The following is a 111,158-nucleotide window of genomic DNA, read 5'->3' as shown; positions in this document are numbered from 1 at the left end:
CGAGCAGGATGGCCCCGGTATCGCGCACCAGCCCATACGACCAGGCTGCGATGACGCCGGCGCCGATCAGGCCGGCGAGCGGATCCATCCAGAGCCACCCGAACGTGCGGGCGAGCAGAAGACCGATGATGACCAGCACGGAGACGGCGGCGTCCGCCAGAACGTGGACGATTGCGGCTCGCAGGTTGTTGTCGTGATGTGCCTCTCCATGCGCCTCGTGTTCCTGCTCCTCGAAGCGAACCGGATAGATGTTTCCCTGCAGGCGAATGGAGGCGGTGAAGCGGTGCGGCTCTGGGATGGTCTCGACGCTCTCCACGCAGCCATCGCGGTCCACCAGGTGGAACACCTGCCGCGTGCCGTCGGGCCTGACCGTCTCGATCGTGACCTCCGAGAGCGACAGCCCACCGGGCGATCGCAGCCGGAAGACCGGCGGCACGCCGTCCTCGAACACGCTGAGCAGCAACAGGCCTGCAGGCGTCACGACGGAATGCTCGTCATCGTGGTCGTGATGGTCATGACCGTGATGATGGTGGCCGCCGCTCAACAGCCAGACGCTGCCGATGTTCACGATGAGGCCGAGTGCTGCGATCGGGATCGCCTCGGCGAAGCGGATCGCAACCGGGGTGGCCAGCCGTGCGACGGCCTGGTAGCCGATCAGCAAGGCGATCATGGCCAAGACGATCGCGCTGGTGAAACCGGCCAGGTCGCCGAGCTTGCCGGTGCCGAAGCTGAAGCGCCGGTCCTGCGCGTGGCGGCGAGCATAGCTGTAGGCGAGTGCCGCCAGCAGCAGGGCGCCGGCATGCGTGCTCATGTGCAGCCCGTCCGCTACCAGGGCGATCGAGCCGTACGCCAGGCCCCCCGCGATCTCGAGCGCCATCATCGCGCCGCACAGGCCGATGACCCACCAGGTCCTGCGCTCGGCACGCTCATGTCCGGCGCCGAGAAACACGTGGTCGTGCCCGGGGTGGGTCGGGCTTCCGGCACCGTCCATGGTGACCCTCATTTCAGGTAGGTGCGGACGACATCGAGCAGTTGCTCGGCCGCGTCCATGTTCAGGGCGCCCGGATGCGCAACGGGATCGACCAGATGGGTGCGGACATGATCCTCGACCACTTCGGCCATCAGCCCGGCCATGGCACCCCTGACGCCGGCGATGAGGTGCAGGATCTGCTCGCAGCCTGCCTCTGCCTCCAGCGCGCGCTCGATCGCCTCGATCTGGCCTTTCATGCGACGCACCCGCGTCAACAGCTTGGCCTTCTCCCGTGCCGTATGGGTCATAAGGTCTTATGCCATAGGGGGGTATCCTATGCCAGTCTTGTTGGCTAGCGGCTCGGCGGGCAGGGTGCCGAGTGCGGGCCGGCCGCGAGATCCAGGTCGGGGACCGGCTCGCTCACCCCAGGATGGCGGGCAGGTCCAAGCCCTGCGCCCGGGCGCAGTCGATCGCCGCCTCGTACCCGGCGTCGGCGTGACGCATCACCCCGGTCGCCGGGTCATTCCACAGCACGCGGCCAATTCGCGCCGCCGCCGCCGGCGTGCCGTCGCAGACCACCACCATGCCGGCGTGCTGCGAGAAGCCCATGCCGACGCCGCCGCCATGATGCAGCGACACCCAGGTGGCGCCGGAGGCGGTATTCAGCAACGCGTTCAGCAGCGGCCAGTCCGAGACCGCATCGGAGCCGTCCAGCATCGCCTCGGTTTCGCGGTTCGGGCTGGCGACCGATCCGGAATCCAGATGGTCCCGTCCGACCACCACCGGCGCACTGAGCTCGCCGGTGGCGACCATCTCGTTGAACGCCAGCCCGAGCCGGTGCCGGTCGCCGAGCCCGACCCAGCAGATGCGGGCGGGCAGGCCCTGGAAGCCGATCCGCACGCGCGCCATGTCGAGCCAGTGATGCAGGTGCGCATCGTCCGGCAGCAGCTCCTTCACCTTCTGGTCGGTGCGGTAGATGTCCTCAGGATCGCCCGACAGCGCCGCCCACCGGAACGGGCCCACGCCACGGCAGAACAGCGGACGGATATAGGCTGGCACGAAGCCCGGGAAATCGAAGGCGTTGGCGACGCCCATCTCGCGCGCGCGCTGGCGGATATTGTTGCCGTAATCGACCGTGGGGACGCCGCTGGCATGGAAGCGCAGCATCGCCTCCACCTGTACGGCCATCGAGCGTTTGGCCGCCTCCTCGACGCCGGCCGGATCGCGTGCCCGCCGGTCTTCCCACTCGCTGACATTCCATCCGGCCGGGAGATAGCCGTTCAGCGGGTCGTGCGCCGAGGTCTGATCGGTGACGCAGTCGGGACGCACGCCGCGTCGGACCAGCTCGGGGAACAGCTCGGCGGCATTACCCAGGAGCCCGATCGAGACGGGTCGGCCGGCCTGCCGCGCCGTCTCGATCATCGCCAGCGCCTCATCCAGGCTGCCCGCCTGCCGGTCGAGATAGCGGGTCCTGAGGCGCATCTCGATCCGGCTGGGCTGGCACTCGATCGCCAGGCAGGAGAACCCGGCCATCACCGCGGCCAGCGGCTGCGCGCCGCCCATGCCGCCCAGGCCTGCGGTCAGGATCCAGCGGCCGCTGGCGTCGCCGCCATAGTGCCGCCGCGCCATCTCATTGAAGGTCTCGTAGGTGCCCTGCACGATCCCCTGGGTACCGATATAGATCCAGGAACCGGCGGTCATCTGGCCGTACATCATCAGGCCGAGCCGGTCGAGCGCGTTGAAATGCTCCCAGGTTGCCCAGTGCGGCACCAGGTTCGAGTTGGCGATCAGCACGCGCGGCGCGTCGGCATGGGTGCGGAACACGCCCACCGGCTTGCCGGACTGCACCAGCAGGGTCTGATCCTCCTCCAGCCGGCGCAGGGTCTCGACGATGCGGTCGAAGCTGTTCCAGTCCCGGGCCGCGCGGCCGATCCCGCCATAGACGACCAGCTCCTCCGGGCGCTCGGCGACGTCCGGATCGAGGTTGTTCATGAGCATGCGCATCGGCGCTTCCGTCAGCCAGCCCCGCGCGGACAGCGTCGATCCGCGCGGCGAGCGGATCGTGCGGGCGTTATCGCGGCGGTTCATCGAGCAAACTCCATCGGTCATCCGGTCAGATTGCCCGGGCAGCGCGTCAGGCCGCGTTTAAGGGCGCGGTATCAGGCGAGCTGCAGCCGCGGCATCGGCCCCGCCGCGGCGAGCACGGCGCCAGCACGCACCAGCACCGAGGCGCGCGCGAGGTCGGGCGCCAGGTAGCGATCGTCCTCGAGAGGCGGGACGGTCTCGCGCAACAGACCCTTCACCCGCTCCAGCATGGCGCTGCTGCGCAATGGCGCGTGGAAGTCGCAGCCCTGGGCGGCCGCGAGCAGCTCGATGCCAAGGATGGCGGCGAGGTTCTCCGCCATCGGCAGCAGGCGCCGCGCCCCATGCGCCGCCATCGAGACGTGATCCTCCTGGTTGGCTGAGGTGGGGATGCTGTCGACGCTGGCCGGGGTCGCGCGCTGCTTGTTCTCCGACACCAGGGCCGCGGCGGTCACCTGCGGGATCATGAACCCAGAGTTCAGGCCGGGGCGCGGGGTGAGAAAGGCGGGCAGGCCCGAGAGGTTGGGATCGACCAGCATGGCGATCCTGCGCTCGGCGATGGAGCCGATCTCGCAGAGTGCCAGGGCGATCATGTCGGCAGCGAAGGCGACCGGCTCGGCATGGAAGTTGCCGCCGGACAGCGCCTCCTGGGTATCGGTCATGATCAGCGGGTTGTCGGTGACGCCGTTGGCCTCGATCGCCAGCGTCGTTGCCGCCTGCCGCAGCAGGTCGAGCACGGCGCCCATCACCTGCGGCTGGCAGCGCAGGGAGTACGGGTCCTGCACCCGCTCGTCGCCCTGCAGATGCGAGGCGCGGATGGTGCTGCCTTGCATCAGCTCGACCAGGGTCGCCGCCACGTCGATCTGCCCGCGATGCCCGCGCAGGGCGTGGATCCGTGGATCGAAGGGCGCGTCCGAGCCGCGGGCGGCGTCGGTGGCCAGCGCCCCGGTGACCAGCGCGGTGCCGAGCAGGCGCTCGGCCTCGAACAACCCGGCCAGCGCGTTGGCCGACGAGAACTGGGTCCCGTTCAGCAGGGCCAGCCCTTCCTTGGGTTCCAGTGCCAGAGGGGCAAGACCGCAAGCCGAGAGGGCCGCCGCCGCGGGCTCGGGACGCCCCTCGCGCATGATCGTGCCGACCCCGATCATCGCCGCCGCCATGTGCGCCAGCGGCGCCAGGTCGCCCGAGGCGCCAACCGACCCCTGGGCCGGGATCACCGGCACCAGCCCGTGCGCCAGCATCGCCTCAAGCAGCGCGATCGTGCGCATCTGCACGCCCGAGGCGCCCTGGGCCAGCGACGCCAGCTTCAAGGCCAGCATCAGCCGGCAGATCGGCACCGGCATCGGATCGCCGACGCCTGCGGCATGCGACAGGACGATGTTGCGCTGCAGGACCGCCAGGTCGTCGTCGCCGATGCGGATGGACGCCAGCCGCCCGAAGCCGGTGTTGATGCCATAGACCGGCTTGCCGCGGCTGAGCAGTGTCCTGACGGTGGCAGCACCCGCCTCGATCAGGGGATGGCAGCGCGGATCAAGTGCGACCTCCGCACCGCGATAGATCGCGCGCCACCCGTCGAGCGCGGTGGCACCGGGACTGAGCTCCACCCTCATCGTCCGCCGCACACGCGCCGGTGGAGGCGGTTGAGGCCCAGCCAATAGACCAGCTCGGCGGGCTGCTCGACCGACCAGATCGCCAGGTCGCAATCCTTGCCGGCTTCCAGGGACCCGGTCCGCGCCCCGCGACCGAGCGCATAAGCGGCCTGCCTGGTCATGCCGAGCAGGCATTCCTCCACCGTCAGGCCGAACAGGCTGGCGGCCAGGCTCATCGCCAGCAGCGGCGACGCGAGCGGCGACGAGCCGGGATTGAGGTCGGTGGCGACCGCGATGCGCACGCCGTGCCGGCGCAGCGCATCGACCGGAGGCCGCCGGGTCTCGCGCAACCTGAGAAAGGCGCCGGGAAGCAGCACGGCGACGCTGCCGCTCGCGGCCAGCGCCGCGACGCCCGCCTCCGAGGCGTGTTCCAGATGATCCGCCGACAACGCGGCATGGCGGGCCGCCAGGGCGGCGCCACCGGTATCGGACAGCTGGTCCGCGTGCAGCCTGACCGGCAGTCCGTGCCGGCGGGCCGCGGTGAACACCCTGTCCACCTGCGCGGGCGTAAAGGCGATGCCCTCGCAGAACGCATCCACCGATTGGGCCAGGTCCTCGGCGGCAATGCGCGGGATCAGGCTGGCGGCGACGAGATCGACATAGGCGTCGGCATCGTCCGCAAACTCCGGTGGAACGGCGTGCAGGCCGAGATAGGTCGGGCTGACATTGATCCGGCGATGCTGGGACAGGGCGCGGGCGGTGGCGAGCTGGCGCAGTTCCGTCGCCTCGTCGAGGCCGTAGCCGGACTTCGCCTCCACGGTCGTGACGCCCTCGGCGATCAGCGCATCGAGACGCAGCAGCGCGTCGGCGGCGAGCCGCTCCGGGGTCGCGCACCGGGTCGCGGCCATCGTTGCCCGGATACCGCCGACCCTGGCCAAATCCGCGTAGCGGGCGCCGGCCAGCTTCATCCGGAACTCGTCGACCCGGTCTCCGCCGAACACCAGGTGGGTGTGGCAGTCGATCAGGCCGGGCGTGATCCAGCGCCCCTCGCAGTCGACGACCTCGCGCGCCTGCAGGGTCGGGCATCCGGCCTCGTCGCCGCAATAGACGATGCGCCCGTCCTGCGCCGCGATCATCCCGCGCTCGACGATCCCGAGCCCGTGCCGGGTCTCGGCCATGGTCGCCAGCCGGGCATGGCGCCATAGCGTATCGACCTGCACCGTTGCCTCCGCGTCTTGTCTATACATTGTCGGCGCGACGAACCTATGTCTAGACTCAAATCGATCGAGAACGCCTGCCGGAGGGCATCGTGCCGACGCACCTGTTCAAGCACGCGCTGCTTCCCGACGGTTGGGCTGACAGCGTCCGCATCGTGATGAGCGGCGGCAAGATCGTTTCGGTCGAGGCCGGCGCGGTGCGGCGACCGGACGACTGCGCCGGCGGTTACGCGCTTTCCGGCATGGCGAACGTGCACAGCCACGCCTTCCAGCGCGGCATGGCAGGGCTCGCCGAGCGGCGGCGGCACGGCGAGGACAGCTTCTGGAGCTGGCGGGAGATCATGTACTGGTTCCTGGACCGCATGACGCCCGAGGATGTCGAGGCGATCGCGGCGCAGGCATTCATGGAGATGCTGCAGGGCGGCTTCACGCGTGTCGGTGAATTCCACTACCTGCATCACGCGCCGGACGGCACGGCCTACGACGATCCGGCGGAGCTGTCGTCACGGATCGCGAGTGCCGCGGACACCGTCGGGATCAGGCTGACGCTGCTGCCTTGCTTCTACGCGCACGGGGATTTCGGTCCGCAGCCTGCGCTCGGCGGGCAGCGGCGGTTCCTGCATGGTCTCGATGCCTATGCAAGTCTGCTCGACCGGTGCGCCGGGCTGGTGCGCGGGTTGGACGGTGCGGCACTCGGGATCGCGCCGCACAGCCTGCGCGCGGTCACGCCGTCCGAGCTGGACGCCCTGGTGGCGCTGGCGGACGGGCGCCCGATCCACATCCACGTCGCCGAGCAGACCCGCGAGGTCGAGGGCTGCCTCGGCTGGAGCGGGCGCCGCCCGGTCGATTGGCTGCTGGACCATGCTCCGGTGGATCATCGCTGGTGCCTGATCCACGCGACGCACATGGACGCAAGCGAGGTCGGCCGCCTGGCTGCCGCGGGCGCCACGATCGGGCTCTGTCCGGTCACCGAGGCCTCGCTCGGCGACGGCATCTTCCCGGGCACGGCGTGGCGCGACGCCGGCGGCAGGATCGCCATCGGGACGGACTGCAACGTCGCAATCGGGGTTGCCGAGGAGCTGCGGCAGCTTGAATATGCGCAGCGGCTGGCGACGAGGCGACGGAACGTGATGGCGAGCGGGTTGGGTGCGTCGACCGGCGAGACGCTCTTTGCCGCCGCGGCGGCCGGCGGCGCGTCCGCCCTGGATGCGCCGGCGCCGGCGATCCGCGTCGGCTCGCCGGCCGATATCGTCGCTCTGGATCCGGACGCGGCGTGCCTTGCCGCCGGCGGCCCTGCCACCATTCTCGATGGCTGGCTGTTCGGCGGCGACCGGTCGGCGGTTCGAGACGTCTGGGTGGGCGGCCGGCAGGTGGTGGCCGAAGGACGGCATTGCCAGGCCGCCGCGATCAGGGCGGTCTATGTCCGGTGCGCCAGGCGGCTGGCCGCCCTTTGATGCAACCGCCGGCTGGCCGCCCTTTGATGCAACCGCCGGCTGGCCGCCCTGTGACGCAGCCCTCGATCGGCGCGCGGATCGAGCAGGATCTCGAGCGCAAGATCCTGTCCGGCGCCTGGCCCCCCGGAAGCCGCATCCCCTACGAGCATCAGCTCATGGAACAGTTCAGCTGCTCCAGGATGACCGTGAGCAAGGTCCTGAACGGCCTGAGCAGCCGCGGTCTGATCGTCAGGCGGAGCCGGGCCGGCTCATTCGTCGCCAGCCCCTCCGGCGAACGCTCGATCCTGCGGATCGAAGACCTGGCCGAGGTCGCGTCGCGGACCAACCAGATCTACCGGCACCTGATCCTCAAGCGCCAGGACCGGCCGGCAACCCGCCGCGAGCGTGCCGACCTCCGGCTGGCTCAGAAGACCCGCGTGCTGGAGGTCTCTTGCAGGCATGAGCTGGATGCGGTGCCGGTCGCCTGGGAGGAGCGGCTGATCGTGCTGAGCACCGTCTCGAATGCCGCCTTCGAAACGTTCGCGGCGGTCGCCCCGGGCACCTGGCTCCTGCAGCATGTCCCGTGGACCGAGGCGGAGCACGTGATCTCCGGCCTGAACGCGGGCGCCGACCTGGCCGTCCAGCTGAAGATCGCACCTGGCGACGCATGCCTGGAGCTGCATCGCCGCACCTGGCTGCAGGGTGTCGTGGTCACCGACGTGCGCCTGGTCTATGCCGCGTCGCGCTACCGGTTCTCCGGTCGCTTCTCTCCCACCACGTCCCGCTGAGGCCCCGATCGGAGTCGGTCAGGATTGCCAATACTCGGCTGCTTTCGCCATACATCGCGCGGAGAGGCCAAGGCTCCCTCTCGTTGCGCTGGCCGATCCAGAGAGAGTCGAGTGATTCCAATGGCCTGGTGATGATGCTGAGGCTGGCACGGCGGCTGCAGTGATGTTGGCATGGAAGCAGATGAGCTTCCGGCCAGCAGAAGGACCAGACCATGACCGCACTCAGCATGAACGCCGGCACCACCGATCGCGACGTCTTCCGTTCGGTTGTGCCCAACTCCGTTTCCATGATGGCTACTCGTGCCGCCTCTGCCATCGATCAAGCCGCAAGCCGCTCGGGCGAGTGGGCCCTTGAGCACCTGTTGGGTGCGGCAGGCGGTATGGCCCTGGCCCTGACGCCGTTCTCGTTCCTCGCCTGGATGTTCATCGCGCGTTGAAAGCACGACTGCGCGCCCCGATCTGACGCCGCATCGGAGATCAGCATGAGCGCGAGTGCCAGACTGCCCGATCCCGTCACGATCCGGCTCGATTCCGCGACGACGCTGCGGGCGGCAGCGGTTTTCTGGTTCCTGGTTGTCCTCGTCGGCCAGCTATGCTTCGCGGTCGCCGTCGCGGCGTTCTACGGCCGGGCGGCCGGGCGCGGCGATTACGAGGCGTGGAACCGGGTGATGACGCACGGCTACGTGCCGGGCGAACCGCTCGGCAATGTCATGGTGGCGATCCATCTCGTCGCCGCGGTGCTCGTCATCCTCGGCGGCGCGCTGCAGCTCATCCCCGGCATTCGAGGCAAAGCCCCTTGGGTGCACCGCTGGAACGGCCGCCTCTACCTTGTCGCAGCGTTCGCGGTCAGCCTCGCGGGTCTCGACATGATCTGGACGCGCGGCGCGGTCGGCACCGTGTGGGAGCATGTCGGGCAGAGTCTCGACGGCGTTCTCGTCATGCTGTTCGCCGGCTTCGCGTTGCGCCAGGCGCTGGCGCCAAACTTCCGGGCGCACGGGCGCTGGGCGGTGCGGCTCTACCTCGCGGTGAGCGCGTCGCTGTTTATCCGCGCCAGCTTCGTGCTCACCATCCCGCTTGGCCTCGATCAGGGTGCGACCACTGGGCCGTTCCTGACGACGTTGTCGTACGGGCAGTTCGTCGTTCCGCTCGCGGTCTATGAACTCTACTGGCGGATCCGCGACAATGGGGGCGCCGCGCCTCGCGTCGCGATGGCATGCGGCCTCATCGTGCTGACGCTGGTGCTCGGCGCCGGTATAGCGGCCGCCACTATGTCCCTGTTCGTGCCCGAGATCGCGCTCGCCTACGAGGATCGTGCCTCGGTTGCCGAGCCGGTCGAGCGTGCCCTTGCCCAAGGCGGCCTGGCCGAGGCACGGCGCCGCTTCGAGGCAATCAGAATCACCACGTCGCGCGAATACGACCTCTCAGAGCCCGATCTGAACGGGCTTGGCTATAAGCTGCTCAGCGCCCGTCGCTGGCCCGAGGCGATCGGCATCTTTGAGCTGAATGTCGAGAGCTATCCGCGATCGGGGAACGTCTATGACAGTCTCGCCGAGGCGTACATGGACAGCGGCGACACGCCGCGCGCGATTGCCTTCTATGAACGGTCGCTCACGCTGACGCCGGGCAACGCAAACGCGCTCAGGATGCTGCGTCGCCTCGGCGCCCGATAGAAGGCAGGATCGGCTCGGGGAGCTTCTGAGGCTACAACCCGAGGGAGATAGTGAGGTGGTCCGGGAGTGTGCTGGGTTGTGTCAGAGGCGCCTTCGGCGCCGCCCGTCGTGGCTGTCGAGAACCGGAGCGGAGCGGCCGTCTGGCCGTGAGCAACGGAAGCGCAGGCAGCCGCGTCGCCCAGGAAAGCGGGGGATGACCAGCCCAGCGCGCTCCCGGACCGCCTCACCGGAAGGGGGGTTCGTCGAAGCCTCGCAGCTTGCGACTATGCAGCCGGTCCACGCCCTGCGCGCGCAGGCGGCGCATGGTCTCGATGCCGACATGCAGGTGCTGGCTGATGCGCTCGCGGTAGAAGGCGCGCGCCATGCCACGCAGCTTGAGCTCGCCGTGCAGCGGCTTGTCGGACACGCAGAGCAGCGTGCCGTACGGCACCCGGAAGCGGAAGCCGTTGGCGGCGATAGTGGCGGATTCCATGTCGACCGCGATCGAGCGGGTCATGTTGATCTGGCCGAACAGCGCGCCGAAGCGCAGCTCCCAGTTGCGGTTGTCGGTGGTCATCACCGTGCCGGTGCGCAGCCGCGTCTTGAGTTCGGCATCGCGCAGGCCGGTGACCAGGGTTGTCGCTTCCTGCAACGCCACCTGCACCTCGGCGATCGGCGGCACCGGCACCCAGGGCGGCAGGTCGTCGTCGAGCACATGGTCGTCGCGGACATAGCCGTGCGCCAGCACGTAGTCGCCGAGGCGCTGGGTGCGGCGCAGCCCGGCGCAATGGCCGAGCATCAGCCAGCAATGCGGCCGCAGCACCGCGACATGGTCGGTGATGGTCTTCGCGTTGGACGGGCCGACGCCGATATTGATCAGCGTGATGCCGTCGCCGTCGGCGCGCACCATGTGGTAGGCCGGCATCTGCGGGTCGCCGTGCGGCTCGACGAAGCGCTCGTACTCGTTGCCGTCCTGGCCCGCGGCGCCCCCGAGGGTGCGGAACTCGTCGACGTAGCGCTGGTAGTTGGTGAGCAGCACGAAGCGCTGGAAATCGGCCGGATCGGTGCCGGTATAGTGGTGCAGCCGGGCCAGCGAGTAGTCGACGCGCTCGGCGGGGAACAGGCTCAGCGGACGCGGCTGCGCGGGATCCGGCTGCAGCTGGCAGTTGGCGATGCGGTCGTCGGCGCTGCTGAGGTCGGGCAGGGTGAAATGCTCGCCCAGCCGGCGCAACTCGTCCTCGGTGATGTCGGTGACGCTGTCCTCGATCACGTAGGGCAGCGGGATCGGCCGGTTCGAGTGCCCGACCAGCACCGGGCGGCGATAGTGCCGCAGCAGCAGGCCGATCTGCTCGCGCAGGTAGCTCCGGAACAGATGCGGCCGGGTCAGGGTGGTGCCGTAGAACCCGGGCTCCAGCAGCACCCCGTACGGCGCCCGGTGCTCGGTCAGCAGCGACGCGCCATCCACCTCGATCGCGAGGTACGGATAGACCGCGGCGCCGGCGTTCGAGCCGGTGGCGCGCGACGCGAACGCCATGCGCAGGATGGCACTGCTCTCCTCATAGATCTCGCACAGCCGGGCCACCGCCGCGTCGGCATCGTCGTACTCGGCAAAGCCGGAGCCGATCTGGGCCTGGACCGGATGCGCCATATCACCTCCCTGGGCGACCTCCTCGGACTACCGCCTGATCAGGATGTAGTCGATCGTGAGGTCCACGTCGAAGCTGTTGCCGCGCATGTCCGGCGGCACCGGCGGCAGCTTGGCGTTGCGGAACATGCCGGTGGTGGCGTCGTCGAGCAGGTATGAGCCCGACGAGGTCACCAGCCGCACGCCGCGCACCTGCCCCTGCCGGTCGAGCACCACGTGCACGTGCGAGGGGCCGTCCTCGCCGCGCCGCGCCGCCTCCTCCGGGTAGTACATGTGCCGGCGGATCCAGTCGCCGATCTCGTCGGCATAGTCGTCGCTGACCCCCTTGATGCTGCTGGTCGAGGCATAGGGGGTGTTCAGATGGCCGTTCTGCACCAGCGGCCCGAGCGACAGGTCGACCGGGCCGCCCGATCCGGCCGGCCGGCCGCTCCGGCGCGAGGGCGAGCGGGTCGCCGGCGCGAAGGAGAGGTCCATCGGATGCGAGAGCGGCGAGGTGCTGCGGCTCTGCGCCCGCGACGTGGCAGCGCGCGACTGGCTCTGACTCTGCGGCATCGGGTTCGGCATCGGCTGCGGCAGCGGCTCGGGCAGCGGCAAATCCGGCAGCGGCGGCGTCTCGTCGGGCGGAGGTGCCAGGTCGGGCATCGGCGGTGCCGGCGTCGGCGGCTGCAGGCTCGGGGCCGCGGTCGCGGGCGGCGGCGGCGCGTTGGCCGGCACCGGCGCCGAAGGGCCGGTCATGCCCGAGCTGCCGGGGCGCTCATAGACCATGTCGACCGGCTGCTGTTCCTGCGGCCTGCCGCCGCCCGGCGGTTGCGCGAACGAGAGCGCCATCAGCACCAGCACGAGCAGGTGGGCCGCACCGGAGCCGGCGACGCGTCGGCCGAAGCCGTCATGCAGGCGGCGCCCGCGGCGGACCAGCGGCAGCCCGGCTTCGTCCAGGACCGCCGCATCGGTGCGGCCGCCGACGAAGCCCGGGCGCGGCAGGCCGGCGAGGGCAGGAGCGGCGCCGCGTGCCTCGGGCCGGGCGGTGTCTCCCGAGCGTGGGACCCGATCGCGCCGTGCCATGCTGCCGGACTGGATCATCGAAATGCCGGAGGTCTCCGCCTGTTCGCCCACGGCGAAGTCCTGGTTCCCGCGGGAACCGTGCGGTCATTCTGCCATTGCCGTCATTGCTTCGCTACCGCCAGTCTGTTCGGATACATCTCCGTTCGGATACATCGCGTGACACCTGACGATCAGAAGCGGGCGAACGCCGACATCGAGCAGGCCCTGCGCGCGCCGGACGCGCCGCTGCTCGACCCGGTGCAGCCGGGGCCGCGCGATCGGGTGCGGCGCCACCTGCGGGCTGCCGATCCGGACCTCGCTTCGCTGATCGGGCGCATCGGGCCGTGCCGCCTGCGCGTCGACCGGGCACGCGAACCCTATGAATCCCTGGTGCGGGCGGTCGCGCACCAGCAGCTGCACGGCCGCGCCGCGGAGGCGATCCTCGGGCGGATGATCGCCGTGCATGCGGCGTTCCCGACGCCGGCGCAGCTGCTGGAAATGGATCTCGCGGCGCTGCGTGTCTGCGGCTTCTCCGGCAGCAAGGTCGCCGCCATGCACGGGGTGGCGGAGGCGGCCCTGTCCGGCCTGGTGCCGACGCGGGCCAAGGCGGCGCGCATGACCGACGCGGCGCTGATCGAGCGTCTGGTGGCGCTGCGCGGGATCGGGCGCTGGACCGTGGAGATGCTGCTGATCTTCAGCCTCGGGCGGCCGGACATCATGCCGGTGGACGATTTCGGCGTGCGCGAGGGCTACCGGCTGCTACGCGGCCTCGACCGCCAGCCGAAGCCGCGCGAACTCGCCGAGGCGACAGCACCCTGGAGCCCGTGCCGCTCGGCGGCGGCCTGGTATCTCTGGCGGGCTGCCGACGAGGCCCGCGCACCCGCCGCCGCCAATCCGATGACGAAATGAGGTTCTGGGTGAGACACGGTCTTCGGATCGTCGATGCCGCCACAGACCGACGGAGGAGATGTCGATGGCTCCTGTGCTCGAAATTGTTGATCATGTTCATGTCTATGTGGCTGATCGGGCGCGCGCTGAAATCTGGTATCGTGACGTCCTCGATCTGCGTCGCGACAAGGTTCTGGAAGTCTGGGCAGATGGCGGCCCACTCATGCTGGGAAGCCGTTCAGGCAGCGTGAAGCTTGCGCTCTTCGAGCGAGAGCGCGCGCCATGCCGGTCCACGATTGCGTTTCGGGTGGATGCCGCCGGGTTCAAGGACTGGCTTGCGCGTCTGGATCGGTTGCTCGATTGCGCGACGAAGATTTCGGACCACGCTCTCGCATGGTCGATGTACTTTGACGATCCTTTCGGCAACCCATTCGAAATCACCTGCTACGACTACAATGCTCTCGCTTCCGGTCTGATAGGCAGGCGATCAAGTGGAAGCTGACGGACCGACCGGGCGGACTGCCCCCGGATGCTGCTCTAGCAGGCTGCTGAAGCAGGCAAGGTCAGGGCGCTGCCCTGATCCCGCTGGGGCCGGAGGCCCCAGACCCCGATTCTTAAATGTAAGGATTTCAAAGGCTTGCCTTTGATGGGGTCCAGGGGCAAAGCCCTTGGCCTGCTTTCGTTTCGTCGCGAATGCATCGTTCTCGGGTTGTTCCGCAGCCCGCTAGAACTCGCGGACGAACTGCTCCAGCAGCGCCGCGAAGCGGGCCGGGTTCTCGACGTGCAGCCAGTGTCCGGCCTGCTCGATCATCTCCAGCCGGTGCCGCGGAAACAGCCGCTGCATCACGGCGTGATGCTCGGGCCGGATGTAGGGCGAGAGCGCGCCGGCCAGGAACAGGGTCGGGCCGTCATAGGCATGGCCCTCAGGAATGTACGGCCAGCCCTCGATGTTGATCATCGAGGCGACCAGTTCCTCCAGGCCGATCTGCCAGCCGGGATTGTCGCCGAAGCGGATATTCTGCAGCATGAGCTGGCGGATGTCGGCGTTCGGCACCGCGTCCGCCAGCAGCGCATCGGCGGCCGACCGGCCGAGATAGTCCGGGAACCTGATGCGCAGCATGTCGCGGCCGAGCCGGGAGCTGCCATGCCCGGTGATGGCGGGCGGGATGTCGGCGACCAGCAGGCTGTGCACCAGCTCCGGCCGGGTCAGGGCCAGCGTCATCGCCGCCTTGCCCCCCATCGAGTGGCCGACCAGCGTCGCCGGCAACGCGTCATGCGCCGCCAGCGTCTCCACCAGGTCGAACGCCATCGACATGTAGTCCATCTGGCCGTGCGGGCTCTCGCCGTGGTTGCGCAGGTCGATGGCCAGGGTGCGGCGCTGCCCCACCAGGCGGCGCTGGAAATGGCCGAGATTGCGCGCCCGCCCGAACAAGCCGTGCAGCAGAACGATCGGTGGCCTGCCCGCCACCGCGTCCGCCCGGTCGGGACCGCGCTCCACGACGTTCAGCCTCAAAAGCACCCACCCTCATTGCAGCGAGAGCATGATCTTGCCCGAGTGCTCCCCGCGTTCCATCAGCGTATGGGCACCGGCCGCATCCGTGAAGGGCAGCACAGCGTGGATCAGCGGCCGGATGGCGCCGCCTGCGAGCAGCGGCCAGACCTGGGCCTGCAGGGCGGCGGCGATCCCCGCCTTGAAGGCAGCCGAGCGCGGCCGCAGCGTGGAGCCGGTGAGCGTCAGCCGCCGCCGCATCACCTGCGACAGCTTCAGCTCGCGGACCGCGTCGCCGCCGAGCACCGCGATGCTGGTCAGCCGGCCATCCTCGGCCAGGCTGTCCAGGTTGCGCTGGAAGTAGCTGGCCCCGATCATGTCGAGGATGACATCGACGCCGCGGCCCGCGGTCAGTGTCTTGATGCGCTCGGCGAAGTCCTCGCGCCGGTAGTCGATCGCGGCCTCGGCGCCGAGCGAGCGGCAGATGGCGCATTTCTCGTCGGTGCCGGCGGTCGCATACGGGATGGCGCCCCTCGCCCGGGCCAGCTGGATCGCCGTGGTGCCGATGCCACTGCTGCCGCCATGCACCAGCAGGGTCTGTCCGGCCCGCAGATTGCCGATATGGAACAGGTTGGCCCAGACCGTGAAGTAGTTCTCCGGCAGCGCCGCCGCCCGCACGGCGTCGAAGCGGTCCGGCCAAGGCAGGCACTGGCGAGCCGGGGCCGCGCAATATTCCGCATAGCCGCCGCCGTTCACCAGGGCGCAGACCCGGTCGCCCACCGCATAGGGCAGAGGAGCATCGTCCTGGGCCGGTCCGACAGCGGCGACCTCGCCCGCGACTTCCAGACCGAGGACCGGGCTCGCATCGGCGGGCGGCGGATACAACCCGCGGCGCTGCATCAGGTCGGGGCCGTTGAGGCCGGCCGCCAGCACCCGGATCAGCACTTCGCCGGGTCGTGGCTGCGGCACCGGCCCCTGCTCGACCCGCAGCACCTCGGGGCCGCCGTCGCCGGTCCGGCCGATGAACCGCATGGTTTGTGGGTGTGTGGTCGGATGGTCCTGGGTCATGTCATGCCACTCCGTCGTGGGCCGGCGCGATCCGCAATCCTGCGGTGCGCCACCACCAGAGCAACCGCCGGCGCCGAAGGCGGTTCTTGCAAAGCAGACATCAGGTACCTTGCATGCTCCTCGCTCCCTGCACAGCCAGATCCCGCGCCATGTTCCGGCTGCCGCTGTCCGGTGCCAGCGATACGCCGCCGCCGCCGCCGATGCCGGACGACGATGACGACGATGACGACGCGCCGGCGCCCCGGGGAGACCCTCCGGCACCAATCCCGGTGCCGCCGCCGCGCGATCCGCCGCCAATGCATGTCTAGCAGGGTGCTGAAAAGGCAAGGCCAAGGCGCTGCCCTGGTCCCGCTGGGGCCCCGTCTTGGAGCAGTGGGGGCCCCAGACCCCGATTCTTAAATTCAAGGATTTCAAAGGCTCGCCTTTGATGGGGTCCAGGGGCGAAGCCCTTGGCCTGCTCTAGTCGTTCGGTGGAACCTGTTTCGTCGTCTGGTGGGACCTGAGCGCAACACGGGGCGACATTCGCGCCACAGCCGCGGCGGCCGCAGCGGAGTTTGTTGATCCAGGGCGGCGCGGGCGTCACAAGCAGGAGGCTCTCCGCCACTCCGGCCGGGCGCAGGCGCAAGTTGCATGGTGTATCCAGGTTCCAGGGGGCGCGCGTAGGCATGCCGGGCATGTTCGCCGGCGCAATGCGACGCGCCACCAGGTCGCGCCGGCCGCAGAAGCCGGGGTTGCGACGCGCCGCCCTGGCGGTGCCGCGCAGCGCCGTCTGGCTGCGCGACCATGCCGTGCCGGTGCAGCGCTGGGTGGTGCATGCCCCGCATACGCTGCGGGCGCTGGTTCGCGCCGACGAGATCTGGCTGGTGGTGCTGGCCGCCTGCGTCGGTATCGTAGCCGGCATCTTCGTGGTGGCGATGAACGATGCCACGCTGCTCGCGCACCGCCTGCTGTTCGCGCTCGACAATGACGGCAGGCTTTCCGGCCTTGCCTCGGTGGAGCCCGAGCGGGCCTTGCTGGTGCCGACGATGGGCGGCCTGCTGCTCGGCCTGAGCGGTCTGCTGATTTCGAGATACGTTCCGGGGCGCCCGGTCGACCCGATCGAGGCTAACGCGCTGCATGGCGGCCGCATGTCGCTGCGCGACAGCGCGATCGTGGTCGGCCAGACGCTGCTCTCGAACGGGGCCGGCGCGTCGATCGGGCTCGAGGCCGGCTACACCCAGATCGGCTCGGCGTTCGCCTCCTGGATCGGCCGCTCGTTCCGGGTGCGCCGGGCCGACCTGCGCGTGCTGGTCGGCTGCGGCGCCGCCGGCGCCATCGGGGCCGCCTTCGATGCGCCGCTGGCGGGCGCCTTCTATGCCTTCGAGCTGGTGATCGGCACCTACTCGCTCGCCAACCTCGCCCCGGTCACGCTGGCCTCGATCTGCGCCGTCGTGGTGACGCATGCGCTCGACGGCACCGCGCCATCGCTCGACCTTGCGATGCCGGCGACGCTGGAGTGGCGCGACTACCTGCCGATCATCGCACTCGGCGTGGTCAGCGCGCTGGTCGGCATCGCCATCATGCGCATGGTGACGCTGACCGAGACCCTGTTCCGGCGGTCGCGCATGCCCGGCTGGGCGCGGCCGGCGATCGGCGGGCTGATCGTGGGCAGCCTGGCGCTGGCGACGCCTGCGGTGCTGTCGTCGGGTCACGCGGCGCTGCGGCTCGGTCTGGACGGCGAGTTCGGCATCAGGCAGGCGGCGCTGCTGCTGCTGCTCAAGGCCTGCGCCTCGGCGATCTCGATCGGCTCGGGCTTTCGCGGCGGCCTGTTCTTCGCGTCGCTGTTCCTCGGCGTGCTGACCGGGACGCTGTGCGGCGACCTGCTCGGGCTGCTGACCGCGAACTCGCTGCCGCCGGTCACCTGCGCGCTGATCTGCATGAGCGCGCTGGCGGTGGCGATCATCGGCGGCCCGCTGACCATGGTGTTCCTGGCACTCGAATCCACCGGAAGCCTGCCGCTGACGGTGGCGGTGCTGGTGGCTTCCGTGGTGTCGGCGCTGACGGTGCGGCGCACCTTCGGCTACTCGTTCGCCACCTGGCGCTTCCACCTGCGCGGCGAGAGCATACGCAGCGCGCTCGATGTCGGCTGGATCCGCAACCTCACGGTCGGCCGGATCATGCGGCGCGAGATACGCACGCTGCGGTCCAGCACGTCGCTCGCCTCGTTGCGTCGCGATTTTCCGCTCGGCTCCGAACATCGCGTGGTGCTGGTCGACGAGAGCGGGCGCTATGCCGGCATCGTGCAGGTGCCCGAACTGCATGCGGCCGACCAGGATGTCTCGTGGCTCGGCGAACTGCTGCATTACGACGAGACCATGCTGCTGCCGCAGATGAACGTGAAGGAGGCGATCGCGCTGTTCGAGCGGGCCGAGAGCGACGCGCTGGTGGTGGTGGACAATCTCGACAGCCGCAACGTGATCGGCCTGCTGACCGAGCAGCACGCGCTGCGCCGCTACAGCGAGGAACTCGATCGCAGCCGGCGCGAACTGTCCGGCGAGACGTGATCGGAGCCTGACGTGACTTCATCGGATGGCTGCTCGCGTCGCCGTTTCCTGGGCGGTGCGGCGGCGGGCGTGGGGCTGCTGGCGACAGACGCCCGCGCGAGCAGGGCGCTGGTCGAGCCCGGACAACAGGTCGCGACCGGGGATGGCGGCGTGCTGGTGCATGCGCCATGCGGCCGCATCCGCGGCCAGGCGGTGGACGGCGTCGCACGCTATCTCGGGATCCCGTACGGCCAAGTGCCCGGCCGCTTCCTGCCTCCGCAGGCGGCGCAGCACTTCAGCGGGGTCTTCGAAGCCGACCGGTTTGGCCCTATGGCGGTGCAGCGGGTCGGGCACACCCAGGATGTTGCCAGCGAGCAATGCCTGAACCTGAACGTCTTTGCTCCAGCCGGCACCCCCGCGACCGGGCTGCCGGTGATGGTCTGGATCCATGGCGGTTCCAATGTCGCCGGTGCCGCGAGCGAGCCGATCTATGACGGCGCCAGCTTTGCCCGCTCCGGCGTCATCTGCGTCACCCTGGACTACCGGCTCGGCGTGCTGGGTTTCCTGGAACTCGGCGTGCCGCTCGGCACCCGCTATGCCGGCAGCGGCAACAACGCGATCCGCGACCAGCGGCTGGCGCTGCGCTGGGTCCGCCAAAACATCGCGGCCTTCGGTGGCGATCCGAGACGGGTCACCCTGGCCGGCGAATCGGCCGGTGCCAAGGACGTGGCCGCGTTGGCCGCTTCGCCTTCTGCCCGCGCGCTGTTCTCGCGCGTCATCCTGGAGAGCGGCGGCGGTCGCACCGTGCTCTCGATGCCAGCGGCCCGCGAGATCACCACCGAGTACCTGCGCCTGCTGTCGCTGCCGCCGCACAAGGTGACGGCGCTGCCGCATCTCGACCTCGACCGGCTGATCGAGGCGCAGCACGAGCTGGTGCTGGACCCGCCGCACAATTTTCCGCTGCGCCCGGTGGTCGACGGCGTGCTGCTGCCGGCGATGCCGGAGGATGCGATCCGCGCCGGCTGCATGCAGTCGCGGCCGCTGCTGCTCGGTACCAACCGCGACGAGAGCCGCTTGTTCCTGGGACACGACGCGGCGACGCAGCCGCTGCAGGCGCGCAATCTGGCCAACCTGCAGCCGGACGCCTTCGAGCGCATCCTGCAGCATTACGACGCCTCGATCACGCCGCCCGACCCTGCCGAGCTGCGCTGGCGGGCGCTGACCGCGGAGGAATACTGGATCCCGTCGCTCAGGGTCGCGGAGGCGCAGTGCCATGCCGGGGGCGCCGTCTGGATGTACCGCTTCGATCGCGCGGCGCAGGACGGGGTGTTCACCGGACGCGCGGCGCATGCCAGCGAGCTCGCCTATGTCTGGAGCAACCCCGGCGACGGGAACCTCGCCCCGCTCGATGCCGGCTTTGACGCGGAGCTGGCGGCAACAATGCATGCGGCCTGGGTGGCGTTCATCGTCGGCGGTGCGCCTGCGGCCGCCGGCCTGCCGGACTGGCCGCGCTACGAGATCCCCCAGCGGCGGACGATGATCCTGAATGTCACGAGCGCCGTGCAGGATGATCCGGACGCGCTGGAGCGCAGGCTATGGGCCGGCGCGCTCGGCGCCACCTGATCGCCAAGCCTCTCGAAGGGAGCAGTGCTCCGGTGTTCAGAGACCGTCTGAGAATGCGCTACGCTGAGTGAGAGGCGCCAACGGCGCCGGCCGTCGTGGCTTTCGAGAACCGGAGCGGAGCGGCCGTCTGGCCGTGAGCACCGGAAGCGCAGAGAGCCGCGTCGGATTGCCAGCGTAGTAGCATTATCGGACGGTTTCTCACACGGAGTAGTACATCTCGAATTCTACCGGATGCGGGGTATGCTCGAAGCGATAGACCTCGGCCCACTTGATCTCGCAATAGGCCGCGATCTGGTCCTTGGTGAACACGCCGCCGGCGAGCAGGAACTCGTGGTCGGCCTCGACCGCGCGCAGCGCCTCGCGCAACGAGCCCGAGACCGTCGGGATGCTCTTCAGTTCCTCCGGCGGCAGGTCGTAGAGATCCTTGTCCATCGCCTCGCCGGGATGGATCTTGTTGCGTATGCCGTCCAGCCCGGCCATCAGCATCGCGGCGAAGGCGAGGTAGGGGTTCGCGGCCGGGTCCGGGAAGCGTACCTCGACCCGCTTGGCCTTCGGGCTGGTCGCATACGGGATGCGGCACGAGGCCGAACGGTTGCGCGCCGAGTAGGCCAGCAGCACCGGCGCCTCGAAGCCCGGGATCAGCCGCTTGTAGGAATTGGTGGACGGGTTGGTGAAGGCGTTCAGCGCCTTCGCGTGCTTGATGATGCCACCGATATAGTAGAGCGCGGTGTCCGACAGGTCGGCATAGCCGTTGCCGGCGAAGACCGGCTTGCCGTCCTTCCAGATCGACTGGTGCACGTGCATGCCCGAGCCGTTGTCGCCGTGGATCGGCTTGGGCATGAAGGTCGCGGTCTTGCCGTACGAGTGCGCGACGTTGTGGATGCAGTATTTATAGATCTGCAGCTGGTCGGCCATCTTGGTCATCGGACCGAACTTCATGCCGAGCTCGTGCTGGCTCTGCGCCACCTCGTGATGATGCTTCTCGATCCCCAGCCCCATCTCGCCCATGGTCGAGAGCATCTCGGCGCGCAGGTCGTTCTCGCTGTCGACCGGAGGCACCGGGAAGTAGCCGCCCTTGACGCTCGGGCGGTGGCCCATGTTGCCTTCGGGGTAGTCCTTGAGCGACGCGCCCGGCCCCTCGATGCTGTCGACCTGGTACAGGCCGTAATTCGCGCCGGTGCCGTACTTCACGCTGTCGAAGATGAAGAACTCGGCCTCGGGTCCGAAGAAGGCGGTGTCGCCAATCCCGGTGGATTTCAGATACTGCTCGGCAAGCTTGCAGGTGCCGCGTGGATCACGGTTGTAGAGCTGCCCGGTGGACGGCTCGACGATGTCGCAGAGCAGGATCATCTGCGGCTTGGCGGCAAACGGATCCATGACCGCGGTCTCGGGGTCCGGCATCAGGATCATGTCGCTCTCGTTGATCGCCTTCCAGCCGGCGATCGACGAGCCGTCGAACATGATGCCGTCTCGGAACACCTCCGCCTCTATGGTCGAGACATGCTGGGTGGTGTGGTGCCACTTGCCGCGCGGATCGGTGAAGCGCAGGTCGACATATTCGACCGAATGCTCCTGCAGCAGCTCCATGACCTTGCTGACATGATCGGGAGCGGGAGCGCGGGGGGGCGGCACGGGAGCGGGTGCCGACGCTTTCTTCGCCATACGGATCTACCTGTTGTTGCAACAACCGCATGCGGCGGCCGTCTGGAAGTGGCTCGGTTCGAATTCAATCACGCGACGAGGGTTGTCGAAGCGTGCAGGCACCGTCAGACGGCATCCTCGCCGCGCTCGCCGGTGCGGATGCGTATCACCTCGTCGAGCGAGCTCACGAAGATCTTGCCGTCGCCGATCCGCCCGGTCCGCGCCGCGTCCACGATGGCCTCGACCGCGCGCTCGACCGCCCGGTCCTCGCAGACCACCTCGATCTTCACCTTGGGCAGGAAGTCGACGACATACTCCGCTCCGCGATACAGCTCGGTGTGGCCCTTCTGGCGGCCGAACCCCTTGGCCTCGGTGACGGTGATGCCCTGCAGACCGATCTCGTGCAGCGCCTCCTTCACCTCGTCGAGCTTGAAGGGCTTGATGATGGCCTCGATCTTTTTCATGCGCCGCCGGCGACCCGGCTTCCTCCCTTGAACCCATTGCAGGCGCTGCTCGCGCCAGGGGTGCGGTTCCGCCGGCTTGAGCCGGACTGCCTGTCGGCGCGAAGCATGTGAGGCATGGTTCCGCCGGGCGGCAGGGTTGCACAAGGTGGCACGCACGGCAATCGCACCCCATAACTTGGCCACCTCTTCCGGGCCACCGCTTCCGGCCAACCGTCAGCCTGTGGAATCCGCCCGCCGATGCAGCGTGTCATCCGATGAAGCGTGTCATTTAATGAAGACTGGCAACAGCATGCTGTCCGCCCTGCCCACCACCATCTTCACGGTGATGTCGGCGCTCGCCGTGCAGCACGAGGCGATCAACCTGGGACAGGGGTTCCCGGATACCGAGGGCCCGGAGGACATCGTGCGGGCCGCGGCCGCGGCACTGCTCGACCAGCGCAACCAGTATCCGCCGCTGACCGGACTGCCCGAGCTGCGCGCTGCCGTGGCCGCGGTGAACCGGCGCTTCTACGGGCTCGCGGTCGATCCCGCGACCGAGGTGGTGGTGACCTCGGGCGCCACCGAGGCGCTCGCCGCCTCGCTCGCCGCCCTGATCGACCCGGGCGACGAGGTGGTGCTGATCGAGCCGCTCTACGACACCTACCTGCCGACGATCCGTCTGCTCGGCGGGATCCCCCGCCTGGTGCGTCTGCACGAGCCGGACTGGTCGCTCGACCGCGCCGAGCTGGCCGCCGCCTTCGGGCCGCGCACCAAGGCGATCCTGCTGAACTCGCCGATGAACCCGACCGGCAAGGTGTTCACCCAGGAGGAGCTCGGCTGCATCGCCGATCTGCTGGTGCAGCACGACGCCTACGCCGTGTGCGACGAGGTGTACGAGCACCTGGTGTTCGCCCCCGCGCGGCATGTGCCGCTGATGACGCTGCCGGGCATGCGTGAGCGCTGCCTGCGCATCGGCAGCGCCGGCAAGAGCTTCTCGCTGACCGGCTGGAAGGTCGGCTACGTGACGGCGCCGGCGCCGCTGGCCGCCATCGTCGCCCGCGCGCACCAGAACCTCACCTTCACCACGCCGCCGAACCTGCAGCGCGCGGTCGCACTCGGCCTGTCGCGTGACGCGGCCTATTTCGAGGCGCTGTCGACGAGCCTCGCAGCCAGGCGCGACCTGCTCAGCGCCGGGCTCGGGCGGATCGGGTTCGCGGTGCTGCCCTGCTCGGGCAGCTACTTCGTGATTGCAGACTTCCGGCCGCTCGGCTTCGACGGCGACGCCATCGCCTTCTGCCGCCACATCACCGAGCATGCCCGGGTGGCGGCAATCCCGGTGCCGGCCTTCTACGATCGCGGCAACGGGCCACAGCATCTGGTCCGCTTCGCGTTCTGCAAGCGCGAAGCGGTGCTGAACGAGGCGATCGACCGGCTGGCCGCGCTGTTTGGCAGCAATTGACCCGGCCCGGCGCAGCAATTGACTGGGCTCGGTGGTTACCCTAGATCGGGCGCCTGATGTGGCGGACGTAGCTCAGCTGGTAGAGCGCCAGGTTGTGGTCTTGGATGTCGCGGGTTCGAGCCCCGTCGTTCGCCCCAGTTCCTTCACATCATGACCGCCGGATTGATCCTCGCCGGGGGCGCCGGGCGGCGCATGGGCGGCCTCGACAAGCCGCTGCTGAAACTCGGCGACCGCACGCTGCTGCAGCATGTCATCGATCGGCTGGCCCCGCAGCTCGGGCCGCTCGCGCTCAGTGCCAACGGCGAGCCGGCGCGCTATGCCTGCTATGGCCTGCCGGTGCTGGCCGACGAGGTTCCCGACCAGGGGCCGCTGGCCGGCCTGCTGCGCGGGCTCGACTGGGCGGCGGCGGCGGGGTGCAGCACTCTCGTCAGCGTGCCCGGCGACACGCCCTTCATCCCGGACAACCTGCTGGGCGCCTTGTCGCCGGCGCCCGCAGTGGCCGTGTCGGACGGACGCCGGCATCATCTGGTGGCGCACTGGCCGGTCGAGTGCCGCATGGACCTCCGCAGCTTCCTCGCCGCCGATGACCGCCGCTCGGTGTTCGTGTTCTCCCGCCTGCTCGGCATGCGCGAAGTGGAGTTCGGCCTCCCCGACCCGTTCTTCAACATCAACACGCCAGACGACCTCGCCGCTGCGGCCGAGCGGTTGGCGCCATCGCCGCCAGCCCCTGCTCGAGGCTGATCGGCTCGATCCCGAGCAGGTCGCGCATCGGGCCGATGTCGAAGGCCTTGTCCTCCAGCAGGCGGCGTATCTCGGCCGGGCCGATCGTGGGCAGTCCCGGCAGCGCCATCGTCAGCATCGAGAGCGGGATCAGCAATGCCGCCGGAACCGCGAGCACCGGCCGCGGCCGCAGGCCCCAGGCGCGGGCGATCGCGGCCGCGAACTCGCGGTAGGAGATCGGTTCCGGGCCGGCGACGACCAGGCTGTGTGGCCCGATCCATTCCCGGCGCAGGCAGGCCAGGATGGCGCGGGTCAGGTCGGACTGGTTGATCGGCTGCACCAGGGCGCGGCCACCGCCGGGCAGCGGCACCGCCGGCAGGCGACGCAGGAGCGACGCGAGACGGCGGATATTGTTCTCGCCGTCGGCGCCATAGATCATCGTCGGGTGCAGCATGATGCCGCACCGCCTGGATCGCAGCAGCGCCCGCTCGCCGGCCAGCACGCCGTTGCAGTGCGCGTCCGGCCAGCGGGTGAATTTGCGCGTGCTGCCGAGGAACACCAGTTGCGCAAATGCGGGCGCCGCCGCGATCACGCGCTCGGCGTTGCGCGCATGCGCGGTGCAGACGATGTGGGTGGCGTCCGACAACGCCACGGCCAGGGCGGCAGGCTCCTCGAGGTCGGCCAGGCGGGCATCGCCGGCAAGCCCGGTCCGCTGCCATCGCTCCCGGCTGCGCACCACCGCGACCACCCCGGCGCCGGCAGCCAGCAGCGCCCGGCTCAACGCCGCGCCGGACCGGCCGGACGCGCCGATGACATGCACCCGCGCCGGCAGCCCGTCGCTCAACCCGCCGCCCTCGGATCTACGGTAATGAGATACCGCAGCAGAAAATCCTTTTGCTGGCGGGGGTTTCCTGCATCGGGCTTGACGCGGGCGACCGGCGCGATCATAACGCGCGCTCCTTCGAGCCCACCTGACGGAACCCATCATCCATGAAGACCACCCTCTCGCTGAAGCCCGCGGAGGTGACGAAGGGCTGGATCCTGATCGATGCCGACGGCCTCGTTCTCGGCCGGCTTGCCGCCATCATCGCCCAGCGCCTGCGCGGCAAGCACAAGCCGCAGTTCACCCCGCATGTCGATTGCGGCGACAACGTCGTCGTCGTCAATGCCGAGAAGGTCCGCCTCACCGGCAACAAGGCCGGCCAGAAGCTGTTCCACTACCACACCGGCTATGCCGGCGGGATCAAGCAGCGCACGATCGCGCAAAGGCTCGAGGGCAAGAACCCGGGCCATGTGATCACCAAGGCGGTGGAGCGCATGATCACCCGCGGCCCGCTGCAGCGCGCGCAGATGAAGCATCTGCATGTGTATGGCGGCGGTGCGCATCCGCATGACGGCCAGCAGCCGGTGTCGCTCGACGTCGCCGGCCTGAACCGCAAGAACTCCGTCAACGCCAAGAAGAGCATCGGAGCCTGACCATGTCCGACACCCAGACCCCCCGCACCGGCTCGCTGGCCGACCTGAAGGACCTTGCGGTCAGCGCCGGCGTGGCGGTGACGCCGGACGATGCGCCGCGCTACGAAGTCAAGCGTGATGCGCTCGGGCGCTCCTACGCGACCGGCCGCCGCAAGAACGCCATCGCCCGCGTCTGGATCAAGCCCGGCCGCGGCGAGATCAGCGTCAACGGCAAGAAGGTCGGCACCTACTTCGCCCGTCCGGTGCTGCGCATGCTGATCACCCAGCCGTTCCTGGTCGCCGATCGCTACAACCAATTCGACGTCTATTGCACGGTGACCGGCGGCGGCCTGTCCGGCCAGGCGGGTGCGCTGCGGCATGGTATCAGCCGGGCGCTGACCTATTACGAGCCGGGCCTGCGCGGCATCCTCAAGGTCGCCGGCTTCCTGACCCGCGACAGCCGCGTGGTCGAGCGCAAGAAGTACGGCCGCGCGAAGGCCCGTCGTTCGTTCCAGTTCTCCAAGCGCTGATCCTGGCCTCAGGGTCCGAACCGGCAGGGCGGGACCTTCGGGTTCCGCCCTTTTTCTTGTAGATCCGGTGTTCCAGCGGAGGGACCGGCCGATGACCGCCAGCATCTTCATTGACGGCGAGGCCGGCACCACAGGCCTGGGCATACGCACCCGCCTGCAGGACCTGCCGGTGACGGTGCGCTCGATCGCGCCGGACCGCCGCCGCGATCCCGAGGCGCGGCTGGCGCTGATGCGCGAGGTCGATCTGGTGGTGCTGTGCCTGCCGGACGACGCGGCGCGCGAGTCCGCAGGCCTGGTGGCGTCACTCGGAGCGGATGCGCCGCGGCTGCTCGACGCAAGCACGGCGTTCCGGACCGCGCCGGACTGGGTCTATGGCTTCGAGGAACTGGCAGCCGGACAGGCGGAGGCGATCGCTTCGGCGCCGCGCGTCTCCAATCCAGGCTGCTATGCGACCGGTGCGATTGCGCTGCTGCGGCCGCTTGTCGATGGGGGGCTTATCCCGGCTGATCTGCCGCTCTCGATCAATGCGGTCAGCGGCTATTCCGGTGGCGGCCGCAGCATGATCGCGGCGCACGAGGCCACGGGCGGTCCGGCTTTCCTGATGTACGGCCTCGGGCTCGCGCACAAGCACCTGCCTGAGATCACGACGCACGCCCGTTTGCGCACGCCGCCGGTCTTCGTGCCCTCGGTCGGGCACTTCGCCCAGGGCATGATCGTCTCGATCCCGCTGCATCTCGCGCAACTCGGCGGCCCCTCGGCGACCGATCTGCTGGATTGTCTGCAGGCGCACTATGCCGGCTGCGACGCGGTCAGCGTGGTGCAGGCCGCACCGGACCTGACCGCCGAAACGCTGGCCGGCAGCGACCGCATGGAACTGAGCGTGCATGCCGGCACGTCCGGCGCGCATGCGCTGCTGACGGCGCGGCTCGACAATCTCGGCAAGGGCGCATCCGGCGCCGCCCTGCAGAATATCCGGCTGATGCTGGGGCTCAGGTCAGCTCGGTGACGCTGTTGATGATGCGCGACACCATGCCGTACTTGATCGCCTCTTCCGCGCTCATCCAGTAGTTGCGGTCGGTGTCCTTGGCGACCTTCTCGTAGGTCTGGCCGGTCTCGCGCGAGAACAGCCGGTTGAGACGCTCGCGCATCTTGATGATCTCGCGCGCCTCGATGTCGATATCCACCGCCGGACCGCGCACGCCGCCCATCGGCTGGTGCAGCAGGAAGCGCGTGTTCGGCAGGCACAGGCGCCGCTCCTTCACGCCGGCGACGAAGATCAGGGCGCCGGCGCTGGCGACCCAGCCGGTGCCGATGATGCGCACCGGCGCCACGCTGTCCACGAACCGGATCATGTCGTGGATGGTGTCGCCGCTCTCCACGTGGCCGCCGGGCGAGTTGACATAGACGTCGATCGGCTTGTCCGAGGCGCCGGCCAGCGCCAGCAGCCGGCCGGTGACGTCGCGCGCCACCTTGTCGTTGATCGCTCCGAAGATCAGCACCTTGCGCTGGTCGAACAGGCGGCTCTCGAGCTCGTTGATCGGCGAGGAGAGGGTCTTGTTGTCTCCAGGTTCCTTGGGCTCCGGACCGTTCGGCTCCGGGATATCGGGGCCATCAGGGTTTTCCGGATCCTCATCGTCCATCCGGATACGGTGTGTCGGCGACATGCCGTTCATGCTTGGTCTCCCTGTAGCCGGATCGCTGATCCGCTGTTGGTATCCTGTTTCGGCGCCTCGTCCAAGCAGTCGGGCCAGGCTGGCGGCTTGCTTCCGGGCCGGGCCACGCTAAACCCTGCAGGCAAGCGGGATCGGGACAGACATGGGCAATAACTGGCCAGGACCAAGAGCGCGTCGACGGCCGTTGGTCGCTCTTGCGCCCGCCCTGGCGCCCGCCCTGGCGCTGGCATCGGCCCTGACCCTGGACGGCTGCGGCGGCCGCGACACCGTGGATACCCCGGTCAACTGGTGGCATCAGCTGCAGGGCGGCGAGATCGCCAAGCAGCGCCCGCCGCCGCCAGGGGTGAACGATCCGTATCCGCATGTCGGCACGGTGCCGGCGAAGGCCCCGGTGTTCGCCTCCGCGGCGTTGCGCGAAACGGTGACGGCGTCGTTGTTGCGGCAACGCAACCTCACCACCCGGGTGGATGCCAACGATCCGCTGCCGCCGCCGGTGCTGCCGGCGCATCCGGCAAAGCCGGCCGCGGGGGCTCCGCCGGCCCCCGCGGCGCCCGGGTCATCCTCGGCGACACTCGACGCGGCGCAGGCGGCACCGGCCGCCACTGCCGGCGGCAAGGCGCCGGCGTCTGCGGCCGCCAACGCTCCCGGCGCTGCCGCGGCGGCGGCGGATACCGATCCCGAGATCGCCATGCCGGCGGTGGACGTGCCGGCCGCCGCGGCGGATGCCGGGAGCGGCACCGTCACGCTGCCTGCCATCCCCGGCGGGCCGCCCGCGTCGCCCCGCCTGCCTGGGCTGCAGGTGGAGGAAGCCGCCGCACGGGCCTCGGCGTCGGCGCCGGCGATGCTGCCCGACTACCAGGTGGCGCCCCCGACCGGCACGCAGATCGCCTTCGTCGGCAACACCGATGTCGTGCAATCCGGAGAGACCGGGCTGGTGCATGCGATCGCCGTCCGGCGCGGCGCCGGCACCGTCATGGTGCATGGCTATGGCGACGCGGCATCGTCGGAGCCGGACGCACAGGCGGACGCGCTGAGCCTTGCGACCCTGCGCGGCCGGGCGGTGGCCGACATGCTGCGCGCCCAGGGCGTGCCGGCGCGCGCGATCCGGCTGCAGGCGGACGCATTCGGTCGCGGCGCCAGCCTCACTCTGGTACAGTAACGACAGCCGCCGCCGTTGCCGCGTCCGGATGCCGGTCCAGAGAGATCATCCAGAGAGCCCATGATGAGCGAAGAGTTCCACCGCATCCGCCGCCTGCCGCCCTACGTGTTCGCCGAGGTCAACAAGGCCAAGGCGGCGGCCCGGGCGCGCGGCGCGGACATCATCGATCTCGGCATGGGCAACCCGGACAGCCCGACGCCGCCGCACATCGTCGCCAAGCTGATCGAGACGGTGGCCGACCCGCGCTCGCACCGCTACTCGGTGAGCAAGGGCATCCCGGGCCTGCTGAAGGCGCTCGCCGTGTACTATGCCCGCCGCTTCGACGTGCAGCTCGACCCGGCGACCGAGGTGGTGGCGACGCTGGGGTCCAAGGAGGGCCTCGCCAACCTGTCCGCCGCGATCACCAGCCCTGGCGATACCATCCTGGTGCCGAACCCGTCCTATCCGATCCACCAGTTCGGCTTCATCATCGCCGGCGCCTCGGTGCGCTCGATCCCGGCCCGGCCCGACGAGGACATGCTGCGGGCGCTGGAGCGGGCGGTCCGGCATTCGGTGCCGAAGCCGACCGCGCTGATCGTGAATTTTCCTTCGAATCCGACCGCCTTCGTGGCCGGCCTGGATTTCTACAAGGAACTGGTGGCCTTCGCGCGGCGCGAGGAGATCTGGATCCTGTCCGATCTGGCGTACGCCGAGATCTATTTCGGCGACACGCCGCCGCCCTCGATCCTGCAGGTGCCGGGCGCCAAGGAGGTCGCGGTCGAGTTCACCTCGCTGTCCAAGACCTACTCGATGGCCGGCTGGCGCATGGGATTTGCCGCCGGCAATCCGCGTCTGATCAATGCGCTGACCCGCATCAAGTCCTATCTCGACTACGGCGCCTTCACGCCGATCCAGGTGGCGTCGGTCGCCGCGCTGAACGGGCCGCAGGAGTGCGTCGAGCAGATGCGCGCGCTGTATCGCGACCGCCGCGACGTGCTCATACGCGGCTTGTCGGCGGCGGGCTGGGACGTGCCGTCGCCGGAGGGCTCGATGTTCGCCTGGGCGCCGATCCCGGAGCGTTTCGTGCCTCTCGGCAGTGTCGGCTTTGCGAAACTGCTGATGCAGGAAGCCGGCGTGGCCGTGGCCCCGGGCCTGGGCTTCGGCGAGTATGGCGAAGGCTTCGTGCGCATCGGCTTGGTCGAGAACACCCAGCGGCTGCGCCAGGCGACGCGCAATATCCGCAGCTTCCTGAATGCGCATAATGGCGGCCCGGCGCGCGGCGATATCGCGGCCGATGCCCCGATGGCTGCCGCCCCGCTGGCTGCCATATCGTGACGGTTCCGGGCGCCGGTCCCGCGCGAGCGCCGCTGCGCATCGGCGTCGCCGGGCTCGGCACTGTCGGCGTCGGGGTGCTGCGCCTGCTCGAGGCCAATGCCGAGCTGATCGCCGCTCGCGCCGGGCGGCCGATCGTGATTGCCGCGGTGGCCGCGCGCGACCGCGCCCGTGAGCGCGGCATCGACCTGGCCGGGCTGCGCTGGCACGAGGATGCATGCGGGCTGGCCACCGATCCCGCTATCGATGTCGTGGTCGAGCTGATCGGCGGCGCGGACGGGGCGGCACGGCAGGTGGTCGAGGCGGCGCTCGCGGCCGGACGTCCGGTGGTCACCGCCAACAAGGCGCTGATCGCGATCCACGGCGCGGCGCTGGCCGCGATCGCCGAACGATGCGGCGTGCCGCTGTGCTTCGAGGCCGCGGTGGCGGGCGGCATCCCGGTGATCAAGGCGGTGCGCGAAGGGCTCGCGGCCGACCGGCTGACGCGGGTCGGCGGCATCCTGAACGGCACCTGCAACTACATCCTCACCGCGATGCGCGAGAGCGGCCGCGACTTCGCCACCATCCTCGCCGAGGCGCAGGCGCTGGGCTATGCGGAAGCCGATCCGTCCACCGACATCGACGGGATCGATGCCGCCCACAAGCTTGCCATCCTGGCGGCGCTGGCCTTCGGACGGCCGGTGGATTTCGGTTCCGTGCATGTCGAGGGCATCCGGGCGATCGGCGCGCTCGATATCGCCTTCGCGCAGGAGCTCGGCTACCGGATCAAGCTGCTCGGCATTGCCCGGCTGACCGAGGCCGGCGTCGAGGCGCGGGTGCATCCGTGCCTGGTGCCGCAGACGGCGCCGATCGCACTCGTCGAGGGCGTGTTCAACGCGGTGTTCGCCGAGGGCGACTTCGTCGGCCGCATCATGCTCGAAGGTCGCGGCGCCGGGGCCGGCCCGACCGCGTCCGCGGTGGTCGCGGACCTGATCGACATCGCGCGTGGCACCACCGTCCCGGTCTGGGGCGCCAATGCCGAGCAGTTGTCGCAGGTCGTCAGCGTGCCGATCGGCGAGCGCCTGGGTGACTACTATCTCCGGCTGCACGTGCTGGACCGGCCCGGCGTGATCGCCGAGATCGCCGCGATCCTGCGCGACAGCGGCGTTTCGCTGAAGAGCATGCTGCAGCATGCGGCGCCTGACGATGTGGCCGGCGGCGATGCACCGGACGCCGTGCCGATCGTGCTGGTCACCCACCAGACGCGCGAAGTCGCGATGCGCCGCGCGCTGGATCTCATTGCCGCCCTTGACGTCGTCGTCGAGCCGCCGGCCATGATCCGCATCGAAGCCGGCTGAAAGATGGTCTGAGAATGCACTACGCTGGCGATCCGACGCGGCTTTTCTGCGCTCCGTTGCTCACGGCCAGAAGGCCGCTCCGCTCCGGTGCTCGAAAAGCCACGCCGGCCGGCGCCCAGGGCGCCTCTCATCCAGCGTAGCCCATTCTCAGACCATCTTTGATGAGGATTCAGCCCATGCCCGAGAAGAAGCAGTCCTACCAGGCCAGTGATCGCAACCTTGCGCTCGAACTGGTGCGGGTGACGGAGGCGGCGGCGCTGGCGGCGTCGCGCTGGACCGGGCGCGGCAACAAGAACGAGGCGGACGGCGCCGCGGTCGAGGCGATGCGGCTCGCCTTCGATACCGTCGCCATCGACGGCACCGTGGTCATCGGCGAAGGCGAGATGGACGAGGCGCCGATGCTCTATATCGGCGAGAAGGTCGGGGCCGGCGGCCCTGCGATGGATATCGCGGTCGATCCGCTCGAGGGCACCTCGCTGACGGCGAAGAACGCGCCCAATGCGCTGACCGTCGTGGCCCTCGCAGAGCAGGGCAACTTCCTGCACGCGCCCGACATCTACATGGACAAGATCGCCGTCGGCGCCGGCCTGCCGCCCGACGTGGTGAGCCTTGATGCGTCGATCGAGAGCAATCTGCACAACCTGGCGCGCGCCCTGAAAACCACGATCGAGGAACTCACCCTCTGCACGCTCGACCGCGACCGGCACGAGGAGCTGATCGCAAAAGCCCGCGAGGCCGGAGCGCGGGTCATGCTGATCACCGATGGCGACGTGGCCGGCGTGATCGCGGCCTGCCTGCCCGGCAGCGGCGTCGACATCTATGTCGGGTCCGGCGGTGCGCCGGAGGGCGTGCTGGCGGCGGCGGCGCTGCGTTGCGTCGACGGTTTCATGCAGGCGCGCCTGCTGTTCGAGAACAACGAGCAGGTGCTGCGCACGCGCAACATGGGGGAAGGCGACCCCAGGCGCCTGCTGACGCTGACGGATCTTGCGCGCGGCGACGTGCTGTTCTCGGCAACCGGCGTGACCAGTGGAGCGCTGCTGCGCGGCGTGCAGCGCACCGCCGAGCGCGGCGTCACCCACTCCATCGTCATGCGCTCGAAATCGGGCACGGTCCGCTTCATCGAGGGCCGGCACAACTTCGCCACCAAGACCTGGAGCCCGACCTGAACATCATCGCGGCTCGGACACCGGCCGCGGGGCCGGTGCTCGACATCGCGAGCAGCCTGAGCGGCCGGCGCTGGGTCGGGCGTTGCGAGGGGCTGGAGCAGGAGCGGCTGGCGGCGGCCATCGCGCAGAACTGCGGGGTGCCGGAGCTCGTCGGGCGCCTGCTGCATGCGCGTGGCGTCACCCTCGACGGTGCGGCACATTTCCTCGAGCCGACCCTGCGCGCCCTGCTGCCCGACCCGAGCTGCCTCACCGACATGGATGCTGCCGCCGACCGGCTCGCCGACGCCGTGGCTGGCGCCGAAACGGTCGGGATCTTCGGCGACTATGATGTGGACGGCGCGTGCGCCACCGGCCTGCTGGCCGGGCTGCTGCGCGAGCTCGGCTGTGCGGTGCTGACCCACGTGCCGGACCGGATGCTGGAAGGCTACGGGCCGAACGCGCCGGCGCTGGTCTCGATGGCGGAGCGCGGCGCCGGCCTGATCGTCTGCGTCGATTGCGGCACCGCCGCTCCGGAGCCGCTGGGCGCGGTGCTGGGCCGCGCCGACGTGGTGATCCTGGACCACCACAAGGCGGAGGGGCTGCCGCCGCCGGTGCTAGCCACGGTCAATCCGAACCGGCTCGACTGCGCCTCGGGGCTGGGCTCGCTGTGTGCGACCGCGATCGCCTTCCTGGCTGCGGTGGCGATGGTGCGGGTGCTGCGCCGGCGCGGCTGGTTCGCCGGACGGTCCGAGCCCGACCTGATCGCCCGCCTCGACATGGTGGCGCTGGCCACGATCTGCGACGTGATGCCGTTGACCGGCCTGAACCGGGCGCTGGTGACGCAAGGGCTGAAGGTGATGGGAAGGCGCGAGCGGATCGGCATCAATGCCCTGCTCGAGGTGGCGATGGCGCGGGACGCGCCGAACGCCTTCACTTGCGGCTTTGCGATCGGACCGCGCATCAATGCCGGCGGCCGCATCGCCCAAGCCGATCTCGGGCTGCGGCTGCTGCTGTGCGAGGATGCCGAGGAGGCACGGGCGCTGGCCGAGCGCCTCGACGGCGTCAACCGGCAGCGGCGCGGCGTCGAGGCGGCGATCCTGGATCACGCGATGGCGCTGGCGGCGGAGCAGGTGGCGGCTGGCCACGCCGTCCTGCTGCTCAGCGGCCCAGGCTGGCATCCCGGCGTGGTGGGCATCGTCGCCGGGCGCGTGAAGGAGCGGTTCAACCGGCCGGCGCTGGTCGGCGCCGAACTGGAGGATGGCAGCGTCAAGGGCTCGGGACGCTCCGTTCCCGGGCTCGATCTCGGCACGGCGATCATCGCGGCGCGGCAGTCCGGACTGCTGCTGACCGGCGGCGGCCACGCGATGGCGGCGGGTTTCTCGCTGCGCGCGGACGGGATTGCGGCCTTGCACGGCTTCCTCGACGAGCGGCTGGCGGAGGCGCGGCACCGCCCGGCGGCTCTCGACTTGTCGGTGGATGCGGTGCTGGGGGTCTCGGGCGCCAGCGCCGAGCTTGCGGCCCATGTCGGCCGGCTGGGGCCGTTCGGGCCCGGTAACGACGAACCGGTGTTCGCGGTGCCCAATGTGCGGGTGGTGCGGGCCGACCGGATCGGCAAGGAGGGCAACACGCTGCGGCTGATGGTCGAGGGCGAGGGCGGCGGTCCGAGGCTCAAGGCGCTGCTGTTTCGCGCCAACGAAGCCCCCCTGACCGCGGCGCTCGAAAGCCGCGACGGCGCGCGGCTGCATCTGGCTGGCCAGTTGCGCGCGCAGGCGTGGCAGGGGCGCGTCGAGGCCGGCTTCTTCATCGCGGATGCAGCCCGCCCGAGCGTGGCTTGACCGATCCGGCCCCGCTCCGCTACCCACCCGGGCCATGCGTCCCGTTCGTCTAGTGGCCTAGGACACCGCCCTTTCACGGCGGTAACACGGGTTCGAACCCCGTACGGGACGCCAGCGGGACGACCTGACCCCCTGCCCTGAGGCACCCGGCTCTTTCCCGCGCCCGCATTGTTGCTACAATCCGGCAGTGGCACCGGGGCGACCCGGGCATGGACCGCGTCGATCGACGCGCTAGAGCCTGATCGTCTCAGGCTGGATCAGCCTGAGACGTAAACCAATCTCTAGATCAATGTGGCAGAGCGGGAGAGAGAGATGGACGGAGACAGCGTCGGCCAGTGCCCCATGAGGGGCGTGGCTCCCAGCAACTCGACGGCGTGGCCCAGGTCCAACCAGGAATGGTGGCCGAACCAGCTCAACCTCAAGATCCTGCACCAGCACTCGGTCGTCGCCAATCCGCTGAAGGCGGACTTCAACTACGCCGAGCAATTCAAGAGCCTCGACCTGGCGGCGGTGAAGCAGGACCTGTTTGCCCTGATGACCACGTCGCAGGACTGGTGGCCGGCCGATTTCGGGCATTACGGGCCGCTGTTCATCCGCATGGCATGGCATAGCGCGGGCACCTACCGGATCGGCGACGGCCGCGGCGGCGCCGGCTCCGGCACCCAGCGCTTCGCGCCGCTGAATTCGTGGCCCGACAATGCCAATCTCGACAAGGCGCGGCTGCTGCTCTGGCCGATCAAGCAGAAATATGGCCGCAAGATCTCCTGGGCCGACCTGATGGTGCTCACCGGCAACTGCGCGCTGGAGTCGATGGGGCTCAAGACGTTCGGCTTCGCCGGCGGCCGGGTGGATGTCTGGGAGCCCGAGGAGGACATCAACTGGGGCCCGGAAGATACCTGGCTCGACGACAAGCGCTACAGCGGCGACCGCGAGTTGGCCGACCATCTCGGTGCGGTCCAGATGGGGCTGATCTACGTCAACCCGGAGGGGCCGAACGGCTCCCCCGATCCGCTCGCCTCTGCCCGCGACATCCGCGAGACCTTCGCGCGCATGGCGATGAACGACGAGGAGACGGTGGCGCTGGTCGCCGGCGGCCACACCTTCGGCAAGAGCCACGGCGCGGCCAGTGCCGGGGAGTATGTCGGGCCGGAGCCCGAGGCGGCCGGCATCGAGCAGATGGGCCTGGGCTGGAGCAACAGCTACCGCACCGGCCGCGGCCCGGACACGATCTCCAGCGGGCTCGAGGGCGCCTGGACCCCCGAGCCGACCAGGTGGGACAACGGCTACTACGACAACCTGTTCGGCTTCGAATGGGAGCAGCAGAAGGGTCCCGGCGGCGGCTGGCAGTGGCAGCCGAAGAACGGCGCCGGAGCCGACCAGGTGCCGGACGCGCATGACGCCAGCAAGCGCCACGCGCCGATGATGTTCACGTCGGACATCGCGCTGATCACCGACCCGGCCTACCTGGAGATCTCCAAGCGGTTCCATGCGAACCTCAACGAGTTCGCCGACGCCTTCGCCCGCGCCTGGTTCAAGCTGACCCATCGCGACATGGGGCCGCTGGCACGCTATCTCGGCCCGGAGGTGCCCGGCGAGGTGCTGCTGTGGCAGGACCCGGTGCCCGCCATCGACCATCCCCTGATCGGCGAGCCGGAGATCGCGACCCTGAAGGCGCGCCTCCTCGATTCCGGTCTGACCGTCTCGCAGCTGGTCTCGACCGCCTGGAAGTCGGCCTCGACGTTCCGTGGCACCGACAAGCGGGGTGGCGCCAATGGCGCGCGCCTCCGTCTTGCGCCGCAGAAGGACTGGGCGGCGAACGAGCCGGCGGAGCTTGCGAAGGTGCTGCAGACGCTGGAGCGGATCCAGGCCGAGTTCAATGCAAGCCAGTCCGGCGGCAAGCAGGTCTCGCTCGCCGACCTGATCGTGCTCGGCGGCTCCGCTGCCGTCGAGAAGGCGGCCCGCGATGCCGGGCACGCCGTGACGGTGCCGTTCACGCCGGGCCGTACCGACGCATCGCAGGAGCAGACCGACGTGCAGTCCTTCGCCGTGCTGGAGCCGAAGGTCGACGGCTTCCGCAACTATGTCGGCGACGCGCGTGGCAAGCACGAGGAAGTCCACCTGGTCGACCGGGCGCACCTGCTGTCGCTGACCGGGCCCGAGATGACGGTCCTGGTCGGCGGCCTGCGGGTGCTGGGTGCCAATTACGGTGGCACCGATCTCGGTGTCTTCACGAAGCGGCCGGGAACGCTGACCAACGACTTCTTCGTCAACCTGCTCGACATGACGACGACGTGGAAGGCGACCTCCGACGCCGACGACCGCTTCGAAGGCCGCGACCGCCGGACCGGCGAGCTGAAATGGACCGGCAGCCGCGTCGACCTGATCTTCGGGTCGAACTCGCTGCTCCGGGCGGTGGCGGAGGTGTTCGGATGCACGGACAGCCAGGAAGCCTTCGTGCAGGACTTCGTGGCGGTGTGGACCAAGGTGATGAACCTGGACCGGTTCGACCTGGCCTGAGACGACAAAGGCGGCATCCCGCATGGGATGCCGCCTTTGCCTTGGTCATCCAGGCAGCCGGATAACGATCTTGCCGACCTGCCGCCCACTCAGCAGCCGCTCGAACACGACGGGCGCCTCGTCGAAGTCGAAGGCCTGGTCGATGACGGGCTGCAGCCCGATCGCCACCGCGACGCGCAGCGTGGTGAAGTCGAGGCCGGGCACGTCGCCACCGGGAAATCCGATCAGCGCCACCACTGCCGCCGCCTGCGACGGCCCGCAAGGACTGCTGCATGGTCCCGGCGCGGGTTTGGGTTTCACGGTGAAATCGAGCGACCGGCCTCGGGCTCGGTGCCATCCGGCGCCTGGTCGCGCAGGAATGCGCCGAGCCGGGCGAAATGCGGTCCGCGCGGGTCGGTCGCGCGCCAGGCCAGGCCGATCAGCCGGCCGGCTGCCGCACCGCTCGCGCCGGCATCGAGCGGCCGCAGCCGCAGCAGGCCGCCGAGCGTGTCGGGCCCGTCGGTGGAGCGGGTGGCGAGCTGCGGCATCAGCGTGTAGCCCTCGCCGGCGGCGACCATGTGGCGCAGCATCTCCAGGCTGCTGGCGTGCCTCGCCTGGCGCCCCGTCGGGCCGGGCAGGTTGCACAGCGAGATCGCCTGGTCGCGCAGGCAATGCCCCTCCTCCAGCAGCAGCAGGTCGTGTCCCGGCAGGTCCTCCGGACGCAGTGCCGGTGCGTCGAGCAGGGCGTGGCGTGCGGGCAGCAGCAGCTGGAAGCGCTCGAAGAACAGCGCCGTGCTGTCGAGCTGGTCGCCGGCGAGGGGCAGTGCCGCGAGGATTGCATCGAGGCTGCCGCGCTGCAGCTGCTCGAGCAGCTCGATCGTGCGGCCCTCCTGCAGCAGCAGTTCCAGCCCGGCGAAGCGGTCGCGCAGCGACCGCAGCACCAGCGGCAGGTAGTACGGGCCGAGCGTCGGGATCACGCCGAGGCGTAGCGCCCCCTGCAGCGGATCGGCGCCCGCGCCGGCCATCTCCAGCAGCCCCAGCGCCTCGCGCAGCACCAGACGCGCCTGCCGCAACAGCACCTCGCCATGGCCGGTCAGCTCGATGCGTCGCGCCGTGCGCTCGAACAGGGGCGTGCCGAGCAGCGCCTCGAGCTTGCGTATCTGCCCGCTGAGCGCAGGCTGGCTGACCCCGCAGCGTTCGGCCGCGCGCCCGAAATGCCGCAGCTCCGCGACCGCGACCGCATATTCCAGGTCACGCAAGGAGAGGCCGCTCAGATGGGTCCGGGTCATGCCGCGTCGGCTCTCGTCTGCCGGCGCGACGGGCAGACGCATCGCCGGGGGCTTTGTTCGCCGTCTGGCGCAGGCGCTCCGGCTGGTTGCTGGCGGCGGTCCGGAAGCGCAAGTCGCATGATAGGTAGAGCCTATCGTTTACACAGGGACGATCGAATACCCTGATCAGCCACCGGGCTCTAGGGTTGCACTTTCAATGCGGAGAATCCGATGAGCGATGAAATCCTGACGACCACGGCCGGCTCGCCGCTGCCGGACAACCAGAACAGCCGCAGCGCCGGTCCGCGCGGCCCGCTTCTGCTCGACAACTACCAGCTGATCGAGAAGCTGGCACACCAGAACCGCGAGCGGATTCCCGAACGCGTGGTGCATGCGAAGGGGTCAGGCGCCTACGGCCGGCTTACCGTCACCCACGACATCACGCAGTACACCAAGGCAAGGCTGTTCAGCGAGATCGGCAAGACGACCGACCTGCTGATGCGCTTCTCGACCGTCGCCGGCGAGCGCGGCGCTGCCGACGCGGAACGGGACGTACGTGGCTTCTCGGTGAAGTTCTATACTGAGGAGGGCAACTGGGACCTGGTCGGCAACAACACGCCGGTGTTCTTCATCCGCGACCCGATGAAGTTCCCGGACTTCATCCGCACCCAGAAGCGCCATCCCCGCACCAACCTGCGCTCGCCGACCGCGATGTGGGATTTCTGGTCGCTTTCGCCCGAGAGCCTGCACCAGGTGGCGATCCTGTTCTCCGACCGGGGACTGCCGCAGGGCTACCGTCACATCAACGGCTATGGCAGCCACACTTTCAGCTTCTGGAACGATGCCGGCGAGCGCTACTGGGTGAAGTTCCACTTCAAGACCCTGCAGGGCCACAGGCACTGGACCAACGAGGAGGCCAACCAGATCATCGCCTGCGACCGCGAGAGCGCGCAGCGCGACCTCTATGACGCGATCGAGCGTGGCGATTTTCCGAAGTGGCGCCTGTTCGTCCAGATCATGCCGGAGCGGGACGCCGAGACGACGTCGTACAACCCGTTCGACCTGACCAAGGTCTGGCCGCACAGCGACTATCCGCTGATCGAGGTCGGCGAGGTGGCGCTGAACCGCAATCCGGAGCACTACTTCGCCGAGATCGAGCAGTCCTCGTTCTCGCCGTCGAACATCGTCCCCGGCATCGGCGTCTCGCCGGACAAGGTCCTGCAGAGCCGCCTGTTCGCCTATGCGGACGCGCATCGCTACCGCGTCGGCACCCACTACGAGATGCTGCCGGTCAACCGTCCGCACTCCGCGGTGAACACCTACCATGCCGATGGCCCGATGCGGCTCGACGCCCCGAAGGGCACCGACCACTTCTACGAGCCGAACTCCTTCGACGGCCCGGTCGAGCAGCCGACCGCGAAGGAGCCGCCGCTGCGCATCTCCGGCGATGCCGGCTGGTATGACCATCGCATCGGCAACGACGACTACACCCAGCCGGGCAACCTGTTCCGCATGTTCGACGAGAACCAGCGCCGCCGGTTCTTCGACAACATCGCAGCCGCGATGCAGGGCGTGCCGCCCGACATCATCGCGCGACAGATCGAGCACTTCCGCCGCGCGGATGCGGCCTGGGCGGCCGGCGTCGAGGCGGCGATCAAGGCGACGCACACCGACCCGGCCTCGGCCCCGACGACTGCCGCTGATGGGGGGGCTGCTGACGTGGCCGCCGCCGCGGAGTAACCTGCCCGGCATGCACAATGTCGGTATCCTGCTGATCAATCTCGGCACGCCGGACGGGACGGATTATCGTTCCGTCCGGCGTTATCTGTCGGAATTCCTCTCCGATCGCCGGGTCATCGAGGCGAATTCGCTGGTCTGGCAGCCGATCCTGCAGGGGCTGGTGCTCAGCCTGCGGCCACAGAGGAGCGGCCGGAACTACCAGCGGATCTGGAACACGGAGCGCAACGAGTCCCCGCTGCTCACCTATACCCGGGCGCAGGCGGAGAAGCTGGGACGCCGCCTGGCCGGCGAGCAGATCCCGGTGGTGTACGGCATGCGCTACGGCAGTCCGTCCATCGATGTCGCGATCAACCAGCTCATTGAGCAAGGCTGCGAGCGTATCGTGGTGCTGCCGCTGTATCCTCAATACAGCGCCACCACGACCGCAACCGCGAACGACCAGGTGTTCCGCACGCTCATGCGGCTGCGCCGGCAACCGGCCGTGCGCACCGTGCCGTCCTTCCCGGATCATCCGTCCTATATCGCGGCTCTCGATGCCTCGATCCGGCGCGCGCTCGCCGGCCTCGACTGGAAGCCCGACATCCTGGTGGCGTCGTTCCACGGCCTGCCGAAAAAATACGTGAAGCTGGGCGACACCTACGATGCCGAGTGCGAGCGTACGATCCGCGCCCTGCGCCGGTCGCTCGGCCTGAACGAGCAGACCTGCCTGCTCACCTACCAGTCGCGTTTCGGCCCCGCGAAGTGGCTGGAGCCCTACACCGCGCCCACGGTGGTCGAGCTGGCGAGGCACGGCCTGCGCAAGCTTGCCGTCGTGATGCCGGGGTTCCTCGCGGACTGCATCGAGACGCTGGACGAGATCGGCAACGAACTGCGCCAGGAGTTCCTGCATGCGGGCGGCGAGAAGTTCTTTGCGATCCCGTGCGTCAATGCCGACGAGGAAGCCATCGACATGCTCGAAACCCTCGCCCGCGCCGAGATCATGACCGGGCCCGCCAGGGTCATGGCATCACGATCTGCAGCTTGATGTCGGTCGGCCGAGCCGAGGCCGCCCGCTCGAAGGCCTCGACCGAACGCTCGAAGCCGAAGCTGTCGGCGATCAGCGGCTTGAGGTCCACCTTGCCGGAGGCGATCATCTCGATGGCACGGTCGAACACGTTGGCGTAGCGGAACACGGTCTCGATGCGGATCTCCTTGGCCTGCGCCGAGACGATGTCGAACGCCACCTTGTCCGGTGGCATGCCGACCAGCACCACGGTGCCCCCAGGACGCACGCAGGCGAGCACGTCGTCATAGACGCGCGGACTGCCGCTGGCCTCCAGCACCACGTCCGCGCCCCAATCAGGCCCGCACAGCGCGTCGATGCGATGGCGGAGCGTCTCGCGCGAGACGTTGACCGGGATCAGGCCGGGATAGCGCGCGGCAAGTTCCAGCTTCGGATCGACGACGTCGGAAATCACCACCCGGCCGGCGCCGCTGCCGAGTGCTGCGAGCGCCACCATCAGGCCGATGGTGCCGCAGCCGGTGACGAGGCAGGTGTCGCCGGGCTTGATCTTGCCCTTGACCGCCGCCTGCACGCCGATGGCGAACGGCTCGACCATGGCCCCTTCGGCAAAGCTGACATGGTCCGGCAGCCGGTAGGTGTAGGCGGCGGGATGCACCACCGAGCCGGTGAGACAGCCATGCACCGGCGGCGTGGCCCAGAACCGGACCGCCGGATCGACATTGTACAGCCCGAGCTTCGAGGCGCGCGAGTTCGGGTCGGGGATGCCCGGCTCCATGCAGACCCGATCACCGACCTTGAGCGTGCGCACGTTCGCGCCGGTCTCGGTGACGGTGCCGGACGCCTCGTGGCCCAGCACCATCGGCTCGCGCACGACGAACGGGCCGATATGGCCATGCGTGTAGTAGTGCACGTCGCTGCCGCAGATGCCGACGGTATGGATGGCGACGCGCACGTCATCCGGGCCCAGCGTCGCGGGCACCTCGATGTCGCGCAGGGCAAGCTCGTGCTGGCGTTCGAGAACGAGAGCGCGGGCAGCGGGGGCGCGGGCGGTGGTCACGGCAGTCTCCCTTCAAAGCGTCTTGAGCATGCCGCCATCGACGAAATAGGCGGAGCCGACACTGTAGGTAGCCTTGTCGGAGCAGAGGAACACGAAGAAGTTGGCCAGCTCCTGCGGCGTGCCGAAACGCTTGATCGGCGCGTGCTCGTCGGCCACGCCCTGCAGGTAGGCTTCCCAGTCGCCGCCGCTCTCGCTGGTGAGTTGCTTGGCCGTCTTGATCCAGTCAGGCGTGAGGATCAGGCCCGGATTGATGCAGTTGACGCGAATGTTGTCGCCGATCACCTCGGTCGCCAGGGTCTTGCTGAACATCATCAGCGCGGCCTTGGTGACGTTGTAGATCGGCTCGTACCAGAGCGGCTGGGCGGCGCAGATCGAGGCGTTGTGCAGCACCACGCCGCCGCCGCGGGTGCGCATCATTGGCACCAGGCCGCGCGCCAGCCGCACCGCGGCCATGACATGCAGGTCCCAGTACGACTGCCATTTCTCGTCCGGCGCTTGCATGACGGTCTCGTTCGATCCGGTGCCGGCATTGTTGATGAGGATATCGACGCCGCCCGCCGCCTGCGCCGCATCGATCACGGCTGCGGTTCCGAGCCCGGTTGCGACGTCGGCGGCGACCGCGGTGGCGCGGGTGCCATGCAGGGCGGCGATGCGCGCGGCCTCGGCCTGCAGCCGAGCCGCATCGCGCGCCACCATGATCAGGTCCACCCCCTCGGCGGCGAGGCCCTCGGCCACGGCGGAGCCGATGCCGACACTGGCGCCGGTGATGACGGCAACCTTGTTCCTCAGACCCAGATCCATCGGAGCGCCTCCCCCGACCGGTTCATGACCGGGGGTTCAACCTGGCCTGGGCGGGAGCGAAAGCTAGGAGTGGCGGGCGCCGGCTGTCAATTTCACGCATGCGAGCCCGCCGCATCGTGGTGCATGGGCGATGCCCTGATTTGGCCGCTTTTCGTCCCGATTTCAGCCATACCGCTGCTCATGCTGCACCGGCAATGCACCTTGCCTGGCTCCTACGCACTGCAACGCACTGGCTGCTCACGTTCGGCGAGGCCGCCCTGCTGGTCTGGGGCATCGCCCTGGCCGTGGCACTTGCGGCGTGGCTCGGCTGGTGCGCCACCTGGGTGCTGCGACGGCTCGGTGTCACGGGCCTGCTGGCAATGTCAGCCTCCCGGATGAAAGCAGGCTCTACGAACCGAGATCGGGTGGCGTACCGAACCAGAATGGAGCGATGAAGACCACCGCCGCGAACACCATGGCCAGGGCGGGGCCCAACTGACTCATAACCAAATCAACATGATAACCGGGGCGTCCTTCAGGCCGACCGTAATGTCAGCGATGTATCGCGAAGTTGCAATAATTGAACTGCATGTTTCGGCATGCAGCCGCAAGATTCCGGGGCGGCCTGCGACCTGGGGTTGCAATCACGCTGGCGGCCGGGTATTTTTTCCTGCATAATTGCGGTACGGCACGCGGTGCTGGGAATTCTCAGGAGTGCTGGCCTGTCCGGCACGGTCGAGGCGGGTAGCATGCAACACCTGGTCCTGCAGAGCGGTGCGAGCGGCCTGCGGTCCGCTCCACATCAGGAGACCCTCAAGCTACTGGGCGTCGTCTTGCACTGGGTTCTGGTGCCGGTGGAAGCGGGGCTAGCCCTGTGGGGATCGCTGCTCCTGGTCGGCGTGGCCGCCTGGGCGATCTGGGGTACTCTCTGGCTGATCCGACGCGCCGCCCTGCGCCTGGGATTTCCCTCCGCGGCCGGCGGCGGCGGCCGGCCGGCTGCCTGACGGGGACCGCTGCGGACTGGCAACATTCCCGTCGCGCCTGGCCGGGAGGGCGCCGATCGCGGCGCCGGCTATCGCCGGGGCGAGCGTTGCCGCTACCACGGAACCGTCGAACGCCGCCGCAACGACCCAGAGCAGCAGGGCGCCGCGCCAGTGGCGAGGCTGCCGGCCGGACAGGATGGCGAGCAGGCCGCCGAGGACCGGGATTGCGTGCAGCAGTGAGCCGAGCGCCACCCCGAGCGGGTGGAAGCCGGCACCGGTCGTGGCGTGCGGGCTGCCGGGCAGGAAGGCGCGCAGCCAGCCGAGCAGCAGCCCGAGCAGCACCAGCACGCCGTGCGCCGTGGTGTCGAACAGCACCATCAGCAGGACCAGCACGAGCGGCAGCAACAGCAGCGCCAAGGCCGCCACGCTCGAGACGATGGCGACGATGGCGACGATGCCGGCGATCGGCCGCACCCACGCGCCCAGGGGATGAGAGAGCCCCGGAGGATTAGAGAGCCCCGGAGGATTAGAGAACCCCGGAGGATTAGAGAACAAGGAACGGAGTGCGGTTGATCGAGGCCCGGGACATGGTCAGGTGGTAACAGAGTGAAGGCGCCTGCAGCCATGATTTCGTATCAAGCCGGCGTGGCCGATGAAGCGAGCTGGGGCCGCGTGCTCCGGCGTGACAAGAGCGCGGACGGCCTGTTCTGGTATTCCGTCGTCACCACCGGCGTGTATTGCCGCCCGTCCTGCCCCTCGCGCCAGGCCCGGCGGGAGAACGTGGAGTTCCACGAGACGCCGGAAGCGGCGCGGCGTGCGGGCTTCCGGCCGTGCCGGCGCTGCAATCCGGATGCACCGCCGATCGAGGCCAGGCATGCCGCCCTGGTGACGGCGGCCTGTCGGGCGATCGAGCAGGCCGAGGGTCATCACTCCCTCGGGCAGCTCGCCGCCTTGGCCGGGATGAGCCCGTCGCATTTCCATCGGCTGTTCAGGAGGGCGACCGGCCTGACGCCGAAGGCCTATGCCGGAGCGCGCCGGGCGGCCCGGCTGCGCGAGGCGCTCGCCGGCGGGAGCACCGTCACCGCCGCGATCTATGAGGCCGGGTTCGGCTCGAGCGGCCGGTTCTATGCCGGGTCCGACGGCATTCTCGGCATGACGCCGAGCCGCTTTCGCGCCGGGGGGACCCGGGAGGAGCTGCGCTTCGCCATCGGCCAGTGCTCGCTCGGGGCGATCCTGGTTGCCTCCAGCGCCAGGGGCGTCGCGGCCATCCTGCTCGGCGACGATCCGGAGGCGCTGGCGCGTGAGCTGCAGGACCGGTTCCGGAGCGCCCGCCTGGTCGGTGGCGACGCCGAATACGAGAGGCTGGTGGCGCAGGTGGTGGGTCTGGTCGAGGCGCCGCGGACCGGCCTCGACCTGCCGCTCGATGTCCGAGGCACCGCCTTCCAGCAGCTCGTATGGCAGGCGCTGCGCCAGATCCCGGCCGGCAGCACGACGACCTACACCGCCCTCGCCGAGCGGATCGGCGCCGCGGGGTCGGCGCGGGCAGTGGCCGGTGCGTGCGCCGCCAACGCGTTGGCGGTGGCGATACCCTGCCACCGGGTCGTCCGGCAGGACGGGGCGCTGGCCGGCTACCGGTGGGGTGTGGCACGCAAGCGGCGCCTGCTCGAACTGGAACGCCCGGACAAGCCGTGTGCCATGACGCAGCAGGATTAGGCTTTGACGGTCAGAGCCGGTCGATCGCCTCCTTCTTCAGGACGCGGTTGCCGCGATGATCCTCGACCCACAGCGGAAAGAAGCCGTGCGCGGCCAGCAGCCGGCAGACAGCCTCCGCTGCCGCGCCGGTGGGAAACCTGATCGGCAGATAGGTGCCCGGCAGGACCTCCTTCCGCCAATCCAGGGCGGGCGGCGTCGCGCTGTAGAAGATGCGGTAGCCCGAGGCATCGGGCGGTTCCCGCCCTGCCTGACGCGTCCGCGGCGTCACCACTTCAGAAAGCCGGCGAGTCTGGCAATGAGGTCGGCGGCGGCGTGACGCTCGCAAAACGGGCCGGCATGCAGCAGGACGACTTCGCCGCAGGGGGCATGGCCAAACACGCCGGCGCCGAGCCGGACGTGAAAGCAGTTCAGTTGCTGCCGGTCATAGAGGTATCGCGGTCGGCCGTCATGCAGCCCATGCTGTTTCCACTGCGCCTGCGTGGCGGGCCTGAACCTCGTTCCCGACATGCGGACCGTCCGAGCACATTGTGGCGTATTCAGGGCTACGGGCGAGATTGCCGATCGGATGCAAACGTTTGTTCAAGCGATTCTTGTCAATTGTTTCGGCTCTAGGAGATCAGCAGGCCGGAATCCGGTATCGCTTGCGCGCGAATCCATTGCTCAGTCATTATTGTTTCGATCCAAAATCGGACGGAGGCCGGGCAGATGCGCGTTCTTGTCGTGGAGGATGACGGGCTGGTCCGCGACCTGGCGGCAGAGGCTTTGGCCAACGAGGGCTACGAGGTGCTGACGGCCTCGGATGGCACCGAGGCGGCCCGCCTGCTGAACCAGCCCGACCCCGTCGAGGTGCTGCTGACGGATGTGATGCTGCAAGGCTGGATCGATGGCGCCGACATCGTGGAGATGGCGCGCCTTCGCGTCCCCGGGATGCCTATCCTGATCATGTCGGGCTTCTCTGAGGGCCTGCTGGGGCGCCTGGCCGGCCTGCAGCCGCCGCTTGGCTTCCTGCCCAAGCCGTTCGGGCTGGCGCAGCTCGCTGCCGCCTTGGACCGGGTTGTCAATTTCGGTGCAACCGAGCCGGGCGAGACCTGATCCAGCCCGGAGGCGGCGGGCGGTCGGGCGAAGGCCATCGTCTGCCTATGCCCACGGGTCGCCTCGGCATTGTCAAACGATCATGGAATGCATCAAGAGCATCCGGTGTTTACTTCGCCGCGGTGGCGTTCTCGTCACCCAAGCCGCCCGGTGGCGTCCTCGTCACCCAATCCGACAGTCTTACCGCAAGGGATCATGTCCAATGGCCGCCTCCGAACATCCCGCCCATGAGCGCCACCTGTCCGCCGCAGCCCATCATTCCGCTGCCGCGCACCACCATCATGCAGCCGCCTTCGAGCACGCCCACGGCAACCACGAGCATGCGAGGAAGCACGCCGTCGCGGCGCACCAGCACAGCGAGAAGGCGCACGACCATACCACCCAGGCGCACAAGCACTCCGCGACCTAGTTAGAGCAAGACCGGCTCTGACCGAGCCGATTACCTTGCTTTATCAAACGACAGGCAGAGCACGATTGACCGGATCATGCTCTGCCTTATCACCTATGTTTAGAAGGTGATGCGGGCCGTCAGGATCCAGGCGTGATTGTAGGCTGGGGTTTGTTCGGTCGTGTCGATATACCTGGGGGTCACCGCGAACTGGTAGCCGCCGCCGATGATCGCCTTGATGCGCTTGTGGATGACGAAGCGGCCGAAGATGACCCCCGGCGTCATGAGTAGCTGATTCTTGCCGCCGCGCTCCTTGCCGTCGATCCAGTAGGTGTCGTTGAACTCGAACTCCGGCCAGATGTACGTCAACAGGTGATATTGCAGGGCGATGTTGGTCGCGATCGACTTGCCCAGGCTGTCCTGGTTCTTGAACGGCACCGCGATCCCGCTGGTCGCCTGGATGTCGAAGTCGCCCCAGCCCTTGCCGCCGGCAATCGTCGGCGTGACAACCCAGGTCTTGTTGGTGAAGGCTGCGTTGCCGGACTCCGCGGTGATGCCGAGGAAGGCCGTCAGGATGTAGTTGCCGTTCTGCTCGTTGGCGCTGAGCAGGCGTTGCTTGACGACCAGGAACTGATCATCGAGCCAGCCATTGGCCGGTGACGCCGTGTTGCCCTTGTACTGATACGCAGGCGGATTGATCAGGACCTCGTTGGTTTCCGTCGGAATGAGTTCCAGGCCCTTGCCGCCATCGAAGATGTCCAGCGTCGAACCGTCGCCGCGCTTCTCCCACATCTGGTCATAGCGCACCTCCTGCTCCAGGCGCGGGGTGACGGTCACGACCGGCGTCATCCAGTGCGGCTGCTCGTCCTGGGCCCGGTTTGCCCGGTCCATCCAGTCGTCGAAATAGCCGACGATCCCGCCTTCCTGCGGCTCGGCAACTGGCGTCACGCTCGGCGCAGAGCCGCTCATCCCACCGGCGGCCGTCGCGTTTGGCATCGTGGCAGGGTCCGGGGCTGCGCTGGCCAGCGACCACTGCGGCAGCGGCGTCAAAGCCGGGTCCGCTCGTGCGCCGGAAGAGCATCCGAGCGTGACCAGGACTACGCAGGCGAGCCCTGCAAGTGATCCGAAGGTCTTCATGCAGCGCCGCCCTGATTGCCGGTGGCCATGTCTGCACGGATGCAGCGGCGCCGGAAGATGCCTCGGCGGATCAAAGTGCCGCGGCTGTCTTGTCCTGACCTGGTGTGGCCTTCCTGATCGGTCGTCTGGTGTCCGCGGCGGGATTCGAACCCACGGCCCCAGGATTCATCCCACTTCGACTTTCGCCGCCGCCGCCCCGGCAGGCCGGACCGGCGTTCGTGGTCTGGACTGTCCCTTCACCCTAGGCCGGAACCCTTAGGTGCCGCCCGTCCAGTCTCTACACCTTCCCCACCTTCGAGACCGGGGCCTCGCGGCGGGGCTTGGCTCGGGATCGGCACGACGCCTGCGCGTCCCAGCGTTCCCCGACTTTGAGCGGATCCACCGCGCGGTTTCCCCTCGCGGCGCCCAGTTGGTGACAAGGAATCCTGTGCTCTATCCGGCTGAGCTACGCGGACAACCAGCGTCCTTCTAGAGCAGCATGCGATCATTTGGAACCGCTTCGCGGCGCCAAATCTCCGATAATGCTGCTCTATGAACGCCTGTGCTGGCGCGCGGCGGCGCGGGCGGCCAGCATCGCGATGTGTCGTCGCGCCAGCACCTGGTCCGGCGCTCCGGTCTGCTTGCACGCCGACTCCAGGCGGCTGGTCTCGACCGCGGCCTCGAACAACCCGGCGGCGGACCACAGCCCGAGTGCCCGGCTGAACTGCGCACTCCGCTTGAAGAACACCGGCGGCCGCAGGCGCGCCATGGCGTCCGACTGCGAGGCGCCGCCATCCAGCAGCAGCCGGGTCTGGCGCAGCCGATGCAGATGCGACAGCAGGGCGCGGGCCAGCGCCACCGGCGCAAGACCCTCCGACAGGGCCCGCTCGATGGCAAGATCGGCGGCGGCCCGGTCGCCGGCGGTCGCGGCGAACGCCGCCTCCTCGAGCGACGCGCCGGCCGCATCCAGGGTGACCGCCTGCACATCGTCGAGCGTGAGCCGGCCGCCGCTGCCGGCATACAGCGCCAGCTTCTCGACCTCGCCCCGCCCGGCGGCGCGATCCGCACCCAGCCGGGAGGCGAGCCAGCCGAGCGCGTCCGGATCGATGCCGACCCGCTCGGCCTGCAGCATGCGCGCGATCGAGCCCTCCAGCGCGCGGCCCCCCTCGGGATAGCACGCGATCGATGCCGCCTCCGGGGCCGCCTCGATGAGCGCCCGCAGCTTCGCACGCGCCGGCAGCGCCCCCGCCTCGATCACGATCAGCGCCGCGCTGCCCGGTGGCGGCGCATCCCGCGCCTTGCCGGGCAGCAGCCGAGCGAGGGCTGCGTGCAGCTGATCCGTTGCCTCGCGCACCCAGACCACGCGCCGGCCGCCGGTCAGCGATAGCGCCGTCGCCTCCTCCTCCAGCCGGTCGTGCCTGTCGCGATCGAGGACGGCGATACGGAACGGATCGTCCAGGCTGCCGGCCGCCGCCCGCACCGCTTCGGCCGCGCGCTCGCGTATCAGCCCGTGATCCTCGCCATGCAGCAGGATCGCCCGCACGGCGACGGGTGCTGCCAGCAACCGGCCGGCCTGCCGCGCGTCGATCTTCAACGCGGCCGGCTCACGCCTGACCCACTATTGATACGTGCGGCCGATCGCGCCCGCGGGCAGGCCGTCCGGTCCGATCTGCTGCAGCGGCGACTGGTCGCTGTCGCCCGGCACATCGTTCGGGCCGAGGAAGCCGCGCTGCTTCGCCGGTGCCGGCACGGAACCCGGAACCGGAGCCGGCGCAGCGTTGGCCGCGACCGCCGCGCGGTCGGCCGCCTCCGGGTGCGCCGCGAACCAGGCCACGAGCTGCTCCTGGACCGCGTCGGCGAGATTGCCGGCCAGACGCCCCGAGGTGGTCTCGCCGGCCAGCGTCTGAGCGAAATACTGGGCCTCGATCACGTTGTAGCCGTCGACCGAGCGGGCGCTGCCGGTGGCCAGGATCTTCGGCGCCGGCGACACGCTGAGCAGCGTCCAGTCCGCTCGGGCGACTTCGCGGGTGCGCCCGCTGGTATTGTCGCCATGGATGCCGATCGCCTCGGCGCTGAGCCCGTAGCCCACCTGCAGCGTGTAGCCCCCGGGGCTGCTGTCGTCGGATCCGGCCAGACGCTGCTGCAGGGCCTGGCGCAGCAACTGGCCGTCGCGGCCGGCCGGGATCGTGTTGACGAAGATGTCGGGCAGCTGGGCGACGGCACGCGGCTGGTTGAGCGGATGGAAGCCGCAGCCACCCGTCGCCAGGCTCAGCGCGAGCACGGGTCCCAGGAAAAGCAGCGGCCTCATCCCGCGACCACGAAGTTGACGATCCTGCCGGGCACATGGATGCGCTTGACGATGCGCCTGCCGTCGAGCAGCCGCTGCACGTTCGGCTCCGCTTCTGCCATGGCCAGCACCTGGTCCGCTGCCTCGTCGGGGGCGGTCTCTATGGTGCCGCGCAGCTTGCCCATGATCTGCACGGCGATGGTGATCTGCCGGGCGGCAAGCAGGGCCGGATCCGGCTCCGGCCAGGGCCGCTCGGCGGCCAGCGCCGAGCCGGGCTCCAGCAGGGCGAGCATGGTCTCGGCCTGATGCGGCATCATCGGCGCGCTCAGCAGGCAGAGCATGCGGGCGGCCTCGGCGCGCGCGAAGGCGAGGTCCGGTCCCGCTTCGGCCTCACGCCAAGCCTCGGACAGTGCCGAGGTCAGCTCGTGCAGCCGCGCCACCGCGACGTTGAAGGTGAAGCTGTCGAGTGCCTCGGTGACGGCGGCGATGGTCCGGTGGGTGGCACGCCGCAGCTTGTCGGCCGCATCGCCTGCAGCGCCGAGGGGCGGGATGGTCGAGGCATCCCGGGAGGCGGCGACCGCGGCGACCAGCCGGTACAGCCGCTGGCCGAAGCGCGCGGCACCGGCGACACCGGCCTCGGTCCACTCCATGTCGCGCTCCGGCGGGCTGTCGGACAGCACGAACCAGCGCGCGGTGTCGGCGCCGTAGCGCTCGATGATCGAAGCCGGCGCCACCGTGTTGCGGCGCGACTTCGACATCTTCTCGACCCGGCCGACCACGACCGGCGTGCCGGTGTCGCGATGCACGGCGCCGGCGACGGTCCGCTCGACCTGTTCCGGATACAGCCAGGTGCCGTCCTCGTCGCGGTAGCTCTCGTGGTTGACCATGCCCTGGGTGAACAGGCCGGCGAACGGCTCGTCCAGGCCGAGATGACCGGTCCGGTGCATCGCGCGGGTGAAGAACCGGGAGTACAGCAGATGCAGGATCGCGTGCTCGATGCCGCCGACATACTGGTCGACCGGCAGCCAGCGATCGGCGGCGGCTCGCGAGGTCGGTGTCGCGGCATTGGGCGCGGTGAAACGAACAAAATACCAGGAGCTGTCGACGAAGGTGTCGAAGGTGTCGGTCTCGCGCAGGGCAGGCGCCGCGCAGCGCGGGCAGGCGACGTGCTTCCAGGTCGGATGGTGGTCGAGCGGATTGCCCGGGTGGTCGAAGGTGACGTCGTCCGGCAGCACCACCGGAAGCTGGTCATCCGGCACCGGCACCGCGCCGCACGCCGCGCAATGAATCACCGGGATCGGGCATCCCCAGTAGCGCTGCCGCGACACGCCCCAGTCGCGCAGCCGCCAGTTCACCACGCCGTGCCCGGCGTTGAGCTGCTCCAGCCGCGCGATCGCGGCAGCGCGGCCCGCGTCGCAATCGAGACCGTCCAGGAAGCCCGAGCTGATGAGGGTGCCGGGACCGTCATAGGCCCGGTCGGTGGGGGGCACGCCGTCCGGCGGCGCCACCACCAGCGGGATCGGCAGGTCGTATTTGCGCGCGAACTCGAAATCCCGGGCGTCGCCGCACGGGCAGCCGAAGATCGCCCCGGTGCCGTATTCCATCAGCACGAAGTTGGCGATCCAGATCGGAAAGCTGATCCCGGGCATGAACGGATGATCGACGCGCAGGCCGGTATCGAAGCCGCGCTTCTCGGCGGTCTCGATCGCTGCCTCGCTGGTGCCGAGGCTGCGGCATTCGGCCACGAAGGCGGCAGCCGCTGCGTTGCCCGCCGCGACCGCGGCCGCCAGCGGATGCTCCGGCGCGATCGCCAGGAACGACATGCCGAACAGCGTGTCCGGGCGCGTGGTGAACACTTCCAGGTGGTCGATGCCGGCCGTGGGGCCAGCCGTGGGGACAATGAGCGGGAAGCGCACCCGCGCCCCCTCGGACCGGCCGATCCAGCGGGCCTGCATGGCGCGCACCCGCTCCGGCCAGCGCCCCAGAGTGTCCAGCGCCTCGAGCAGCGCCGGTGCCTCGCGGGTGATGCGCAGGAACCACTGGCTGAGCTGCTTCTTCTCGACCACCGCGCCGGAGCGCCAGCCGCGGCCGTCCACCACCTGCTCGTTGGCGAGCACGGTCTGGTCCACCGGGTCCCAGTTCACCCAGCTCTCGCGTCGCTCGGCGAGGCCTGCCGCCATCATGTCGAGGAACAGCTTCTGCTGGTGGCCGTAATAGCGCGGCTCGCAGGTGGCGAACTCGCGGTCCCAGTTCAGCGAAAAACCGAGCCGCTGCAACGTCTCGCGCATGGTGGCGATGTTGGCGAAGGTCCAGGTCGCGGGATGCACGCCGCGCTCGCGCGCCGCGTTTTCCGCCGGCAGTCCGAAGGCGTCCCAGCCCATCGGATGCAGCACCGCGTAGCCGCGCGCGCGCCGGTAGCGCGCCACCACATCGCCGAGCGTGTAGTTGCGGACGTGTCCCATGTGGAGCTGGCCGCTCGGATAGGGGAACATCTCCAGCACATAGTAGGTCGGCTTGCCCTCCGGCGGCACGTCCTCGACGTCGAAGCAGCCGCGTCGCGCCCACTCGGCCTGCCAGTGCAGTTCGCTGGCCTGGAAGTCGTAGGTCGCCCGGAGGTCCTGGCTCGGGAGCAGGTCGTGATCCGGCGCCGCTGGGTCGGACATGCGCGGTTCAGCTGCCGCTCTGGCCGGCATCCGCGCGCAACTGGCGCGCCCGAGCGAGGATCTTGCCGGTGATGTCCGGCGCGGTGTTCGGCGCCACCAGCGCGTCGGTCCACTGGCCGTCCTGCTGCGTCTGCCGGAAGATCGCGACGCGGATCGCATCCGAGCGGAGCTGCTTGCCCAGGATGTAGGCAGTGGCCTTGAACCGCTCGCCGGAGGTGGTCGGCGGGCTGTACCAGTCGGTGATGATGATGCCGCCGACCGGATCGGCGGAGGTGAACGGCATGAAGGACAGGGTGTCGATCGCGCCGCGCCACAGGAAGGCGTTCACGCCGGCCTGCGCCTGGTCGCCGCCGGTGGCGCTGCGGTCCTCGCCGAGCAGGTGGTTGCGCGGCGCGCTCAGCGCCGAGGTGTCGCCGGTGGTGTCGACGGTGCGGCCGCCATTGCCGCTCGAGCAGGCGGCAAGGGCCGCCGCCAGCAGCACGGCGGTGGCGGCGTGGCGCAGGGCTGCCCCTGATGCGCCCGTCGAGGCACTCCGTGGTGCGCGTCGGGGAGCGGTGGCGGATCGAAGACGGGCGGTCATGCAGCCTCTGTGTCGCTTGGCGCATGCGTCGGCGCCGGAGGGTGGGCGGCATGTCAGCCTGGACCGGCCGCATGCCTGACGGGCGAGGGACCCGTATCTAGCCCGCCCGCTTCACGTCGCCAAGCGCACGCCCGATCCCGTGAGCGATGTCGGCCTTGTACTACTGGCGACCACGCCGGGCGTCACCCCGCCGGCCAGGCCGCCGCTTGCCCCGCCGGTGGACCCGCCAATCGGACCCGGGGTCGCGGCCGGTGTCCCGGGGGATTGCCGCATGCCGCCGGCACGCAGCCCGGCAGCGAACCGCTCGGCGTCGCTGCCGCGCTTGAACCCCTGCTGCTCCAGTACCGAGTCGATGCTCAGGCCGGGGCACATCAGCTCGATGCGGGCGAGCAGCCGCTCCGCATCGGACGCCATCCCGGCCAGCCCGTAGGCTGCAAGACAGGGGATCGCCGGGCTGAGCAGCGTCGGCGTCAGCTCGACCAGCTGCCGCCCGAGCCGCACCGCCTCGTCGAGCCTGTCCTGCAGGATGGCGATGGTGATGCCGACGCTGTCCAGCATGTGGTGCAGCGGGTGCAGCGGATGCATCCTGGTATAGCGGGCGAACCGCTCGGCCGCCTCGTCCAGCCGTCCGACGCGCACCAGGATGAAGGCGGAGAATGCCAGGCTGAGGGTGATCTGGTCGTTCACCGTCAGCGTGCTCTCGACCAGTGCGAGCCCGGCGTCGGGGTCGTCCTGCATCTGGCTGCGTATGTAGCCGGCGGTGGCGATGACGGCCGGGAAGCCGAAGCCCATCGACATCGCACTCTCGATCGCCGCCGACGCGGCGGCCGCTTCCGAGGCCAGGTCGCCCCAGCGCTGCGCCGCCCGGAAGATGTGTCGCAGGGCCGTGATGAACTGCGCCAGCGGGTGCTCCGGGTCGATCCCGGCCAGGCGCCGCAGCAGTTCGGCCGCCGCATCGCTCTGCGCCCGCTCCGGCCGCATGATCAGGCAGAGCGCACGCAGCGCCAGCTGGTTCGGGTTGAGCTCGGTCGCCGGCCGCGTCCCGACCCGGTTGCCCTCGATGACCAGCAACTCCCAGGGCAACTGCGCGGTGACCTGGGCCGCCACCTGGTCGATCATGTCCAGCGCGGCAGGCAGCTCCAGGGCGGCCGAAATCGCCGGCGCGCGGGTCGTGCCCGCCGGCGTCGCCGGATCGCGACAGTCGTAGCGGCGCGCCCAGACCACGTGGCCGTTCAGGCGCAGGTCGAGCAGGCGCAGGATCACCCGCAGGCCGGTCCGGCCGCGCGAGATGGTTCCGTCCAGCACGTAGTCGAGCCCGAGGCTGCGCCGGAGCAGCGCATCGTCGCGCCCATGCGCCAGGGCCTGCGACAGCGAGGTGCCGCTGATCACCGTGATGATCGGCAGGTCGTGCAGGCCCACGATGATCCCGTCGGTCAGGCTCTGCACCAGGCGTTCGTCCAGGGCAGGATCGAGCACCAGCAGCGGCAGCACCGCCAGGATGGCGATCCCGCGTTCCTGCAGGCGCCGGCCCAGGATCCCCCCGCTTTCGTCGAGGCCGCGCAGGCTGCCCGTGGCTTCCGTGCCGGCAACCGGGCCCGGGGGATCCTCGCCGCCATCCAGGGCGGCCGGCTCTATCTCCGCGGTGCCGCTGCTCGGCGCGCGCCCGAAGCGAAGCTCGTTCACCAGGCGGCTCAGCTCCGGGCCGGGCTGAGCGGCGGCGCGCTCGCCGAACAGGGTCATGCAGCGTTCGGCACTCTGCAGGGCGGCGCCGCGCTCGACGAGTTGGAGCTGCGACTGGATCAGGCCCTGCCAGGCGGTCTCGTGCAGCGGGTCGAGCAGCAGCAGCTGTCGGCAGATGGCCACCGTCGCGGAGGGGTCCAGATGACGCTTGAGGGCCGCGTCGTAGAGCTCCAGCACATGGTCATGCAGCCGCCGGCGCTCGTAATCGAGCCACGCATCGAGGGCGGGATCGGTGCCGTTGAGTTCCTCGAGCAGCACGCCGTCGAGCGACGGCAGCGCGCCTCCGCCCGGGATGCCGCCGCCGCCGCTGCCGTTGCTGCCCCTGATGCCGGCGCCGTTGCCGCCGCCGCTGCCGGCGGCACTGCTGGCATGGGCGATCACATTGTTGACGTTGGCGTTGAGCAGGCGCTCCGCATCGACGCTGGTCAGCGCCGGGCGCAGCGAGAGGGAATGCCGCTCGACGCTGACGAGCGAGGTGCCGACCGGGGTCAGCGCCTCCAGCAGGCGATGGATCTCCTGGCGCAGCGAGGCGCGCGCCTGCTCCTCGGAACGGCGACTCCAGAGCAGCTCGGCCAGCTTAGAGCGCAGCACCGGGCGGCGGCCTGCCAGGGCCAGGATCGCCAGCAGGCCGCGTGTCTTGCGGCCCGGCGGCAGCACGCTCTCGTTGTCGAGGGTGAGCGCCGCCATCGGGCCGATCAAGCGGAGCCGGAGCAGGGAGGGATCAGGCTTGGGAAGACGAGGCCGACTGTAATCCGACATGAGCGATCCCGGGATTGGTCCCCACCGCCGGGCACCAGACTGCTTACCGTTGAAAGCGGCGTTGGCCGCAGACTACTGCCATATTGTCATAAAGTTAACGTTTAACAAATTATGTTGTGCCATCGTCGGCAAGCACGGCCGCGAAACGATCGCGCCGGCCCCCAGACAGCGCAAGCAGTTCGATCCCCGAACAGGTTGCCCAGTCCCCCAGGCGATACCCAGGCGGAACTTGCGGGCAGGCGGAACTTGCGGGGTCGACGGGGCTTGCCCGCTCCAGCTCATCTGTTCCCACTCGGAACCCCATCGCGCCCTCCCAACCCAGGAATACCTCATGCACAAGGACAGTCCGGTGCTGCAGCCGGTCACCATCGGCGACCTGCACCTGCCGAACCGCGTCGTCATGGCGCCGCTGACCCGCAGCCGCTCCAGCGATGCCGGCGTGCCGCCCGATTTTGCCGCCGACTACTACGCCCGGCGCGCCGATTGCGGGCTGGTGATCAGCGAGGCGACCAACATCTCGCCGCAGGCCCGTGGCTACGCGCTGACGCCAGGGATCTTCACGCCGGAGCAGGTCGAGGCCTGGCAGCGCGTCACCCGCGCGGTGCATCGCCGCGATGGCCGGATGTTCCTGCAGCTCTGGCATACCGGCCGCATCTCGCATCCCGACCTGCATGGCGGCGCGCTGCCGGTGGCCCCAAGCGCGATCCGGCCGAAGGGCCAGGCCTTCACCAATGCCGGGCTGCAGGACCATGTGACCCCACGCGCACTCGAGACCGACGAGATCCCCGCGATCGTGCAGGACTACCGGCACGCGGCGCAGTGCGCCAAGGATGCCGGCTTCGACGGCGTCGAGATCCATTCCGCCAACAACTACCTGCTGGAGCAGTTCATCCGCGACAGCACCAACCGGCGCACCGACCGCTACGGCGGCTCGATCCTGAACCGGCTGCGCTTTCCGCTCGAGGTGGTCCATGCGGTCACCGAGGTCTGGGGTGGTGGCCAGCGGGTCGGCATACGCATCTCGCCGGCCACCACCGAGCCGGGCGGCACGCCGCTCGACAGCGAGGTGATGGCGACGTTCGGCGCCTATGTCGACGGGCTGTCGAAGGCCGGGCTGCTGTACATCCACGATATCGAGGGCGTCACCCAGCAGACCCGCGAGGTGCCGGACGACGTCGACTTCCCGGCGCTGCGACGCCGCTTCACCGGGGCCTACATCGCCAACAACCAGTACACGCTCGAACTGGCCGAACGGATGCTGGCCGAGAACAAGGCCGACCTGTTCAGCTTCGGACGGCCCTATCTCGCGAACCCGGACCTGGTCGGCCGGCTGCGCACCGGGGCGCCGCTGGCCGAGGCGCCGAAGCAGTACTGGTACGGCGGCGGCTCGGTCGGCTACTCCGATTGGCCCGGCATGGCGGGCCAGATCGCCATCGAGCGGTAGCTGGGGTGGCGGCAATGCTGCCCTTGGCCACGGGCTGCGGGCACTGCGGCGCCCTGCTCGCCCTGAACAATGCACATGCCGCCGAACTGTCGGCGCTGGAGGGAGCGGAGTTCGGCCGCCTCGTGCGGCAGGCCTTCCATTTCACCCGGATCGGCGAGGCCGACGCCTTCCTGCTCGCCTTCGACCAGGATGCCGACTACCGAAGCCCGAACTTCCTGTGGTTCCGCCAGCGCCACGCGCGCTTCGTCTATGTCGATCGTGTGGTGGTGGCAGGCCCGGCGCGGCGCAGCGGACTGGCGCGGCTGCTCTATGCCGACCTGTTCGCGCGGGCCGTTGCCGCCGGGCATGACCGGGTGGTCTGCGAGGTGAATATCGAGCCGCCGAACCCCGGCTCGGCTTCGCTGCATGCTAGGCTGGGCTTCGTCGCGATCGGCCGGGCCGAGATCCATGCCGGCCGCAAGACGGTGTGCTACCTGGAGCGCGGGCTCGGTTTGTCGAATGGCAAGGCTTGCAGTTGGTAAGGAAGTTCCTTACATAGGTTGCCATGATCACGAGCCGGCTGACCAGCAAATCGCAGACGACCATCCCGCAGCCGGTGCGTGCGGCGCTGCGCCTGCGCGAGGGCGATGAGGTCGCCTATGTGATCGAGGCTGGACGGGTCGTGCTGATGCGTGTGCAGCCCGACGGATCGAGCGATGATCCGTTCCGGAGCTTCTCGGAGTGGGACAGCCCCGCCGACATCGAGGCCTATGGCGGCCTATGAGGTGTGGGACCTGGTCAAGGTCCCGTTCCCCTACACCAACCGTCCGGTGCAGCAGCGCCGGCCAGCCCTGGTGGTGGCAACGCCGCATGCGCCGGGCGCACCCGACCTGCTTTGGGTGCTGATGGTCACGAGCGCCGTGCATCGCGGCTGGCTGGGTGATGTCGTTGTCTCCGACCTTAACGAGGCCGGGCTGCCGGCGCCCTCCATCGTGCGGCCGATCAAGATCGCCACGATCGAGGCTGGTGACGCCGTGCGCATCGGACGCCTACCGCAGGCCGATCGGGCCGACGTCGCAAGAGTTATACGGCGGTGTTTGTCGGGCGCCGTTGCCTAACCCGCAGCGTCCGGATCGCGCAGCCTGGCCAGCGCCTCAAGAAAAAAGTCGTCGCCGCCGAAATTGCCGGACTTGAGCGCCAGCCGCAGGCCGGGCTTGGGCGCGCCGACCGCCTGCAGCACCGGCACGCCGGGGGCGATCTCCGGCCCGATCAGCAAGGCCTGCAGCCCGAGCCGGTCGACCACGGCGCCCGAGGTCTCGCCGCCGGCCACGATCAGGTGCCCGACGCCGGCTGCCAGCAGGCCCTCGGCGAGGCCGGCGAGCGCCTGCTCCACCGCGTGCCCCGCCTCGGCGCCGCCATGCCGGGCCTGCAGCGCGCGCACCGCCTCGGGAGGCGTGCTGCTGACGATCAGTACCGGCCCGCGTTCGAGACGCTGCCGAGCCCAGTCCAGCGCGTGCGCCGCCTCGGCCGGCCCGTCCAGCAGCGCATCGACATCGAGCTTGAGGCACGGCATCCGGCGCTCGGCGACATCGATCTGGCGCAGCGTCGCCGCCGAGCATGATCCCGCGAGGATCGCCGCATGCGTGTCGCGTGCTCCATCGGAGGACGCCATTGCGGCGGCCGGACGCCCCGAGAGCTTCTCACGCGCCACGATGGCTCGGGCCAGCCCGTAGCCGATGCCGGACGCGCCGGCCGAGACCGGTCCGGCCAGCGCCGCCTCGCCGATGGCGAGCAGGTGGCGCGGCGCCACCGCGTCGAGGATCGCGCTGCCGTCGCCGTCCGATGCCAGCGCCTGCAGGGCGGCGCGGATCGCGTCCGGCCCCTGCTCGATGACGGCGAGCGGCACCAGCCCGACCGGGCTCGCACTCTGCCGGCCCAGCACCCGCACCAGGTTGCTGTCATGCATCGGGTTGAGCGGATGGTCCTTCAGCGGGCTCTCGTGCAGCGGCACGCCGTTGACGAACAGGTGCCCCTGATAGACCGTGCGTCCGGTCTCGATGAAGGCGGGATTGACCGCGACGATGCCGCCGCCCGCCTGTTCGCGCAGGGCGTCCAGCACCGGGCCGATATTGCCGGCATCGGTGGAATCGAAGGTCGAGCAGATCTTGAACACGATGTGCCCGGCGCCGCGTCCGCGCAGCCAGCGCTCCGCCTCCAGCGACAGCTCGACCGCGCGCGGCGCCGCGATCGAGCGGCTCTTCAGCGCCACCACCACCGCATCCATTTCGGGCAGCTCTAGGCCAAGCTGGGGCACGCCGATGGTCTGCACCGTGCGCAGGCCGCAGCTGGACAGCATGCTGGCGAGGTCGGAGGCGCCGGTATAGTCGTCGGCGATGCAGCCGAGCAGGAGCGTCATGGATCAGGCCTTCCTGTAGGGCGCGAACCAGCCGAGGCCCGCGACCGTCTTGCCGCGTGGCCGGTACTCGCAGCCGACGAACCCCGCATAGCCGATCCGGTCCAGCTCCTCGAACAGGAACGGCCAGTTCAGCTCCTCGCCGTCCGGCTCGTGGCGCGACGGCACGCTGGCGACCTGGACATGGCCGATGCGGCCGATCATCGCCCGCAGCGCCATGGTGACGTCGCCGTGCAGGATCTGGCGGTGGTAGAGGTCGAACTGCAGCTTGAGGTTGGGCAGGCCGAGATCCTCGATCAGCTGCGCCGCGCGGCCGAAATCGTCCAGGAAATAGCCCGGCATGTCGCGGCCGTTGATCGGCTCCAGCACCAGGTCGAGGCGATGTTCGGCGAGGCGCCGGGCATGGTGCGCGACCGCGTCGCGATAGGCGGCCTGCGCGCGCGGGTCGTGCGCGTCCGCGATCCCCGCCATCAGATGCAGCCGCCGTACGCCGGTCGCCTCGGCGTACGGCAGCGCCCGGTCGAGCAGCCCGTCCAGCGCCGCCGCCCGTTCGGGCAGCGCCGCCAGCCCGCGCTCTCCGGCCGCCCAGTCGCCGGGCGGCAGGTTGAACAGCGCCACCGTGAGCTTGTTGCGCGCCACGCGCGCGCCGACCGCCTCGGGGGTCGCCTCATACGGGAACAGGAACTCGACCGCCTCGAAGCCCGCATCCGCCGCCGCGTCGAAGCGGTCGAGGAAGGCGTGTTCGTTGAACATCATGGTCAGGTTGGCGGCGAAACGCGGCATGGCTCATGTCTCCGCAGGCAAGGTGAGACCCGCGATCTGCGCGTACAGGCGCGCAACCGAGGCATCGTCGTCCTGTGCCATCCCGGCCGCCGCCGTCATCAGGTACATCTGCAGCGCGGCGCCCGCCACCGGCACAGGAAACCGCAGGTCACGCGCCATGTCCATGACGATGCCGAGGTCCTTGGTGAAGATGCTGACGGCGCTTTTCGGACGATAGTCGCCCGCCAGCACATGCGGCACCCGGTTCTCGAACATCCAGCTGTTGCCCGCCGACTGGGTGATCACCTCATAGACGCGCGCGAGGTCCAGCCCCTGCCGGGCTGCGAACGCGATCGCCTCGCAGGCCGCGGCGATATGCACGCCGGCGAGCAGCTGGTTGACCATCTTGAAGGCCGAGCCGAGGCCGGCCGCATCGCCAAGCCGGTGCAGCGTGCCGGTCATGGCATCCAGCGCCGGCTGCGCGCGCTCGAACGCGGCGACGCTGCCGGACGCCATCATGGTGAGCGAGCCGTCCGCGGCCCGGCCGGCGCCGCCGCTCATCGGCGCGTCGAGATAGAGCCGCCCTGTCCGCTCCAGCCTGGCTGCCAGGCCACGCGCCGCCTCCGGGGCCATCGTCGCCGACGACACGAATACGGCGCCTTGCGGCAGGCTGTCGGCACAACCGTCCGGCCCGAACAGCACCGCCTCGGTCTGGGCGGCGTTGACCACCACCGAGACCACGCAATCGGCGCCGCTTGCCGCCTGCGCCGGCGTGGACCCGACAACGCCGCCCGATTCTGCAAATCGCGCCACCGCCGCCGGCGACACGTCGTAGCCCGAGACGGTGAAACCGGCGCGCTGCAGCGATTGCGCCATGCCGATCCCCATCGAGCCGAGGCCGATGACGGCCGCGCACGGGCCGCCTGCGATGCTGGTCATCGTGCCTCTCCGGGACCTACTGTGGTTGCGCTGCCATGGCCCATCGCCAACACCATGTAATGCCTGGATCGTCCGCCATGAACGAGAACTCCCTGCGCGAGCAGATCTGCATGTTTTCCCGCTCGCTGTTCGAGCGCGGGCTGACGCCCGGCTCGTCCGGCAATGTCAGCGCGCGCCTTGCGGACGGCACCCTGCTGATGACGCCGACCAATGCCTCGATGGGCTTTCTCGACCCGGCCCGGCTGTCGCGACTGGACCAGGACGGCCGGCTGCTGTCCGGCGATCCGCCCACCAAGGAAATCCCGCTGCACCAGGCGCTCTACGAGACGCGGCATGGCGCGGGTGCAGTCGTGCACCTGCACTCGGCACATTCCGTTGCCGTCTCCATGTTGCCCGGGATCGATCCGCGCGCCGTGCTGCAACCGCTCACCCCATACTACATGATGCGTGTCGGCCAGACGGCGTTGATCCCCTACCACCGTCCCGGGGACGCGGCCGTCGCGGGCGCGATTCGTGCCCTCGCAGGCCGCTACTCTTCGGTGCTGCTGGCCAACCACGGACCGGTGGTGGCCGGCCGCGATCTCGAGGCCGCCGTCTATGCCATGGAGGAACTGGAGGAAACCGCGCGGCTCACCCTGATGCTGCGCGGCCTCAACCCGCGTGCGCTGACCCGGGCGCAGGTCGAGGACCTGGTCGCCAGCTTCCATCTCGACCTGCCTTGCCCGGATGCGGACGGTGGGGAGGCTCAGCCGGCTTTGACGTAGTTGCGCCAGTTGTGCTTCTCCTTGAAGCCGAGGTGCTCGCGCACCTTGCGGTTCGAAAGCAGGCCCTCGAACTCGCCGAGTTCGCCGTGCACCGGCACATTCGGGTAGTAGCGGCGCAGCAGTTCGGCGGTCGGCAGGTCCGACGAGGTGTGGTCGTTCGCGGCATTGAAGACCTGGTAGCCCAGGCCGTCGGTCTCGATGCCGAGACGCACGATCTCGCCCAGGTCACGCGCGTCGATATAGCTCCACGCGATCTTCTTGCGGAAATCGGGCTTCGCGAACCAGCCGGGGAACAGCTCGTACTCGGACGGCTCGATCACGTTGCCGATGCGCAGCGCATAGATATCCGAATTGTTGCGCAGCGAGAAGGCGCGAGCGGTGCGCTCGTTGCAGATCTTGGAGAGCGCGTAGCTGTCCATCGGGTCGACCGGATACGCCTCGTCGAGCGGGAAATACTCCGGCTCGCGGGGCGTGTTGGCGAACACGACACCGTAGGTGGTCTCGCTCGACGCGATGATCACCTTCGGGATGCCGAGCTTGGCCGCGGCATCGAGCACGTTGTAGGTGCCCATGACGTTGATGCGGTACACCTCGTTGTCCGGCACGATCATGATGCGCGGGATCGCCGCGAAATGCACCACCGCGTCGATCTTCTGCGGCCGCAGGTCCGGGTCGAACTCGTGCAGGCCGGTGTAGGACGAGAACGCGTTGAACAGCTGGCCGGCATCGGTGATGTCGGTGATCAGCGTGCGGACCTTGGGGTTGTCGAGCGGCTTGGTGTCGATGTTGAGCACGTGGTAGCCCTGCTCGACCAGGTACTGCACCACGTGCCGTCCCGCCTTGCCGCTGCCGCCGGTGAAGAGAATCTGCTTCATGCCTGTATCCTTGTGAACGGGGCCGTATTGGTCAGAACTGGTACTGGTCGATATTGGCCTTGTTGAACACCAGCGGCTTGCTGAACACGATCACCCGGTCCTTGGCGGTGAAGCTGCCCAGATCGCCCGCGGTGAAGGTGCTGTCCGGCTGGATCGCGTTGTTCGCCGCGAGGCGCGCCACGTACATCACCAGCATGCCCTCCTTGACCTCGTCCCAGAGCGGGCTCTCCTTGATGATGCCCGACTTCACGTACTGCCGGATCGAGTTCGGGTCGCTGCAGCCGGTGACGAAGACGCGCCCGGTCTTGCCGAGCTTCTCCACGGCGGCGGCGGCACCCACCTCGGCCGCGCCATCAGGGGCGATGATCGCGGTGACGTTCGGGTTCGCCTGCAGGATATTGAGGCCGGCGGTCAAGGACTGCGACGGGCTCGACTGGCCATACTGCGTCGTCACGATCTTGATGTTCGGGTAGTGCGCCGAGAGGTAGGTCTTGAGCGCGTTGATCCACTCGTTCTGGATGGTCGCATCGGGCGTCGAGGACAGGATCGCGATCTCGGCGCTGGGGCCGGTATATTTGGCGACGGACTCGACCAAGGCCTTCCCGAACTCGGCATAGTCGGTGTTCTGGATGAAGAAGTCGCGCGCGTCGGCCGCGACGTCGCTATCATAGGATACCACCTTGATGCCCTGCCGGCGCGCGCGCTTGAGCGCGGGTGCCAACTGCGTCGGGTTGTTCGAGGTGGTGGTGATGACGCTGAAGCGGCGCGCGATCAGGCTGTTGAAGACATCGACCTGGCCCTGCGCGGAGGCGGTGACGGGGCCGGTATAGAGGAAGTTGATGTTGAGCAGCTTGGCCGCGGCCTCGGCACCCTGCTGGTTCGCCTTGAACACCGACAGCCCGACGAGCTTCGGCACCATTGCGACCTTGATGCTCTTCGAGGTGTCGATATCGGCGGCATGCGCCACGGCGAGGCCGGCCAGCAGCATGGGAGTCGCCAGCAGAGCCGCGCGCAACCGGTGCGAGATGGAGAGGGTCATGGAGTTTCCGTTTCTTTCGTTGATCATGATGTTCATTCCGCGGCACCGCTCGCCGAGGCCGGACGGGTGCCGCGTACCCGTGTCAGCAGCGCGGCCAGCCCGGTGCCGCGTCCCGAGAGGATGTTCTTGATGCCGATGGCGCCGAGCAGGATGGCGCCGGTCAGCATCGTCGTGACCATGTCGGAGTAGCCCGCGATCAGCATGCCCTGGCGCAGGAAGCCGAGCAGCAGCACCGCGATCACCACGCCCGCGACGCGGCCCTCGCCGCCGAAGATGCTGACGCCGCCCAGAACCACGATGGTGATGGTGCTGAGCAGCAGCACGTCGCCCATGTCGGGGCGCACCGCGCTGTAGTAGGCGGCCAGCACGATGCCGGCGAACGCCGACATCACGCCGCTGATCACGTAGGCGGCGAGTACGATGCGATCGATGCGCAGCCCGCTATAGCGCGCCGCCTCGCTGCTGTAGCCGACCATGACGATGCGCCGGCCGAAGGTGCTGTATTGCAGCAGCAGCGTGAACAGCAGGGCGAGCACCGCGAACAACACCAGCTGCAGCGGGATCGGACCGACCAGGGTGCCGGTGCCGACCAAGTTGAAGCTGTCCGGGAACCCCGACGGCGGCGACGGACCGGCCAGCGCGGTCGCGATGCTGGCATAGATGAAGCTGGTGGCCAGCGTCGCGATCAGCGGCTCGGTGCGCAGCCGGGTGATGATCAGCCCGTTGATGGCGCCCAGCACGCCACCCGCCAGCAAGCCGGCGAGTGCCGCCAGCCAGATCGACAGATGCAGGCCGCTCCACAGCTCGGCCATGACGATGGCGGACAGGCCGGCGGTGGCGCCGACGGAAAGGTCGATGCCGCCGGTCAGGATCACCGTCGTCAGGCCGAGGGCAACCAGGCCGAAGGGCAGGAAATTCTCGGTCAGCGCCAGGAAGCCGCCGAAGCCGGGATAGAACCCGTCCACCGACAGGCAGAGGCCTGCAACCAGCAGCACCAGCAGCACCAGCAGCGAGCGCTCCCAGCCGTCGAGCGGCAGCTTGGAGAGGTTGCGGCGACGCCCATTGACGTCGTTACGGGTGTCGTCGGGGCGCGGGTCGTCGGGGCGGGCGACGTCGGGGCGTGTGTCCATGTCAGCCGTTCCCGCCGCGGTTCTGCCGCATGCCGGCGGTGACGGTGACCAGGATCATCAAGCCCTCGCCGGCGGAGTACCAGATCGGCGGCACATGCACGAACACCAGGGCGGTCAGCACCACGCTCAGGAACAGCGACCCGAGCACGGTGCCGACGACGTTGCCGCGGCCGCCGGCGATCGCCGTGCCGCCGATCAGGGCCACGGCGATCGACTGCAGCTCGACATGGTCGCCGGTGCCGGTGGTCACAGTCGCGGACCCCGTGTAGCAGACGAACATCAGGCCGGCGATCGCGGCCAGCAGGCCGGACAGCGCATACACCCGCACCTTCACGCCGGTCACCCCGATGCCGGCATTGTAGGCGGCGACGTCGTTGTTGCCGACGGCGAGGATGGCGCGCCCGAACCGTGTGTGGTTGAGCATGAACCAGACCAGCAGCAGGGCGATGGCCAGCACCAGCACCGCGATCGGGATCGGAATGAACGGGGCGACGAAGCCGTTACCCAAGGTCGCGTAGGCAGCCGGTACGGAGTCCACCTGGGTGCCGTTCGAAGTGACGAAGACCAGCCCGCTATAGAGGCTGTAGGTGCCGAGCGTGGTGATGATCGGCGGGATCGCGAGCCGCGCCACCAGCAGGCCGTTCAGCGTGCCGAGCAGCAGCCCAAGCACGACGGTGATGCCCACTGCCCCTGGGAGCGACAATCCGCTGCCCTGCGCCAGCAGCCCGGTCACCACCGCGGTGAGGCCCATCACCGGCGCCACCGAGAGGTCGATGCCGCGGGTGGCGATCACCAGGGTCTGGCCGAGTGCCACCAGCGACAGCACGACGGAGTTGAGCAGCATGAAGCGCAGGTTCTGCGTCGACAGGAAGCCGTGGTTGAAGATCCCGACCAGCAGGATGGTGAGCGCGGTGGCGACGATCAGCGTGACCTCGCGCACTTCGCGGCGGCGGCCTGGCGTGCGACGCCGGGGGGGAGCCTGGCTGATTTCGCGCTGCGAGACGCGGCTGCCGGGCAGCGGCAACGTCGTCACGCGGCCAGGCCGTCGCGGCTGAGATAGGATTGCCCGACGCGCGCCGGGGTGATGTCGGCGCCGCCGAGTTCGGCCACGATGCGGCCTTCGTAGATCGAGAGCACCCGGTCGCACAGCCGCACCAGCTCCTCCATCTCGGACGAGATCACCAGGATGGCGAGACCGGCGCGGGCGAGGCCCTCGATCAGTTCGTAGATCTCGTCCTTGGCGCCGACATCGACGCCCCGCGTCGGCTCGTCGAGAATGGCGACCCGCGGCTGCAGGCCCATCCATTTGCCGAACACCACCTTCTGCTGGTTGCCGCCCGACAAGTGCCGCAGCGTCTGGTCGATGCCGGCGCAGCGCACGCGATATTGCGTGACGATGGACGCACCGCGCCGGTCCTCGTCCTGCCGGTCGATCAAACCGCACCGCCGGCGCAGCCGGTCAAGCAATCCCGAGGTGATGTTCTCGGTGATCGTCATCGGCAGGATCGCGCCATGCCGCGCGCGATCCTCCGGCACGTACACCAGCCCGCGGCGGATGATGGCGTGCGGCGTGAGGCCGGTGATGTCCTCGCCGCCGAGGCGCACGCGGCCGGCGCCGGGCGCGCGGATGCCGAAGATGGTCTCGGCGATCTCGGTGCGCCCGGCACCGACCAGCCCGGCGAGGCCGAGCACCTCGCCCTCGTGCAGCGTGAAGCTGACATCGTCAAACCGGGAAGCGTGCGACAGGCCCTCGACCTGCAGCATCGGCCGCCCGGTGCTGAACGACGCGCTGCGTCGCGGGATCACGCGCATCTCGCGGCCGACCATCTGCGACAGCAGCCGGACGCGGTCGAAGCCGTCGCGATCCACCGTATCCACCAGCGCGCCATCGCGCAGCACGCTGATATCGTCACTGATCTCGAGCACCTCGTCCATGCGGTGGCTGATGAAGCCGAGCGTGCAGCCGTCATCGCGCAGCCGCCGCATGATGCCGAACAGCCGTTCGACCTCGTGGCTGGTGAGTGGCGAGGTGGGCTCGTCAAACAGGATGATGCGGCAGCCGCGCAGCAGTGCCTTGGCGCACTCCACCTGCTGCTGCTGCGCGATCGAGAGATGGCGCGCGAGCTGGCCGACATCGATGCAAAGCCCCAGCGAGGACAGTGCCTCCTGCGCGCGCCGCCGCAGACCGAGCCAATCGACGCGACGCGGCAGCCCGGGACGCGTCGGCAACTGGCCCACGAACATCGTTTCGGCCACCGTCAGTTCCGGCATCAGCGCCGGCTCCTGCGGCACCAGGTAGATGCCGCGCAGGTGGGCATCATGCGGCGCATCGAAGGCGACCGACGCCCCGTCGAGGCGAAGCTCTCCCGTCGTGGGGCGCAGCAGCCCGGAGAGGATCTTGAACAGGGTGGACTTGCCGGCGCCGTTCTCGCCCATCATCGTGTGGATGCGACCGGGCTGCAGTCCGAGGCTGACCCCGCGCAGCACCGCGACGCTGCCGAACGCCTTAGTGACGTCGATGGCCTGGTAATGCCCGGTTGCGACTGCAACCGGCTCTGCTGCGGCATGTGACATCTGGATGGACTTCCCGGACGCTCGACTTTGGGGAGCGGATGCCTTTCGCCGCATCCCGTTGCGGCGGCACTTGAAACAGATCGTAGCCGCAGACGCATGGTAGCGCAACCATGATTCTGCGGCCGGCCCGGCGGCCTCGGCTGTCCCCTTATTGCCATGTCTGGCGCATTCCGGCGTGCAGGCTATGCTGGCGCGACAATGACCTCGACCCGAATGGCGGTGCGCCGCCGCGCGCATAGCGGCGCCGTCACGCTGAAGGATGTCGCCGAGCGCGCGGGCGTGGCGCCGATCACGGTTTCGCGTGCCCTCAACGCGCCGGACAGTGTCTCGGCGGCGCTACGGGCACAGATCGACGAGGCGGTCGGCGCGCTTGGCTATGTCCGCAACCAGTATGCCGGCGCCCTGGCCTCGGCGGCGAGCCGGATCATCCCGGTGATCGTGCCGTCGCTCTCGAATGCGGTGTTCGTCGAGGTCATCCAGGGCATCCAGCAGGTGCTGGAGGAGGCCGGCTACCAGCCGCTGCTCGGCAACACCCAGTATGACCTGGAGCGCGAGAGCAAGCTGGTCGCGACCCTGCTGGGCTGGTCGCCGGCCGGGCTGATCGTCGCCGGCATGCGGCATTCCGAGCGCACCCGGACGCTGCTGCGCGGCTATGGCCGGCCGCTGGTCGAGATCATGGAGTATGGCGCGCAGCCGATCGACATGAATGTCGGCCTGTCGCACATACGCGCCGGCGAGACGATGGGGCGGCACCTGGTCGGACGCGGCTACCGGCAGATCGGCTTTATCGGTGGCCGCCTGAAGCAGGACTACCGGGCGGCGCAACGCTTCCGGGGTCTCGACAACGCCCTGGCGGCGGTGGGGCTGCCGAGGCGGCCGCCGTTCGAGCACGACGAGCGGTCCAGTGCGCTGATCGGCGGCGACACCCTGATGCAGACGCTGCAGCGCGCGCCGGAGCTTGATGCGCTGTTCTTCGCCAATGACGACCTTGCCGTCGGCGCCCTGCTGCGGGCGCAGCGCGAGGGCATCGCGGTTCCCGCTCGTGTGGCGATCGCGGGCTTCAACGGGCTCGACATCAGCGCGCTGACAACCCCTGCGCTCACCACCATCGTCTCGCCGCGCCAGCGGATCGGCGAACTGGCGGCACGCAAGCTGCTGGGTCGCATCCAGGGCGAGAAGCCGGGCCCGGCCCGAATCGATGTCGGCTTCCGGCTGGAGATCCGCGCCAGCACCTGAGGTCCGGTCAGAACCGGCGCGGGGCTTCGTTGTGCGACCGGTCGCGCATGTCGCCGCCGGCCTCGCCATCCTCGTAGTCGTTGTCCACCATGTCAGGCGACGCGGTGTGGTCGCCGCCGTGCGCTGCGATCTGGCACTCGACCGGACCGGCGGTGCGGTCGATGCGGTAGATGCTCTCGATCTTGGCATCATGCGCGCGCGCCGAGGCCTGGCGGGTCGCCTCCTCCCAGGAAAGCGGTGCGCCGTGCGCGTCGGTCATCCGCGCATTGCCCTCGCTGCGGTCGGTGTCGATGGCGATCAGTTCGATCATCACCGTCTTGGGATCATCCTCCTCGAAGCGGCGCATCACCACGACCGCCGGTCCATCCGGCAGGGCGTCGTGCGGTGCGAGATCGATGATCCTGGCCATTATGCTCTCCTGTGCTGCGGCGGGAACGGACCAGGGTCGCTGCGGTTCGGCGCGTGCCCGAACCGGTCAGCCGCCCGGAGGCACCACCATGCAGGGGATGTCGTGTCCGCCCAGTGCTGCGCAGGCGGCGCCGGCACCGGGGCGCGCCAGGCCCGCGAGCCGCGCGCGATACAGCACGGCGCCCCCGAAGCGGCTGGTCTGCATCACCAGGCTGCGCGAGCCGGCAAGCTCGGCATAGGCGGCCTGCCGCGCCATCGTGGTCGCGAAGCGCGCCTGGTCGGGGGAGTTGTAGGCGCCGACCTGGATCGACCATGCGCCGTAGGCGGGCGCAGGCGCGTAGGCGGTAGGTGCCGCATAGGTGGGCGCACGGGGGGTAGGCGGCGGCGCCGGCATGTAGATCGCGGATGCGATGACCGGAGCCGGCTCGGACATCGGCGCGGCCGCGACTGCCCGCCGCACCGGAGCCGCCTGGCAGGGCGCCTGCGGGTCGAAGGCTGCGTCGGGATCGTGCCAACAGGCGCCCCCGGCCGGCCGCGCCGGAGCGTATGCCGCAGCCTGTATTGGAGCCGTCTGGACCGGAGCAGCCTGGCACGGCGCGTCCGGATCGAAGGCCGCGTCGGGATCGTGCCAGCAGGCTCCGCCGGCCGGCCGCGCCGGACCATGCCAGGCGGCCAGCCGGACGGAAGCGGTCGGCAGCACGGCGGCGTCGTTGCGGCCGCTGTCGGCGTAGGTCGCCAGCGGCCCGCTCATCGCGACCTCGGTGCCGAGGTTGGGCGCGATGGACGCCACATAGTCCACCGTCTCGTTGGGCAGCGAGCGGCCGGTACTGAGGTAGTCGTCCAGGCGCTGCGGGCCGGCATTGTAGGCCGCCAGGAAGGCCGGCGCGCCATAGCGGTCGTACATCAGCCGGAGATAGGCGGTGCCGGCCAGGATGTTGTCGTGCGGCTCGAACGGGTCGGGGCCGAGGTTGTTCTGCGCCTGCATGTCGGCATAGGTCGCCGGCATCAGTTGCATCAGCCCCATCGCGCCGGCGCCGGAGACGATCGGCTGGCCGAAGCGGTATTCCTGGCCGCCGGATTCCTGCTGGATCACGGCACGGATCCATTGCTGCGGCACGCCGAAGCGGTTCGAGGCCTGCCGTACGTAGGGCTGCCATGGATCGCCGGCCGGTCCCGGCTCCGGGTAGTCGGTGCGTCCGGGCCCGTATGCCATGCGTCCTCCGCCGCTGCAGGCGGCCAGCATGAGCAAGGCGCACAGGATCGGCAGGCGAAGCATGACCGGCGGATCGTGAGCGCGCGCCCGGTCGTGATCAATCGGAGGTTGCGGCTGTCGCCGGCGGGCCGCGCGATTGCGCGAGGCGGGTAGCCGATCTGCAACAGGTGCGCGGGCTACAGCAGGCAGAGCGCCGCCAGTTCGCGCTGCAGGGCGACGGGCAGGACATCACCCTTGGCGTCCGGCCGCGCCCCGAGATCGGCCGGCGCGTCGTCGGACGCGAGATAGCGCCAGCCCTGGAAGGCGCGCACCAGACGCGGCAGCACCGGCACCGGCGGCCCGGCCAGGATGATGGCGATGCAGGCCGATCCGTCGTCGCGCCGGTCCGGCACCATGCCCGCCACCAGCTGACGGCAGAGCAGCACGCCGCTCATCACCCAGTAGAGCGATCCGCCATCGAGGATCTCGGCGGCGCGGCGCGGGTTGTTGCGGGTGCGCAGGAAGGGCTGGCCGCCATGCGCACCGGTGTCGCGGGCGCGATCCGCCTGCCGGCGCGCCAGCGTCTCGATGTCCGCAACGCCGACCGCCAGCTTGATCAGGTGCAGCATCGGCGCCCGGTCCATCACGCGACAGTCTACCAGGCGACATCCTTGTTCTGGTAGTCGACGAAATGGCCGCCCGACGTGCCGGCGCGGGCGGCGATGGCGTCGACCATGCCGCGCGCGCTGGTCTGCACGTCCAGGGTGGCGTTCGGGCCGCCCATGTCGGTGCGCACCCAGCCCGGATCGACCGCGAGCATCGCCCGCGGGTCCTCCTTGGTCTCGCCGGCGTAGCTGCGCAGCATCATGTTCAGCGCCGCCTTGCTGGCCCGGTAGCCGGCCCAGGCGCCGCTGGTGTTGTTGGCGACGCTGCCCAGGCCCGAGGTCATCACCGCGATCACCCCGTCCGGCTTGGCGACCAGCGGCGCCAGCGCCTGCACGGCGCGCATCGGCCCGAGAGCGTTGGTGAGCATGATCCGCGTGAACGCGTCATCGGTGAGGGTGGCGATGCTTTCGTCGGGCCCGTTGGAGATGCCGGCGACCACGAACAGCAGGTCGAGCGGACGGCCGCCGACCGCATCGTCGAGACCGGCAAAGGTTTCCGGCACGGTCACGTCGGCCTCGGCCAGGGACAGCCCGTGCTGCCGCCTTGCTAGGGCGTGCAACAGGCCTGGTTCCGTGCCGGGACGCACGGTGCCGATCACGTCCCAGCCGCGCTGCAGATATTCCTCCGCCAGGCCCAGTCCCAGCCCCCGCGAAGCGCCGATGATCAAAGCCAGCATGGTGCGGAAATCCTTTCACTGAGGCACGGCGCGGTTTTGCGCCGGTCTGTCCTGGGGCTGCCTGTCCTGGGCTTGTTGTACGAAACGATCCAGGAAGCGTTTGGTGTCCACTGCCTGCACGATCGTGACCCGCCGCGCGCCCATCGCCCTGGGTGCAAGCGCCTCCGGCCAGACATGCGCATGGCCGTAGTTGATCCCCGGGCTGGTGTCGATGTCGAGGAACGCCTCGACCGACTTCGTCACCAGATAGGGATCGGCCGCCACCGCCGCGGTCAGCTCGTCCCACATCGGCAGCGGGGCGTAGTAGCGGCTCAGATACTGGGTCAGTGCGTTGTGCCGCGCACCGATACGCGCCATCAGCGTCCTGGTCATCATCACCGCATCGGAGACGTTGCCGACCGAGGTGATCTTCGGCCAGGGCGCGGTCAGCACGATATGCGCCGCCTCCGGATCGAAGATCATGTTGAAGTCCGACGCGAAGTCGGCGTTCCCGGTGACCGCCTGCATGTTGGTGTCGATCAGCGCGCCCATGAACACGAGCTGCTTCGCGTCGGCGGCGAAGCTCGGATCGAGCCGGACCGCCAGCGCGAGGTTGGTCAGCGGACCGGCGGCAACGATGGTGACCTGGTGCGGATGCTCGTGCACCGTGCGGATCAGGAAGTCGGCGGCCCGCTCCGTCGAGGCCTTGAGCGCCGGCGCTCCCTCGTCGAGCCGAGGCACCGGCGGCTGTGTCGCCGGTATGTCGGCGATCGAACCCAGGCCACCCCAGGCGCCCTTCCACGGGATCGTGCCATAGGCTTTCTCCCACAGCCGCATGCGCGCGACAGAGTTCACCAGCGGCAGGGTGGCGCCGTCCACCACCGGAATGTCGGCATGTCCTGCAATCTCCAGGAAGCGCCGCAGGTGGGCGCTTTCGGCGTTCTCCCAGCCATCGCCGACGACAACGGTGAAGCCCAGCACCTGCACCGCCGGGTCGGCGAGCAGCGGCAGCGTGGATTGCAGGTCCGATCCGCCCGGCCCGAGGAAGTCGTTATCCTCCACCACGAGCATCGGCGTTGCGGCGCGCGTAGGGAGTGCGAAGGCTGCCAGGGTGAGGCAAAGGAGCGCCGACAGCAGGTGTTTCCAAGCAGCCGCGTGCATGGGGGTCCTTTCAGAGGACGAGAGCGGCCAGCAGCGCATCCAGGCGCAGGCGGCCCTCGGCGGTCGCGACGAGGCAATCACCGTACCATGCGACATACCCCGCCTCGATCGCGTTCCGCAGCATCTCGGCATCGAGCGCCTCGTCGAGCGTCATCCCGGTGCGTGCCGCAAAGAGTTCGGCCGGGATGCCTTCCGTCAGGCGCAGCCCCATCAGCAGCATCTCGCGCGCCCGCTCGCCAGGCGCCAGCGCCGTCTCGGAGGTCTGTCCGCTGCCGGTGCGCTCGACCCGCTCGGCCCAGGGCTCCGGGGCCCGATGCCGGCGTGTCGCGTGCAGGCGACCGTCCAGGGTCAGCCGGCCATGCGCGCCGGGACCGATGCCGGCATAGTCCTGGTAGCGCCAGTAGGCGAGGTTGTGCCGGCTCTGGGCGCCCGGGCGGGCATAGTTCGAGACCTCGTACGCCTCCAGCCCGTGCCGTGCCGCGACCGACGCGGTCTCGACATACAGCGCCGCCGCGTCATCGTCCTCGGGAAGCGTGATCAGCCCCTGCCGGTGCAGCGCCTCGTAGCGGGTGCCGGGCTCGATGGTGAGCTGGTACAGCGAGAGATGGTCCGAGACCAGTGCCAGCGCGGCATCGAGTTCCGCCTGCCAGGCGGCCATGGTCTGGCCAGGTCGCGCGTAGATCAGGTCGAACGAGATGCGCGGGAACAGCGCGCGGGCCAGTTCCAGGGCGGCGACCGCTTCGCCTGCCGAGTGCTCGCGGCCGAGCCGGTGCAGCGCCTCGGCGTCCAGCGCCTGCACGCCGAGCGAGACGCGGTTGACCCCGGCGTCGCGAAAGCCGCGCAGCCGCCCGGTCTCGACGCTGGTCGGGTTCGCCTCCAGGGTGATTTCCAGGTCGGCAACCGGCTCGAACAAGGTCGTTGCCTGCTCGATCAGGGCGGCGACGCTGTCGGGCTGCATCAGGCTCGGGGTGCCGCCGCCGAAGAAGATCGAGCTGAGCGGCCGCCGCCCGAGCCGAGCCGCCTCGTAAGCCAGTTCCCGGGACAGAGCCGTCGCGAAGCGCGCCTCCGGCACGACGTCCCGCACATGGCTGTTGAAGTCGCAGTACGGGCACTTGGCGAGGCAAAACGGCCAGTGGATATAGAGTGCGAGGGGTTCCAGAGAATCTATGTCCCGCAAAGGCTGTGTGGAGGTGCCTGATGCTGGATGAGAGCGATCCGCAGGATCGCGGCCGGCGTGACTTTCCGAGCACCGGAGCGGAGCGGCCTCCTGGCCGTGAGCACCGGAGCGCAGGAAAGGCGGGTCGGATCGCCAGCAGCAGGCATCTCCACGCAGCCTTTCAGATTGCGACGCGGACGCCTAACTCCACCACCCGATCGCTCGGAATGCGGAAGAATTCGGTGGTGGTGACGGCGTTGCGCGCCATCACCAGGAACAGCGACAGCCGCCATAGCGGCATGCGCGGGATGGTCGCGCGCACCAGCACCTCTCGGTTGACGAAGTAGCTTGCCTGCATCGGGTCGAACGCCACGCCCCGGCCATTCAGCTCCTCGAGCGCGCGCGGCAGGTTCGGGCTCTCCATGAAGCCGTAGCGCAGCGTCACCCGGTGGATGCCCGGGGCGAGCTCCTCGACGCTCATGCGATGCAGGCGGCCGGCCTCGGGCTGGTCCAGGTTCTGGATCGTAACGAACAGCACCTTGTCGTGCAGTACCTTGTTGTGCTTGAGGTTGTGCAGCAGCGACGCCGGCACGACGTCCGGATTGCCGGTCAGGAACACCGCCATGCCGTGCACGCGCACGGTGCGCGATTGCGGCAGCCGGGCCAGGAACGAGGCCAGCGGCATGCTGTCCTGCTTCCAGCGCAGCGCCAGCAGCTCGCGGCCGCGCTTCCAGCTGGTCATCAGCGCGGTCAGCACGATGCCCAGCAGCACCGGCACCCAGCCGCCCTGCGGGATCTTCAGCGCGTTGGCGGCGAAGAACACGGTATCCATCAAAAAGAAACCACCGAACACGGTGACGGCGGCGAACCGCGACCAGCCGTACTGGCGGCGGAACACCACCATGGCCAGGACACAGGTGCACATGAAGGTGCCGGTCACCGCGATGCCATACGCGGAGGCCAGCGCATCGGAGGAGCGGAACACCAGCACCAGCAGCAGCACGCCGACCATCAGCGCCCAGTTGATCTGCGGGACGTAGATCTGGCCTTCCTCGTTCGGGTTGGTGTGGCTGACGCGCATGCGTGGCAGGTAGCCGAGCTGCACGGTCTGGCGCGCGATCGAGTACGCGCCGGTGATCATCGCCTGGCTGGCGATCACCGTGGCGGCGGTTGCCAGCAGCACCATCGGCAGGCGCAGCCAGTGCGGCCCGAGCAGGAAGAACGGGTTCGCGATCGCCTCGGGGTGGGTGATGATCAGCGCCCCCTGGCCGAGATAGTTCAACGCCAGCGACGGCAGCACGAACACCAGCCAGGCGAGGCGGATCGGCGGCGCTCCGAAATGTCCCATGTCGGCGTAGAGCGCTTCGGCGCCGGTCACCGACAGCACCACCGCGCCCAGCGCCACGAAGGCGATCCAGCCATGGTACCAGATGAAGATCGCCGCATGGTGCGGCAGCAGCGCGGTCAGGATGAAGGGGTGGCGCACCACCTCGATGCCGCCGAGCACGCCGATCGATCCGAACCACAGCACCATGATCGGCCCGAAGATGCGCCCGACGCTGCCGGTGCCGCGCCACTGCAGGCTGAACAGCGCCACGATCACCCCGACCGCGATCGGCAGCACCACCTCCCTGGCAGAAGGAATGCTGACTTCGAGGCCTTCGACCGCCGACAGCACCGAGATGGCGGGCGTGATGGTGCCGTCGCCGAAGAACAGGCAGGCGCCGATGATGCCGACCAGGCCCATCAGCGCATGCATCCGGTTGTTGGTAGCGACGCGCTGCGCCAGCGCCATCAGCGCCAGGATGCCGCCTTCGCCGCCATTGTCGGCGCGCATGACCAGCAGCACGTATTTGATGGTCACGATCAGGATCAGCGACCAGAAGATCAGGCTCTCGATGCCGACCACCTCCCACTGTGTCGGCGAGTGCTCGCTGATGATCGAGATGGTGGATTTCAACGCATAGAGCGGGCTGGTGCCGATATCGCCATAGACGACGCCGAGCACGCCCATGAGCGATGCGACGCCGATGCTGCCGCGTGCCGCATGGCCGCCGCGCGCGTCGCCGACGGCCGATCTGGAGGCGAGCCGTCCGCCGGCGGCGCCGAGGGATGCGGCAGGCTGGATGCCGCCCGGCGGGGCTCCGGCGTCACGGCTCATCGAGGGGCTCCGGAGAGGCCCGGCCCGGGGCCGGGAGTGCCCCCATACTGCCCATCAGGCGACGGAGGCAAGCGGCTGGCCGATGCCGGGCCGGGATCCGAACAGCGCCGACCCGACCCGCACCTGCGTCGCTCCCTCGGCGATCGCCGCTTCGAAATCTCCCGACATGCCCATCGAAAGCGTCCGCATGCCGGTGGCGGCCGCGAGCTCCGCCAGCGCCCGGAAATGCGGCCGCGGATCGTCGTCGGCGGGCGGGATGCACATCAGCCCGGTGACGCTGCCGCCGAACCGGGCCCGGCAATCCCGGATGAACCCCGCCGCGTCGGCGCGCGCGATGCCGGCCTTCTGCGGCTCGTCGCCGATATTGACCTGCACCAGCAACTCGGGCAGCCGGCCCGCCATCTCCGCGGCACGTGCGATCGCGTCCGCCAGACGCGGGCGGTCCAGGGTCTCGATGACGTCGGCCACGCGAACCGCGTCGAGCGCCTTGTTGGTCTGCAACGGGCCGATCAGGTGCAGCCGCAGCCCGGGATACCGCTCACGCAGCGACGGGAACTTGGCCTGGGCCTCCTGCACGCGGTTCTCGCCGAACCGCAGCTGCCCGCAGGCGAGCAGTTCCGCCACCCGCTCCGCCGGATGGGTCTTGGAGACGGCCACCAGGGCGACAGCATCGGGACGCCGCCCGCTGGCCGCGAGCGCCCGGTCGATCCGTGCGCGTATCGCGTCCAGGGCCGCCTGCATTGTCATCCCCCACACGCTGGAACCGGCCTCGCATCCGGTCAAGCGCGGCGCGCGCCTGCCCAGGCGAGCCGTCGCGCTGCCGGTATCTAAAAGAGCCGCTCCGCGGATTGGCCATCTAGAAGAGCCGCTCCGCGGCGTGGGCGCCGACCAGGATCTCGCACAGGCGCAGCCGATCGACGCGGGTGAGCCAGGTCTCCTGGCTGCCGTCGGCACAGAAGGCGACCGCCTCGCCCAGCATGCGCTCATGGTCCTCCGGCGCACCGAGCGGACGTGACGCCACGTCGAGGCGCCGGAGCGCCCGCAACCGGCTTTCCAGGCGATCCGCCATCTCGTGCTCCGCGACCGGATCGGCGGGGGCGGCAGCCGCCCAGGTGCGGACCTGCTCGAAGCCGCTGGCGAGCTCGGCGCAGCACCGGATCGCCATCTCCGTGCGACGCGGCGCCAGCTGCCGGGCCGTGCCTGCCAGCTCGCCGCGCAGGCTGCTGAAGCTGGCGATCCGTGCGGCCAGGCGGGCCTGCGCGTCCAGCGCCTGGTCGCCGTCCAGCGGCGGCGCTGCCGCCGGCTTGTCGAGCCGGCCCACGACGATCGGGACCACCGACCGCAATGCGGCTTCGAGCGGTCGCGCCACGATGGTCTCGCGCGCGAACAGCAGCAGGCTGTCCACCATCTCCGCCGGTCGGGTGCTCTGCTCCAGCAGCAGCGCCACCACCAGACTCCAGCCGACCGCGCCGGACCGCGCCGCTGCCAGCAGCAGCGGCCGCATGGTCTCGCGGTCGAGCTCCTGCCCGAGGCTTGCGAGCCTGAGGATCGCCACCTGCGAGAACAGCAGCCGGGTCGCCGCACAGAGGGGTTCGAGCATGCCGGGCCGGATGCCGGTCTCGGCGCGAAAGGCGGTGCTGTCCCAATGCGCCGGCAGGCCATGCGGGTCGAGCAGGCCGGCGGTGTCGGCCCAGAGCCCCTGGTCCGGCATGCCGCCCGCCGCCAGGACGGCCTCGACCGCGGCGATGTTGGGCAGGCGCGAACGCACCAGGGCCGTCACCGGGGCGATGAAGCTGCGCGGGATGCTGCCCACGCCGGCACGCCAGGCGGCCGGAGTGACGATCACCGGATCGAACGGCTCGAACAGGGTGCGGGCCAGCGTGCGCCGGCGCTTCGGCCGCAGGGCGGCAAGGCGCGGACGCACCGCATCCAGCACCCGGTCGGCCTCACCGCGCGCGGCGAGCCCGTCGACCATCAGGGTGATCCGCAGGACGGCGGCGTCACTCGCATCCTGCAGGTCGGCGGACAGGTCCGCGAGCCTGGCCGACGGTGCATCCGCGGCCGCCGAAGCATCCGGACCCGCGCCAGGGTTCACGGCGCGCTCCCGCCGGCGCCGGGTGTGTCGCTGTCCGGGCAGTCGAGCAGCAGTTCGGCCAGTCGCAGCCGCTCGTGGCATTCCAGCCGGTCCAGCGTGAGAGCGGTCCCGGGTTGCATGGCGAGCAACTGGCTGCACTCGATGCTGCCGCGTTCCAGCGACGTGTGCTCCAGCACCACCCGGCCGTCGCTGTCGTGGGTCAGCAATTGCGCCAGGGCCTTGCGCGTGCCGGGTGCAAAGGCCGGATCCGCCTGGACGAGACAGAGCCGGTCCCAGCCATCGAGCAGCCAGCCCGGCCGGCCCAGGGTCTCCGCGGCACCCGGCGGGTCGCGCTGCCACTCGGCAAGCAGGCCGAGCGGATCATCGAACCGCGCCCGCGCCCGGTCGAGCGCCTCGGTCGCCAGGCCATGCCGGGCCAGCAGGCTCGCGGCCATCGGGCCCGGGCCGGATGCGGCCGTCCGCGCCATCAGCGCCAGGATGCGCGGCAGCCGGAACCGGTCGCGGGCCGGCCCAAAGCCGAGCCCGACCGCCTCCTGCGCCAGGGCCGCGACCGCCGCCGACAGGGTCTCGCCGGTCCAGCCGTCCCCCGCGCCCATAGGCTGCGCGCCCAGCTGTGCCGCGCCCAGTTGCGCCGCGACAGCGCCGGGCGCGCTCCTGAGCCAGGTGGCCTGCTCCTCGATGCCGACCGACCACGGATCGTTCCGGTCGGAATGCGACGCCGGCATGTCGAGGGCCCGCGCCAGTTCCAGCAGCAGGTGGGAGCGCAGCCGCAGCAGCTGCTTGCCCCCGGCAGCCTCGGCCTTGCGGGCCGCCTGTGCCGCCGGGCGCCCCGCATAGCCCTCGATGGCCACGCCACGCGCCGCGGCCAGGATGCGGCCCGGCGAGAGCGGCGCGGCCGGGTTCGACTGCAGGATCTCGATGAGGCGGATATCGTGCAGGCTAGGCATCGCCTGCAGCCTGACCGCCGGCCAGCTGGTGACGTAGATGCCGCGTCCGCCGCCGGGATTGCTCAGCAGCATCTCGAGCCTGCCATCCGTGGCCGTCCGGGCGCGCAGGCCGATCAGCACCGGTCCGGTCAGCGGCAGGGCGACGCTGTGCACGCCGGCCCGCAGGCTCGCGGCGCCCCAGGCGATGGCGCGCGGGGCTGCTCGGGGCGCTGAACCGGACCTTGCGATCTGCGACGACATGGCGCGGGACCACTGCCTTTCGAATGGCCGGCAACACTGGCGGGCGGCGCTGCCGCATGCCATTTGCCTGCGATGCAGCGTAACCGCCGTCTATGAACAAAACCTCAACGGACGGCCGACGGCGCCGCGATGGTGACCCGGGGCCGGCCCAGCGGGGCCAGGCGCAACGGGGGCCGGCGGAGCGGGGGCAGCCGCGCGATGCCGCGATGGCCGATCCGACCCGCGAGATCGCCTACGACATCCTGGTCTCGGTGCTGGAGCGACGGCGCACCCTCGACGAGGTGCTCGACCATGTGCCGGTGTCGGTCCCGGCCCGCGACCGCGCGGCGGCGCACCGGCTGGCGGCGATGGTGCTGCGCCGGCTCGGCACGCTCGATGCCCTGCTGCGGCCGCTGCTGGGCAAGCCGCCGCCGCCGCCGGTGCGCCTGGTCCTGCTCATCGGGGCCGCGCAACTGCTGTTCCTGCAGACGCCGGCGCACGCCGCGGTCGGCACCAGTGTCGAGCTGACCCGCCGCCGCCGGCTGGCCCCCTTCGCGGGCCTGGTCAACGCCGTCCTGCGCCGGCTGGCGGCAGCGGCCGGGACGGCATTGCCGGAGCTGGACCAGGCGCTGCTCGATGTGCCGGGCTGGCTGTGGTCATCCTGGTGCGCTTCCTGGGGCGGCGACCAGGCGCGCGCGATCGCCGACGGCATCCGCCGGGAGGCGCCGCTCGATCTCAGCCTGCGGCGCGGCAGCCCGGTGCCCGAAGGCGGCGTCCGGCTGCCCACCGGGTCGGTGCGGCTGCCGGCAGGCGCCAGGGTCGGCGAGCTGCCCGGCTATGCCGAGGGTGGATTCTGGGTGCAGGACGCCGCTGCCGCACTCCCGGTCATGCTGCTGGACCCGCGGCCCGGCGAACGCATCGCCGACCTGTGCGCAGCACCCGGGGGCAAGACCGCGCAACTGGTCGATGCCGGGGCCTCGGTGATCGCGCTGGACCGCGACCGCACCCGGCTGCAGCGGGTCGGCGAGAATCTCGAGCGCCTTGGCATGCAGGCGGATCTCGTCGCGGCGGATGCCGTCACCTGGCGCCCCGGGGCGCTGCTCGACGCCGTGCTGCTGGACGCGCCGTGCAGCGCCACCGGCACCGTGCGCCGTCATCCCGAGGTGCTGCACACACGCCGAGCCGAGGATCTCGCCGGGCTGGCGGCGGGGCAGGCGCGCCTGATCGAGGCGGCCGCTCGCATGCTTCGGCCGGGCGGCCGGCTGCTCTACGCGGTGTGCTCGATGCAGCGCGAGGAGGGCGAGGCACAGCTCGCCGCAGCCCGCCGCGCCGGGCTGCGGCATGCGCCGTTCACCGCGTCGGAGCTGGCCGTGCTGCCCGAGGCGCTGACGGAGACGGGTTGCCTGCGCACCCATCCCGGGCTGTGGCCCGGACAGGGCGGCATGGACGGCTTCTTCGCGGCGCGTTTCGTGCGCGACTGAGGTGGAGTCCGGGCTTGTGTACGGTCACGTGCTTCCTGCTAGAAGCTCCGCATGACCACGACACCAGGCGTCATCGTCGCTCCGAGCCTGCTGGCCGCCGATTTCGCCCGCGCCGGCGAGGAGACCGCCGCCGTCGAGGCCGCCGGCGCCGACTGGCTGCATCTCGACGTGATGGATGGCCACTTCGTCCCCAACCTCTCCTTCGGGCCGCAGATGATCAAGGCGTTGCGGCCTCGCTCGAAGCTGCCGTTCGACGTGCACCTGATGATCGAGCCGGTCGACCCGTTCCTCGAAGCCTTCGTCGCGGCCGGCGCGGACCACATCCATGTCCATATCGAAGCCGGTCCGCACGCGCATCGCTCGCTGCAGACGATCAAGGCGCTCGGCGCCAAGGCGGGGATCGCGCTGTGTCCGGCAACCCCGGTGGAGGTGATCGCGGAGGTTCTCGACATTGCCGACCTGGTGCTGGTGATGACCGTCAACCCGGGCTTCGGCGGCCAGAAGTTCCTGGGCAGCCAGCTCTCCAAGGTCGCCCGCATCCGCAGCCTGCTGACCCGGATCGGGCGCGACCTGCCGATCCTGGTGGATGGCGGCATCGACCGGCACACCGCGCCGCGCTGCATCGAGGCCGGAGCCACGGTCATGGTCGGCGGCACCGCGGTGTTCGGCGCGCCCGACTATGGCGCGGCCATTGCAGGCCTCCGGGGCGCCGACCCGGATGGCGGGAGATCTGCCGGATGAATGTCCGCCGCTGGAGCCAGGATGCCAGGTTGTCGTTCGCACGGCTGCCCGGGCTGACCGGATCGCTCGGCATCGGCCGGGTGCCGGAGGCGCCGCAGCAGGCGATCCGCGACCTGTGGCAGGGCGATCCGGCGGTCGGCGCCAGGCTGATGAAGGGAGAGCTGCACCATCGCGGTGCCGTGTGCCCGATCTCGGTGGTCAGCGTGGCAGCACTCGGCGCCAGCGCGGGCGCCACCGGCGAGGGCGCGGCGTCACCGGCGATGCGCGCCCACGCGCAGGGCTTCACCTGGCTGCGCGACTTGCGGGCCCTCAACACCGACAGCGCCCGGCTGCGCGCCCGCACCCTGGTCGGCGAGTGGCTGCAGCGGCCGCCCAATGATGCCACCGCGCGCAGTCCGGACGTCATCGGCGCCCGGGTCGCCGCCTGGCTGATGCACTACGATTTCTTCGCCGCCTCCGCGGATGACGGCTTCCGCCAGCGCCTGATGGCGCGCGTGGTGATCGACGGGCGTTCGCTGATGGCGCTGCTGCCGTCCGGCAGCCACGACCACCGCACCCTGACCGCGTTCAAGGGCCTGCTCGCCTGCGCCGTGGCGCTGCCCGAGCAGAGCGCGCTGCTGGCCCGCTACATGCGCTTCATCACCCCCGAGCTGGGGCGCCAGATGCTGCTCGATGGCTGCCAGGTCGAGCGCAGCCCAATGGCGCATCTGGCCATGCTGCGCGAACTTGCCGAGATGCGCGCCCTGATGCAGACCGGCCAGATCGCACCGCCGCTGTCGCTGGCCGCGGCGCTGGACCGCATGGCGCCGGCGCTGCGTGCCCTGCGCCATGCCGATGGCGGCCTGGCGCTGTTCAACGGCAGCCAGGAGGAGGACCCGGCGCATATCGACCAGGTGCTGATGCAGGCGGCGCGCGGCCGGGCGGTGCAGCAGGCCCTGCCGGAGGGCGGCTTCATCCGGCTGCAGGTCGGTCGCAGCCTGCTGTTCATCGATGCCGGACCGCCGCCGCCGCCGGGCTACGACCAGCTCGCGCATGCCGGCACGCTCGCCTTCGAGCTGTCCGTCGGCCGCGAGCGGCTGATCGTGAATTGCGGCGCCTCGATCGCCGCCGGCTGGCAGGAGGCGGTGCGGAGCACGGCGGCGCATTCGACGCTGGCGATCGGCGACCGCTCTTCGTCCGATCTCGTCGTCATCGACGGCAGCGACGGGGTCTCGCGTCGGCCGGCGCATGTCGAGATCGACCACAAGCAGTCCGGCGAGGCGCACTGGCTTGAGCTCAGCCATGACGGCTACAAGCCCGGCTTCGGCGCGGTGCATCGGCGCCGGCTGTATCTTGCCGAGGACGGCAACGACATCCGTGGCGAGGATTTCGTCGAGGCCGACGCCCCCTGCGCCTTTTCGCTCCGCTTCCACCTGCATCCGGATGTCGAGGTGAGCGTGGATGCCGAGGCCGGCGGCGTGCTGCTGACGCTGCCGTCCGGCGGCAAGTGGCGCATGCGTCTCGAGGGTGGCCGCGTGACCGTCGAGGAGAGCATCTATCTCGGCCGCGGCGCGCCCCGGCTCGGCCGCCAGGTCGTGGTCAGCGTCGCCGGGCCACCAGGGGCCGAGCCGACCGCAGCGGCCGCGGGCGACGCGCCAGGCGTGGAGGCCGGCGAGGCCGCTTCGGCACCCGGCACCCAGGCGGTGCGATGGGCGCTCACCAGCGTGACCTAGCAGGGTGCTGAAAAACCAGGTGCAAGGGCTCCGCCCTTGACCCGCTGGGGCCTGAGGCCCCAGACCCGCTCTTCTAAAACAAAGGATTTCAAAGGCTGGCCTTTGATGGGGCCCAGGGGCAAAGCCCCTGGCCTGCGCAGCGGCTGCTGCGCAGGGCGCTGCTCTTCCGTCTTGAAGATCCTCGAAGTCACCAATGTCGATTTCTCGCTGCGACAGTTCCTGTTGCCGCTGATGCGCGAGCTGCGCCGGCGTGGCCACGAGGTGGTGGGCGTCAGCGCCGACGGTCCGCTACTTGCCGACGTGCGGCATGAGGGCTTCCGGGTCGTGGCGCTGCCGATGGCGCGCAGCCTGCACCCGGGCGCGCAAATCCGGGCCCTGCTCGCCCTGGTCCGGTTGATCCGGCTGGAGCGTCCCGACCTCGTGCACGCGCACATGCCGATCAGCGGGCTGCTGGCGCGGCTCGCGGCCCGGCTCTGCGGCGTGCCGGTGATCGCCTATACCTGCCACGGGTTCCTGTTCAACCAGCCCGGCCCGCGGCTGCGGCGTGGCGTCGCACTCGGGCTCGAATGGCTCGCCGGGCGCGTCACGCATCGCTACTTCACGGTCTCGGAGGAGGAGGCGCGGGCTGCGCGGCGGCTGCATATCCACCGTCATCCGGTCGCGGTCGGCAACGGCCGCGATCCGGCGATCTTCCGGCCCGATGCCGTGGCGCGCGCCGCCATCCGGCAGGGCCTGGGCGTGCCGGACGACCGGGTGGTGGTGATCGCGGTGTCCCGCATGGTCCGCCACAAGGGCTATCCGGAGCTGCTGGCGGCGATGCGTGCGGTGCCGGATGCGGAGCTCTGGGTGGTCGGCGAGCGGCTCGCCTCGGATCACGGCGAGAGCCTGGAACCGGCCTTCGCCGACGCGGCGCGGCCCGAGGCGCTGGGCGCGCGCCTGCGCCGGCTCGGCTACCGCACCGACATCGCGGCCCTGCTCGCGAGCGCCGACATCTTCGTGCTGCCCAGCCATTTCGAGGGGCTGCCGATGTCGGTGATCGAGGCGATGCTGACCGCACTCCCGGTGGTGGCGACCGATATCAGCGGCCCGCGCGAGCAGGTGGTCGCGGGCGAGACCGGCCTGCTGGTGCCGGCCGCGAGGGTGCCCCCGCTGGCCGCAGCGCTCGGCCGGCTCGCCAACGACCGGACCCTACGACGGCAATTGGGCGAGGCCGGCCGCACCCGGGCGATCGCCCTGTATGACGAAGCCGCCGTGGTCGCGAAGGTGGCAACGCTGCTGGAGGCCCCGCCGCCCCCAGGGTGAGCCCTACCGCACGCTGACCGGAACCCGATGCCAGGCGGCGCAGAGATAGCCCTTGAAGTTCCAGACGTCGCCGGCGCAGGCGGGCTGCGTCTGGCCGGCTTCGTCCCAGGCGCGCGCCACCAGCTCGTGCTCGCCTTGCGGGAGGTCCAATGTCGTTGCCCAGAAGGTCCAGGCTCCCGGCGTTTCGGGATCGTGCCGCAGCGCGGCCTGCACCCAGCTCCCGCCGCCATCGGCCGAGACATCGACACGCGCCACCGCGCGCCTGCCGGCGATCGCGTAGCCGCGGATGGTGGTGGCACCCGGTGCCAGCCGCGCCTGCGCCTGCGGCGTGCAGATCGCCGCGTTGAGCGGCATCTCGTTGATGGTGAGGCCGGCCTGCCAGTCCACCGTCGCCTCGGTGACCGAAGCCGGCAGCAGCTTGTAGTCCTGCTGCTGCATGTGGTTGTCCGAGGGGTGGTCCTGCACCGTGATGGTGGTCAGCCATTTCGGGCTGCGCACGCCGGCATAGAAGGGCACGACGACCCGCAACGGATGGCCGTGCTCGGGGCGCAGCGTCTCGCCGTTCATCGCCCAGGCCAGCAGCACGTCGTCCTGCAGGGCGCGCGGCATGCCGATCGAGACCCCGTACCGGAAGCGGCGTCCCGCCATCTCGACCTGGTCGGCGCCGTCGAAGGCGACATGTGCCGACGCCGCGGCACCCGCCGCGCGCAGCACCTCGTGCAACGCAACCCCGGTCCAGTGCGCGTAGCCGATGGCGCCCGCCGCCCAGGGATCGCCGGAGGTTGGCTTGACCGGCTGCAGGTCGGCACGGCGGTTGCCGGCACATTGCAGGACCGCGCCGAGCGTCCGCTGCGGCGCCAGCGCCTGCAGGTCGGCCATCGAGAGATCGAGCGGCCGGTCCACCCGGCCACAGACCCGCAGACGATGCGTCGCCGCATCCAGCTTCGGGATGTCGCCGTGGCTGCGCACGTAGAAATCCTGCGCCGCTGTCACGAAGGACGCGCGCAGCCGGTCCAGCGGCGGCTCGGCGTTGAACGGCGCCTCCGAGTGCACGATCAGCCCAGGTCCTGGCAGCCCAGGTCCTGGCCGCGCGGACGTCCGCGTCATGCCTGCAGCACCCGGCGCAGGTGGTTGCCGTGCCCGGCGAGCGCCGCCTCGGCGTTGGGCCTGGTCATGCCGTGCAGCAGCAGCACCGCGAGCTTGACGCGGCCGTCCGCCGCCGCGAGTGCTGCGCGGATCGCGTCGTCGCCCGCCCCGGTCAGGCTGCGCAGCATGCGTTCGGCGCGCAGCCGCAGCTTGGCGTTGGTCGCCTGCATGTCCACCATCTCGCCGCGCCAGACGCGGCCGAGCCGGACCATCAGCGTGGTCGAGATCAGGTTCAGCACGATCTTCTGCGCGGTCCCGGCCTTCAGCCGCGTCGATCCGGCGACCACCTCGGCGCCGGTCTCGACCAGAACGGCGATCTCGGCCTCGGCCAGCAGCGGCGCGCCGGGGCTGTTGGCGATGCCGACCGTGAGGCAGCCCGCCCGCCGCGCCGACCGCACCGCCTCGCGCGTGTACGGGGTCGTGCCGCTGGCCGCGAGCGCCAGCAGCACGTCGTTTGGACCGAGTGCCAGCGCCGCCACGTCCGCCGCTGCCGTCTCGGTGCGGTCCTCGGCGCCTTCGACCGCGCGCACCAGCGCCTGTTCGCCGCCGGCGACCAGGAAGGCGAGGCGGTCGCGCGGCCAGTCGAAGGTCGGCGTCAGTTCGGCGCCGTCCTGGAAGGCGAGACGACCCGAGGTGCCGGCGCCGGCATAGGCAAGGCGGCCGCCGGCGACAAGGCGCGGCAGCGCGGCCTCGACGACCCGCCCGAGCGCCGGCAGGGCGGCACGCACCGCGGCCACCGCACCGGCCTGGCTGTCGAGCAGCGCGTCCAGGATCGCCGGCGCCTCCCAGGCATCGAGGTCCCGATAGCGCGGGTCGGTTGCTTCGGTCGCCGCAGGCTTGATGGCGTCGATGGGCATGGATGGCAGCTCTCGGTTACCCCGGGGCGTCAACGCCGGTCTAGGCTGCCGGGTGCATGGCAGGAGGCCGCAATGGATCTCGGGCAACGGACCGGCGGCGCGTTCGCGCCGGCCGCCGCCGCGGTGGCCGCCGGGCACATCCCGGGCGCGGTGCTCGGCGTGGTCGATCGCACCGGACAGCGCGCGGTGCGTCATGCCGGCTGGGCTTCCCTGGTTCCGGACCGCGAGCCGCTCGGTCCCGGCACCTGGTTCGACCTCGCCTCGCTGACCAAGGTCGTGTTCACCACCACGGCGATCCTGCGCCTGTGGCAGGGCGGCCGGCTGGAGCTGGACACGCCGCTCGCCGAGCTGATCCCGGACCTGCGCCAGTACGATGTCGCCCAGGCTCCGGAGCGCAGGCTCACGGTCCGCGAGTGCCTCGCGCACCGGACCCACCTGCCCGCGGTCGAGCCGATCTACACCTATGGCCGCGATCCGCAGACGCTGCGCGCCTTCGTGCTGCAGCGCGCCTGGCGACCGGTTGCGGAGCCGGTCTATTCCGACATCAACTTCATCCTGCTGGGCATCGTCATCGAGCGGCTGACCGGCTCGCCGCTCGCCTCGCAGCCGCTTGCCGACGGTCTGTGCTTCGCACCCGAGCCGGCGACGTGTGCCGCGACCGAGCACTGCATGTGGCGCGGCCGGGTGCTGCGCGGGGAAGTGCATGACGAGAACGCGTTCGCGCTCGGGGGCGCCGCCGGTCATGCCGGGCTGTTTGGCACCATCGACGGCGTGCTCGACTTCGCCCACGGCGTGCTGGCCGGCATCGGCTGGCCGCCCGCAATGATGGCCGCGATCGCCGAACCGGCCGGCGCGCGCCGCACGCTCGGCTGGGAGTGCCGGCACGAGGGCTGGTCCGGCGGCGGCCTGTGCTCCCCGGGGACGATCGGCCATGTCGGCTTCACCGGGACCGGCCTGTGGATCGACCGCGAGGCCGGCCTGGCCTGGAGCCTGCTGACCAATCGGGTGCATCCGACCCGGCATCGCGACACCGGCATCGTGCAGCTTCGTCGGCGGACCGGCGAGGCGCTGTTCGCCACCGGTGCCTGAAGGCTGGCCCGAGGAGCGCACCTTGACAGTCAGGTAACGACTGGAGGTTAACTCGATGCCATGGCACGCCTCGATATTGCGGTGAAAGGCCTGTTCCCGACGCTGGTCGCGGCGGTCGAGTTGCCGGATGCCGACGCGCGCAATGCGGAACTTGCCGGCCTCATCCTGCGCCGACGCGAACAGTTCCCCTCGATCCAGGCCTCCAATGCCGGCGGCTGGCACTCGGACCGATCCATCACGGAGTGGGGCGGCGCGCGGGTGGCGGAGGTGCTGCAGGTCGCGCGCGGCATTGCCACGCAACTGACTGCCGACCGCAACGGCGAGCCGGCGCATCCCGAATGGGTCACGCAGGCGTGGGCCAACGTGAACGGACCGGGTGACGGCAACATTTGCCACTACCATCCCGGCGCCTGCTGGTCGGGCACGTATTATGTCGATGATGGCGGCTGTGCGGCCGATCCGTTGCTCGGCGGCGAGTTCGAGATGCTGGACCCGCGCGGCCCGGGGCCGGGCATGTATGCGCCGCAGTTCAAGTTCGCCGGCGAGGATGGACGCTCGGTCGGCAGCGGCGAGACCATCCGCCCGAAGCCCGGACTGTTATTCCTGTTCCCGTCGTGGCTGTTCCACCAGGTGCGGCCGTATCGCGGCAGCGCGTTGCGGATTTCGCTGGCCTTCAACTTCGGGATCGCCGCCGGGTCCTAGTGTCGCGGGGATGCTGCCGAATAAGCGACGTCACCATCATTCTGATCGGTTGCACGTTCTGTTTTTTCATGGAAAGGTTCGATTCGAATAAACACATCGGATGCGTGTTCGGGGAACGTTATTGGACCAGGCGCTTGCGCAGCGACAGCTTGGCAATCGGGCCTTCGACCGCGTGGCCATCGACTGCGGCATTGCAACCGGTCCGGCTCGCCCTGGCTGGCCCGTGTGGCCTTGCGAAGAGAACGACCCGGCCATCCTGGCTGCCACTCGATGAGCGTGGTCCTGGACAAGGTCGGACTGAAATCGGGCGCCGACATCATCATCGAAGGTGTCAGCCTGCAGTTCGACCTCGGCACCATGAACATCCTGCTTGGGCCGACCCTGTCGGGCAAGACCAGCCTGATGCGGCTGATGGCCGGTCTCGACAAGCCGACCAGCGGGCAGATCAGCGTGAATGGCCACGATGTGGCGCGCGTGGCGGTGCGGCGCCGCTCGGTGGCCATGGTGTACCAGCAGTTCGTGAACTATCCGTCGCTGACCGTCTACGAGAACATCGCCTCGCCGCTGCGGGTTGCGGGCGTGACGAAGGCGGAGATCGAGGCCCGTGTCGCCGAGGCGGCCCGCGTGCTGCGGCTGGAGCCGTTCCTCGCACGCCTGCCGGCACAGCTTTCCGGTGGCCAGCAGCAGCGCACCGCAATCGCGCGCGCCCTGGTCAAGCGCGCCGAACTGGTGCTGCTCGACGAGCCGCTCGCCAACCTCGACTACAAGCTGCGCGAGGAGCTGCGTATCGAGTTGCCGCGGCTGTTCGCGGAGTCCGGCTCGATCCTGGTCTATGCCACTACCGAGCCCTCCGAGGCGCTGCTGCTCGGAGGCCGCACGGCGACGCTGTGGCACGGCCGCATGACCCAGATCGGCGATACGCCGTCGGTATACCGGCGTCCTGCCAACATCGACTCCGCCAGAGTGTTCTCCGATCCGCCGCTGAACGAGCTGGCGGTCGAGAAGCGCGGCCCGCGTGCAATTCTGCCGGATGGGCGCGAGGTCGAGGCCGCGCGGCTGGTGCCGGACCTGCCGGACGGCGAGTACCGCCTCGGCTTCCGTGTCGAGAGCGCGGAGATCGACGAGGCTGTCGCGGTTGCGGGTGACATGGCCACCGGCCGCCTGAACGGCACCGTCGCGGTGACCGAGATCAGTGGCTCGGAAAGCTTCGTGCATGTCGATGTCGGGTTCGCGACTTGGGTCTGCCTGGTGCTGGGCGTGCATGACTGGACCCCGGGCTCGGCTGTCTCGGTGCGCATCGAGCCGCGTGGCATCCATGTCTTCGACCGCGCCGGAGCAGTGGTCGCGGTCGCCGGGACGCGCCAGTCGCCTGCTTTCGCGACGGCGGGCTGAGGGCCGGCCGCATGGCCACCATCACCCTCGACGGCATCGCGCATGCCTATGACGGCAGGCCGCGTGGCGCCGACCTGCAGGACATGCGGCGCTACGCGCTCAAGCCGATCAACCATGTCTGGCAGAATGGTCATGCCTACGCGCTGCTCGGACCGTCCGGTTGCGGCAAGACCACGCTGCTCAACATCATTTCCGGCCTGGTGATCCCGTCCGACGGGCGGCTGCTGTTCGATGCGCTCGATGTCACCCGGCTGCCGACCGAGCGGCGCAACATTGCCCAGGTGTTCCAGTTCCCGGTGATCTACGACACCATGACGGTGGCCGAGAACCTGGCCTTCCCGCTGCGCAACCGCGGCGTGGGCAAGCCGGCGATCGGGCGGCGCGTCGACGAGATCGCCGAGCTGCTCGATCTCAAGCCGGTGCTGAACCGCCGGGCGCGCGGATTGACCGCCGACGCCAAGCAGAAGATCTCGCTCGGGCGCGGACTGGTGCGCGCCGACGTCTCGGCTGTGCTGTTCGACGAGCCGCTGACGGTGATCGATCCGGCACTGAAGTGGGAGCTGCGCTCCAAGCTCAAGGCGGTGCACCAGGCGCTCGACATGCTGATGATCTACGTCACCCACGACCAGGTCGAGGCGATGACGTTTGCCGACCAGGTGGTGGTGATGAACGACGGCCGCGTGCTGCAGATCGGCACCCCTGCCGACCTGTTCGAGCGGCCGGCGCACAGCTTCGTCGGCTACTTCATCGGCTCGCCCGGAATGAACTTCCTGCCGGCGATGATTGCCGGCCGCACTGCCCATGTCGGGGACGTGCAGTTCGACCTCGGGGCCGCGTATCCGACGCCGCCGAACTCCGCGAGCGTGCAGCTCGGCTTCCGGCCGGACTACGCCACCGTGCTGGACCGATCGGCCGGCACCGGTATCCCGGTCGGCATCAGGCGCATCGAGGACCTGGGCCGCAGGCGACTGGCGCGGGTGGCGCTGGGATCCGAGGAGGTGGTGGCGACACTGCCGCCAGAAGTCGAGCTGTCGGGCGACATGGCGCTGCTGCAGGTGCCGCCGAGCCATCTGCACGTGTACGTGGATGACCTTCGTATCGAGGGCGAGCGTGCCCGCGGCCAATATGTCGAGGCGCTGCGGACATGAACGACAAGCCGATCAGCAATCGCGCCTGGCTCTTCGTGCTGCCGGTCCTGGTGTTCGTGCTGTTCTCGTCGCTGCTGCCGATGATGACGGTGGTGAACTACTCGTTCCAGGATACGATGGGGCAGAACAACTTCTTCTGGAACGGCATCGCCTGGTTCCAGAATTTGCTCGATCCCACCACCGACATCGGCAGCCGGTTTGCCGATGCGCTGGTGCGCAACCTGCTGTTCTCCATGGCCGTGCTCGCCATCGAGGTGCCGCTCGGCATCGCGGTGGCAATCTGCATTCCACGCCATGGCTGGAAGGTCGGCGCCACCCTGGTGATGATCGCGCTGCCGCTCTTGATCCCTTGGAACGTGGTCGGCACCATCTGGCAGATCTTCGCACGCGCCGATATCGGCCTGCTGGGCGCTGCGCTGACCCGGATGGGGATCCACTACAACGACACCCAGGATCCGACCTCGGCCTGGGCCACGATCGTGGTGATGGATGTCTGGCACTGGACCGGCATGGTGGCGCTGCTGGCCTATGCCGGTCTGAAATCCATCCCGGATGCCTTCTACCAGGCGGCGCGCATCGACGGTGCCGGGCGCTGGTCGGTGTTCCGCAACATCGAGCTGCCAAAGTTGCAGAAGGTGCTGGTGATCGCGGTGCTGCTGCGCTTCATGGAAAGCTTCATGATCTATACGGAGCCGGCGACGGTGACCGGCGGCGGACCCGGCGAGGCGACGAGCTTCCTGTCGCTCGACCTGGTCAAGATCGCACTCGGGCAGGTCGATCTCGGCAATGCGGCGGCGATGTCCCTGGTGTACAACCTGATCACGCTGTCGATCTGCTGGGTGTTCTTCACCGTGATGACACAGCTCGACCGACGGAAGGACGTGTGATGCGCCTCAGCGGTCGCTCCATCGGCATCTCGCTGTATCTGCTGGCGCTGTTCCTGCCGATCTACTGGCTGCTGAACATGTCGTTCAAGGAGAACGGCGAGATCATGTCCGGCCTGTCGTTCTGGCCGCACCACCTGACCTTCGGCAACTACGGCCACATCTTCCACGACCCGGCCTGGTATCTCGGCTTCGTCCACTCGCTCGAGTATGTCGCGATCAACACCGTGATCTCGGTCACAATCGCGCTGCCGGCTGCGTATGCCTTCAGCCGCTACCGGTTCATCGGCGACAAGCACCTGTTCTTCTGGCTGCTGTCCAACCTGATGGCGCCGCCCGCGGTGTATGCCATGCCGTTCTTCAACCTCTATTATTCGATCGGGCTGTTCGACACGGTGTGGGCGGTGGCGCTGGCGCACTGCCTGTTCAATGTGCCGCTCGCGGTCTGGATCCTGGAGGGCTTCATCTCCGGAGTGCCGCGCGAGATCGACGAGACCGCCGCTCTGGACGGCTACTCGTTCCCGCGCTTCTTCGTGCGCATCTTCCTGCCGCTGATCGCCAACGGCATCGGCGTCGCCGCCTTCTTCTGCTTCATGTTCTCGTGGGTGGAGCAACTGCTGGCCACCACGCTGACCACGGTGAATGCAAAGCCGATCGTCTCGGTGATGACGCGGGTGTATTCGGCGGCGGGCATGGACTGGGGGCTGCTGGCGGCGGCCGGGGTGCTGACCATGATCCCCGGCGCGATCGTCATCTGGTTCGTGCGCAACAACATCGCCAAGGGCTTCGCCCTTGGTCGCGTCTAGGGAGCACGGCGCATGGGGTGGATGGCCTGGAACTGGCACACGGCGGTGTTCTTCCTCGTCATCGCGCTGCTGCTGGCCGGCATGACGCTGCTTGCGATCTTTCGCCCGGAGACGCCGCGGCGGGGGATCCTGCGGTTTCCGACCACACGGGGCGACCGTCTGTTCGTCTCGCTGATCGGCACCGCCTTCATCTACATCCTGTGGATACGCTTCACCGGCGGCACAACGATGTGGGCGCCGCTGGCGGTATCCATCCTCTACGTGACAGCGATGTTCCGTTTTGCTTAGCTAACAACAAGGTCTCGGCGAACAACCGCGCATGACGCGGATGGTGCCCGGCAACAGGGAGAGAACCACATGACCATCAAACGACGTGACGTGATCAAGGGTGCGGGTGCTGCCGCAGTCGGTACCGGTGTCCTGATCAACAGCCGCACCTCGCATGCGCAGAAGGTCGATGCGGCGAAGAAGTGGGTGGACAGCGAGTTCCAGCCCTCCACGCTGTCCAAGGACCAGCAGATGGCGGAGATGGAATGGTTCATCAACGCGGCGAAGCCGTTCGCCGGCATGAAGGTGAACTGCGTTTCCGAGATCCTCAATATCCACGAGTACGAGTCCAAGACGCTGACCCGCGCGTTCGGCGAGATCACCGGTATCACCGTCAACCACGACCTGATGGACGAGGGCCTGCTCGTCGACAAGATCGAGGTCGAGATGCAGTCCGGGCATCCGATCTACGATTTCTGGATGAACGATTCCGACTTCATCGGCACGCACCCGCGATACAAGGACATCATCGATGGCTCGCTGACCGATTTCATGGCGGGTGACGGCAAGGACGTCACCAGCCCGACGCTCGACCTCAAGGATTTCATCGGCCTTTCGTTCGGCGAGTTCACCGACGGCAAGCTCTATCAGTTGCCCGACCAGCAGTTCGCGAACCTGTACTGGTTCCGGTACGACTGGTTCAAGCGGCCTGAACTCAAGGCGCAGTTCAAGCAGAAATACGGCTACGAACTGGGCGTGCCGAAGAACTGGTCGGCCTACGAGGACATCGCGGCCTTCTTCACCAACGACGTCAAGACCATCGACGGCGTGCGCGTCTATGGCCACATGGACTACGGCAAGAAGGATCCGTCGCTCGGCTGGCGTTTCACCGATGCCTGGTTGTCCATGGCCGGCGCCGGCGATCGCGGGCTGCCGAACGGGCGTCCGGTCGACGAGTGGGGCATCCGCATGGAGGATGGCCGTCCGCGCGGGTCCTCGATCACCCGCGGCGGCGATGCGAACGGACCGGCCGCGGTCTATGCTCTCACCAAGTTCGTCGACTGGCTCAAGAAGTATGCGCCGCCGGAAGCCGCCGGGATGGACTTCCTCGAGGCGGGGCCGGTGCCGGGGCAGGGCCATATCGCCCAGCAGATCTTCTGGTACACCACCTTCTCGGAATCCATGACCAAGCCGGGTTCGATGGTGATGAACCCGGACGGCACGCCGAAATGGCGCATGGCGCCCAGTCCGCACGGCGCATACTGGAAGGAAGGCCAGAAGCTCGGCTACCAGGATTGCGGCTGCTGGACGATGCTGAAATACGCCAAGCCCGAGCGGGTCAAGGCGGGCTGGCTGTACGCGCAGTTCTGCACCTCCAAGACCGTCACCCTGAAAAAGGCGGTGTTCACGCAGCATCTGATCCGCGAGAGCGACGTGATGAGCCAGGCGCTGACCGACCTTGCACCCCGGCTCGGCGGCCTGGTCGAGTTCTATCGCAGCCCGGCCCGCAAGAACTGGACCCCCACCGGCGTCAACGTGCCCGACTACGGCAAGATGGCGCAGGTCTGGTGGCAGAACGTGTCGAACGCGATCGCCGGTTCGGTGACGCCGCAGCAGGCGATGGACGGGCTGGCGCGTGACCAGGACGCGATCATGACCCGCATCCAGCGGTCCGGTGTGCAGGGCGATCTCGGTCCGCTGATGAACCCGATACGGACGCCGGACTACTGGTACAAGAAATCCCAGCAGGACGGCAATCTCGCACCGCAGCGCAAGCTCGCCAACGAGAAGCCGCCCGGCGAGACCGTCGACTATGACGAGCTGATCAAGAGCTGGGCGCCCGGCAAGAGCTGAACCGGCCAAACCAGGACCTGGCAGATGCGTGTCGTGTTTCGCTGCGATCCGGCGTTGCGCGACATGCTGCCACCTCCGGTTCCGGCGCGCGACGCGCTGCCGGATTGGCTGCGCGCGATGGCACCGCGCGCGGCCTCCGAACTGCACGGCGGCGAGGCGGTCCGCACCGTCAAGCAGTGTCCGCCGTTCGTCGATGCGATGATGCACGGTTTCATCGTCCCGTTGCCGTGCGATGTGCATGTCGAGGCGGGGCGGCTGTCCTGGGACTGGGACATCCCGCCGCTCGCCGCCGCCCTGCACCCACGCTCGCCGATCAGTTTCCATACGCCGGCGCAGCTCGAAGGCACGCCGCTGCACCGGCCGGGGCAGGTGGCGGTCAAGTTCAACAGTTTCTGGACCATCGAGCTGGAGCCGGGCTGGTCGCTGCTGGCGACGCACCCGCTCAACCGCGACGACCTGCCGTTCCGGCTGCTGACCGGGATGGTCGATTGCGACCGCTACCACGACGTCGGCATCCTGTTTCCGGCTGTGTGGACCGATCCGGGCTTCGAGGGCGTGCTGCGGCGTGGCACTCCGGTCGCGCACTGCATTCCGGTGCAGCGGGAGCCGCTGACGCTCTGCATCGACACGCTCGGCCGCAATGAGGCGAGGCAATACGATGCGGCTGCGCGGAGCCTGCTGGAAGCGCCCGGGCATTATCGGCGGCATTATCGCGCGGCGCGGTCAGGCGTCGGCGAGGCGTTGGCGCAATCGGGCGGGATCGAGCCAGAGCGCGCCGACTCGGCCTGACACCAGCGACTGCGCAATCCGGCCGAAGCTTTCGGCACGCAGGCGATAGGCCAGGGCGTAGGCATCGAGCGCGGGCTCCAGTTCGCCCAGTTCCTGCAGGGCGACGCCAAGGTTGAGTGCCGCCTCGTGGTGGGTCGGGCTGGCCTGCAGCACCTGGCGATAGGCGTCGGCGGCGGCCCCGGGTTGCTGCCGGTCCTGTCGCAGCAGGGCGAGGCTGTACCAGCCCTCCGCGAACATGCGGTCGATTGCCACCGCCCGTTCCAGGCTGGCCAGCGCCGCCTCGTCACGACCAAGGGCGCGCTGGCAGTGGGCTGCGATGTACAAGGCATCGCGATGGTCGGGTTCGACATCGAGCACGCGGGTGCAGGCGACCAGGGCGGCCGCGGGCTGAGCGCGATCCCGGAGCAGCGCTGCCAGCACCAGCCAGCCGGGGACGTAGGACGGGAACGCTTCGAGCTGCGGCAGCAGCGCGGCCGCCGCGGGATCGGCTACCCGCAGCAGCCGGCAGGCGTTGCCGAACAACCGGCCGGCAGCGTCGGTAGCGGCGGCGATGCCGGCCCAGGCCTGCCGGAGAACCTCCTCGGCGGTCGGGGATTTCGGGTGCATGACGCAACGTTAGACAGGCCGATCCCCAGGATGCAAGCCAACACCAGCCGGTCTAGGCTGGGCCCAGGCTAGGAGCCTGTCCGAGAATTTGCCAGCCGACGCGGGCCGAGATTTGATTCACTGCTTGGCATGAGCAAGACCTTTCGTGCGTGGGACGTGGATCAGGCGTGGCTTTTACCGCCGTCGGTGCACCAGTTTGTACCGGCGACCATCAGCATTCGACTACGGCGCGTGGTTCGCGCATTCTCATGAGCGTCAATCCGGGGCTCTGGGCTGTGGGTTGTTGGCCTCGCGACCACAGCCTCTCAGCCCAGCCCCGGAGGGACAACCTCCATAGCAGCGACAGCTAGAGCAGCCTGGACGCGAGAGACGGATGTGCCGCCGGGAGGCCAAAGCCCGGCGGCACTCTCCATTTCGGACTGGGGCTGATGAAGATAACCCTGCGTTGCGATCCCGCCCTCGAGGCCGCGCTGGAGCGCCGGGTGCCGGCGCGCCACGCCCTGCCCGACTGGCTGAAGGCGATGCCGATGCTCGCCGCCTCCGACATGCATGCCGGCGCCGAGATACGCACCGTCAAGCAATGTCCGCCATTCATCGACGCCATGCAGTGCGGCATCATGATGCCGTTGCCGTGCGACCTGCACTATCGCGATGGCGTCTTCACGTGGGACTGGTCGCTGCCGGAGCCGAGCCTGCCGGGCCATCCGCGCGCGCCGATCAGCTTCCACTCGGCGGCCCAGGTCACGGGCGCGCCGTTCGGCAGCGCGAACCTGGTCAAGTTCATCGGCCACTGGACCATCGCGCTGCCGCCCGGCTGGTCGCTGCTGGCGACGCATCCGCTCAACCGCGACGACCTGCCGTTCCGGACGCTGACCGGCCTGGTCGATGCCGATGCCTTCAACGAGATCGGCCTGCTGTTTCCCGCGCGCTGGCTCGATGCGGCGATGCCGGGCGCGCTGCCACGCGGCACGCCGGTGGCGCAGCTGATCCCGATCCGGCGGGAACCCGAGGAGCTGGAGTTCGGCACCATCGATGACGCGCGCGCGGCAGGCTTTGCGCGCGTCGGCGAGGCGGTGCTGTCGGAGCCGGGCATCTACCGCAAGCAGTTCCGTGCCCGGGAGCGGTAACCCCATCGTGGCCCGACGCCGCTGGGCCCGACGCCGATGGGCATGACGTCGGACGATCCGCGCCTGCCGAAATCGACAGCGGCTACGCCGCGCGCCCGGATGACGGCGCTCGTCGCAGCACTCGCGGCCTGGGGACCGGGTTTGCTGGTGATGCTGGCGGACGCCGATGCGGGCAACGTGATCACCGCGGCGCAGAGCGGCGTGCGCTGGAGCTACCGGCTGCTGCCGCTGCTGCTGCTGCTGATCCCGCTGCTGTACATGATCCAGGAACTCGCGGTCCGGCTCGGCCTGTTCACCGGCAAGGGCTTTGCCGAGCTGATACGCGAGCATTTCGGCCGCGGCTGGGCCTATGTGGCGCTGGCGGCGGTCGGCGTGGCGACGCTCGGCTCGCTGGTCACCGAGCTGATCGGCATCGCCGGCGTCGGCGAGCTGTATGGCGTGTCGCGCATGCTGGTGCTGCCGGTCGCGGCCGCCTGCCTGCTGCTGGTGGTGCTGAGCGGCAAATACCGCCGGGTCGAACGCGCCGCGATCGTCATCGGCCTGTTCGAGCTGAGCTTCTTCCTGGTCGCCTGGTCGTCGCACCCGCACCTGGCGACGGTGCTGCACGACGCCGGCGACCAGCGGTTCGGCAATACCGACTACCTCTATCTGTGCGCCGCCCTGATCGGCGCCACCTTCAATCCGTGGATGGTGTTCTACCAGACCTCGGCGCTGGCCGAGAAGAAACTCGGCGGCCTGCATCATCGCGCCGCCCGTGCCGATACCGCGGTCGGCGCGGTGCTGACCCAGGCGGTGACGGCCGCCGTGCTGGTAGCCGCCGCCGCCACCATCGGCCGCACCGGTGCGACAACCTCGCTGGACACGGTCGGGCAGATCAGCGGCGCGCTGACGCCGCTGCTGGGCGGCACCATCGGCCGGCTGGTGTTCGGCATGGGTGTGGTCGGTGCTGCGATGGTCGCCGCGATCGTCTGCTCGCTGGCGTTCGCGTGGAGCGTCGGCGAGGTGGTCGGACTGAGCCATACGCTGGAGCGGCAGCCGCTGCGTGGTCCATGGTTCTATGTTAGCTACACGGCCTGCGTCGGCGGGAGCGCCGTCATCGTGCTGCGCGAGAGCAACCTGGTCTGGCTGTCGATCGCGGCGCAGGTCGTGAACGCCCTGCTGCTGCCGCTGGTGGCGGCCCTGCTGCTGGTGCTGGCGGCGACCGTGCTGCCGGCGCCGGTGCGTCTGCGCGGGCCGTATCTCTGGGTGGTGGCGACCCTCGCCGGCCTCGTCAGCATCGCGGGCCTGGTCGGCGCCGTGGCCGGCCTGGCATGATGGGCCTGGCATGATGGGTGTGGATTTCTCGCAGGGCGTCAGCCTGCTCACCATTCCGATCCAGATCCTGTTCATCGACCTGCTGCTGAGTGCCGACAACGCGCTGATGATCGCGCTCGCCTGCCGGGCGCTGCCGCCGTCGGAGATGCGCACCGCGGTGCTGTTCGGCACCGCGGGGGCCATCGCGCTGCGCATCGCCATGGCGGCGATGGTGCTGTTCGTGCTGCAGGTGCCCGGCCTCAAGCTGGTGGCTGGCGCGATCCTGCTGGGCATCGCGGTCAAGCTCACGCTCGGCCGGGACGGCACGGTGCCCGAGACCACGCGGGCGCGCGCCGACATGCTCGGCGCCATCGTCGCCATCATCGCCGCCGACGCCGTCATGAGCCTCGACAACGTGGTCGCGGTGGCCGCCGTGGCGCACGGCAGCCTCCTGCTGCTGTCTTTCGGGTTGCTGATGAGTATTCCGATGCTGGTCTATGGCAGCGCGCTGATCCGCGGCATGCTCGACGGACGCCGACTGCTGGTGCTGCTCGCCGACATGTTCCTGGGCTGGATCGCCGGCAGCATCGCGATCTCGGATCCGCTGGTGTCGGCCTGGATCACCGCCAGCGCACCGGCCCTGGTGATCGCGGTGCCGCTCGCCTCCGCGATCTTCGTGCTGTGGGAGGCACGCATCCTGTCGGGCTCGCGGATGCAGCGCGTTGCCGTCCCGCAGCTGCCACTGCATGAGGGGAGCGCGACGCCGGATGAATTCGACGATCTCGACGGCGCGCCGGTCATCGACGCGCAGCGCGTGCAGGCCTTCCTCGCCGGCCTGCGCGGCCCCCGCGCGCCACGTGCGCCACGAGCGCCGCGCGCCAGCGCTGCGGAGACGGCGCCGGCTCGGCCACGCCCGAGCCGATTGCCCCGCCTGGTGCCCGCGCTCGCGCCGCGGGTGGCGGGCGACGGCAGCTGGCGGCTGCTGCCGTGGCACCTGCAGAGCGCCGGCGCCGCGTTCGTGCTGGTGGCCGCGGTCTGGCTGGCGACGGGGTTCTACAAGGTGCAGCCCGACCAGGTCGGCGTGGTGCTGCGCTTCGGCCGCTACGTCGACACGCACGGGCCGGGGCTCAACTACCACCTGCCCTATCCGATCGAGGTCGCGCTGCTGCCCAAGGTCACCGAGGTCAACCAGGTCAGGCTGGCCGACGGCGCCATCCTGCAGATGCTGACCGGCGACGAGAACATCGTCGAGGCCACCGCCGCGGTGTTCTGGCGCATCCGCGACCCGGAGAAATACCTGTTCAACGTCTATGACCCGCAGGGCACGGTGCCTGTCGCCGCCGAGGCCGCGGTCCGGCATGTGGTGGCACTCAATCCGATCCAGGCGGCGCTGTCCGACCAGCGCCAGAAGATCGCCGACGACGCGCAGACGCTGCTGCAGCAGCTGCTGGATTCGTATAATACCGGCATCCAGGTGACGCAGGTGGAACTGCAGCGCGTCGATCCGCCGATGGCGGTGATCGACGCCTTCAACGATGTCCAGCGCGCCCGCGCCGACCAGTAGCGCGCCCGCAACGAGGCCGAGGCGTACCGCAACGACATCCTGCCGCGGGCGCGCGGCGATGCGGAGCGGATCAGGCAGGAAGCCGAGGCGTATCGCGCGCAGGCGATCAACCAGGCGCGCGGCGAGGCGGACCGTTTCTCGGCGCTCGATGCGAGTTTCCAGCAGGCGCGCGGCATCACCGCCCGCCGGCTGTATCTCGACACGATGGAGGCGGTGCTGAAATCCGCCAACAAGGTGATGCTCGATCCGACCGGACATGACGGGTCCGGCGTGGTTCCGGTGCTGCCGCTGACGGTGCCGCGCGCGGGGACGCCGGCGCTTGCCGCGATACCGCCTGCGGGGGATTCGCCATGAGCCTGCCCCGGCTGATCGCAACCGTGCTGGCGGCCGCTTTCGCGATCTGGATCGTCTCGCTCGGCCTGTTCACGCTGACGCAATCGCAGCAGGCGCTGGTGGTGCGGCTGGGCAAGCCGGTGGCCACCATCACCGATCCCGGGCTGCACCTGAAGGTGCCGTTCATCGACACCGTGGTGTTGTACGAGAAGCGGCTGCTGCCGCTCGAGCCGCCGGCCGACCAGATCATCCTGGGCGATCAGAAGCGGATCGAGGTGGAGACCTTCTCGCGGTTCCTGATCGACGATCCGCCGCGTTTCTACCAGTCGGTCGGCACGCTGGACCAGGCCCGCTCGCAGCTGGCCCAGATCGTCAGCACGTCGCTGCGTCGCGAGCTCGGGCAGATCTCGCTGCCGGTGCTGCTGACGCCGCAGCGCGACCACTTGAGCAGCACGATCCACGACGAGGTGGCGCAGGAAGCTCGGCGTCCGCGTGGTGGACGTGCAGATCCGGCGCGCCGACCTGCCGGCGGAGACCAGCCAGGCGATCTATGACCGCATGATGTCCGAACGCCTGCGCGAGGCCAAGGAGTTGCGCGCCGGAGGCTTCGAGTGGGGGCAGACGATTCGCGCCAAGGCGGATCGCGATCGCACGGTGCTGCTCTCCGACGCGCTACGGCAGAGGAGGGCAACAAGCCATGACGCCCGTCTTCAGGCGGACCTCCGCTTCCGCCGCCGGATTGCTCATGGCGCTGATGCTGTGCCTGCTGACGGTGACCCCTGCGATCGCCGTCGACGTTTCCGAGCTGAGCGACTTCGAGAATAATCCGTGCGTGGTAACCCTGGCCGCTCGCAACAAGGCGCAGCACGCGCGTGTCCGGCGTTCGCGGATCGACCGCCCAGACCATGCTCGCCTTGCTGCTGCGCATCGGCATCGGTTCTCTGTGTCTTGGCTTGCTGTCGCTGCCCTTCCTCAAACTGCTCGGCAGCGTGGTCCTGGTGGTCCTGATCGCGGCTGCCATCCGCCGCCAGCCGCTGCGGCCGGAGGCGCCGGAGCCGGGACCATATTCCCCCGTCGCGGTGATCGTCGCCGGCATCGTCAACGACGCCGCCCTGTCAGCGCCCGGCCTGCTGGCGCTCGCGCTGGTGGCGCGCGGCGGCTGGACCTTGCTGGTGGCGACGGTGCTGCTCTGCCTGCTGGCCTCGATCCCCCGGGTGCGGCAGGCACGGCTCGCCCTGCGTCGCAGCCGGATCGGCACGCTGGTGAGCGCGATCCTGCTTGCCGTCAGCGTGGCGCTCATCGGCCTGTCCGATCCGCCGGTCGTCCGCCTGACCGGCAACCAGGCCAGCATCGTGACGGGCCTGGTCTCGATCGGCTTTGCGCTGTTCGTGCTGTGGCGCGCCGGCCTACTGGATCAGCTCCGAGCCCGGCAGCGTCCGGTGTCCGGCGGCTGAAGCGGCCAGCGTGCGGCGCAGGTCGTCGGCGGACACCCAGACGGCGCCGCAGCGTCCTGCGGCAAGCTCCTGGGCGATCCGTGGAAAACCATGCGGGTCGAGCTGTAATGCCCTTGCATAGGCCGACAGCGCCGCCGGCAGGTCCGAGACTGCCTGATACGCACTGCCGAGATTGTGCCAGGTTTGCGCCCGCTGCGGCTCGAGTGCCAGCGCCCGCAGATAGGCGTCCCTGGCCATGGCCGGCTGCGCATTCTCCTGCAGGGCGGCGCCCAGGTCGTGCAGGATGGCGGCATCGTGCGGCAGCCGGTGCTGCGCCTCGGCCAGGACGGCTGCCGCCTGCTGCCATGCGCGGCGCCGGAAGTGGAGCTGCCCGAGGGCCTGGTGCAGTTCGCCGGATGCCGGATGCCGGCGGACGGCCTCGGCGGCTTTCTCCGGATCGCCGGCGGCAAGCAGGGCGGCCGCTTAGCCGCGCAGGTCCGGGCGTCCGGAGGACCGTCGAGCAAAGGCGTCCGCGAAAATCCTGCATGCCTCGGCCGGCTTGCCATCGGCAAGCAGGGCGTGCGCCAGGCCGAGATGCGCCGCCGACAGCGCCGGCTCCAGACCGATGGCAGCCCGGAACGCCAGCACCGCCGCCCTCCAGTCGGCCCGACGCGACAGCACGCTGCCAAGGGTCAGGTGCGATGCGGCAGCCCCGGGCTGTGCCGGCTAGTGCCCGTTGCGCCCACAGCAACGCCTGGTCACCGTCGCCGTCCTCGGCGGCCAGGATGGCGAGCAGGCGCATCGGGCCGGCATCGCCGCCCAGCTCGGCTGCAAGCCTGAACAGGCGCCGTGCTTCGAGCGCATCGCCGCCGCGATGACGGGCCATGCCATCCGCGAACACGGCCTGCCAGGATCTCCCGGGCGTCTCAGGCAACCGCGGCGCCTGGGCGGGTTTTATCGACTGGCACGGTAGGACGGTAGTCAGGCCCGTCGGCAGGATGCAAGCGAACGGAAACTGGCTTGCGCGGGATCGGATGCCGGGAGAGCGAGGGCCGATGCGTGGGATTGCGTTCCGCCGGCTGCTGATGGCCGCCCTGATGATCACCGCAGCCGCAGGGCGCCGGGCGGAGGCGACGGAACTCCATGTCATCGTTGCCAACAGTGCCCGCGCGGCCCTGCTCCGGTTGGCACCCGACTACATGCGGCAGTCCGGGGACCGGATCGACATCGAGGCCGGCCTGTCGGGCGGCGGGGGCGCCAACGCCATTCCCGCCCGGCTAGCCCACGGCATGGTGGCCGACGTGCTGGTGATCCTGCGGCCCGACCTGGACCGGCTGGTGCGGCGTGGCCTCGTGCTGCAGGGGGCCACCGCCGATGTCGCGCGGGCACGTGTTGCGACCCTGGTCCGGACGGATGCGCCCGCCGCCGATCTCGGCAGCCCGGCGGGGCTGCGCCGCGCGCTACTGGCCGCGCCGTCCATCGCCATTCCCGGTGGCGGCAGTGGCGCCTTCGTGTCGCGCACCCTGTTCCGGCGGCTGGGCGTGCAGGACGCGATCGCGGGCCGCACGCACGAGGTCCAGGGCATGCCGGTGGCCCGGGCGATCGCCGACGGACAGGCCGCGATCGGTTTCCAGCAGGCGAGCGAGGTCGGCGACGTGCAGGGCGTGCGCATCGTGCCGCTGCCGCCTGCGCTGCAGATGCCGGACGCGATCGCGGCGGGCATCGCCGGCGCCAGCCGTCACCGCGACGCGTCGGCGCGGCTGATACGCTATCTGTCCTCCATGCCGGCACAGGCCGTGATTGCCGCGTCCGGTCTGGCTCGTGTGCGGCCATGACCGCCGCCGCGCAGACCACCCGGTCCCGGCTCGGCCTCGCGGTCCGGGTGGCGTGCGGCAATTTCCTCGAAATGTACGACTTCATGGTGTTCGGCTACTACGCCGCCGCCATCGGCCGGACCTTCTTTCCGACCGGCAACGCCATCGGCTCGCTGCTGCTGGCGCTCACCACCTTCGGCGCCGGCTTCCTGATGCGCCCGCTCGGTGCGCTGGTGCTGGGCGCCTATGTCGATCGCATCGGCGTGCGTCGCGGCCTGGTGCTGACGCTGGCTTTGATGGCGATCGGCACGCTGACCCTGGCCTGCATGCCCGGCTATGCGGAGATCGGCCTTGCCGCCCCGGTCCTGGTGCTGGCCGGGCGCCTGCTGCAGGGCTTCTCCGCCGGGGTGGAGCTGGGATCGACCTCGGTGTTCCTGGCCGATCTGGCGCCTCCGGGGCAGCGTGGCCTGTATGTATCGCTGCAGTCGGTCTCGCAGCAGGTCGCCGTCATCGTGGCGGCCTCGCTCGGCGTGGCGCTGGAGGCGTGGCTCAGTCCGGCGCGGATGGATGCGTGGGGCTGGCGCATCCCGCTGCTGATCGGCTGCGCCATCGTGCCGTTCCTGTTCGTGCTGCGGCGCTCGTTGGCCAAGGGCGAGGTGATGCATGCGCACCGCCCCGCCCCGCCCGGCATGGGCGCGATCATGCGACGGCTGCTCGCCGCCTGGCGGATCGTGCTCGTCGGCGTGCTGCTGGTGGTGATGACGACGACCTCGTTCTACCTGATCACCGCCTACACGCCCTCGTTCGGCCGCGCGGTGCTGCACCTGTCCAGCCGGGCCAGCCTGGTCGTCACACTCTGCGTCGGCCTGTCGAACCTGATCTGGCTGCCGCTCGCGGGCGCGCTGACCGACCGCATCGGGCGTCGTCCGGTGCTCATCGCGAGCACGCTGCTGACCATCCTGACCGCCTATCCCGCGATGCACTGGCTGGTCGGGCACGCCTCGTTCGCGCACCTGCTCATGGTCGAGCTCTGGCTGTCGTTCCTGTACGGCTCGTATAATGGCGCGATGGTGGTGTTCCTGACCGAATTCGTGCCGCAGGACGTGCGCAACTCGGGGTTCTCGATGGCCTACAGCCTGGCGACCTGCATCGGCGGCTTCACGCCGGCGGCCTGCACCTGGCTGATCCAGCAGACCGGCAACCGCGCGATGCCCGGGCTGTGGCTGACCGGGGCGGCGTTGTGCGGGCTGCTGGCGGCGCTGCTGGCGCGTCCACGCTCCGCGATCGACACCATGCGGACCCCCGCCTATCCTCAGGGTCGCAAAGCGGGTTGACCAGCATGCGCATCGGCCTGTTCATCCCGTGTTTCATCGACCTGTTCTACCGCGATGTCGGCATCGCCACATTGGAGCTGCTGGAACGCCTCGGGCATGCGGTGGAGTATCCCACTGACCAGACCTGCTGCGGCCAGCCGATGGGCAATGCCGGCTTCGTCGCCGAGTGCCGGTCGGTCGAGGCGCTGTTCGTGCGCAATTTCGACGGCTTCGAAGCCGTCGTGTGCCCGTCGGCGAGCTGCGTGCATCATGTCCGCAACAAGTCCGCGCTGCCCGACGCCATCCGCGCGAAAACCTACGAGCTGGTCGAGTTCCTGCACGATGTGGTCGGCGTGGACGCGCTGCCGCCGGCCTGCTTCGCGCACCGGGTCACGCTGCACAACAGCTGCACGGCGCTGCGCAGCCTCGACCACGAGCCGGCGCCGGAACTGAACGTGCCGTTCTTCTCCAAGCCGCGGGCGCTGCTGGCGCGTGTCGCGGGGCTGCAGCTGGTCGAGACCGAGCGCGCCGACGAATGCTGCGGCTTCGGCGGCACCTTCTCGGTGTCGGAGGCGGCGGTGTCCGCGCGCATGGGGCAGGACAAGGTCTCGCGCCAGGACGCGTCCGGCGCCGAGTTCGTGGTGTCGGCCGACATGTCCTGCCTGATGCACCAGGCGGGCAGCGCCGCCCGGCACGGTATTGCAATGAACTACGTCCATATTGCCCAGGTCCTGAACGCGAAGGCTGATGCATGAAGCGGGTACGGGTGGACCATGCCGAGGGGCGCTCGCGCCCGCTTGCACCGGATGGCAACGACGCCGCCCGCGAGCCGCAGCCGCGCGGCGCTGTCGTCCGTGGCCGCCGTCCGGTCGACCATGCCGAGGCGGCGGAGCGGTTCCTGGCGGCTCCCGACCATCTCAGCTTCCACGACAAGCGGCTATGGGATGTGCGCGAGAAGCGCGACCGCGAGTCGCGTGGCATTCCCGAGTGGGAGCAGCTGCGGCAGCTTGCCTCCGACATCAAGGACTACGCGCTCACCCATCTGGACAGCCTGCTGGAGGAGTTCGAGTACCGCGCCACCGCGAACGGTGTCGTCGTGCACTGGGCGCGCGACGCGGCCGAGCATAACCGCATCGTCACCGACATCCTGCGCGCGCATGGCGCGACCGAGCTGGTCAAGAGCAAGTCCATGCTTACCGAGGAATGCGGCCTGCGCGACCATCTCCAGCAGGCTGGCGTCTCGGTGATCGAGACCGACCTCGGCGAGCGTATCCAGCAGCTCGACGACGAGGATCCGAGCCACGTGGTGGTGCCGGCGGTGCACAAGCTGCGCTCGGACGTGGCCGCGGTGTTCGCCCGCACCATCGGCACCGATCCCGCGTGCGACGATCCGGCCTATCTCGCCGAGAGCCAGCGCATGTCGAACCGGCCGCTGATCCTCGACGCCCGCGTCGGCATGACCGGGGCCAATTTCCTGGTCGCCGATAGCGGCGCGGTGGTGGTGTGCACCAACGAGGGCAACGCCGACCTGTGCGCCAGCGTGCCGGGGGTGCATATCGTGTCTGCCGGGATCGAGAAGATCGTGCCGCGTACACGCGATCTCGGGGTGTTCATCCGGCTGCTGTCCCGCTCGGCGCTGGGGTCGCCGATCACGCAATACACCTCGCATTTCCGCGGGCCACGCGCCGGTGGCAGCATGCACGTGATCCTGGTCGATAACGGGCGCAGCGAGCGGCTCGGCGCCGAGGAATTCTGGACCTCGCTGAAATGCATCCGCTGCGGCGCCTGCATGAATACCTGCCCGGTCTATCGCCGTTCCGGCGGCCTGTCGTATGGCGCCACCTATGCCGGGCCGATCGGCCTCATCATCGATCCCAGCTTCAACCGTCGCAAATACAGCCTGCTGCCGTACGCCTCGACGCTGAATGGCAGCTGCACCGCGGTCTGCCCGGTGAAGATCAATATCCACGAGCAGATCCTGTCCTGGCGCCGGGTGATGGCCGAGCATCACGAGCCGTCGATGACCAAGCAGATGTCGATGAAGGGCGCCTCGGCCCTGCTGTCGCGGCCAGCCGCCTACCGCGCCGCGGTCGATGCCGCCAACGCGGTGCTGCCGCACATGCCGCGCTTTGCGCTCTACAACCCTGCCAATGCGTGGGGCCGCGGGCGCGAGGTGCCGCAGGCTCCCGGGCAGAGCTTCCACGCCTGGTTCAAGGCGCGGCGCGGCACATCGTGAGCGCGCGCGAGGACATGCTCGCGGCAATCCGGCGCCACCGCCCAACAGCCACGACCGAACTGCCCGAGCTGCCGTCGTTCGCTCGGCTTGGACCTCGCGAACTCGGTCCGGAATTCTGCCGGCGCCTGGCGCAGATGGGCGGCAGGCTGATGCAGCCCGGACCCGCCGGGGACCCGCTCGCGCCGGCGCGCAGCCTGATCGCCGGCGCCGGGATCGTCTGCTCGATGGTGCCTGAACTGCCCGGCAACCGCGCGCTGGCGGATGCGGACCCGGCGGCCCTGCACGACGTCGATCTGGCAGTCCTGCGCGCCAGCTTCGCGGTGGCCGAAACCGGGTCGGTTGCCCTCAAAAGCGCCGATCTCGGCGTCAATGCGCTGGGCTACCTGGCGCAGCGCCTGCTGGTCCTGGTCGATCCCGCCGACATCGTCGAGAACCTGCACCACGCCTACGCGCGAGCCGAGTTCCAGCAGGGAGCCTATGTCGTACTGCAGACCGGGCCATCGGCCACGGCAGACATAGAGGGCGTGCTGATCCACGGCGCGCAGGGCGTACGCGCGCTGACGGTGCTGCTGGCCTAGCAGGCAGCTGACAAAACTCGGAAACGCGTCATGCGTAGCGCAATGAGTGAAAGGCTAGGGGCTCTGCCCCTGGACCCCATCAAAGGCGAGCCTTTGAAATCCTTGAATTTAAGAATCGGGGCCTGGGGCCTGAGGCCCCAGCGGGTTCAGGGCAGCGCCCTGGCTTTGCCTTGTTCAGCCACAGTTGCGAAGTGTGTCGGAAGGGCTCGGCGAGATCGAGAACTTCGGAAAAGCAGGATTAAAACGGCCATCTTCCGCCAGCCGGGCGCGGCTTGGCATCACGCGCGGTAACCCTTGCTTACACCCCGGGAACCAGCGCTTTGCTTGGATGCGGACTACTTCTCCCGCTACGCGTCGTCCGGTCCAATTTGATGAGCTTCGATCCTGTACGTCCACTCGCCTTCATGCACGTTGCCAAGACCAGCGGCACGGCGGTGACGTATGGCCTTCTCGACGCGATCAAGCCCAGGCGCCCGGTGGGCGGCCTGGATCGGTTCATGTTCGGCAGCTACAGCGACTTCTCGAGCCTGTCCAGCAACGCCCGGGACACCGTGCATGGCCCGTCGACGCTGCCGTCGGATGCGGATTTCGTGCATGGCCACTTCGCGCTGTCCACGACGAGGCAGTGCTACCCGGACGCACAGTTCCTCACTCTGCTGCGCGAGCCCAGGGTGCGCCTGATGTCCCTGTGGCGCTTCTGGCGGATCCAGACGCAGCAGACCATGAATGGCTGGGGCAGCTGGGCCGACATCGTGCGGCGCTCCCACGCGCCGCTGGAGACCTTCCTGGGCGATCCGCTGGTCGCCTGCCAGACGGACAACATGGCGGTGCGCATGCTGCTCTGGCCGCATGCCTTCATCCCGGAAGACGGCTTCATCGATCCGTCGCATGACGAGGCTCTGCTCGCCGAGGCACGACGCCGCCTCGAAGCCTTCGACTATAGCGACGTTGTCGAGAACCGGGCGATGCCGGGCAATCTCGGCGCGTGGCTTGGTCTTGACTTCCAGCACCGGCGTCTCAACGAGACCGCCGCCGGCGACAACCGCACGCGTTGGCCGCTGCATCGTGACCTTACCAATGGCTGCCTCGATCTTCTCGAGAGCCGCAGCCGGTTGGACCGCGTGCTCTGGGATGACGTGGCGCGGCGCCGGCTAGGCACCGGCGATCCCGGACAGCAGCGTGAACGGGCCTTCATCCGCGCGGTGGCCCAATACGCGATGTGAAACCATGCGATGGGATCAGCCTGGATAATCCTGCTCGAGTTCTTCGAGCCGGCTGGTGATGAAGGCATGGATTTCCGGCGCTCGGCGCAACAGATCCGCCGAGATGGTGCCCAGCCCGTCGCTCGGCACCACCACCGTCCTGCCGTGCAGGAGCGCCGCCTCGATGACGTCGAAGGCGTCGCTGATCGTCTGGAAGATGCCGTTGGAGCGCCAGTCGCGATCGGTGAACCCAGACGCCGGACCATCCCCCAGCGACCACCGCGTCGGCAGCCCGATCACGTTCGGCTCCTGGCGCAACGCGGCCGCCCGCGCGCTCGGACTGGTGCGCTGCATGTTGTCGTCGAACACGAACAGGGTGCCGGGCATGCCACGCACCATCTCCGGCGTCGGCTGCTTGATGCGCAGGAAGCGGCCCCGCTTGTTCAATGCTCCCTCCGGCAAGGGTGGCTCTCCGCTTCCAGGCTAGAGCAGCATCCGATCACTTGGAATCGCTTTGCGGTCCCTGGCGATGGATAAAGCTGCTCTACGACTCGGGCACCGGGGATGCGTCCCGGGCCGCGGCCGCCCGGCTGCCTCTGTGCAGGACCACCCAGGTGGTCATGTCCCAGGCGTTGCGTATGCCCGCGAGCAGCAGCAGGCACATGCCGGACGCCAGCAAGCCGCAGGCGGAGCCGGCTGCGAGGCAGAACGCGATGCCCGCCGCGGTCAGCAGGACGTAGGCGACCGCCGGGATCATCGCGTACCAGGCCCGGTCCTCCAGGTCGATGGACCGGGCGATGCCATGGCGCACCATCCGGCGCCAGACCAGGCCGGAATAGGCCACGCCGAGCAGCCCGATGCCCGCCAGCAGCAGGCCGGCCGGCTCGCAGGTGGCGGCCGGCATCACCCCGATCAGGCTCGCCGCCAGGATGAAGCTGAACGCCACCACGGTGGGCGAGAGGAAGATGCGCAAGGCGTGCTGGCGCTCCTGGGTGAACACGTCGGAGCCGACCGATGCCGCGACGAACATCAGTCCGACCAGCGTTGCGGCTCCGGTGCCGATCAGCAGGTAGAAGTCGTGCCAGGGCTCGAGGATGCTGTGCGGCATGGCTGGTCCAGCTCGGTTGCGGCTGAGGATGCTAAAGCATGATCCGATCGTGCCGGCATGATCGGATCTCGTGGTTCGCGGGCGCTCCGGCATCCTGCGCGGCGCTCAGGCCGGGAACGCGATGATCTGCCGCACCACCCGGCCCGCGTGCAGCCGGTCGAAGCCCTCGTTGATCTGGTCGAGCCGCAGCTT

At 69.5% G+C, this 111,158-nt stretch carries 110 protein-coding genes and 2 tRNA genes (2 of these 112 running past the window's edge); 60 read left to right on the top strand and 52 right to left on the bottom strand.

Annotated features, from left to right (window positions below; translation table 11 throughout):
* The 5 genes from dmeF to hutI form a co-directional block, all read right to left on the bottom strand.
* Window positions 1-991 carry the 5' portion of a CDF family Co(II)/Ni(II) efflux transporter DmeF gene (gene dmeF / locus ACQY4O_RS15345; RefSeq protein WP_428377220.1) on the bottom strand. 224 nt of this gene lie to the left of the window's left edge, so 991 of the gene's 1,215 nt are visible here — the first part of the coding sequence; the start codon lies at window positions 989-991; the stop codon falls past the left edge of the window.
* Between the two features lie 8 nt (window positions 992-999).
* On the bottom strand, window positions 1,000-1,278 hold the full coding sequence (locus tag ACQY4O_RS15340; RefSeq protein ID WP_428377219.1) for a metal/formaldehyde-sensitive transcriptional repressor: 279 nt from the start codon (window positions 1,276-1,278) through the stop codon (window positions 1,000-1,002).
* A gap of 112 nt (window positions 1,279-1,390) precedes the next feature.
* A complete protein-coding gene (gene hutU, locus ACQY4O_RS15335) occupies window positions 1,391-3,058 on the bottom strand; it encodes a urocanate hydratase (protein ID WP_428377218.1) in 1,668 nt (555 codons plus the stop codon).
* Window positions 3,059-3,129: 71 nt separating this feature from the next.
* Entirely contained in the window at window positions 3,130-4,659 is a 1,530-nt protein-coding gene (gene hutH, locus ACQY4O_RS15330; RefSeq protein WP_428377217.1) for a histidine ammonia-lyase, read from the bottom strand.
* The gene (gene hutI, locus ACQY4O_RS15325; RefSeq protein WP_428377216.1) at window positions 4,656-5,885 is read right to left on the bottom strand and encodes an imidazolonepropionase; all 1,230 of its coding nucleotides are present in this window, start codon (window positions 5,883-5,885) and stop codon (window positions 4,656-4,658) included. The genes hutH and hutI overlap by 4 nt, the downstream gene beginning before the upstream one ends.
* A gap of 62 nt (window positions 5,886-5,947) precedes the next feature.
* Here hutI and ACQY4O_RS15320 point away from each other — a divergent pair, with 62 nt between their 5' ends.
* The 4 genes from ACQY4O_RS15320 to ACQY4O_RS15305 all read left to right on the top strand — a co-directional run bounded on the left by ACQY4O_RS15320 (window position 5,948) and on the right by ACQY4O_RS15305 (window position 9,746).
* Window positions 5,948-7,309 (top strand): formimidoylglutamate deiminase, encoded by a 1,362-nt coding sequence (locus ACQY4O_RS15320; RefSeq protein ID WP_428377215.1) that lies wholly within the window; start codon window positions 5,948-5,950, stop codon window positions 7,307-7,309.
* A gap of 26 nt (window positions 7,310-7,335) precedes the next feature.
* Complete coding sequence (locus tag ACQY4O_RS15315; RefSeq protein WP_428377214.1) at window positions 7,336-8,076, top strand: UTRA domain-containing protein; 741 nt, start codon at window positions 7,336-7,338, stop codon at window positions 8,074-8,076.
* Between the two features lie 212 nt (window positions 8,077-8,288).
* The gene (locus ACQY4O_RS15310) at window positions 8,289-8,513 is read left to right on the top strand and encodes a hypothetical protein (protein WP_428377213.1); all 225 of its coding nucleotides are present in this window, start codon (window positions 8,289-8,291) and stop codon (window positions 8,511-8,513) included.
* A 45-nt stretch (window positions 8,514-8,558) separates the two neighbouring features.
* Window positions 8,559-9,746 (top strand): DUF2306 domain-containing protein, encoded by a 1,188-nt coding sequence (locus ACQY4O_RS15305; protein ID WP_428377212.1) that lies wholly within the window; start codon window positions 8,559-8,561, stop codon window positions 9,744-9,746.
* Between the two features lie 223 nt (window positions 9,747-9,969).
* Here the strand turns inward: ACQY4O_RS15305 and ACQY4O_RS15300 are convergent, their stop codons facing one another.
* Complete coding sequence (locus tag ACQY4O_RS15300; protein ID WP_428377211.1) at window positions 9,970-11,373, bottom strand: AMP nucleosidase; 1,404 nt, start codon at window positions 11,371-11,373, stop codon at window positions 9,970-9,972.
* A 27-nt stretch (window positions 11,374-11,400) separates the two neighbouring features.
* Window positions 11,401-12,483 carry an energy transducer TonB gene (locus tag ACQY4O_RS15295; RefSeq protein WP_428377210.1) on the bottom strand — a complete coding sequence of 361 codons (1,083 nt, stop codon included), beginning with the start codon at window positions 12,481-12,483 and terminating at the stop codon, window positions 11,401-11,403.
* A 210-nt stretch (window positions 12,484-12,693) separates the two neighbouring features.
* On the opposite strand from ACQY4O_RS15295, the gene ACQY4O_RS15290 reads away from it, so the two are divergent.
* Together ACQY4O_RS15290 and ACQY4O_RS15285 are read left to right on the top strand one after the other, a co-directional pair.
* A complete protein-coding gene (locus ACQY4O_RS15290) occupies window positions 12,694-13,320 on the top strand; it encodes a DNA-3-methyladenine glycosylase family protein (protein ID WP_428378214.1) in 627 nt (208 codons plus the stop codon).
* 64 nt (window positions 13,321-13,384) lie between these two features.
* Complete coding sequence (locus tag ACQY4O_RS15285; protein ID WP_428377209.1) at window positions 13,385-13,801, top strand: VOC family protein; 417 nt, start codon at window positions 13,385-13,387, stop codon at window positions 13,799-13,801.
* 222 nt (window positions 13,802-14,023) lie between these two features.
* On the opposite strand, the gene ACQY4O_RS15280 is transcribed toward ACQY4O_RS15285, so the two are convergent.
* Both ACQY4O_RS15280 and ACQY4O_RS15275 read right to left on the bottom strand, forming a co-directional pair.
* Window positions 14,024-14,812 (bottom strand): alpha/beta fold hydrolase, encoded by a 789-nt coding sequence (locus ACQY4O_RS15280; protein WP_428378213.1) that lies wholly within the window; start codon window positions 14,810-14,812, stop codon window positions 14,024-14,026.
* Window positions 14,813-14,824: 12 nt separating this feature from the next.
* Window positions 14,825-15,820: an NAD(P)H-quinone oxidoreductase gene (locus ACQY4O_RS15275; RefSeq protein WP_428377208.1), complete on the bottom strand. Its 996-nt coding sequence runs from the start codon at window positions 15,818-15,820 to the stop codon at window positions 14,825-14,827.
* Between the two features lie 185 nt (window positions 15,821-16,005).
* Between ACQY4O_RS15275 and ACQY4O_RS15270 the strand changes: the two genes are divergently transcribed.
* The 3 genes from ACQY4O_RS15270 to ACQY4O_RS15260 all read left to right on the top strand — a co-directional run bounded on the left by ACQY4O_RS15270 (window position 16,006) and on the right by ACQY4O_RS15260 (window position 20,001).
* On the top strand, window positions 16,006-16,164 hold the full coding sequence (locus ACQY4O_RS15270) for a hypothetical protein (RefSeq protein WP_428377207.1): 159 nt from the start codon (window positions 16,006-16,008) through the stop codon (window positions 16,162-16,164).
* A 357-nt stretch (window positions 16,165-16,521) separates the two neighbouring features.
* Entirely contained in the window at window positions 16,522-18,399 is a 1,878-nt protein-coding gene (locus ACQY4O_RS15265; RefSeq protein WP_428377206.1) for a chloride channel protein, read from the top strand.
* 12 nt (window positions 18,400-18,411) lie between these two features.
* On the top strand, window positions 18,412-20,001 hold the full coding sequence (locus tag ACQY4O_RS15260) for a carboxylesterase/lipase family protein (RefSeq protein WP_428377205.1): 1,590 nt from the start codon (window positions 18,412-18,414) through the stop codon (window positions 19,999-20,001).
* A gap of 198 nt (window positions 20,002-20,199) precedes the next feature.
* On the opposite strand, the gene glnA is transcribed toward ACQY4O_RS15260, so the two are convergent.
* Window positions 20,200-21,663 (bottom strand): type I glutamate--ammonia ligase, encoded by a 1,464-nt coding sequence (gene glnA / locus ACQY4O_RS15255; RefSeq protein WP_428377204.1) that lies wholly within the window; start codon window positions 21,661-21,663, stop codon window positions 20,200-20,202.
* 104 nt (window positions 21,664-21,767) lie between these two features.
* Window positions 21,768-22,106 carry a P-II family nitrogen regulator gene (locus ACQY4O_RS15250; protein ID WP_428377203.1) on the bottom strand — a complete coding sequence of 113 codons (339 nt, stop codon included), beginning with the start codon at window positions 22,104-22,106 and terminating at the stop codon, window positions 21,768-21,770.
* Between the two features lie 271 nt (window positions 22,107-22,377).
* Between ACQY4O_RS15250 and ACQY4O_RS15245 the strand changes: the two genes are divergently transcribed.
* The 3 genes from ACQY4O_RS15245 to mobA all read left to right on the top strand — a co-directional run bounded on the left by ACQY4O_RS15245 (window position 22,378) and on the right by mobA (window position 24,285).
* Window positions 22,378-23,544 (top strand): aminotransferase, encoded by a 1,167-nt coding sequence (locus tag ACQY4O_RS15245; RefSeq protein ID WP_428377202.1) that lies wholly within the window; start codon window positions 22,378-22,380, stop codon window positions 23,542-23,544.
* A 61-nt stretch (window positions 23,545-23,605) separates the two neighbouring features.
* A tRNA-His gene (locus tag ACQY4O_RS15240) sits at window positions 23,606-23,681 on the top strand.
* A gap of 13 nt (window positions 23,682-23,694) precedes the next feature.
* Window positions 23,695-24,285 carry a molybdenum cofactor guanylyltransferase MobA gene (gene mobA / locus ACQY4O_RS15235; protein WP_428377201.1) on the top strand — a complete coding sequence of 197 codons (591 nt, stop codon included), beginning with the start codon at window positions 23,695-23,697 and terminating at the stop codon, window positions 24,283-24,285.
* Here mobA and ACQY4O_RS15230 read toward each other — a convergent pair.
* Window positions 24,212-25,108 carry an NAD(P)H-binding protein gene (locus ACQY4O_RS15230; RefSeq protein WP_428377200.1) on the bottom strand — a complete coding sequence of 299 codons (897 nt, stop codon included), beginning with the start codon at window positions 25,106-25,108 and terminating at the stop codon, window positions 24,212-24,214. The genes mobA and ACQY4O_RS15230 overlap by 74 nt on opposite strands.
* A 146-nt stretch (window positions 25,109-25,254) precedes the next feature.
* Here ACQY4O_RS15230 and rplM point away from each other — a divergent pair, with 146 nt between their 5' ends.
* The 3 genes from rplM (at window position 25,255) to argC (ending at window position 27,255) form a co-directional block, all read left to right on the top strand.
* Window positions 25,255-25,740 (top strand): 50S ribosomal protein L13, encoded by a 486-nt coding sequence (gene rplM / locus ACQY4O_RS15225; RefSeq protein ID WP_428377199.1) that lies wholly within the window; start codon window positions 25,255-25,257, stop codon window positions 25,738-25,740.
* A 2-nt stretch (window positions 25,741-25,742) separates the two neighbouring features.
* Entirely contained in the window at window positions 25,743-26,249 is a 507-nt protein-coding gene (rpsI, locus tag ACQY4O_RS15220) for a 30S ribosomal protein S9 (protein WP_428377198.1), read from the top strand.
* A 91-nt stretch (window positions 26,250-26,340) separates the two neighbouring features.
* Window positions 26,341-27,255: an N-acetyl-gamma-glutamyl-phosphate reductase gene (gene argC, locus ACQY4O_RS15215; protein WP_428377197.1), complete on the top strand. Its 915-nt coding sequence runs from the start codon at window positions 26,341-26,343 to the stop codon at window positions 27,253-27,255.
* Here argC and ACQY4O_RS15210 read toward each other — a convergent pair.
* On the bottom strand, window positions 27,239-27,922 hold the full coding sequence (locus tag ACQY4O_RS15210) for an ATP-dependent Clp protease proteolytic subunit (protein WP_428377196.1): 684 nt from the start codon (window positions 27,920-27,922) through the stop codon (window positions 27,239-27,241). The two genes, argC and ACQY4O_RS15210, sit on opposite strands and share 17 nt — an antisense overlap.
* Window positions 27,923-28,106: 184 nt before the next feature.
* Here ACQY4O_RS15210 and ACQY4O_RS15205 point away from each other — a divergent pair, with 184 nt between their 5' ends.
* The 7 genes from ACQY4O_RS15205 (at window position 28,107) to katG (ending at window position 37,226) form a co-directional block, all read left to right on the top strand.
* On the top strand, window positions 28,107-29,081 hold the full coding sequence (locus ACQY4O_RS15205) for a hypothetical protein (protein WP_428377195.1): 975 nt from the start codon (window positions 28,107-28,109) through the stop codon (window positions 29,079-29,081).
* Window positions 29,082-29,144: 63 nt separating this feature from the next.
* Window positions 29,145-30,395, top strand: a complete 1,251-nt coding sequence (locus ACQY4O_RS15200) for an LL-diaminopimelate aminotransferase (RefSeq protein ID WP_428378212.1) — start codon at window positions 29,145-29,147, stop codon at window positions 30,393-30,395.
* Complete coding sequence (locus ACQY4O_RS15195; RefSeq protein WP_428377194.1) at window positions 30,392-31,729, top strand: homoserine dehydrogenase; 1,338 nt, start codon at window positions 30,392-30,394, stop codon at window positions 31,727-31,729. Before ACQY4O_RS15200 ends, ACQY4O_RS15195 begins: the two co-directional genes overlap by 4 nt.
* Before the next feature lie 176 nt (window positions 31,730-31,905).
* Window positions 31,906-32,895, top strand: a complete 990-nt coding sequence (glpX, locus tag ACQY4O_RS15190; RefSeq protein WP_428377193.1) for a class II fructose-bisphosphatase — start codon at window positions 31,906-31,908, stop codon at window positions 32,893-32,895.
* Between the two features lie 44 nt (window positions 32,896-32,939).
* Window positions 32,940-34,709: a single-stranded-DNA-specific exonuclease RecJ gene (gene recJ, locus ACQY4O_RS15185; protein ID WP_428378211.1), complete on the top strand. Its 1,770-nt coding sequence runs from the start codon at window positions 32,940-32,942 to the stop codon at window positions 34,707-34,709.
* 38 nt (window positions 34,710-34,747) lie between these two features.
* A tRNA-Glu gene (locus tag ACQY4O_RS15180) sits at window positions 34,748-34,823 on the top strand.
* Between the two features lie 198 nt (window positions 34,824-35,021).
* Window positions 35,022-37,226 (top strand): catalase/peroxidase HPI, encoded by a 2,205-nt coding sequence (gene katG, locus ACQY4O_RS15175; RefSeq protein ID WP_428377192.1) that lies wholly within the window; start codon window positions 35,022-35,024, stop codon window positions 37,224-37,226.
* Between the two features lie 45 nt (window positions 37,227-37,271).
* Here katG and ACQY4O_RS15170 read toward each other — a convergent pair whose 3' ends face one another.
* Entirely contained in the window at window positions 37,272-37,460 is a 189-nt protein-coding gene (locus tag ACQY4O_RS15170; protein ID WP_428377191.1) for a zinc-binding dehydrogenase, read from the bottom strand.
* 62 nt (window positions 37,461-37,522) lie between these two features.
* The gene (locus tag ACQY4O_RS15165; RefSeq protein ID WP_428377190.1) at window positions 37,523-38,536 is read right to left on the bottom strand and encodes a LysR substrate-binding domain-containing protein; all 1,014 of its coding nucleotides are present in this window, start codon (window positions 38,534-38,536) and stop codon (window positions 37,523-37,525) included.
* A gap of 168 nt (window positions 38,537-38,704) precedes the next feature.
* Between ACQY4O_RS15165 and ACQY4O_RS15160 the strand changes: the two genes are divergently transcribed.
* Entirely contained in the window at window positions 38,705-40,213 is a 1,509-nt protein-coding gene (locus ACQY4O_RS15160) for a catalase (protein WP_428377189.1), read from the top strand.
* Between the two features lie 10 nt (window positions 40,214-40,223).
* Complete coding sequence (hemH, locus tag ACQY4O_RS15155; RefSeq protein WP_428377188.1) at window positions 40,224-41,237, top strand: ferrochelatase; 1,014 nt, start codon at window positions 40,224-40,226, stop codon at window positions 41,235-41,237.
* On the opposite strand, the gene ACQY4O_RS15150 is transcribed toward hemH, so the two are convergent.
* The 3 genes from ACQY4O_RS15150 to ACQY4O_RS15140 form a co-directional block, all read right to left on the bottom strand.
* Entirely contained in the window at window positions 41,212-42,273 is a 1,062-nt protein-coding gene (locus ACQY4O_RS15150; protein WP_428377187.1) for an NAD(P)-dependent alcohol dehydrogenase, read from the bottom strand. The genes hemH and ACQY4O_RS15150 overlap by 26 nt on opposite strands.
* A gap of 12 nt (window positions 42,274-42,285) precedes the next feature.
* Complete coding sequence (locus ACQY4O_RS15145; protein ID WP_428377186.1) at window positions 42,286-43,074, bottom strand: SDR family NAD(P)-dependent oxidoreductase; 789 nt, start codon at window positions 43,072-43,074, stop codon at window positions 42,286-42,288.
* A gap of 845 nt (window positions 43,075-43,919) precedes the next feature.
* A complete protein-coding gene (locus ACQY4O_RS15140; protein WP_428377185.1) occupies window positions 43,920-44,510 on the bottom strand; it encodes a hypothetical protein in 591 nt (196 codons plus the stop codon).
* Between the two features lie 150 nt (window positions 44,511-44,660).
* On the opposite strand from ACQY4O_RS15140, the gene ada reads away from it, so the two are divergent.
* A complete protein-coding gene (gene ada, locus ACQY4O_RS15135; protein ID WP_428377184.1) occupies window positions 44,661-45,749 on the top strand; it encodes a bifunctional DNA-binding transcriptional regulator/O6-methylguanine-DNA methyltransferase Ada in 1,089 nt (362 codons plus the stop codon).
* 10 nt (window positions 45,750-45,759) lie between these two features.
* Here ada and ACQY4O_RS15130 read toward each other — a convergent pair whose 3' ends face one another.
* Both ACQY4O_RS15130 and ACQY4O_RS15125 read right to left on the bottom strand, forming a co-directional pair.
* Window positions 45,760-46,017 carry a hypothetical protein gene (locus tag ACQY4O_RS15130; protein WP_428377183.1) on the bottom strand — a complete coding sequence of 86 codons (258 nt, stop codon included), beginning with the start codon at window positions 46,015-46,017 and terminating at the stop codon, window positions 45,760-45,762.
* Entirely contained in the window at window positions 46,014-46,256 is a 243-nt protein-coding gene (locus tag ACQY4O_RS15125; protein ID WP_428377182.1) for a hypothetical protein, read from the bottom strand. Before ACQY4O_RS15125 ends, ACQY4O_RS15130 begins: the two co-directional genes overlap by 4 nt.
* Before the next feature lie 198 nt (window positions 46,257-46,454).
* Here ACQY4O_RS15125 and ACQY4O_RS15120 point away from each other — a divergent pair, with 198 nt between their 5' ends.
* Window positions 46,455-46,841, top strand: coding sequence for a response regulator (locus ACQY4O_RS15120; protein WP_428377181.1), 387 nt, complete (start codon window positions 46,455-46,457; stop codon window positions 46,839-46,841).
* A gap of 202 nt (window positions 46,842-47,043) precedes the next feature.
* Window positions 47,044-47,250: a hypothetical protein gene (locus tag ACQY4O_RS15115; RefSeq protein ID WP_428377180.1), complete on the top strand. Its 207-nt coding sequence runs from the start codon at window positions 47,044-47,046 to the stop codon at window positions 47,248-47,250.
* A 99-nt stretch (window positions 47,251-47,349) separates the two neighbouring features.
* On the opposite strand, the gene ACQY4O_RS15110 is transcribed toward ACQY4O_RS15115, so the two are convergent.
* From ACQY4O_RS15110 to ACQY4O_RS15085, 6 genes are all read right to left on the bottom strand, one after another.
* Window positions 47,350-48,279, bottom strand: coding sequence for a hypothetical protein (locus ACQY4O_RS15110; RefSeq protein ID WP_428377179.1), 930 nt, complete (start codon window positions 48,277-48,279; stop codon window positions 47,350-47,352).
* A gap of 616 nt (window positions 48,280-48,895) precedes the next feature.
* Window positions 48,896-49,939, bottom strand: coding sequence for a DNA polymerase III subunit delta (holA, locus tag ACQY4O_RS15105; protein ID WP_428377178.1), 1,044 nt, complete (start codon window positions 49,937-49,939; stop codon window positions 48,896-48,898).
* 24 nt (window positions 49,940-49,963) lie between these two features.
* A complete protein-coding gene (locus ACQY4O_RS15100; RefSeq protein WP_428377177.1) occupies window positions 49,964-50,653 on the bottom strand; it encodes a hypothetical protein in 690 nt (229 codons plus the stop codon).
* Window positions 50,650-53,295 carry a leucine--tRNA ligase gene (leuS, locus tag ACQY4O_RS15095; protein WP_428377176.1) on the bottom strand — a complete coding sequence of 882 codons (2,646 nt, stop codon included), beginning with the start codon at window positions 53,293-53,295 and terminating at the stop codon, window positions 50,650-50,652. Before leuS ends, ACQY4O_RS15100 begins: the two co-directional genes overlap by 4 nt.
* A 7-nt stretch (window positions 53,296-53,302) precedes the next feature.
* Complete coding sequence (locus ACQY4O_RS15090; RefSeq protein WP_428377175.1) at window positions 53,303-53,875, bottom strand: DUF3576 domain-containing protein; 573 nt, start codon at window positions 53,873-53,875, stop codon at window positions 53,303-53,305.
* Window positions 53,876-53,986: 111 nt separating this feature from the next.
* The gene (locus ACQY4O_RS15085) at window positions 53,987-56,302 is read right to left on the bottom strand and encodes a BTAD domain-containing putative transcriptional regulator (protein ID WP_428377174.1); all 2,316 of its coding nucleotides are present in this window, start codon (window positions 56,300-56,302) and stop codon (window positions 53,987-53,989) included.
* A 403-nt stretch (window positions 56,303-56,705) separates the two neighbouring features.
* On the opposite strand from ACQY4O_RS15085, the gene ACQY4O_RS15080 reads away from it, so the two are divergent.
* Genes ACQY4O_RS15080 through ACQY4O_RS15065 form a run of 4 tightly spaced genes read left to right on the top strand, consistent with a single transcriptional unit; the run spans window position 56,706 to window position 58,915 of the window.
* On the top strand, window positions 56,706-57,818 hold the full coding sequence (locus ACQY4O_RS15080; protein ID WP_428377173.1) for an alkene reductase: 1,113 nt from the start codon (window positions 56,706-56,708) through the stop codon (window positions 57,816-57,818).
* A 14-nt stretch (window positions 57,819-57,832) separates the two neighbouring features.
* The gene (locus tag ACQY4O_RS15075) at window positions 57,833-58,339 is read left to right on the top strand and encodes a GNAT family N-acetyltransferase (protein WP_428377172.1); all 507 of its coding nucleotides are present in this window, start codon (window positions 57,833-57,835) and stop codon (window positions 58,337-58,339) included.
* A 23-nt stretch (window positions 58,340-58,362) separates the two neighbouring features.
* Window positions 58,363-58,581, top strand: coding sequence for an AbrB/MazE/SpoVT family DNA-binding domain-containing protein (locus ACQY4O_RS15070; RefSeq protein ID WP_428377171.1), 219 nt, complete (start codon window positions 58,363-58,365; stop codon window positions 58,579-58,581).
* Window positions 58,568-58,915 (top strand): type II toxin-antitoxin system PemK/MazF family toxin, encoded by a 348-nt coding sequence (locus ACQY4O_RS15065; RefSeq protein ID WP_428377170.1) that lies wholly within the window; start codon window positions 58,568-58,570, stop codon window positions 58,913-58,915. The genes ACQY4O_RS15070 and ACQY4O_RS15065 overlap by 14 nt, the downstream gene beginning before the upstream one ends.
* Here ACQY4O_RS15065 and otnK read toward each other — a convergent pair.
* From otnK to ltnD, 3 genes are read right to left on the bottom strand one after another with little or no spacing between them, the layout of a single operon-like run.
* Complete coding sequence (gene otnK, locus ACQY4O_RS15060; protein ID WP_428377169.1) at window positions 58,912-60,213, bottom strand: 3-oxo-tetronate kinase; 1,302 nt, start codon at window positions 60,211-60,213, stop codon at window positions 58,912-58,914. The two genes, ACQY4O_RS15065 and otnK, sit on opposite strands and share 4 nt — an antisense overlap.
* 3 nt (window positions 60,214-60,216) lie before the next feature.
* Window positions 60,217-60,993: a 2-oxo-tetronate isomerase gene (gene otnI / locus ACQY4O_RS15055; RefSeq protein ID WP_428377168.1), complete on the bottom strand. Its 777-nt coding sequence runs from the start codon at window positions 60,991-60,993 to the stop codon at window positions 60,217-60,219.
* Window positions 60,994-60,996: 3 nt separating this feature from the next.
* Window positions 60,997-61,911, bottom strand: coding sequence for an L-threonate dehydrogenase (ltnD, locus tag ACQY4O_RS15050; RefSeq protein WP_428377167.1), 915 nt, complete (start codon window positions 61,909-61,911; stop codon window positions 60,997-60,999).
* A gap of 77 nt (window positions 61,912-61,988) precedes the next feature.
* On the opposite strand from ltnD, the gene ACQY4O_RS15045 reads away from it, so the two are divergent.
* Window positions 61,989-62,675 carry an aldolase gene (locus ACQY4O_RS15045; RefSeq protein ID WP_428377166.1) on the top strand — a complete coding sequence of 229 codons (687 nt, stop codon included), beginning with the start codon at window positions 61,989-61,991 and terminating at the stop codon, window positions 62,673-62,675.
* Here ACQY4O_RS15045 and ACQY4O_RS15040 read toward each other — a convergent pair.
* From ACQY4O_RS15040 to ACQY4O_RS15020, 5 genes are read right to left on the bottom strand one after another with little or no spacing between them, the layout of a single operon-like run.
* Complete coding sequence (locus tag ACQY4O_RS15040; RefSeq protein ID WP_428377165.1) at window positions 62,657-63,550, bottom strand: NAD-dependent epimerase/dehydratase family protein; 894 nt, start codon at window positions 63,548-63,550, stop codon at window positions 62,657-62,659. The two genes, ACQY4O_RS15045 and ACQY4O_RS15040, sit on opposite strands and share 19 nt — an antisense overlap.
* 31 nt (window positions 63,551-63,581) lie before the next feature.
* Window positions 63,582-64,589, bottom strand: coding sequence for a substrate-binding domain-containing protein (locus ACQY4O_RS15035; protein ID WP_428377164.1), 1,008 nt, complete (start codon window positions 64,587-64,589; stop codon window positions 63,582-63,584).
* A 32-nt stretch (window positions 64,590-64,621) separates the two neighbouring features.
* Entirely contained in the window at window positions 64,622-65,719 is a 1,098-nt protein-coding gene (locus ACQY4O_RS15030) for an ABC transporter permease (RefSeq protein ID WP_428377163.1), read from the bottom strand.
* A 1-nt stretch (window position 65,720) separates the two neighbouring features.
* Window positions 65,721-66,752 (bottom strand): ABC transporter permease, encoded by a 1,032-nt coding sequence (locus ACQY4O_RS15025; protein ID WP_428377162.1) that lies wholly within the window; start codon window positions 66,750-66,752, stop codon window positions 65,721-65,723.
* Window positions 66,749-68,293 (bottom strand): sugar ABC transporter ATP-binding protein, encoded by a 1,545-nt coding sequence (locus ACQY4O_RS15020; RefSeq protein WP_428377161.1) that lies wholly within the window; start codon window positions 68,291-68,293, stop codon window positions 66,749-66,751. Before ACQY4O_RS15020 ends, ACQY4O_RS15025 begins: the two co-directional genes overlap by 4 nt.
* Before the next feature lie 198 nt (window positions 68,294-68,491).
* Between ACQY4O_RS15020 and ACQY4O_RS15015 the strand changes: the two genes are divergently transcribed.
* On the top strand, window positions 68,492-69,529 hold the full coding sequence (locus tag ACQY4O_RS15015) for a LacI family DNA-binding transcriptional regulator (RefSeq protein WP_428377160.1): 1,038 nt from the start codon (window positions 68,492-68,494) through the stop codon (window positions 69,527-69,529).
* Between the two features lie 7 nt (window positions 69,530-69,536).
* Here the strand turns inward: ACQY4O_RS15015 and ACQY4O_RS15010 are convergent, their stop codons facing one another.
* The 10 genes from ACQY4O_RS15010 to ACQY4O_RS14965 all read right to left on the bottom strand — a co-directional run bounded on the left by ACQY4O_RS15010 (window position 69,537) and on the right by ACQY4O_RS14965 (window position 80,210).
* Window positions 69,537-69,938: a hypothetical protein gene (locus ACQY4O_RS15010; protein WP_428377159.1), complete on the bottom strand. Its 402-nt coding sequence runs from the start codon at window positions 69,936-69,938 to the stop codon at window positions 69,537-69,539.
* 66 nt (window positions 69,939-70,004) lie between these two features.
* Complete coding sequence (locus ACQY4O_RS15005; RefSeq protein WP_428377158.1) at window positions 70,005-71,150, bottom strand: lytic transglycosylase domain-containing protein; 1,146 nt, start codon at window positions 71,148-71,150, stop codon at window positions 70,005-70,007.
* A 176-nt stretch (window positions 71,151-71,326) separates the two neighbouring features.
* Entirely contained in the window at window positions 71,327-71,758 is a 432-nt protein-coding gene (locus tag ACQY4O_RS15000) for a DUF1489 family protein (protein WP_428378210.1), read from the bottom strand.
* Between the two features lie 26 nt (window positions 71,759-71,784).
* Complete coding sequence (locus ACQY4O_RS14995) at window positions 71,785-72,471, bottom strand: SDR family NAD(P)-dependent oxidoreductase (protein ID WP_428377157.1); 687 nt, start codon at window positions 72,469-72,471, stop codon at window positions 71,785-71,787.
* Between the two features lie 15 nt (window positions 72,472-72,486).
* On the bottom strand, window positions 72,487-73,611 hold the full coding sequence (locus ACQY4O_RS14990; RefSeq protein ID WP_428377156.1) for a nucleoside hydrolase: 1,125 nt from the start codon (window positions 73,609-73,611) through the stop codon (window positions 72,487-72,489).
* A 10-nt stretch (window positions 73,612-73,621) separates the two neighbouring features.
* Window positions 73,622-74,788: a radical SAM family heme chaperone HemW gene (gene hemW / locus ACQY4O_RS14985; protein ID WP_428377155.1), complete on the bottom strand. Its 1,167-nt coding sequence runs from the start codon at window positions 74,786-74,788 to the stop codon at window positions 73,622-73,624.
* Between the two features lie 160 nt (window positions 74,789-74,948).
* On the bottom strand, window positions 74,949-76,928 hold the full coding sequence (locus ACQY4O_RS14980; protein WP_428377154.1) for a potassium transporter Kup: 1,980 nt from the start codon (window positions 76,926-76,928) through the stop codon (window positions 74,949-74,951).
* Between the two features lie 54 nt (window positions 76,929-76,982).
* The gene (locus ACQY4O_RS14975; RefSeq protein ID WP_428377153.1) at window positions 76,983-77,675 is read right to left on the bottom strand and encodes a YggS family pyridoxal phosphate-dependent enzyme; all 693 of its coding nucleotides are present in this window, start codon (window positions 77,673-77,675) and stop codon (window positions 76,983-76,985) included.
* Between the two features lie 109 nt (window positions 77,676-77,784).
* Window positions 77,785-79,023, bottom strand: a complete 1,239-nt coding sequence (locus tag ACQY4O_RS14970; protein ID WP_428377152.1) for a hypothetical protein — start codon at window positions 79,021-79,023, stop codon at window positions 77,785-77,787.
* Window positions 79,020-80,210 carry a hypothetical protein gene (locus tag ACQY4O_RS14965; RefSeq protein WP_428377151.1) on the bottom strand — a complete coding sequence of 397 codons (1,191 nt, stop codon included), beginning with the start codon at window positions 80,208-80,210 and terminating at the stop codon, window positions 79,020-79,022. Before ACQY4O_RS14965 ends, ACQY4O_RS14970 begins: the two co-directional genes overlap by 4 nt.
* Window positions 80,211-80,416: 206 nt before the next feature.
* Here ACQY4O_RS14965 and ACQY4O_RS14960 point away from each other — a divergent pair, with 206 nt between their 5' ends.
* The 4 genes from ACQY4O_RS14960 (at window position 80,417) to ACQY4O_RS14945 (ending at window position 85,425) form a co-directional block, all read left to right on the top strand.
* The gene (locus tag ACQY4O_RS14960) at window positions 80,417-81,670 is read left to right on the top strand and encodes a transcription antitermination factor NusB (protein ID WP_428377150.1); all 1,254 of its coding nucleotides are present in this window, start codon (window positions 80,417-80,419) and stop codon (window positions 81,668-81,670) included.
* 51 nt (window positions 81,671-81,721) lie between these two features.
* Window positions 81,722-82,411 (top strand): ribulose-phosphate 3-epimerase, encoded by a 690-nt coding sequence (rpe, locus tag ACQY4O_RS14955; RefSeq protein ID WP_428377149.1) that lies wholly within the window; start codon window positions 81,722-81,724, stop codon window positions 82,409-82,411.
* Window positions 82,408-84,123: a heparinase II/III family protein gene (locus tag ACQY4O_RS14950; RefSeq protein ID WP_428377148.1), complete on the top strand. Its 1,716-nt coding sequence runs from the start codon at window positions 82,408-82,410 to the stop codon at window positions 84,121-84,123. The genes rpe and ACQY4O_RS14950 overlap by 4 nt, the downstream gene beginning before the upstream one ends.
* A 171-nt stretch (window positions 84,124-84,294) precedes the next feature.
* The gene (locus ACQY4O_RS14945; protein WP_428377147.1) at window positions 84,295-85,425 is read left to right on the top strand and encodes a glycosyltransferase family 4 protein; all 1,131 of its coding nucleotides are present in this window, start codon (window positions 84,295-84,297) and stop codon (window positions 85,423-85,425) included.
* Between the two features lie 3 nt (window positions 85,426-85,428).
* Here ACQY4O_RS14945 and ACQY4O_RS14940 read toward each other — a convergent pair whose 3' ends face one another.
* Together ACQY4O_RS14940 and ACQY4O_RS14935 are read right to left on the bottom strand one after the other, a co-directional pair.
* Window positions 85,429-86,478, bottom strand: coding sequence for a sulfite oxidase (locus tag ACQY4O_RS14940; RefSeq protein ID WP_428377146.1), 1,050 nt, complete (start codon window positions 86,476-86,478; stop codon window positions 85,429-85,431).
* Window positions 86,479-86,528: 50 nt separating this feature from the next.
* A complete protein-coding gene (locus ACQY4O_RS14935; RefSeq protein WP_428377145.1) occupies window positions 86,529-87,428 on the bottom strand; it encodes an N-acetylmuramic acid 6-phosphate etherase in 900 nt (299 codons plus the stop codon).
* Between the two features lie 72 nt (window positions 87,429-87,500).
* Between ACQY4O_RS14935 and ACQY4O_RS14930 the strand changes: the two genes are divergently transcribed.
* The 9 genes from ACQY4O_RS14930 (at window position 87,501) to ACQY4O_RS14890 (ending at window position 96,359) form a co-directional block, all read left to right on the top strand.
* Window positions 87,501-88,517: a serine hydrolase domain-containing protein gene (locus ACQY4O_RS14930; protein ID WP_428377144.1), complete on the top strand. Its 1,017-nt coding sequence runs from the start codon at window positions 87,501-87,503 to the stop codon at window positions 88,515-88,517.
* 60 nt (window positions 88,518-88,577) lie between these two features.
* Window positions 88,578-89,219 carry a TIGR02466 family protein gene (locus ACQY4O_RS14925; RefSeq protein WP_428377143.1) on the top strand — a complete coding sequence of 214 codons (642 nt, stop codon included), beginning with the start codon at window positions 88,578-88,580 and terminating at the stop codon, window positions 89,217-89,219.
* Window positions 89,220-89,489: 270 nt separating this feature from the next.
* Window positions 89,490-90,611, top strand: coding sequence for an ABC transporter ATP-binding protein (locus tag ACQY4O_RS14920; protein WP_428377142.1), 1,122 nt, complete (start codon window positions 89,490-89,492; stop codon window positions 90,609-90,611).
* Between the two features lie 11 nt (window positions 90,612-90,622).
* Entirely contained in the window at window positions 90,623-91,759 is a 1,137-nt protein-coding gene (locus ACQY4O_RS14915) for an ABC transporter ATP-binding protein (protein ID WP_428377141.1), read from the top strand.
* Window positions 91,756-92,646 carry a carbohydrate ABC transporter permease gene (locus ACQY4O_RS14910; protein WP_428377140.1) on the top strand — a complete coding sequence of 297 codons (891 nt, stop codon included), beginning with the start codon at window positions 91,756-91,758 and terminating at the stop codon, window positions 92,644-92,646. The genes ACQY4O_RS14915 and ACQY4O_RS14910 overlap by 4 nt, the downstream gene beginning before the upstream one ends.
* Window positions 92,646-93,449 carry a carbohydrate ABC transporter permease gene (locus ACQY4O_RS14905; protein ID WP_428377139.1) on the top strand — a complete coding sequence of 268 codons (804 nt, stop codon included), beginning with the start codon at window positions 92,646-92,648 and terminating at the stop codon, window positions 93,447-93,449. The genes ACQY4O_RS14910 and ACQY4O_RS14905 overlap by 1 nt, the downstream gene beginning before the upstream one ends.
* 12 nt (window positions 93,450-93,461) lie before the next feature.
* The gene (locus ACQY4O_RS14900; protein ID WP_428377138.1) at window positions 93,462-93,737 is read left to right on the top strand and encodes a DUF2160 domain-containing protein; all 276 of its coding nucleotides are present in this window, start codon (window positions 93,462-93,464) and stop codon (window positions 93,735-93,737) included.
* 69 nt (window positions 93,738-93,806) lie between these two features.
* Window positions 93,807-95,570: an ABC transporter substrate-binding protein gene (locus ACQY4O_RS14895; RefSeq protein WP_428377137.1), complete on the top strand. Its 1,764-nt coding sequence runs from the start codon at window positions 93,807-93,809 to the stop codon at window positions 95,568-95,570.
* Window positions 95,571-95,594: 24 nt separating this feature from the next.
* Window positions 95,595-96,359 (top strand): hypothetical protein, encoded by a 765-nt coding sequence (locus tag ACQY4O_RS14890; RefSeq protein ID WP_428377136.1) that lies wholly within the window; start codon window positions 95,595-95,597, stop codon window positions 96,357-96,359.
* On the opposite strand, the gene ACQY4O_RS14885 is transcribed toward ACQY4O_RS14890, so the two are convergent.
* Complete coding sequence (locus tag ACQY4O_RS14885) at window positions 96,294-96,965, bottom strand: tetratricopeptide repeat protein (protein WP_428377135.1); 672 nt, start codon at window positions 96,963-96,965, stop codon at window positions 96,294-96,296. The genes ACQY4O_RS14890 and ACQY4O_RS14885 overlap by 66 nt on opposite strands.
* Before the next feature lie 428 nt (window positions 96,966-97,393).
* Between ACQY4O_RS14885 and ACQY4O_RS14880 the strand changes: the two genes are divergently transcribed.
* The 7 genes from ACQY4O_RS14880 (at window position 97,394) to ACQY4O_RS14850 (ending at window position 102,736) form a co-directional block, all read left to right on the top strand.
* Window positions 97,394-98,092, top strand: a complete 699-nt coding sequence (locus ACQY4O_RS14880) for a hypothetical protein (RefSeq protein ID WP_428377134.1) — start codon at window positions 97,394-97,396, stop codon at window positions 98,090-98,092.
* Window positions 98,093-98,134: 42 nt separating this feature from the next.
* Window positions 98,135-99,406 (top strand): NRAMP family divalent metal transporter, encoded by a 1,272-nt coding sequence (locus ACQY4O_RS14875; protein ID WP_428377133.1) that lies wholly within the window; start codon window positions 98,135-98,137, stop codon window positions 99,404-99,406.
* A gap of 10 nt (window positions 99,407-99,416) precedes the next feature.
* Window positions 99,417-100,949 carry a YjbE family putative metal transport protein gene (locus ACQY4O_RS14870; RefSeq protein ID WP_428377132.1) on the top strand — a complete coding sequence of 511 codons (1,533 nt, stop codon included), beginning with the start codon at window positions 99,417-99,419 and terminating at the stop codon, window positions 100,947-100,949.
* Between the two features lie 204 nt (window positions 100,950-101,153).
* On the top strand, window positions 101,154-101,303 hold the full coding sequence (locus tag ACQY4O_RS14865; RefSeq protein WP_428377131.1) for a hypothetical protein: 150 nt from the start codon (window positions 101,154-101,156) through the stop codon (window positions 101,301-101,303).
* Window positions 101,300-101,836 (top strand): SPFH domain-containing protein, encoded by a 537-nt coding sequence (locus ACQY4O_RS14860; RefSeq protein ID WP_428377130.1) that lies wholly within the window; start codon window positions 101,300-101,302, stop codon window positions 101,834-101,836. Before ACQY4O_RS14865 ends, ACQY4O_RS14860 begins: the two co-directional genes overlap by 4 nt.
* Entirely contained in the window at window positions 101,778-102,107 is a 330-nt protein-coding gene (locus ACQY4O_RS14855; RefSeq protein WP_428377129.1) for a hypothetical protein, read from the top strand. Before ACQY4O_RS14860 ends, ACQY4O_RS14855 begins: the two co-directional genes overlap by 59 nt.
* 47 nt (window positions 102,108-102,154) lie before the next feature.
* Window positions 102,155-102,736, top strand: coding sequence for a hypothetical protein (locus ACQY4O_RS14850; RefSeq protein ID WP_428377128.1), 582 nt, complete (start codon window positions 102,155-102,157; stop codon window positions 102,734-102,736).
* On the opposite strand, the gene ACQY4O_RS14845 is transcribed toward ACQY4O_RS14850, so the two are convergent.
* On the bottom strand, window positions 102,689-102,973 hold the full coding sequence (locus ACQY4O_RS14845; protein ID WP_428377127.1) for a tetratricopeptide repeat protein: 285 nt from the start codon (window positions 102,971-102,973) through the stop codon (window positions 102,689-102,691). The genes ACQY4O_RS14850 and ACQY4O_RS14845 overlap by 48 nt on opposite strands.
* Before the next feature lie 225 nt (window positions 102,974-103,198).
* The gene (locus tag ACQY4O_RS14840) at window positions 103,199-103,396 is read right to left on the bottom strand and encodes a hypothetical protein (protein ID WP_428377126.1); all 198 of its coding nucleotides are present in this window, start codon (window positions 103,394-103,396) and stop codon (window positions 103,199-103,201) included.
* A 55-nt stretch (window positions 103,397-103,451) separates the two neighbouring features.
* Between ACQY4O_RS14840 and ACQY4O_RS14835 the strand changes: the two genes are divergently transcribed.
* The 7 genes from ACQY4O_RS14835 (at window position 103,452) to ACQY4O_RS14805 (ending at window position 109,879) form a co-directional block, all read left to right on the top strand.
* The gene (locus ACQY4O_RS14835; protein ID WP_428377125.1) at window positions 103,452-103,688 is read left to right on the top strand and encodes a hypothetical protein; all 237 of its coding nucleotides are present in this window, start codon (window positions 103,452-103,454) and stop codon (window positions 103,686-103,688) included.
* 82 nt (window positions 103,689-103,770) lie between these two features.
* On the top strand, window positions 103,771-104,550 hold the full coding sequence (locus ACQY4O_RS14830; protein WP_428377124.1) for a substrate-binding domain-containing protein: 780 nt from the start codon (window positions 103,771-103,773) through the stop codon (window positions 104,548-104,550).
* Entirely contained in the window at window positions 104,547-105,863 is a 1,317-nt protein-coding gene (locus ACQY4O_RS14825) for an MFS transporter (RefSeq protein ID WP_428377123.1), read from the top strand. The genes ACQY4O_RS14830 and ACQY4O_RS14825 overlap by 4 nt, the downstream gene beginning before the upstream one ends.
* Before the next feature lie 5 nt (window positions 105,864-105,868).
* Window positions 105,869-106,597 (top strand): (Fe-S)-binding protein, encoded by a 729-nt coding sequence (locus ACQY4O_RS14820; protein ID WP_428378209.1) that lies wholly within the window; start codon window positions 105,869-105,871, stop codon window positions 106,595-106,597.
* The gene (locus ACQY4O_RS14815) at window positions 106,594-108,078 is read left to right on the top strand and encodes a lactate utilization protein B (protein ID WP_428377122.1); all 1,485 of its coding nucleotides are present in this window, start codon (window positions 106,594-106,596) and stop codon (window positions 108,076-108,078) included. Before ACQY4O_RS14820 ends, ACQY4O_RS14815 begins: the two co-directional genes overlap by 4 nt.
* Window positions 108,075-108,656: a LutC/YkgG family protein gene (locus ACQY4O_RS14810; RefSeq protein WP_428377121.1), complete on the top strand. Its 582-nt coding sequence runs from the start codon at window positions 108,075-108,077 to the stop codon at window positions 108,654-108,656. The genes ACQY4O_RS14815 and ACQY4O_RS14810 overlap by 4 nt, the downstream gene beginning before the upstream one ends.
* A 404-nt stretch (window positions 108,657-109,060) precedes the next feature.
* A complete protein-coding gene (locus ACQY4O_RS14805; RefSeq protein ID WP_428377120.1) occupies window positions 109,061-109,879 on the top strand; it encodes a hypothetical protein in 819 nt (272 codons plus the stop codon).
* A 15-nt stretch (window positions 109,880-109,894) separates the two neighbouring features.
* Here ACQY4O_RS14805 and ACQY4O_RS14800 read toward each other — a convergent pair whose 3' ends face one another.
* From ACQY4O_RS14800 to ACQY4O_RS14790, 3 genes are all read right to left on the bottom strand, one after another.
* The gene (locus tag ACQY4O_RS14800; protein WP_428377119.1) at window positions 109,895-110,305 is read right to left on the bottom strand and encodes a hypothetical protein; all 411 of its coding nucleotides are present in this window, start codon (window positions 110,303-110,305) and stop codon (window positions 109,895-109,897) included.
* 97 nt (window positions 110,306-110,402) lie between these two features.
* Window positions 110,403-110,966 carry a hypothetical protein gene (locus tag ACQY4O_RS14795; RefSeq protein ID WP_428377118.1) on the bottom strand — a complete coding sequence of 188 codons (564 nt, stop codon included), beginning with the start codon at window positions 110,964-110,966 and terminating at the stop codon, window positions 110,403-110,405.
* 105 nt (window positions 110,967-111,071) lie between these two features.
* Window positions 111,072-111,158, bottom strand: partial view of a zinc-dependent alcohol dehydrogenase family protein gene (locus tag ACQY4O_RS14790; protein WP_428377117.1) — the 3' end only. The gene runs 1,044 nt beyond the window's last position; 87 of the gene's 1,131 nt are visible here — the last part of the coding sequence; the start codon falls outside the window, past its right edge — the gene reads right to left on this strand; its stop codon occupies window positions 111,072-111,074.

Origin of the sequence: Lichenicoccus sp., assembly GCF_965277665.1 — a bacterium.
In the GTDB taxonomy this organism is placed as follows: Bacteria; Pseudomonadota; Alphaproteobacteria; order Acetobacterales; family Acetobacteraceae; genus Lichenicoccus.
This window is presented reverse-complemented; position numbering and strand designations above follow the sequence as displayed.

Excerpts from the sequence above, each read along its gene's own strand:
- ACQY4O_RS15300 (WP_428377211.1), bottom strand. The coding sequence starts at position 11,373 with ATGGCGCATCCGGTCCAGGCCCAGATCGGCTCCGGCTTTGCCGAGTAC.
- katG (WP_428377192.1), top strand. The coding sequence starts at position 35,022 with ATGGACGGAGACAGCGTCGGCCAGTGCCCCATGAGGGGCGTGGCTCCC.
- ACQY4O_RS15305 (WP_428377212.1), top strand. The coding sequence starts at position 8,559 with ATGAGCGCGAGTGCCAGACTGCCCGATCCCGTCACGATCCGGCTCGAT.
- ACQY4O_RS15160 (WP_428377189.1), top strand. The coding sequence starts at position 38,705 with ATGAGCGATGAAATCCTGACGACCACGGCCGGCTCGCCGCTGCCGGAC.
- ACQY4O_RS14870 (WP_428377132.1), top strand. The coding sequence starts at position 99,417 with ATGATGGGTGTGGATTTCTCGCAGGGCGTCAGCCTGCTCACCATTCCG.
- ACQY4O_RS15275 (WP_428377208.1), bottom strand. The coding sequence starts at position 15,820 with ATGCGGTTCATCGGCCGGACCGGCGACGGCGGCCCCGAGGTGCTGCGG.
- ACQY4O_RS15075 (WP_428377172.1), top strand. The coding sequence starts at position 57,833 with ATGCTGCCCTTGGCCACGGGCTGCGGGCACTGCGGCGCCCTGCTCGCC.
- ACQY4O_RS14805 (WP_428377120.1), top strand. The coding sequence starts at position 109,061 with ATGCACGTTGCCAAGACCAGCGGCACGGCGGTGACGTATGGCCTTCTC.
- ACQY4O_RS14880 (WP_428377134.1), top strand. The coding sequence starts at position 97,394 with ATGAAGATAACCCTGCGTTGCGATCCCGCCCTCGAGGCCGCGCTGGAG.
- ltnD (WP_428377167.1), bottom strand. The coding sequence starts at position 61,911 with ATGACCAGCATCGCAGGCGGCCCGTGCGCGGCCGTCATCGGCCTCGGC.
- ACQY4O_RS14975 (WP_428377153.1), bottom strand. The coding sequence starts at position 77,675 with ATGACAATGCAGGCGGCCCTGGACGCGATACGCGCACGGATCGACCGG.
- ACQY4O_RS15270 (WP_428377207.1), top strand. The coding sequence starts at position 16,006 with ATGTTCCGGCTGCCGCTGTCCGGTGCCAGCGATACGCCGCCGCCGCCG.
- hutI (WP_428377216.1), bottom strand. The coding sequence starts at position 5,885 with ATGTATAGACAAGACGCGGAGGCAACGGTGCAGGTCGATACGCTATGG.
- ACQY4O_RS14915 (WP_428377141.1), top strand. The coding sequence starts at position 90,623 with ATGGCCACCATCACCCTCGACGGCATCGCGCATGCCTATGACGGCAGG.
- ACQY4O_RS15250 (WP_428377203.1), bottom strand. The coding sequence starts at position 22,106 with ATGAAAAAGATCGAGGCCATCATCAAGCCCTTCAAGCTCGACGAGGTG.
- ACQY4O_RS14950 (WP_428377148.1), top strand. The coding sequence starts at position 82,408 with ATGAATGTCCGCCGCTGGAGCCAGGATGCCAGGTTGTCGTTCGCACGG.
- ACQY4O_RS14900 (WP_428377138.1), top strand. The coding sequence starts at position 93,462 with ATGGGGTGGATGGCCTGGAACTGGCACACGGCGGTGTTCTTCCTCGTC.
- ACQY4O_RS14885 (WP_428377135.1), bottom strand. The coding sequence starts at position 96,965 with ATGCACCCGAAATCCCCGACCGCCGAGGAGGTTCTCCGGCAGGCCTGG.
- ACQY4O_RS15030 (WP_428377163.1), bottom strand. The coding sequence starts at position 65,719 with ATGGACACACGCCCCGACGTCGCCCGCCCCGACGACCCGCGCCCCGAC.
- ACQY4O_RS14875 (WP_428377133.1), top strand. The coding sequence starts at position 98,135 with ATGACGTCGGACGATCCGCGCCTGCCGAAATCGACAGCGGCTACGCCG.
- ACQY4O_RS15310 (WP_428377213.1), top strand. The coding sequence starts at position 8,289 with ATGACCGCACTCAGCATGAACGCCGGCACCACCGATCGCGACGTCTTC.
- ACQY4O_RS14910 (WP_428377140.1), top strand. The coding sequence starts at position 91,756 with ATGAACGACAAGCCGATCAGCAATCGCGCCTGGCTCTTCGTGCTGCCG.
- rplM (WP_428377199.1), top strand. The coding sequence starts at position 25,255 with ATGAAGACCACCCTCTCGCTGAAGCCCGCGGAGGTGACGAAGGGCTGG.
- ACQY4O_RS14930 (WP_428377144.1), top strand. The coding sequence starts at position 87,501 with ATGGATCTCGGGCAACGGACCGGCGGCGCGTTCGCGCCGGCCGCCGCC.
- ACQY4O_RS15145 (WP_428377186.1), bottom strand. The coding sequence starts at position 43,074 with ATGGATCTGGGTCTGAGGAACAAGGTTGCCGTCATCACCGGCGCCAGT.
- ada (WP_428377184.1), top strand. The coding sequence starts at position 44,661 with ATGATTTCGTATCAAGCCGGCGTGGCCGATGAAGCGAGCTGGGGCCGC.
- ACQY4O_RS15115 (WP_428377180.1), top strand. The coding sequence starts at position 47,044 with ATGGCCGCCTCCGAACATCCCGCCCATGAGCGCCACCTGTCCGCCGCA.
- ACQY4O_RS15315 (WP_428377214.1), top strand. The coding sequence starts at position 7,336 with ATGCAACCGCCGGCTGGCCGCCCTGTGACGCAGCCCTCGATCGGCGCG.
- glpX (WP_428377193.1), top strand. The coding sequence starts at position 31,906 with ATGCCCGAGAAGAAGCAGTCCTACCAGGCCAGTGATCGCAACCTTGCG.
- ACQY4O_RS14895 (WP_428377137.1), top strand. The coding sequence starts at position 93,807 with ATGACCATCAAACGACGTGACGTGATCAAGGGTGCGGGTGCTGCCGCA.
- ACQY4O_RS15000 (WP_428378210.1), bottom strand. The coding sequence starts at position 71,758 with ATGCTGCACCTGATCAAGCTGGCGGTCGGCGTTGCGGACATCGAGACG.
- rpe (WP_428377149.1), top strand. The coding sequence starts at position 81,722 with ATGACCACGACACCAGGCGTCATCGTCGCTCCGAGCCTGCTGGCCGCC.
- rpsI (WP_428377198.1), top strand. The coding sequence starts at position 25,743 with ATGTCCGACACCCAGACCCCCCGCACCGGCTCGCTGGCCGACCTGAAG.
- ACQY4O_RS14920 (WP_428377142.1), top strand. The coding sequence starts at position 89,490 with ATGAGCGTGGTCCTGGACAAGGTCGGACTGAAATCGGGCGCCGACATC.
- ACQY4O_RS14935 (WP_428377145.1), bottom strand. The coding sequence starts at position 87,428 with ATGCCCATCGACGCCATCAAGCCTGCGGCGACCGAAGCAACCGACCCG.
- ACQY4O_RS14890 (WP_428377136.1), top strand. The coding sequence starts at position 95,595 with ATGCGTGTCGTGTTTCGCTGCGATCCGGCGTTGCGCGACATGCTGCCA.
- ACQY4O_RS15165 (WP_428377190.1), bottom strand. The coding sequence starts at position 38,536 with ATGCGTCTGCCCGTCGCGCCGGCAGACGAGAGCCGACGCGGCATGACC.
- ACQY4O_RS15005 (WP_428377158.1), bottom strand. The coding sequence starts at position 71,150 with ATGGCATACGGGCCCGGACGCACCGACTACCCGGAGCCGGGACCGGCC.
- ACQY4O_RS14820 (WP_428378209.1), top strand. The coding sequence starts at position 105,869 with ATGCGCATCGGCCTGTTCATCCCGTGTTTCATCGACCTGTTCTACCGC.
- ACQY4O_RS15085 (WP_428377174.1), bottom strand. The coding sequence starts at position 56,302 with ATGGCGGCGCTCACCCTCGACAACGAGAGCGTGCTGCCGCCGGGCCGC.
- otnK (WP_428377169.1), bottom strand. The coding sequence starts at position 60,213 with ATGACGCTCCTGCTCGGCTGCATCGCCGACGACTATACCGGCGCCTCC.
- ACQY4O_RS14860 (WP_428377130.1), top strand. The coding sequence starts at position 101,300 with ATGAGCCTGCCCCGGCTGATCGCAACCGTGCTGGCGGCCGCTTTCGCG.
- ACQY4O_RS14815 (WP_428377122.1), top strand. The coding sequence starts at position 106,594 with ATGAAGCGGGTACGGGTGGACCATGCCGAGGGGCGCTCGCGCCCGCTT.
- ACQY4O_RS15035 (WP_428377164.1), bottom strand. The coding sequence starts at position 64,589 with ATGACCCTCTCCATCTCGCACCGGTTGCGCGCGGCTCTGCTGGCGACT.
- ACQY4O_RS14995 (WP_428377157.1), bottom strand. The coding sequence starts at position 72,471 with ATGCTGGCTTTGATCATCGGCGCTTCGCGGGGGCTGGGACTGGGCCTG.
- hemH (WP_428377188.1), top strand. The coding sequence starts at position 40,224 with ATGCACAATGTCGGTATCCTGCTGATCAATCTCGGCACGCCGGACGGG.
- ACQY4O_RS14965 (WP_428377151.1), bottom strand. The coding sequence starts at position 80,210 with ATGTCGTCGCAGATCGCAAGGTCCGGTTCAGCGCCCCGAGCAGCCCCG.
- ACQY4O_RS15065 (WP_428377170.1), top strand. The coding sequence starts at position 58,568 with ATGGCGGCCTATGAGGTGTGGGACCTGGTCAAGGTCCCGTTCCCCTAC.
- leuS (WP_428377176.1), bottom strand. The coding sequence starts at position 53,295 with ATGTCCGACCCAGCGGCGCCGGATCACGACCTGCTCCCGAGCCAGGAC.
- glnA (WP_428377204.1), bottom strand. The coding sequence starts at position 21,663 with ATGGCGAAGAAAGCGTCGGCACCCGCTCCCGTGCCGCCCCCCCGCGCT.
- ACQY4O_RS14845 (WP_428377127.1), bottom strand. The coding sequence starts at position 102,973 with ATGGCCAGGGACGCCTATCTGCGGGCGCTGGCACTCGAGCCGCAGCGG.
- ACQY4O_RS14825 (WP_428377123.1), top strand. The coding sequence starts at position 104,547 with ATGACCGCCGCCGCGCAGACCACCCGGTCCCGGCTCGGCCTCGCGGTC.
- ACQY4O_RS15040 (WP_428377165.1), bottom strand. The coding sequence starts at position 63,550 with ATGAAGCAGATTCTCTTCACCGGCGGCAGCGGCAAGGCGGGACGGCAC.
- ACQY4O_RS15020 (WP_428377161.1), bottom strand. The coding sequence starts at position 68,293 with ATGTCACATGCCGCAGCAGAGCCGGTTGCAGTCGCAACCGGGCATTAC.
- ACQY4O_RS15080 (WP_428377173.1), top strand. The coding sequence starts at position 56,706 with ATGCACAAGGACAGTCCGGTGCTGCAGCCGGTCACCATCGGCGACCTG.
- ACQY4O_RS14960 (WP_428377150.1), top strand. The coding sequence starts at position 80,417 with ATGGCCGATCCGACCCGCGAGATCGCCTACGACATCCTGGTCTCGGTG.
- ACQY4O_RS14980 (WP_428377154.1), bottom strand. The coding sequence starts at position 76,928 with ATGAGCCGTGACGCCGGAGCCCCGCCGGGCGGCATCCAGCCTGCCGCA.
- otnI (WP_428377168.1), bottom strand. The coding sequence starts at position 60,993 with ATGCCGCGTTTCGCCGCCAACCTGACCATGATGTTCAACGAACACGCC.
- ACQY4O_RS14865 (WP_428377131.1), top strand. The coding sequence starts at position 101,154 with ATGGAGGCGGTGCTGAAATCCGCCAACAAGGTGATGCTCGATCCGACC.
- ACQY4O_RS15090 (WP_428377175.1), bottom strand. The coding sequence starts at position 53,875 with ATGACCGCCCGTCTTCGATCCGCCACCGCTCCCCGACGCGCACCACGG.
- ACQY4O_RS15340 (WP_428377219.1), bottom strand. The coding sequence starts at position 1,278 with ATGACCCATACGGCACGGGAGAAGGCCAAGCTGTTGACGCGGGTGCGT.
- ACQY4O_RS14795 (WP_428377118.1), bottom strand. The coding sequence starts at position 110,966 with ATGCCGCACAGCATCCTCGAGCCCTGGCACGACTTCTACCTGCTGATC.
- ACQY4O_RS15125 (WP_428377182.1), bottom strand. The coding sequence starts at position 46,256 with ATGTCGGGAACGAGGTTCAGGCCCGCCACGCAGGCGCAGTGGAAACAG.
- ACQY4O_RS15285 (WP_428377209.1), top strand. The coding sequence starts at position 13,385 with ATGGCTCCTGTGCTCGAAATTGTTGATCATGTTCATGTCTATGTGGCT.
- mobA (WP_428377201.1), top strand. The coding sequence starts at position 23,695 with ATGACCGCCGGATTGATCCTCGCCGGGGGCGCCGGGCGGCGCATGGGC.
- ACQY4O_RS15070 (WP_428377171.1), top strand. The coding sequence starts at position 58,363 with ATGATCACGAGCCGGCTGACCAGCAAATCGCAGACGACCATCCCGCAG.
- ACQY4O_RS15015 (WP_428377160.1), top strand. The coding sequence starts at position 68,492 with ATGACCTCGACCCGAATGGCGGTGCGCCGCCGCGCGCATAGCGGCGCC.
- ACQY4O_RS15045 (WP_428377166.1), top strand. The coding sequence starts at position 61,989 with ATGAACGAGAACTCCCTGCGCGAGCAGATCTGCATGTTTTCCCGCTCG.
- hutH (WP_428377217.1), bottom strand. The coding sequence starts at position 4,659 with ATGAGGGTGGAGCTCAGTCCCGGTGCCACCGCGCTCGACGGGTGGCGC.
- ACQY4O_RS14925 (WP_428377143.1), top strand. The coding sequence starts at position 88,578 with ATGGCACGCCTCGATATTGCGGTGAAAGGCCTGTTCCCGACGCTGGTC.
- ACQY4O_RS15200 (WP_428378212.1), top strand. The coding sequence starts at position 29,145 with ATGAGCGAAGAGTTCCACCGCATCCGCCGCCTGCCGCCCTACGTGTTC.
- argC (WP_428377197.1), top strand. The coding sequence starts at position 26,341 with ATGACCGCCAGCATCTTCATTGACGGCGAGGCCGGCACCACAGGCCTG.
- ACQY4O_RS14990 (WP_428377156.1), bottom strand. The coding sequence starts at position 73,611 with ATGCACGCGGCTGCTTGGAAACACCTGCTGTCGGCGCTCCTTTGCCTC.
- ACQY4O_RS14830 (WP_428377124.1), top strand. The coding sequence starts at position 103,771 with ATGCGTGGGATTGCGTTCCGCCGGCTGCTGATGGCCGCCCTGATGATC.
- ACQY4O_RS15120 (WP_428377181.1), top strand. The coding sequence starts at position 46,455 with ATGCGCGTTCTTGTCGTGGAGGATGACGGGCTGGTCCGCGACCTGGCG.
- ACQY4O_RS14905 (WP_428377139.1), top strand. The coding sequence starts at position 92,646 with ATGCGCCTCAGCGGTCGCTCCATCGGCATCTCGCTGTATCTGCTGGCG.
- ACQY4O_RS15265 (WP_428377206.1), top strand. The coding sequence starts at position 16,522 with ATGCCGGGCATGTTCGCCGGCGCAATGCGACGCGCCACCAGGTCGCGC.
- ACQY4O_RS15100 (WP_428377177.1), bottom strand. The coding sequence starts at position 50,653 with ATGAGGCCGCTGCTTTTCCTGGGACCCGTGCTCGCGCTGAGCCTGGCG.
- ACQY4O_RS15210 (WP_428377196.1), bottom strand. The coding sequence starts at position 27,922 with ATGAACGGCATGTCGCCGACACACCGTATCCGGATGGACGATGAGGAT.
- ACQY4O_RS15245 (WP_428377202.1), top strand. The coding sequence starts at position 22,378 with ATGAAGACTGGCAACAGCATGCTGTCCGCCCTGCCCACCACCATCTTC.
- ACQY4O_RS15010 (WP_428377159.1), bottom strand. The coding sequence starts at position 69,938 with ATGGCCAGGATCATCGATCTCGCACCGCACGACGCCCTGCCGGATGGA.
- hutU (WP_428377218.1), bottom strand. The coding sequence starts at position 3,058 with ATGAACCGCCGCGATAACGCCCGCACGATCCGCTCGCCGCGCGGATCG.